Raw genomic sequence first — 115,343 nt, forward strand, 5'->3', positions numbered from 1 at the left:
AGTAGTGTCCCGCATAGTGGTGTAACCGTGTGGTGGTCGGCCCGTTTGATATGGGTGCGGTCACCGTGTGATCCTTCGAGAAAGCTCTCTACTTCTGACTCGAAATGATTTGGAGGCACAACGATGACCGCTCCTCATATTATCGACCCTGCTGGCCTGCTTGGCGAGGCGTTATCCCAGGCGTCCCCGGATTTGATGCGTTCCCTGCTCCAGCACGTGATTAACGCGTTGTTATCAGCGGACGCTGACACCGTGTGCGGGGCCCAGTGGGGCCAACAAGACCCGCAGCGTCAGACCAGGCGCAATGGGTATCGCTACCGGCCCCTGGACACCAGGGTCGGCACCATTGACGTGGCGATCCCCAAGCTGCGCTCAGGAACCTACTTTCCAGAGTGGTTGTTGCAGCGCCGCAAACGCTCCGAAAGCGCCTTGATCACAGTGGTCGCTGACTGTTACTTAGCGGGAGTATCCACGCGCCGCATGGACAAGCTCGTCAAAACCCTGGGGATCACAGGACTGTCCAAGTCCCAGGTCTCACGCATGGCAGCCGACCTGGACGAACACGTGGACGAGTTCCGCCATCGCCCCCTCCACGACGCTGGGCCTTTCACGTTCGTCGCCGCTGACGCACTGACCATGAAAGTGCGCGAAGGAGGGCGCGTCGTCTCGTGCGCGGTCCTAGTTGCCACCGGAGTCAACAATGACGGACACCGCGAAGTACTGGGGGTGCGCGTATCCACCAGCGAGACCGGTCCAGCCTGGAATGAGTTCTTCGCTGACCTAGTCGCCCGAGGCCTGACCGGCGTGCGCCTGGTCACCAGCGACGCCCATCTGGGCCTAGTTGAGGCCATCGCCGCCAACCTGCCCGGAGCCGCCTGGCAACGATGCCGCACCCACTACGCCGCGAATCTCATGTCCGTCACCCCCAAAGCGCTATGGCCCGCCGTCAAAGCAATGCTGCACTCGGTGTACGACCAGCCCGACGCCGCCTCAGTCAACGCTCAATACGACCGGCTCTTGGACTACGTGAACGACAAGCTCCCCGCCGTGTGTGACCACCTCGATCAAGCCAGGGCAGACGTCCTCGCGTTCGCATCCTTCCCCACCGGGGTATGGACCCAGATCTGGTCCAACAACCCCAATGAGCGCCTCAACCGCGAAATCCGCCGACGCACCGACTCCGTGGGGATCTTCCCCAACCGCCAGGCCATCATCCGCCTGGTCGGAGCCGTCCTCGCCGAACAAAACGACGAATGGGCAGAAGGCCGACGCTACCTCAGCCTCGACATCCTCACCAAATCACGACTCACACCCCAACCCACCCAACAGGAGGAACCCACACTCCAACTCAGCGCATAACCCACCCCGAAGGACACAAAACGATTACACCACTCCACAGGACTTGACCGCGCGCACATTCAGGGGCTTGCGTGCGAGTGGACAGCTCGCCTCAGGCTGCAAACACTCCGACCGCGTGATCACCGACTCGCACGCGAGCAGTCGACCCCCGGAATTGTCCCAAAACGCAGACCACCTCACCCGCAGCAGCTAATTTCCGCCCTGTCTTGCCGAGGTGGTCTGCACTTTGGGCACATCTTCCTCCCTTCGTTCGCCACGCGGGCAAAGAGCAGCATGAGAACAACGACGCTCCAGCCAAGCGCCGACACGGCGCTCCTCATGCAACGCCAGACGATCGCGCGACACAGCGGTCAGCACACGATCTCGACCACTGTCAACGAGGCCGGGGCACCCCGCAGGTAGCCCCGGCCTCGTCCTTCAAGCACAACGTGTGGCTCATCTCTATCGAAGTACCACACCGGTTGTTGTCGCGGCGATTGGCATCACCGCTCCAACATGTCAGGCACGCGCCCTTCTCACGGCGATAGCACCCGCCCCCAGGAGCGCGAGGACGCCAGCCGCACCGCCGAGAACCGCCATATCGCTACCCGTGCGTGCAAGTCCTGCAGAGCGAGCAGGCTTGCTCGGAGCGGGACTCGTGGGAACCGCGGGGGTCACGACCGTGGGAGTCTGAGGATGAGGCGTGACAGAGAGCTGAGGAGTCGGGGTTGCGGGCGTGGACGGAGTTGACGGTGTGGAAGGAGTAGACGGTGTGGAAGGAGTAGACGGTGTGGAAGGTGTGGACGGGGTAGACGGCGTGGACGGAGTAGGTGCCGGCGTGGGCTGCGCGGTGATCTTGCGGATCCGGATGTCCGTGTCGGCCCCAACAGCACGCGCGTTCGCGGGATCATTGGGATCAACCGTGCGAGCGGTAGCGTCGAAGCCTCGGATCGTCTGGCCCGGGACGATTTCGTACCCATCGGGCAACGCCGGGAGCGCCGTGAGCGCGGCGCGCGACGGGTCATTCTGATCGTTGCCATAACGCTGCGTCGCCCGCACGGTGCCATCGGCATCAACGAGACGCACGCTGCCGAGGGGCGCGTAGAAGACCTGGCACGCAAAGTGCATGTCAGGCTGATCCGGATCGAAGTTCATTGCCGGAGCGCTCACTTCCAGCGTGTACTGCCCGGCGACGACGGGACTGGGAAGCATCGGGAGCCCACCGGATCCTTCGCGCGGAGTGTATTCCTGGCGAGGTTCGATGATGGTGCCGTTTTCGTCGGCGAGGTAGCAGGTCGCCGGTCCCGCGACGTCAGCAGCATACGTGGGCGCAGGCATGAGGGCAGGAAGAGCAGCGGCACTCAGTGCAGCCGCTACGACAAGAGAACGCGACATTGACGGGATACGCATGGAAGATTCCTCTCCATCGATGGTCAGGTTATGAGCATCACATTACCGAGTATCTGCATTCTTGTCTACACGCTAGGCCCAGTTTTTCGTCAATCCTGCACACCGCAATGTAACGAACGCCTGGTCAGGGTCGCATGACACCGCTCATCATCAGAGGCGTTCACACCGGGATCAAGCAGCAACATTCTCGGGCGCAAAGGGACGAGGCCGGGGCACCCCACTGGGCAACCCCGGCCTCGTGACCACGAAGAAGGAAGTCAGTGTCCCGGCCAGCTGCGGATCGACGTCAGAGCGGCGACCGCGTACCGGTCCCACACGCGCCCACCAATCCGCACGGCAGCCTCAAGGACGATGATCGACCAGGCGATGCCAACGACGTAGGCAACCCAGTCCGGGACGAAACCGAAGGACGCTAGCGCGAGCAGCACGTAGGACGGGATCTGCAGGACCGCGGTACCTGCAAAGCCAACGAGCTGTAGCAGCATCGTCATGAGGAAGGAGCCTGTCCCCTTCGTCGCCAGCGGTGACGTGCCCGGAGGCTGCACCGGGTAGACCCAGCGCGCATTCACGACGAGGGTCGTGCCGGCTGCCCCCGCGAAGAGCACAACACCCATCACCTGGTGGAACACGAAATCGGAGACACTCGCACCTGCCACAGCATCATGAATGAGGTAGCCGATGACCTGGGGCACGAACACGATGAGCGACCCCACGAGGCGCCCACGACGCTCTTCTCGTCCACTCATGCCCGACGACACCACGATCCAGGCGCCCGTCGAGTCGTATTGCATGAGCGCGCCGGTGGTCAGGCCCGTCGTGATGGGCACCAGGTAGAGGAAGATGCCCGACGTGAACTCGAATGACTGCCCCTCGGCCGCCATGCGCCCCATAAAGATTGCGACGACGGGGAACAGGACAGCGAGCAGCATGTTCATGTTGAGCCGAGGATCGATGATCCAGTACCGCAGCGTGCGCGCGGCCAGGGAGGCGCTGCGAACTCCGAGGCCGAGGCGCGTGAACAGATCGACGCTGCGCAGGCCGGCGGCTCGCGACTGGGCGGAACGACGACCGCGCTCTTCCTCTTCGAGGGACTCGTCGATGAGGTGGCGCCCCTCGTCGATGGCGCGCTGAGCGTCAGCACTAATCTCGCCGGCGTATCCGCTCATGACGGGGCGTAGGACCGCCAGCCAGGCACGCCAGCCGACGAGCGCGGTCGCGACCACTATGAGCACGCGGAGAGCCGCCGCCACCCATGCGCCTTGAAGCAACGAGGCAACGACCCCGAAGGGAGCGCCGAAGGGCGTCCAGAGCGCGACGTTCAATCCCGCCTGGAAGACCTCGACGGAGAAGTTCTGACTCAGCACAGACATCCAGTAGCCCATGGGGGTCAGCACCATCATGAAGACGACGGCACCCAGAACGGTCACAGCGTCTTTCTTTCCCGAGGTGTCGAGGCGCACCGCGAACCAGGTTCCGACCGCGCGCGCCCACACAACCGCGAGGGGAAGCGTCACGACTCCGGCGAGAAACCAGCCGAGGGCTTCAAGCCACTGGGCACGCCACAGCGCGAACCAGACGGGCAGGAAGAGCACCATGGCAGATAGCAGACCGCCGGGGCCTACGGCCGTCGCTGCGGCCAGCCCCGCCCCGAGGCGCTTGCTGGGTCCCACGTAGGGCGAGAGGCGCACGGGGTCCACCGAGTTATCCATCGACGCAAAGATGATCGGGAGGATCAGCCAGAGCAAGAAAGTGAAGGGGCCAGCGATCGGCATCACGCGCGCAGCCAGGGAGGCTTCATCTGAACGCGCGAGGAACGCTGTGCCCACGAGCGCGGAAGCATAGATTGCGCCAAAGTAAAGAACACCGAGGACGGCAAGAACGAGGACGACCGTCTGCTTGCGGACAGTGTTCCAGATGATGCGAAGCTTGAGGCGAATCAGTTGCCCAACCACGACAGACCTTCCTCGGAGTGGACGCCGCCGACCAGAGCGGTGAAGCGCTCCCCCAAGTCGCCGCCCTGGGCGACCTCATCGGTGGTTCCGGCGACGAGCACACGCCCCTTGTCGATAATGGCCACGTGCGTGCACAGTTGCTGGACGGTCGCCATCACGTGCGAGGACAGGATGACCGTGCCCCCACGCTTGGTGTAGTCGGTGAGGATCTGGCGGATGTTGGCCGCAGAGACGGGGTCCACGGCCTCGAAAGGCTCATCAAGAACCAGGACGCGCGGTGAGTGAATGAGCGCGGCAGCCAGAGCGATCTTCTTCGTCATGCCCGCCGAGTAGTCGCCGATGAGCTTCTTACCGGCCTCGGCCAGGTCGAGGGCCGCCAGGAGCTCGTGGGCGCGCTCGCGGGCGACGGAGGCGTCCAGGCCGTGAAGCATGCCCACGTGGACGAGGAAGTCGGGGCCGGAGAGGCGGTCGAGGAGGCGCATCCCGTCGGGCATAACGCCGAGGAGGGCACGTGCCTCCTGGGTTCGTGCCCACACGTCGACGCCGTGCACGTAGGCTGTGCCACGGTCGGGGGTGAGCAGGCCTGTGGCCATGGTCAGCGTCGTGGTCTTTCCGGCGCCGTTAGGACCGACGATCCCGTAGAAGGATCCGGTGGGGATGTCGAGGGATAGGTCGGCGACGGCGATGAGGTTGCCATAAATCTTGACGAGGCCTCGGATCGCCAGTGCGACATCTTCCCCGACGGGGGTGGCGGGTACCGCAGGTGCGGCGGGCTGCGAATCGGACACGAGATTCTCCTTCAGGCATTGAAATACCTCCCCATTTTACGAGAGATACAAGCCAACGCCCAGGAGCACATCCCAAGAAGCGGGCGTCACAACCGGCCGGAAAAGTCAGCGGGCGCTAATGATGACGGTCAGCCCCTGGTCCGGTTCGTACGTCCACGTGGCCTTGTAGGACCCCCACTCCTCCGACTGGGTGCCGTCAATGGCGCGGGTCGCATACATGCGTTCGCGCACCGACGAAGGGGTGTCAAGCTTGCGCAGAACGCACTGGAAAATCGGCGTCGTCAAACCATTGCCACTGTCATTGAACCCTTCAAGGGTGAGCGAGGTCTGATCGCTGACAAGCCGAGCATAAACGCCTCCTGCATGGCAAGAATCGACGGCTCCCGACAGGCTGCTAGAAACGGATGAGCGCGTCATGTAGAGGCCTGCGACAACAGCAGCGACGAGGAGGAGAGCCGAGAGGAAGCCAAGGAGGAACATGACCAGGCCGTGGTGTCGGCCGCTACGACGCGCTGGGCGTTCGCGCCGATCCAGCCGCGATTCGATGTGACCGGAGCGACGAGCTTCGGCCTCGCGCCGCGACGCGCCTCCCACAGAGGAGGACCGTATCCCTTCGCGCACGGGCACCCCCTCAGCCCCGGAAGCAAACCCCTGCGCTCCGCCGCGTGCCTCGTCGGAGTGGCCAACGACCCGCATGGCCGTTCGATGCCAATCGCGATGAACGGCGACACCGGGATGCTGGTCGGACTCAAAGGTCACGCCGACTTCATCCTTCTGAGCATATTCACGCGCAAAAGCGGGCGACTGCGCGACGTGACTTCCCTGCCCGGGGACGCCTTCACGGGCAGCAGCACTCTGCCGAGCTACCGTTGCCGCGTCCTTCGACGGGCGAGAGCCCTTCGGAGCAGCGGGCGTCACGGCATTCTTCCGACGAACCACCGCAACCTCGGCGGTGATGACCTGCTCATCAGAGGAGACAGACTCGGGCACGCGGGCCATCGTGGGCAGGCTCGGCTGCTTGCGCGCACGCACAGGTGCAGCGTCGGCCGGATAGTCCTGCGCCACCTGTCCCGCACCGATTCGATACGCGTCAGGCGTCGTAGCCGCCATAAGTCCTCCACGAGCAACTAGCTGTCAGTTTCTTGACAATCATATGTACTAGTTACTCAGAAAGTAACCGATCAGTCGATACCAAGAGCCTTACGCAGGCGGGCCACATGGCCCGTGGCCTTCACGTTGTACTGGGCCAGGGCGACCGTCCCATCAGGGTTGACAACCACGGTCGAGCGGATAATGCCCACGTAGGTGCGGCCGTAGTTCTTCTTCTCGCCCCAGGCACCCCAGGCCTCGAGAATCTGATGGTCCGGGTCCGAGGCCAGCGGGAAGGTGAGGGCCTGCTTCTCAGTGAAACGCTCAAGGGCGGCCATCGAGTCGGCGGACACGCCGATGACCGAGTAACCGGCTCCCTGCAAGGAAGCTAGGGAATCGCGGAAGTCACAGGCTTCCTTCGTGCAGCCGGGCGTGGAGGCCTTCGGGTAGAAGTAGACGACGACGCCACGGGAGGAGGCTGCGAGGAGATCCGCCAGGGACAGGGTTCCCTGGGTGGTCTCAGCGGTAAAGTCGGGGGCCTGCTGGCCAATGTCCAAAACGCTCATGACCTCAGTCTATCGAGGGCCACTCCCCCAATGCGACCGGGCATGAGCCATCGTGCGCGAGATGGGACTCGAACCCACACGTCAAAGACACTGGAACCTAAATCCAGCGCGTCTGCCAATTCCGCCACTCGCGCGCGCACCCCAGTGTAACGGATGCGGGCGAGGCCGTCCGCATGCCTTCGCCCACGTCCGCGCCGACGTCGCGCGAGGCCTTAGCGCCCGGTTGCGTCAATGGTCCCTTCGCCCAGGACTCGACTGCCCCGATAGACGACCATCGACTGGCCGCGGGCGACGCCGCGCGCGCTGTCCGCAAGGACAACACTGATGGTTCCGGCGTCACCGTCGCGAGTGAGCGAAGCGACAGGAATGGGCGTTCCGTGCGCGCGCAGCTGCACGAAAAGGTCGGTCGCGTCGGAGCCGTCATCATCCGACGCAAGCCAGACGGCATCCGTGGCCGTAATCCGGGAAATAGACAGGAGCTCGGATGCGCCCACGACGACCTGGTTGCTCTCCGGCCTGGTCTCGAGGACGTAGCGCGGGCGGCCGTCGGGCGCGGGCGCGCCGATGCCGAGGCCCTTGCGCTGGCCGACGGTGTAGTTCCAATACCCCTCGTGATGACCGAGTACCTCACCGTCGGGGGTGACGATCTCCCCCTCGGCGGCGCCCAAATGGGAGCGCAGGAATCCCTGCGTGTCGCCGTCGGGGATGAAGCAGATGTCGTAGGAGTCGGGTTTGTTGGACACGCCCAGGCCCAGGCGCTCGGCCTCGGAGCGCACCCACGCCTTGTTGGGAGCATCACCCAGCGGGAGGACCACCCGGGTCAGTTCCTCTGGACCCATGACGGCCAGGACGTAGGACTGATCCTTCAGGCTGTCAGCTCCGCGGTGCAGCTCAGGCCCCGCTACCCCGTCCTTGATGGCCGCGTAGTGGCCGGTGCACACCGCGTCGAAGCCGAGTGCGCGGGCGCGGTTGGCCAGCTCCCGAAACTTCACGAACTCGTTGCAGCGCACGCAGGGGTTCGGGGTACGCCCTGCCTTGTATTGAGCGACGAAGTCGGCGATGACGGTCTGCTCGAATTCGCTCGCGAGATCCCACACGTAGAACGGGATGCCGATGATCTCCGCGGCGCGCGCAGCGTCCCCCGCGTCCTCGATCGAGCAGCATCCACGCGAGCCGATACGACACTCCTGGGGCTGGGAGGACAGCGCCATGTGGACGCCGACGACGTCATGCCCGGCCTCGACGGCCTTCGCGGCGGCGACGGCGGAGTCCACGCCACCGGACAGTGCTGCCAGAACTCGCATCTAGCGTTCCTCGTTTCGTTCGTTGCGCACGTGGGTAATGCCGTCCAGGGCGGCACCCGCGTGGATCGCCATCGGCAGGGCGGCCAGGAAGGCGTCGATGTCGTCGCACGTCGTCTCATGACCGAGAGAGACGCGCAGGACGCCGAGCGCCTGCTCTTCGCTGCGTCCCATCGCCATGACGATGTCGGAGGGGCGCGTCACCCCCGCGTGGCAGGCGGACCCGGCGGACACAGCGATGCCAGCCATGTCGAAGGCCATGAGGACGGCCTCCGGGCGGGCGGTGGGTAGGGAGAGGTGGATGATCGCACTCGACGAGGCCGACTCCCCCACCGTCGCGCTCACGCCGTCCGGCAGGCGGGACAGCAAGTGGGCGCGCAGGTCCGCCGCGCGGGTCGCGAAGGCGGCGCTCTCGGAGACAACCTCGGTGAGGGCGGCGGCGAGTGCGCACGCACCCGCGACGTCGGGCGTGCCCGAGCGGATCGAGCGCTCGTGGCCACCGCCGGGGCGGTCGGTCACCATGGGAATTCCGCGCCGTGCGAGAAGGACACCGGTGCCGGCGGGTGCGCCGACCTTGTGACCACCCACGCTCATGAGATCAAGGCCAAGCTCTAAGAAGGACACATCCAGGGTCGGGATCGCCTGGGCAGCGTCCGAATGCGCGAGGCCGCCGCTGGCGTGCACGAGCGCAGCGAAGTTGGCGACCGGCTGGATTGTGCCGATTTCGGAGGACACGAGCGTCATGGAACCAAGCGCGAGACGCCCGTCCCACGCGGCGGGTGCTTCGTCACCGGAAACGGCAGGCAGGACCGACACGCCACCCGCATCCACGGGCAAAACCTCCCAGTCAAAGCACTCACGGGACGCGACCTCGCGCTGGTGGGCGACTGCGTCGTGCTCAAGGCCCGAAACGACGATGAGACTGCGACCGCCATCGCGCCCACGCATGCCGCGGGCCGCAGCCATCACGCCCAGCGCGTCGGACTCCGTGGCGCCGGACGTGAAGATCACCTCGTGGATATCGGCGCCAAGGGCGAGCGCAACCTGTTCGCGCGCATCGTCGAGCATGCGACGGGCCCGCCGCCCTCCAAAGTGGAGGGCGGCGGGATTGCCGGGGGTGGCAGCCAGGTCACGCTGGGCGCGCGTCCACGCCTCGAGGGCGCTCTCGCGCAGCGGCGTGGTGGCCGCGTGGTCGAGATAGACGCTCACGCCTGGGAGCGCGCCTCCTCGATCGCGGCCAGGGCCGCGGGCACAACCTCAGTGACGTCGCCGACAACACCGAAGTCTGCGATCTCGAAGATAGGGGCGTCCGGGTCATCACACACGGCGACGATGTGGGCGGCAGACTGCATACCCACCGTGTGGTGGATCGCGCCGGAGACGCCCAGGCCGATGTACAGGTTCGGGGTGACCGTCAGGCCCGTCTGACCGATCTGCTCGGCTCGCGGGGCCCAACCCTCATCACAGGCGACGCGGGTCGCGCCCACGGCACCACCCAGCGCGTCGGCAAGCGTGCGAACCAGCTCGAAGTCACCGTCCACGCCGCGGCCACCGCACACCACGGTGGAGGCGTCGGTCAGGGACACGCCTTCCTCCTCGTCGGGCACGCTGGAAACAACCTGGATCGAGGAAGCCTCGGGGCTCAGCTCGACGGACAGGGCCTGCCCGGTCAGGGCGACGGGAGAGGCCACCGGCGCCTCGTCGATGATGCCGGAGGCGATGCCGACGATCGGAGTCTGTCCCTCGAGGACGATGCGCATCGACCAAGAACCGCCCAGGGCAGTCTTGCCGATCTGGAGGACGCCGCCGTCGAAGCCAACGGACGAGGCGCCGGAGACCACGCCTGCCTCGGTGAGCGCGCCGACGCGACCAGCGATCTCACGGCCGCGGTAGTCCGAGCACAGGAGCACCAGGCCGAAGCTGGCGGTGGCCAGCGCGGAAACAAGCGCGTCGGAGGCCACGACCGAGGAACGCGCCGAGTCACCCAGGTCGGCGTGCAGCAGCTGGGTCGCGCCCAGCTCGGACAGTGCTGCCACGTCGGGCGTGGCGGCCAGGGACAGGGCGACGACGTCTGCGCTGGTCAGGGACGCAGCCAGCGTCACGGCCTGGCGGGCCAGGGGCGTCAGGTGATCGCCCACCTGGTCGGCCAGAACAAGAATCGGGGAACTCATCTGCTGCGTCATGTCACTTCACCACCGAAAGGATGTAGTCGGCCAGAGCGCGCCCGCCCTCGCCGGCGTCCTGAATGATCGTGCCCGAACCGTCGCGGGTGTTCTCCTCGCCGTGGGTCACGGCGGTCAGCGCACGGCGCATGACGAGGCCCTCCCCGCCGGGAACCTCAACGAGGTCGTCGATGCCCCACTGGTCCAGGGGCTTCTTGCGGGCGGCCTTCATAGCGGCAAAGGCCGGGTAGCGCGGCTCGTTGATCTGGTCGGTCACGGAGACAACCGCGGGCAGCGCGGCGCGCACGGTCTCGGTGTAGCCGTCGACGGCGCGTTCGATCGTCACGGCGCCATCCTCGACGCTCAAGGAACGGGCAAGGCCCAGCAGCGGCATGTGCGCTTTGGCGGCCAGCGCGCCGGGCAGCATGGAGGTCATCGCATCCAGCGAGGCCATGCCGGTGACCACCAGGTCGACCGGACCGCACTCTTCACTGATCTTCGCGATCGCAACCGCCAGGACGGAGGCCGTCGTAATGACGTCGGAGCCCTCCAGGAACTCGTCGGAGACGATGTAGGCACGGTCCGCGCCCATCTGCAGGGCGCGCATGAGGGAGTCCTCGGCGTCCTCGGGACCCATCGTCAGCGCAACAACCTCGACTTCACGCCCCGCATCCTCTTCGGATTCCTTGAGCTGAACGGCCGCCTCGATGGCGTTCTCGTCCAGTTCGTTGAGCACATCGTCCTCACCGCGCACCAGGCGGCCGCCCTCAAAACGGCGTTCGGACTGCATGTCGGGGACATGCTTCACACACACGACAATTCTCATGCCTTCTAGCGTGCCACATTCCGCGCCTCACGCCCATATATATGAGGGTTGCCTCACCAGCGCGTGCCGCTGTTCATAGTCCCTACCAGTTCCTAATCCGACCGCTTAATTAACGGTCACGTATGATGGAGACTGACTGCATCTATCAGGCTTGGGCGCAGTCAATAATTCGTCAGAAAGAGGCACTCTTTTATGTCCGAGCGCTCCGGCTCGCCCTGCGTCCCCACCGTGCGCGTCACCGAACCGAACCCCGTCCCCTCCCGCCTGGGAGTTTTCCGTTCGGGCGACGGGCTCGATGTGTCCGTGGTCGCGCGGGGCGCGTCCGGCGTGGATATGTGCATTTTCGACGAGGCCGGGGCTGAGACACGCTACGCCCTGATCGGCCCCCATACCGGCATCTGGCACGGTCACATCCCGGGCTTTGGCGCAGGCACCCGCTATGGCTTCCGCGTTCACGGTCCATGGGATCCGGACGGTGGCAAGTTCTACAACTCGCACAAGCTCCTCCTCGACCCCTACGGCCGGGGGGTCGACGGCGTCGTCGATATGAAGCCTGGCGTCTACGCGCACTGCGTCGACGAGGATCTCTACCCCTCCGAGTACCCGCTGCGCCGCTCACCCATTGACTCCGCTCCCTACATGCCGCGTTCGGTCGTCGTGGAGCCCTCCTTCCCGATCGAACCCAAGCCACATACGCCGTGGGAGACGACGGTCATCTACGAGATCCACGTCAAGGGCTTCACGAAGAACATGCCCGGCGTGCCCCCGGAGTTGCGTGGCACCTACGCGGGACTGGCTCACCCGGCTTCCGTGTCGTATCTGAAGGACCTGGGCGTCACCGCGGTCGAGCTGCTCCCCGTGCACGCCAAGTGCGACGAGCCTTTCCTCACCGAACGCGGCCTGACGAACTACTGGGGTTACTCGACCCTCTCCTTCTTCGCTCCCGAACCCTCCTACGCGACCGAGGCCTCGCGTGAGCGCGGCGCCCAGGCGGTCGTCGACGAGTTCCGCGGCATGGTCTCTCTGCTGCATCAGGCTGGCATTGAGGTCATCCTCGACGTCGTCTACAACCACACGTGTGAGGGTGGAGACGCCGGCCCGTCACTGTCGTGGCGCGGCCTGGATTCCGACCTGTACTACCGCCACACGACCTCTCGCCCCGTCCAGGCAATCGACGTGACGGGCACCGGCAACACCGTGAACATGGATCATCCGAAGACCATTCAGATGGTGCTGGATTCGCTGCGCTACTGGGTCCGCGAGATGGGCGTGGACGGTTTCCGCTTCGACCTGGCGGCCACGCTGGGCCGTTTTGCGACCGGTTTCAGCCCGATGCACCCGCTCCTCATCGCGATGGCCACGGACGATCTGCTCGCGCACGTCAAGCTCATCGCCGAGCCCTGGGACGTGGGCCCCGGCGGCTGGCAGACGGGCAACTTCCCGGTCCCCTTCTCCGAGTGGAACGACCACTACCGCGGCGCCCTGCGTAACTTCTGGCTGGCGGACGTGCGTGCCCAGGCCTCGGGCCATATCGTGTCGGGTCCCAACGACCTCGCAACGCGTCTGTCTGGCTCCCAGGACGTGTTTGAGCACGGGCTGGGTCGCCTGCGCGGCCCACGCGCCTCGATCAACTTCGTGACGGCACACGACGGCTTCACGCTGGCGGACCTGACGGCTTACGACCGCAAGCACAACACCGCGAACCTGGAGAACAACCGCGACGGTTCGGACGATAACCGCTCGTGGAACCACGGCGTCGAGGGCACACTGGCTGTCAACGCCACTCACCCCAACGCGATGACGCCCTACGCGATCCTGTCCGACATGACGATCGCGGACCTGCGTGCGCGCTCTCAGCGCAACATCCTCACGACGATGTTCGTTTCCTCGGGCACGCCGATGCTCACGGGCGGTGACGAATTTGGTCGTACCCAGTACGGCAATAACAACGCCTACTGCCAGGATGATCCGATCTCGTGGGTCGACTGGGATCTGGCTGAAGGACAGCTCGAGCAGATCGACACGGTGTCCTGGCTCATCGCTCTCCGTCAGGCCCATCCGGTCCTGCGCCCCGACCGCTTCGCGACCGGCACCCCGCACGGCGGGGACACGATCCCTGACCTGTCGTGGTACACGGCGCAGGGCACGCCGATGCCTGACTACGGCTGGACGGACGCCCGCCACCGCACATTCCAGATGCTGCGCTCGGGCGTGACCTGGGGCGACCGCGATGCCCTCATCATCATCAACGCGAACCTGGACGGCGCCGAGGTCACACTGCCCGAGGGCCACGATCTGGACTGGCTGGTCGCCTACTCGACCGTGTGGGCGACACCCTCCGAGGGCGGCGTCGGCGAGACACGTAACCCGAACGAGCTCTCCCTTGAGGCTGAGCACGTCGCTCCGCGCTCCATGCTGTTGATTGAACCGCTGTCCGTGACCATCCTGCTCTCCGACGTCGCATTCCGCCCCGAACACTGAGCACCCAAGTTTCATTCATTCCCACCCACTCGTTAGGATTGACGCATGACTCGCAGTGAAGATGCCCTGGAAACCGCAACCTCCGATGCCTCGCTGGCCCGCTCGAAGGCCCGCAGCGCCGAGATCGACCTGGCGATCGACCAGGACCCCTCGCGTTTCCGCATCCTCACGGGTGACCGTCCGACGGGTCACCTGCACCTGGGTCACTACTTCGGTACGCTGCGTAACCGCGTGCTCCTGCAGAACCGCGGGGTCGAGACCTGGGTCCTGGTCGCCGACTACCAGGTGATTACCGACCGCGATGGCGTGGGCCCGATCCGTGAGCGCGTCCTCGGCCTCGTCGCCGACTACCTGGCCGCGGGCATCGACCCGGAGCGTTCCACGATCTTCAACCACTCGGCGGTTCCGGCTCTCAACCAGCTGATGCTGCCCTTCCTCTCCCTGGTCACCGAGTCGGAGTTGCACCGCAACCCGACCGTGAAGGCCGAGCTGGAGGCGACCGAGGGCCGCGCGATGACCGGCCTCATGCTGACCTACCCCGTCCACCAGGCCGCCGACATCCTCTTCTGCAAGGCCAACATCGTGCCCGTGGGCCAGGATCAGCTCCCCCACCTGGAGCAGGCGCGTCTGATCGCCCAGCGCTTCGACAAGCGCTACGGTCGCGCGACGCCCGAGCGTCCCGTGTTCCCCCGCCCCGAGGCACTCCTCTCCGAGGTGCCGCTGTTGCTGGGCACGGACGGTCAGAAGATGTCGAAGTCGCGCGGCAACACCATCGAGCTGCGCATGAGCGCCGACGAGACCGCGAAGATTCTCAAGAAGGCGAAGACTGACGCCGAGCGCCGCATCACCTTCGACCCGGAGGGCCGTCCCGAGGTCTCCAACCTCCTCATGCTGGCTTCCTTGGCCACGGGCGAGGCGCCCGAGGCAATCGCGGATCGGATCGGCGACGCGGGCGCGGGCACCTTGAAGGCCCTCGTCACCGAGTCCCTGAACGAGATGCTCGCTCCCCTGCGCGAGCGCCGTGCCGAGCTCATCGCGAATGAGGACTACCTGCTGTCCATCCTGCACGCCGGTAACGAGCGTGCCAACGAACAGGCCGACCAGACCCTGTCCGAGGTGCGCACCGCCATGCAGATGAACTACTGATTCCACACATTCTCCCCTTGGAGGCCACCATGGCATACAACCAGTTCCCCGAGCATCCCGACGATTCCGTCGGCTCGTGGATGCTCACTCTCTTCGTCGCCGACATCCCGCTGGTCGGCTTCATCTACCTGCTGGTGCTCGCGCTCGGTTCGGGCGGCTCACCCTCGAAGCGTAACTTTGCGCGCGCCCTGTTCATCTGGCAGATCATCGGCATCGTCGCGACGATCCTGATGTTCGTCCTCTTTGGTGGTGCGATCATGGCAGGGCTGCAGAACAGCGGCTACTGACGACGATCCTCACACGGAGGGTAGTTCCTGGACATTCAGGGGCTACCCTCCTTCTATGGGAGCGGAATTCTAACGTTTCGGACGACAGTTAAAATCTTGACAGACCATGAGAGCGCCCTCCGTATCGCCGAGGCATGGGCATCGTTTTCTCCCGGACGCATCCATAGGCTAGTGTGGGTCTCGTGAGCGAGAAACTGTTGCCCCGTATCCCGATCATCGAAGTGTTCCCCGTCATCGAAGACGGCACGCTTCCCGCTAAGGCGACCGAAGGCGAGCCTTTCCCCGTTCGTGCGACCGTGTTCCGCGAAGGGCACGACGCATTCGCCGCCGAGGCCGTTCTGCTGCGCCCGGACGGAGGTGAATACTCCCGCACGCGCATGGTAGACATCGCCCCCGGCCTCGACAGGTACGAGGCCTGGGTGGCCGCGAACACGCCCGGCGCCTGGTCCTTCCGCGTGGACTCCTGGTCGGACCCCTACGCGACGTGGCGCCACGATGCGACCGTGAAGGTCGGCGCCGGCGTCGACGTCGAGCTCATGCTCGAGGAGGGCGCTCGCCTCATGGAGCGCGCGGCCGAAGGCACGGCCTACGGTAACCCCTCCCAGAAGCGTCCCCCGGCCTCGGACATTGACGTCCTGACCGACGCGGCGCGCCGCCTGCGCGACACCAGTCATTCCGCCCAGCAGCGCCTCTCCGCGGGCATCTCCTCGCGCGTGCGTCTCATCTTCCGCGACCATCCGCTGCGCGACCTCATCGGCTCGTCACGCGCCTACCCCCTCGACGTGGCCCGCACAAAGGCCCTGGCAGGCGCATGGTACGAAATCTTCCCGCGCTCTGCGGGCGCCTTCCAACACCCCGACGGCACGTGGGTATCCGGCACTCTCGCGGGGGCGGCGGAGGACCTGCCGCGTATCGCAGGCATGGGTTTTGACGTCGTCTACCTGACCCCGGTCCACCCGATCGGCACGACGCACCGAAAGGGCAAGAACAACGCCCTGGAAGCCGCCCCCGGCGACCCGGGTTCCCCCTACGGCATCGGCTCCCCCGAGGGTGGCCACGATGCTATCCACCCCGAGCTCGGCGACTTCGCTGACTTCGACCGCTTCGTCGAGCGCGCCCGAGGCCTCGGCCTGGAGGTCGCCCTCGACCTAGCCCTCCAGTGTTCCCCCGACCACCCGTGGGTCAAGGAGCATCCCGAGTGGTTCACGACCCGCGCCGACGGCACGATCGCATACGCGGAGAACCCTCCGAAGAAGTACCAGGACATCTATCCCCTGAACTTCGACAACGACCCTGAGGGCATCTACCGGGCCGTGCGCGACGTCATCGAACTGTGGATCAACCACGGCGTGACGATCTTCCGCGTCGACAACCCGCACACGAAGCCCATCCCCTTCTGGGAGCGCCTGCTCGCCGACATCAAGGCGCAGTACCCGGGCACGCTCTTCCTGGCCGAAGCATTCACGCGCCCCGCCATGATGCGCACCCTCGGCGCAATCGGCTTCGATCAGTCCTACACGTACTTCGCGTGGAGGACCACCAAGCAGGAGATCGAGGAGTACCTGCGCGAGGTCTCCGAAGACACCGCCCACCTCATGCGCCCGGCCTTCTGGCCCACAACGCACGACATCCTCACCCCGCAGATGTGGGATGGCGGCACTGCGATCTTCGCGATCCGCGCGATGCTCGCCGCTCTGGGCGCACCCACGTGGGGCATCTACTCCGGGTACGAATTCGTGGAGAACGAGCCGCGCGGCACCTACCAGGAGCCCAACAACAACGAGAAGTACGAGTTCCGCCCACGCCGCTGGGAGGACGCCGAACCGATCGGCATCTCGCGCCTCTTCACGCTGCTGAACGCCGCGCGCGCCAAGCACCCCGCGCTGCGCCAGCTCCACCAGATCCGCATCCACCCGACGTCCTCGGATCGCCTCATCGCGTTCTCGCGTCACATTCCCGGCAAGTTCACCTCCGACGGCAAGCCCGACACCGTCATCTGCGTGATCTCCCTGGATCCGCACGAGGGCGTGGATGCCACGGTCGAGCTCGATCTGGAGGCGATGGGCCTGGCGACCCCCGGTGGTCACATTACGGTCGTCGACGAGCTGGACGGACGTTCCTACGTGTGGGGATCCTCCAACTGGGTATCCCTGTCCCCCGTGACGCGCCTCGGCCACGTCTTCAAGGTCGAGCCCGCCCACACATCCCCCTGGGCGCAAGCCTAACGAGGCTCGTGCGCCCGGCGTTACCATGTGTGCGCGCCGGGCGCACGCAAGCCCTCCATAACACCCACCAATATGAGACCAGGCCCCCTTTTTTGCCGGTCAGACGCTAGACTTATCAACACCAGTGAACTGAGCGGTTCACCCATCTGGAGTAAGGAAAATCCATGAGCTGCGAACTTACGCCGATCCCGGTCAATGACGACATCCTCGACGCCGTTGCCTCAGGCTCCTACTACTCGCCCCACTCCGTGCTGGGCGCCCACCTTGGCGACGACGGTGTCACCATCCGCGTCGTCGCACACCTGGCCGACGCGGTCGACATCATCACGCCCACCGGCGCCTACGCCGCTTCCCACGAGCGCGGCGGCATCTGGGTCGCTGCCCTGCCCGATAAGGAGATCCCCGCCTACCGCGTGTCCGTCACCTACGGCGATGACACCATCGTGCGCGATGATCCCTACCGGTACCTGCCGACCCTGGGCGAGATGGACACCTACCTGATTTCTGAGGGTCGCCACGAGAACCTCTGGAACATCCTGGGCGCGCACGTGAAGACCTACACCGACGAGCTCGGCGAGACCACCGGTACCGCCTTTGCCGTGTGGGCCCCCAACGCCCGCGCCGTGCGCGTCGTCGGCGAATTCAACTACTGGGACGGCACGCAGACCTCCATGCGTTCGCTGGGTTCTTCCGGCGTGTGGGAGATCTTCGTCCCCGAGGTCGGCGTGGGTGCGCGCTACAAGTTCGAGATCCAGGGCCCCGGCGGCAACTGGTTCCAGAAGGCCGACCCATTGGCCCGCGCCACCGAGATCCCCCCGGCCACCGCCTCGGTCGTCACCGACTACTTCCACGAGTGGACGGACCAGGAATGGATGTCCACCCGCAAGGACCGCAACGTCCACACCGGCCCCATGTCCATCTACGAGGTCCACGCTGGTTCCTGGCGCCAGGGCCTGGGCTACCGTGAGCTGGCCGATGAGCTGGTCCCCTACGTCAAGCAGATGGGCTTCACGCACGTGGAGTTCATGCCGCTCGCCGAGCACCCCTTCGGTGGCTCGTGGGGCTACCAGGTGACCTCCTACTACGCCCCCACCTCGCGCTACGGCACCCCGGATGACTTCCGCTACCTCGTGGACGCCTTCCACCGCGCGGGCATCGGCGTCATCCTCGACTGGGTTCCCGCCCACTTCCCGAAGGACGACTTCGCGCTGGCCCGTTTCGACGGCACCCCGCTGTACGAGGATCCGGACCCGCTGCGCGGCGAGCACCCCGACTGGGGCACCTACGTCTTCAACTTCGGCCGCCGCGAGGTGCGTAACTTCCTGGTCGCCAACGCCCTGTACTGGCTCGAAGACTTCCACATCGACGGCCTGCGCGTCGACGCCGTGGCCTCGATGCTGTACCTGGACTACTCGCGCAAGGACGGCCAGTGGCGCCCCAACCAGTACGGTGGCCGCGAGAACCTGGAGGCCATCGAGTTCATCCAGGAAGCCAACGCGACCGCGTACCGTCGTCACCCCGGCATCGTCATGATCGCTGAGGAGTCCACGGCATGGCCCGGCGTGACCGCCCCGACCTCGGGCGGCGGCCTCGGCTACGGCATGAAGTGGAACATGGGCTGGATGAACGACACCCTGCGCTACCTGAGCGAGGATCCGGTCAACCGTCGTTGGCACCACGGCGAGCTCACCTTCTCCCTGGTCTACGCATTCTCCGAGAACTACGTGCTACCCCTGTCGCACGACGAGGTCGTGCACGGCAAGGGATCGCTGATTTCGAAGATGCCCGGCGACAAGTGGCAGCGCCTGGCGGGCCTGCGTTCGCTCTTCGCCTACCAGTGGAGCCACCCGGGCAAGCAGCTCATCTTCATGGGCCAGGAGATCGGCCAGGAGCAGGAGTGGAACGAGTCCTACTCCCTCGACTGGTGGCTGCTGGACCAGGAGGGTCACGCAGGCGTCGCGGCTCTCGTGGAGCGCCTGAACGCGATCTACGCTTCCTCCCCCGCCATGTGGGACGACGACTACACGGGCTTCGAGTGGATCGACGCATCGGACGGCGACCACAACCTGATCTCCTACCTGCGTAAGGGATCGGACGATGCGGGTAACCGCGAGGTCGTCGTGTGCATCTCGAACTTCGCTGGAAACCCGCACGAGGGCTACCGCGTGGGTCTGCCGTTCGGCGGCGAGTGGGTCGAGATCCTCAACACGGACGCCGAGGAGTTCGGTGGCTCTGGCGTCGTCAATGTCGGCACCATCATCGCCGAGGACACCCCGTGGAACGGCCGCCCGGTCTCCGCGTCTCTGCGCGTACCGCCGCTGGGCGCCGTCTGGCTGGTGCCCGCCTCGCAGGTGCGCTGACGCCGTAGGCTGATACGAGGAGGCCGGAGCAGGGATTCCTGCTCCGGCCTCCTCGTTGCCTAGCCGTTGCGGCTGCGGCGCGCGACGGTGTACGCGGGCGATCCTTAGAAGCCCGCCCTTCCCCGGTCGATCTGCCCCTGCAGCTTGATCAGTTCGCGCCTAGCCACCGGGTCGGACTCCCGGTCAATCTTCTTCGTCAGTTCGTTGTGCGTGGAATGCCATCCGTACCACACGACGACGCAGACGAACACGAGAGCGACGATGATCCATGCAGCCATGACGACGGCCCCTTTCCGCAACTGTGCGTTGGCACAACGGTATCACATGAGGAGCATCGCCAGGCGCGTACGTGCCTTGGAAACCTCGGGCGTCGATCCAGCGACACGGAAGAGGTCCAGCAGACGCAGGCGCAGTGCGTCGCGCTCCTCGGCATCCGTGGAGGCGGCCAGCAGGTCGAGCAGCACGTCAAAGGCACCGGCAGCGTCGCCCGCGGCGAACAGCGCATCCGCGCGCGCCGCAGGGTCGGTGGTGTCGGCTGTGGCACTGCGGGCGGCCAGGCGCACGCGCGACAGGTGAGACTTCGCGTCCTCGTCGCGCGGATTCAGCTCGATGACTTTCTCCCAACCCGCGATGGCCTCGTCGAGGTTGCCGGCGGCCTCGGCGGCCAGCGGGGCCTCGTGCTCGGGCGGAGTCGGAGCGACCGTATCTTCGGCGGCCACGGCGATGCGCGCCGTGATGCCCATCTGCGTCGCAGCCTCGAGGATCTGCGAAATAACGGGGAGCACCTGTTCCTTCGCTGCGCCGCCCTGGAACAGGGGAACGGGACGCCCACCCACGAGAGCGACCACCGTGGGCACGCCCTGAATCTGGAAGGCCTGAGCGATCGCGGGAGCCTTGTCGATATCAACCTCGACCAGCTGGAACTTGCCCGCGTTCTCACGCGCGATCTCTTCGAGCATGGCCAGGGTGGGCTTGGACTCGAGCGAACGCGGGGACCACATGACCATGATGACCGGCACGGCCTGCGAGGTGGACATGACGTCCTGGAAATTTTCCTCGTCCGTGGTGGTGATGAGCGGGATGTGCAGGCCCTCCCCCGCTGCCGGAGCGCTCTCCTGAGCGGCGCCAGGAGTGCTCTGGCGAGCCGAGAGGTCGACGGCTCCGTGCGAGTCTGCGGGCATGGGCGTCGCCTCGGACGTGGGACGGGGGTCAGGCGTGGTCATGATGGTCCTCTTCGTGGCTGAAGTGTTTCTATCAACGATGATATGCGTCGTCCCCGCGACTCAAAGACACGGGGACGACATGTGCGCTGTGGGTGAAAATCAGCCCGGGCTGGAGGAAGGATCCAGCGCCACGGACACGATCGTGTACTCGCCGCCGACAACCTGGGGGGTTCCACCGGCAGTCTTCGAAGGGATGCGCATGAGGACGGTCGCCAGGTAATCCGCCGTCGCCGTCCCCTCCACCGTCGTGCCGCCAGGGCTCATCGTCGCGGTCTTTCCACCCAGGTTCATCGTCGCGCCTGCGACGGTGCGCTGGTAGGTCAGGGTGTACTTGAAGTTGGCGGCGACGAGAGCCGAACCATCCTGCAGCACGAGTCCCGAAATCGGGTAGTCCGTCGCGGTCGCCGCGGCAGTCACGGAGCCTGCGGCGCTCACCGACGAGTTCAGGTCGCTGATGCCCGTCAAGTAGGTCTTCGTGAAGTCGTCCGCGGGGAACTGCGACGTATCCTGGCTGCCCGAGTTGAGCATCGTAATGTACTGCGACAGAGCGGCCTGCGGACTCACGACGAATCCCTCGGAGTCGCCGGTCACGTAAGCCGAGCCAGTGCCCACGGGCGGCAGCGTCAGCTGGGTGCCGCCGAGCAGTCGCGCGTAGTTCGTCAGCTGGTAGTCCGAGCGCGCCGAGTCCTGCACGTACACCTGCAGGACAGGCAGTGCCGTCGTGGAGGACGCGGAGATATTAAAGATCGCGCGCGGCCACGAATCGGAGTTCGTGATCGCCAGGGACGCCGGGGTAAAGTCCAGGGCCTGCGGGGCCTGGCCCGAGGCCGTGGCCAGCGCGTACTGAGCGGTGCGATAGGCCAGCGCCCCCTGGGAAACGCGGCCCGACAGATCCTGTGCGTTCAGCGACGCGTCTGCGGTCGTCATGGCGCTGCCCGTCGCGTCGAGGACGGAGGAGATGCGCTCGAGATCCAGGTTCGCGGCGCTCTGCGTCTCCTCGCCCGACTGGGCGACGATCTCGTTGGAGCATGCGCTCAGCCCGAGCGTCGATGCCATCAGGAGGGCGGCGGTCGCTACCGCTGCGGTCCGTCTCTTCATCACTTGCCTTCCTCGCGGTCTTTGAGCCAACCGGACATGATCGAGGTCCAGCCGCCGGTCTTCGACGCATCGTCATCAGGTGCCGAGGTCGGAGCGGCAGGTTCGGCCGTGCGAGGACGCGTGACCGGAATCAGACCCGTGTTGAATTCCTGGCCGTCAACGACGACCGTCTGCTCACCGTTGTTGCGGGCCTCGCGCAGCGCGCGACGCGAGGGAAGCGTGCGACCGCCACGAATACCGGACAGGTCGATGACGCCGGTATCGGTCGTGGCGCGCTCGGGCGGATCCTGATCGATCGGCCCATTGTCGAGGCCGTGGCGTCCGCGACGCTCGAAGGTGTCCGTGAGCGGGTCGGGAACGTACTCGTCCTGAGGCGCCGACTCGGCTGCGGGCTTGCCGGAGTTATCTTCGACGGCAGGCACACTCTCTTCGGCGGCACTGGTGGCGTCCTGAGCGCGCTCGTCAACGAGGGGCGTCTCCTGCGAGGGCTGCTCTTCGACCGGGGTATCACCTGCGGGTTCCTCGCCAGCCGGCGTGTAGGCGGCCGCACCCCACTGCGCCTTCTCTTCGGCCTGCTTCTCATCGGGAGCGGAACCAGCTAAATCCTTCGAGGAATCGGCCTCATTGACGGCCTCGGCGTCCTTGACGGGTGCCTGGACGGGCGCAGGTGCCGGGGACGAGTCACGGGCGGCGGCGATACGCTCCGCGACAGCCGCGGAGTTAATCGACGAGGTCTCCAGGGAATCCGCCTTACGGCGCTCTTCGATACGGGCCTCGCGGATCTTACGCAGACGCAGGAGCTGCCAGCGCGTGAGGAACAGCGCGAGAGCGATCAGCGCGAAGACGCAGGCAGCAAGGAAAGCGATGATCGCCAGGGTGTTGGTCTGTTCGACCTTCCACGTCAGGGTCAGCGTGAGGTCACCCGGACCGGCCGCGGAGGCAGCCAGGGCGGAACGACCTGACGGAACGTTCTCCAGATCCAGGCTGACGGTCCCCTGACCGCTGGCCTGCTTGAACCACATATCGGACGAGGCCAGCTGCGCCACCAGGTCGGCGGAAGTCGGATCGGCGAGGGGCTGGGCACCCGACTGGACACCGGACTGCGCGCCCGACTGGGCGGGTGTGGAAGGAGCTGCGGGGGCAGTTTGACCAGAGGCGACCGCAGCGTGAGACTCAGCCTTGAGCTTCGTGCGATCCGACTCGACACCGATGACCTCGGTGTAGGCCGCATCGCCGATCCAGCCCTTCACATCCTGCGTCGTGCCAATGCTCAGAGTCACGGGGGCGCCGGACTTCGACGTCGCGGTGACCGTCACGTCGTCCTTCACGATCGACAGCACGTTGCCGCGGGTCATGATCAGATCCGTCGGAGATTCGACGGACGACACCTGATGCGTCGGCGGCCGCAGCACGGTCACGCCGAGCAGCCCGACGAGCACGCATACAAGAGCGACAACGCCCATTGACGATGCCGCCATGTATCGCTTAAAGAGTTCCACGGTTGCTCCTCACGTCCAATGCCCACACTGCGGGCATTCTTCAGTCCCCACTTTACGTGCTCACCGCGGGCATGGCCGAATCCGCACCCCGGGCAGTGATACATCACATCCGCACGTCACAGCGGTCGCAGGCCACGACGCCAACACTCCGAGTGCCAGTGACGGCGACCATCAACACCCTGAGGGAGGCCAAAAGGTGCCTCTTCAGGCCACGCAACGATATGGGCGCTGCCCTGCGGAATCGGACGCAGGCAAGCCGGGCAGGTATATTCCTTGGCCGCGCTGGGAAGACGACGCACCTGATAGTCCAGCCCGTCCGGTCCTCGCTCCGTACGCGGCACGGAGGCGAGGCGGTCCATCTGCAATGGACGCGCCTCGCCCCACGGTCGTTTCTTGCTTCGTTTGCCTCTCACGCAACCACAGTGCCACGTCGCCAGACGCGGCGCACGGCGAGGTCGCCATCGACCTCGACGATGTCAGCCTTCTTCCCAGGCGCGAGTGAACCAATCGTATCGTCGCCCAGGATCGTGGCGCCCTGCACGGAGGCCATGTACACGGCGTCGACAAGCGGGATCCCGCCCTTGGTGACGGCAACGCGCACGCAGTCCATCAGGTGGGCCGTTCCACCGGCGATGGCATTGCCCTGAGCCAGGCGGGCAACTCCATCCTTGACGATGACGTCCTGGGGGCCGAGCGTGTACTCGCCGTCGGCCATTCCAGCGGCTGCCATCGCGTCGGTAATGAGGACGACGTGCTCGCGGCCGACCAGCTCGTACACGTCACGCACGAGCGTGGGATCGACGTGGATGGAGTCGCAGATCAGCTCGGCGACGGCGCCGCCGCGCGCAGCGTCCGAGAGGAATTCGGCGATCGGGCCGGTGTCGCGGTGGTGCAGCGGGCGCATGCCGTTGAACAGGTGCGTGATCGTCGCACGGGGACCTCGCTTGGTCTCCGTCTGCGCGAAATGCTCACGCGAGTAGGCCAGAGCCTCGCGCGCCTTCACCGAGTTGGAATCCGTGTGGCCCCAGGAAGGTACCGCTCCCCCATCGATAAGGGCCTCGGCAACCGATCCGGGACCGTAGGCATTGGGCTTCTCAGGGGCCAGCGTCATCGACAGCGCGTAGCCCTGGCAGTCCTCGATGAGGGTGCGCGTCAGGTCCGCGTCGGGATCAACGATGTAGGTCGGGTCCTGAGCACCGCAGCGCTCATGAGAAACAAACGGCCCCTCAAAGTGAATGCCAGCGAGCTCGTCAGCCTTGGCCAGCTCAGCCAGGGTCTTTGCGCGCGCTCGCAGTACCTCAGCGGAAGCGGTTACGCAGGACGCAACGAGCGAGGTCGTCCCATGACGACGATGCTCGAGGACTGCCACGAGGGCTGCCTCAGCGGTCTCCGCGTTGGGGAAGGACTCTCCACCGCCACCGTGGCAGTGAACATCGACGAGGCCGGGAAGGTAGGTCGAATCACTGGCCTCGGGCACCTCGCCCTCATAGTCGGAAACGGGACACACACGGGTAATAGTCGCGCCGTCGAACTCGATGATTCCGTCCTCAACGACGGTATCCTCCAGAACAAGGCGGCCACGCAGCACAGAAATAGTCATACACACATTGTGGCACACATGACACTTTAGCGCTGTGTCTCAGACAACCATTTCTCCCAGTCGCCGAACGCCCGTCGCGCCGATTCCTCATAGGTCCCGCAGCCGTCGACGCTCACAACCTGGCTGCCGGGGGCGCGCACGGCAACCACGCGTCCACCTGCAACCGCAATCGGACGAAACATCCCGTTCTTCGCCGGGCAGATCAAAGCCTCGCCCGCCTGGTCCGTCAGACAGGAACGGTCCTTATAGCCGACATGCAACTCGTCAAATGAGGGCAGCGCAAGCATCGCCTCGGCCTCGTCTCTGGCAGCTTCCACGAGGTCAGCAAGGTCAGCGCGAGCCAGGCCACCTTCAAACTCCGCGATGGGCAAGCCGATGCTGCTCCCCGCCTCGCGTGCCCCGGCCATCGCCCGACGCGCCTGTGTGAGAGTCAACCCGGTCCACCTGGCCAGGTCCGCCTCGTCAATAGGACCGTGCCCCCAGGCGTAACGCGCGGCCAAAACCGCGAGGGCTTCGTCATGTCCGCTTTCACCCTGCGCGACGCCCGGTGCACCAGGCAGCCCTCGCGCATCAACCATGAGATGCTCCCCCGCGCGCAGAGGACCTGCGGCGAGCGCCCCGTCCAGGTGCAGGCGCATGACGAGATGGCGGCGCCGCAGACCCGCCTGTGAGGACGACGCCGTCACAGTGTCGATGCCGCTGTTCTCCCACGCCTCGACGAGCTCAACGCGGCTCACTCCCCCGGGCGAGGTCTCCAGCAGGTCACACGCAACCTGAGCCGCGCGCTCGACGATCGCATCCGACAGGCCCAGAGAAGACGCCTGGCGTTCCCACGCTGCACGCCGATGGCGCAGCAGGCGCCGCAGCCAGTGGTGGTCGCGCCCGCTCGTCACGTGCACCGTCCCGCGCATCGGCCACGACCGAACGAGGGCACCCGAGTCGAACGCGGCGCTGATCTGCGCCCGTGGCACGCCCACGCAGCGCACGCCGATCGCCCACGGGATCGCGCTCGCCTGCTGGCCTTGCAGCGCCAGCAGATTCTCCACGGCATCCAGCGGCGAGCGCGCCGCGGTCGCTGAGACGAGACCCTGGGCGACAATTCGCCCAAGGCTCGCGCGCCTGGACAACGTCATCAGAACAGGCGAGACTCGGGGTCATCCACCCCGCGCATCGCGTCGTAGTCGAGGACCACGCAGCGAATCCCACGGTCCTGCGCCAGGGTGCGCGCCTGCTTCGTGATCTCCTGGGCTGCGAAAATACCGGTCACATCGCCGAGGAGCGCATCGCGCCCCAGCAGCGACAGGTAGCGCGTGAGCTGTTCGACACCGTCGATACCACCGCGGCGCTTGACCTCGATCGCGACGTGGTTGCCATCCGCGTCGCGCACCATCAGGTCCACCGGGCCCACGGGGGTCGGAAACTCGCGGCGCACCAGCTCCCAACCCTCGCCAAGAATCTGGGGCACCTGCTGGGCGAGAAGCTCCTGCAGGTGCGCCTCCACACCGTCTTTGACGAGGCCGGGGTCGACGCCCAGGTCCTCGGTCACGTCCGCGATAATCTCGTGGATACGAATGATGAGCTTGTCATCGGTCTTATCGGCCTGAACCGTCCAGACCTGCTCGACGCCTTCTTCGTCGTCACCGGGCTCGCCCATGGAGACCGTACACGGCGCTGTCATCCAGTTCAGCGGCTTGTATGAGCCGCCCTCAGAGTGGATGAGCACCGACCCGTCACCCTTGAGCATGATGACGCGCTTGGCCGGATCCAGGTGGGCGCTCAGCCGACCGGAGTAATCAACGGTGCAGGAAGCAATAACAATACGCACCCCGCGAGCTTACCAACCTTGCTCACACGAGGCGCGGAGGACCGGACTCCACCCAGGAGACCAATCCGTTATATGTCAGGCGTTCCACGGCAACCTCGTAACGATGCTCACCATACGCCAGGCGCACCTCGACCACTGAACCGTCAGCCGAGTGCGCAATCGGAGCCGAGACCTCCATGCCCCGACGCGGGATCGAATAGACCGGCTTGAAGCTCAGTCCCACGAGGCGATACCAGGACAGTTCCTCGACGCCATACACGCCGATACCAGCCGTCCACCCCGCATGTACGTCCGGACGCGACCAACACCGAAACGCCCCCAAACGCGAAACGATCCTGCGGGCGCGCACATTCATGTACGCCCACAGGATCGCCCCGACACACGCGAGGAGAACCACACACCAGATCACGATCATCATCAGGCTCATGAGGTCCTCCTCGCGTAGCGTCGAATTACTGTTCTGCCACTGTAGCGTGATCAGCCACGACCGTGACGAAATCCGAGTCGACTGAGGCGAATCCCCCACTGACCTCGAAAGACATGACCTCGGACGTGCACGACACCGTCACGGTACCCTCGCCCATCTGGGCGAGCAGCGGCTGGCGGCCGGGCAGAACGCCCAGGCTTCCATCCACCGTCGGCACCTGAACGGAGAGCGCCGCACCGTGCCACAGTCGTCCCTCGTGGGAGACGACCTCGACCTGCAAGGACTTACCCGATGCCATCAGGCTTCCTTGGCCAGCTCGTGAGCATTACGCTCCAGGTCGTCGATGCCACCGCAGTTGTAGAAGGCCTGCTCCGGAACATCGTCGTAGTGGCCTTCGGCAATGCGCTTGAACGCCTCGATGGTCTCCGACAGCGGCACGGTCGAACCGGGCACGCCCGTGAACTTCTCAGCCATGTACATGTTCTGCGAGAGGAACTGCTCGATGCGGCGCGCACGCGCGACCGTCACCTTGTCGTCCTCGCTCAGCTCGTCGACACCGAGGATGGCGATGATGTCCTGCAGCTCCTTGTTCTTCTGCAGGATCGCCTTGACGTGCGTCGCGACGTCGTAGTGCTCGCGACCCACGAGGGCCGGGTCGAGGATACGCGAGGTCGAGGCCAGCGGATCCACGGCGGGGTAAATACCCTTGGCCGCGATCTCACGGGAAAGCTCGGTCGTCGCGTCCAGGTGAGCGAAGGTCGTCGCCGGAGCCGGGTCGGTGTAGTCGTCGGCGGGAACGTAGATCGCCTGCAGCGAGGTGATCGAGTGGCCGCCAGCCGACGTAATGCGCTCCTGAAGCAGACCCATCTCATCAGCCAGGTTGGGCTGGTAGCCCACGGCGGAGGGCATGCGGCCCAGCAGCGTGGAGACCTCGGAACCCGCCTGGGTGAAGCGGAAGATGTTGTCGATGAACAGCAGGACGTCCTGGTGCTGAACATCGCGGAAGTACTCCGCCATGGTCAGGCCCGTCAGGGCGATGCGCAGACGCGTGCCCGGCGGCTCGTCCATCTGGCCGAAGACGAGGGCGGTCTTATCAAAGACGCCTGCCTCTTCCATTTCGCCGATCAGGTCGTTGCCTTCACGGGTACGTTCGCCGACGCCGGCGAACACGGAGACGCCGCCGTGGTCCTGAGCCACGCGCTGAATCATCTCCTGGATGAGGACGGTCTTGCCGACGCCCGCACCGCCGAAGAGGCCGATCTTGCCGCCCTGCACGTAGGGGGTCAGCAGGTCGATGACCTTGATGCCGGTCTCGAACATCTTGGTGCGCGCCTCGAGCTGATCGAAGGCCGGGGGCTGGCGGTGGATCGGCCAACGCTCCTTGATGTCAAGGGTCTCGCCCTCTGCGAGGTTGAGGACGTCGCCGGTCACGTTGAACACGTGGCCCTTGGTGACGTCACCGACAGGGACGGAGATGGGTGCACCGGTGTCCGTAACGGGCGCGCCACGAACGAGGCCGTCGGTCGGCTTCAGCGCGATCGTACGCACGAGGTTATCGCCCAGGTGCTGGGCAACCTCAAGTGTCATCGTGAAGGTCGACTCACCCTCACCCTGACCGGCAAGGTTCACCTCGACGGTCAGTGCGTTGTACAGCGGCGGGATGCGGTCCGGGGGAAACTCAACGTCGACGACAGGGCCGACGACGCGGGCGACGCGTCCCTCGGCAATTGCTTGGGTATCAGTCATAGTGTTACTCCGTGTCTCGAAGGGCTTAGCTCGCGCCCAGAGCGTCGGCCCCGCCCACGATTTCGGTAATTTCCTGGGTGATTTCCGCCTGGCGGGCCGAGTTCGCCAGACGCGTGTACTTGGTGATGAGTTCCTGCGCGTTGTCCGTCGCCGTATGCATGGCGCGTTGACGCGATGCGAGCTCGGACGCTGCGGACTGGAGCAGCACGTTGTGGATGCGCGCCTCCACGTAAAGAGGCAGGAGCGTATCGAGCACGGCTTGGGCCGACGGAATGAACTCGTACTCGGGCTGAGCCGATGCCGGGTCGTCCGCGAAGCCGCGCTCGGTCGTGCGTTCCTCGTCCGATTCGGGGGCATCCACAACCGTCAGCGGGAGCATCTGGCGCACTTCGGGCACCTGGCTCATGACCGTCTTGAAACGCGTGTAGACGAGGTGCAGCGCACCGACGCCCGTGTCAGGATCGGGGTCCATGAAGCGCTCAAGCAGCACCTGCGCCATCTCGCGTGCAGTGTCGGGAGAGGGCGAGTCAGACTCACCTTCCCACTCCCGCTCAATGGTGACACCGCGGAAGCGGAAGTACGCCGACGCCCTGCGTCCAAAGGTATAGAGAACGGGCTCGTAGCCATCCTCACGCAGGTCCGTGATCAGCTTCTCCGACTCGCGCAGGATGGTTGCTGAGTAGGCTCCGGCCATACCGCGATCCGATGCCACAACCAGGACGGCGACACGACTCGTGTCCTGACGTTCCTCGGTCAGCGGGTGGTCGAGATCCGTGTGGACCGCGACCGCCGCGACCGCCTGGGTCAGGGCCTTCTCGTAGGGCCCCGCCTCAGTGGCAGCGCGCCGCGCCGCGCCGATGCGAGACGCAGCAATCATCTCCATGGCGCGGAAGACCTTCGCGAGCGTCGTCGTCGAGGCGATACGCTGCTTGTAGATCCTCTGCTGTCCGCCCATCGCTTAGGCCTTCTCGTTCGTGCGACCGCGCGAGATCTCCTCGCGGGTACGCTCAGCCACGACCTCGCCATCCTCCAGGTCTGCGGCACCACGCCCGGCGCTGATCCACTGGTGATGGAACTCCTCGACGGCGTTCTTGAGCGCTTCCTCCGTCTCGGAGGTCAGGTCGCCGGTCGCCGCGATCGTGTCGAGCACGGTCGAGTTCGCGTGCAGGTGGTCGAGCAGGCCGCGCTCGAAGCGCAGGACGTCCTCGACCTCGATGTCATCAAGGTAGCCCTTGGTGCCCATCCAAATCGACGCAACCTGATCCTCCATCGCGTACGGGGTGGACTGAGGCTGCTTGAGCAGCTCCATCAGGCGTTCACCGCGCGTCAGCTGACGGCGCGTCGCCGCATCCAGGTCGGAGGCGAACATCGCGAAGGCGGCCATGGAACGGTACTGCGCGAGCGTCAGCTTGAGCGTACCGGCGACCTTCTTCATCGCCTTGGGCTGGGCGGCACCACCGACACGGGACACGGAGATACCCACGTCGACGGCAGGACGCTGGTTCGAGTTGAACAGGTCGGACTGCAGGAAGATCTGACCGTCGGTGATCGAAATGACGTTCGTCGGAATGTAGGCCGACACGTCGTTTGCCTTGGTCTCGATGATCGGCAGGCCGGTCATCGAACCGCCACCCAGGGCGTCGGAGAGCTTTGCACAACGCTCGAGCAGACGCGAGTGCAAGTAGAAGACGTCGCCGGGGTAGGCTTCGCGGCCCGGCGGGCGACGCAGCAGCAGCGACACCGCACGGTAGGCCTCGGCCTGCTTGGACAGATCGTCGAAGACGATGAGGACGTGCTTGCCCTGGTACATCCAGTGCTGGCCGATGGCGGAGCCCGTGTAGGGAGCCATGTACTTGTAGCCTGCGGGATCCGAGGCCGGTGAGGCGACGATGGTCGTGTACTCCATGGCACCGGCATCCTCCAGCGTGGAACGCACGGAGGCGATGGTCGAACCCTTCTGGCCGATCGCCACGTAGATGCAGCGCACCTGCTTATTCGGGTCGCCGCTCTTCCAGTTGTCGCGCTGGTTGAGGATCGTGTCGAGCGCGATCGCCGTCTTACCGGTCTTGCGGTCGCCAATGATCAGCTGACGCTGGCCGCGGCCAACCGGGATCATCGAGTCGATGGCCTTCAGGCCGGTAGCAAGGGGCTCGTGCACGCTCTTACGTGCCATGACGCCGGGGGCCTGCAGTTCGAGCGCGCGACGCCCATCCAGATCCGTGATATCACCGAGGCCGTCAATCGGGCGGCCGAGGGGGTCGACCGTGCGGCCGAGGTAGCCGTCACCGACGGGGACCGAGAGAACTTCGCCCGTGCGATGCACGACCTGGCCCTCTTCAATACCGCCGAAGTCACCGAGGACAACGGCACCGATCTCGCGCTGGTCGAGGTTCATGGCCAGGCCCAGCGTCCCGTCCTCGAAACGCAGCAGCTCGTTCGCCATGGTGCCGGGCAGGCCCTCGACGTGCGCGATACCATCGGCCGTTTCGATGACGTGACCCACCTCTTCGGTGGCCACGTCCGCCGGACGGTAGGACTCCATAAAGGAGTCCAGTGCTCCGCGGATTTCCTCCGGGGAGATGCTGAGGTCAGCCATGAGGATTCCTAACTAAGAAAAGAAAATTGTGTGTGTATGAGAGGTACTAACTGGTGATCGCGCTGCGCGCAGCGGCGATACGAGTGGCCAGCGAGGCGTCAATCGCGCTCATGCCCGCGCGCAGGCGGAACCCACCAATGACCTCGGGATCAATCGAGATCGCCAGGTCAACGGCAGTGCCGTAGCGCTTCGAGAGGATGGCACGCAGACGCTCAACCTGGGCGTCGCTCATCGGCGCGGCCGTAGCGACCGTGACGAAGAGTCGGTCCTGCATGGTCGCAGCCCACTGGGCGTAACGACGCAGGTTGTGGAGAAGACGACCGTGGTTCGAGCGGCCGACCGCACGGCGCAGCAGGCGCATCGTCCAGACGCTGACCCGCTGGCCGAAGAGCTTCGTGGCGATATCCCCACGCTCATGGGAGTTGCCCTTGGCCGTATCCGACAGACGAACACGCACCTCGCGGTGGTGCGCCAGGAAATAACGAACCTGGAACAGCTCCTCACGGACCTGATCGAGGGCGCCGTGGGAACCCGCCGCGTTGAGCACACCGAGAATGCCGAGCACTTCAAGCGCGTAGGCGACGTCGGCCGGATGGCGCCAGTGGTCCGCGACAACGCCGTTGACGACGGACATCGTCGCCTGCGTGACGTGGGAGCCGAACGCGTCGGACACCAGGCCCTGCTTATCTGCGACCGACCGCGCCGGGTCGGTCACTGCACGCGCGAGACGAGTGTTCTCCTTGAACAGGTCGGCCAGACCGAAAAAATCCTCGGCCACCCGCATTGCGTCGGTACCGGGTACGGCAAGCGCCGCCGCCAGGTCCTTCGCAAAGGGGACGGACTCGATCGTGCGCATCTGTGTCATCGCTTCTCCTCAACCAGCGCGGAGTCGGCCTCGAGCTCGTCAAGGAAGCGATCAACCACGCGGGAGGTCAGCGCCGTGTCGGTCAGCTGCTCACCAATGATCTTCTCTGCCAGCTCAGAGGCGAGAAGGCCCACCTCGGAGCGCAGGGAGATCTGCGCGGCCTGCTTTTCAGCGAGGATCTGACGCTGGGAGGCCTCAACGATACGGTTAGCTTCGCTGGTTGCCTCGTGACGGGCGGCGGCCACAATGGCCTTCGCTTCGTCGTTGGCGCGCTCACGGATGGTGTGCGCCTGCGCGTGCGCCTCACGAATGATCTCCTCGCGCTCGCGCGCAGCGGCGGCCTGATCGGCCTTCGCTTGCTCGGCGGCGCCGAGGCCCTCCTCAATCTTTGCAGCACGCTCGTCCATCGTCTGGTAGATGCGAGGCAGCGCGTAGCGTCCGACGAGGAGCAGGACGATAAGCAGAACGACAGCCGACCAGAAAATCTCATACAGCGGCGGCAGGATGACGGCGAGGCCGCCGACCTCCTGGTCCGCAGCGGCGACAATCTGGTGCATAGCGATCACTTAACGATGAGCGGCATAACGAAGCCGATGAGGCCGAGGGCCTCAACCATGCCGGCACCGATAATCATGTTGGTGAAGAGACGGCCAGCAACCTCGGGCTGACGGGCGGTCGCTTCCTGGTTCTTGCCGACCATGAGGCCGATACCGAGGCCGGGGCCCAGGGTGGCGAGGCCGTAGCCGATGTAGGCGAATGCTGCGGTTCCCATAGTGGTTTCCTTCTGTTAGTAACGCCGGGTGGCGTTGGGGGTCAGTGATGTTCGACGGAAAGCTTGATGTACACGGTCGACAGGATCGTGAAGATGTATGCCTGCAGGAAGGCCACGAAGACCTCGAAGCCGGTCATCACGAACATGGCGGCACCGGTCAGCGCGGAGGCGGCAGACAGGACGGAGAGTTCGTGGAGCAGAATTGCCGTCCCGAAGTAGGTCATGCCGAGCAGCAGATGTCCGGAGATCATGTTGCACAGGAGTCGCAGCGTCAGCGTGACGGGGCGAACAATGAAGTTCGACAGGAACTCGATCGGCGTGATCAGGAGGTACATCGGAACGGGCAGCCCAGGCGGGAAGAGCTGGGATGCGAAGAAGCCGCCCACTCCCTGCTTGCCGATGCCCGCACCGATGAAGGTGACGTACGTGATGAGAGCGAAGAACATCGGAACGGCGACCACCGACGAGGCGGCGATGTTGATGCCCGGGATGATGCCCGCGATGTTCATGGACAGGACACCGAACAAGAGGAAAGCGATGAAGCCGGAGAACTTGCGGCCCGTCTTCGGACCCAGCATGTCGAGGGCGACGTTGTCGCGGATGTAGCCGGCGATGGCCTCGACGGCCATCTGTCCGCGGGTCGGAACCAGCTTGGAATTGCGCGCGACGAGGACGAGAACCACGCACACGAGCAGACCCATAATGACGCGGGCAAGCGTCAGGCGGTTGAATTCAAAGAATGTTCCCTCACCGAAGATCACGGTCGGGAAGAAGTCCTCAAGAGCCGGCTGGTGAGGGTGCTGCGTGAACGCCGGGTAGGCGGTCAGGGCAATGACGATGAGGAGGATCGCGAGGCTCACCCAATACCAGCGCGGCTTAGGCGCGGTGCGGCGAGCAGGCGCGTGATCAGACACTGAATGTGCCTCCTTTTTCTCAACTCCATTGGCTTGTCTCTGCTGTCATAGCAACTTTACCCATTCTACACAGAGATGGGAGTCTCAGGCGCGCGCAAGGGTTACTCAGTGTCTCCCGGCGCGTCGACGTTCATGGTCCGCTTGCGCATCATGACGACCATCTCGACGCTGGAGGACACGATAACCGCGATGATTGTCGCGATTGCGGCGATGCGCACGTCGATCCCAAGCGCGCGTGGGACGTACAGACCGAGGGCGAGAAGTCCGATTTTCGCCGCGTACCCGCCACTGACCCATCCAATGAAATGGGAGGGTGAGTGCAGCGCGCGGGAGGTGAAAAACCACTGCGCGGCACAGATAATGACGATCATGAGGACGGCGAGCAGGTAGCTCATGCGGAAAGCTCCTCGTGGGCGGTGTCTTCCTTGGGAAACTCTCGGGTCGTCACGGCCACGCCAACCGCCGCCGCGACAACAGCGACAAAGGCGACGCTCCACCATTCGAAGACGAGGAGACCGACGGCCGGCACGCAGACGATGGCGGTCCACATCCACAGGATCGCGACAACTCCGCGGTGGGAGTGTCCAGCAACGAGCAGGCGATCATGGAAGTGCGAGCGGTCTGCGACGAACGGGCTTTTCCCACGGCTCATGCGACGGATCGAGGTGACGACCAGGTCGAGGACCGGCATGAAAATGACAGACAGTGGCAGGATGAGGGGCAGCGCGGACACAATCATCTGTTGGCGACCCAGCAGCGTCGGATCGATCTTGCCGGTGACAATGATGCCTGCGCCGGCCAGGACGAGTCCCATGGTCTCCGCTCCCCCGCCCATCATGATCGAGGAAGGGTGGAAGTTAAACCAGAGGAAGCCCGCGCACACGCCGAGCAACGCGATCACGATGAGGCTTGCAGTCGTCGCGTAGGAAGCCGCTCCCATCAGTCTGGTGATGATGTAGGAGTAGACGAAGAAAGATCCCGCGCCAATCGCAATCATGCCCGCTGCCAGGCCGTCGAGACCGTCGATAAAGTTGACGGCGTTCATGATGCCGACGATGAAGAAGACGGAGACGAAGAGCCACAGGCGCGAGGAACCGAGCGTGATACCGAAAATCGGGAAGGACGCGAGCTGGACGCCTCCGAAGGCCATACCGCCAGCGATCAGCACCTGGCCGCCGAGCTTAGCCATCCAGTCCAATTCGATAATGTCGTCAATGATACCGAGGACGCACATGGCGGCGGCGCCGGCCATGACGGCCCATGGGACTGTTGTCGTAAACAGGGGCGCCATGTAGGGGATGCGTGAGGCGACCAGCATTGTCACGATCAACGCGATGGTCATGGCGATGCCGCCCAGGCGCGGGATCGGGGTCTTTTGAAGGTCGCGGCCGCGCAGGGGGGGCAGGATGTTGAAGCGCAGGCACGTCCAGCGAACGACCGGGGTGAGCAGAATCGTCAGAGCCATCGCAATGGCACCGAGCAGGAGGTAGACCTTCACGAAGCGCTCCCCTGCACGGGTGCGATAGTCACACCGGCTGCAGCGCTCAGGTCATCCAGGCAGATCGTTCCCAGCCGCAGTGCGCGCGGTGCGTCGTGGGCGAAGTCCACGATCGACGAGGCCGTGGATCCCTGGGTGGGTCCGCCGTCAAGGTAGGCGCCAACGCGTGCACCGAAATACCCGATGGCCGCCTCCACGGACGTCGCCGGAGGTTGCCCTGTCAGGTTCGCTGACGTCACGGCCATGGGCCCGAAGTCGCGCAGCAGTCGCAGGAGCGCGCCTTGGTTCGGCATGCGCACGCCGATCGTTCCGCCGGTCTCACCGAGATCCCACCCGAGGTCTGGGCGAGCTCGCAGAATGAGTGTGAGTCCGCCGGGCCAGAAGGCACGCGCGAGCGTGCGGGCGGCATCGGGAACATCGACGCACAGCGAGTCGATCGCTTCGACGGATGCAACGAGAACGGGGGGCGGCATTTGCCGTCCGCGTCCTTTCGCGGCCAGCACCGCGGCGACGGCCTCGGGATTCGCGGCGTCAGCTCCGATGCCGTACACGGTGTCCGTGGGAACGACGAGAAGGTGCCCGTCGCGCAGCTCCTGCTGGGCGCGCGCCAGGTCGGCCTCGCTCAGTGCGGGGGCTGCGCTCAGGATCGTCTCAGTGCTCATCGTTGTCATTGTGTCACGGATGCGGTTGGCTTCGTCGAACGGGACGCGCGAGCACGCAGGAAGCGCGAGCGTCCCACCAGGTCAGGCAACGTCTCCACGTCGACAAATCCAGCTGAGCGAGCGGCGTCGCGCAACGCCGCATCCTGGCTCGGAGAATGCTCCATCAGCAGCGTGCCGCCGGGCCGTAGCAGAGTTCGGGCGCGCCGAATAATACGCACGGGAATCGCCGTACCGTCCGAGCTACCGCCGTACAGGGCGACGTGAGGATCAGCGCTCGCCTCAGGCTGAGTCGGCATTTCATCCGTCGGCACGTAGGGCGGGTTCGTCACGACCACGTCAACCATCGCGTCAAGGTGGGACAGGGTTGTGAGCGCCGTGGCATCTGCACGCTCGAGATGCACTCTGCATGCTCCGACGAGATCCCGGTTTCGGCACGCCAGGGCGAAAGGATCCGCTTCCTTCTCAACCGCCCACACCTCGGTGGACGCGGCCTCGAGAGCGACAGCGAACGCGATAGCACCCGAACCCGTACACAAATCAACCACGCGCGCCTCTCCGCGCTCACGCACGATAGCCCCGGCCTCGTCGATGGCGAGACCGGCGAGAAGTTCGGTCTCGGGACGCACGATGAACACGCCGGGCACCGACTGAAGCGTGAGCGAACGGAAGAACATGCGACCGGTGACGTGCTGGAGCGGGATACGCAGGGCCCGCTCCCCCACCCCGGAGCGCAATTTCTCGGCCTGCTCCTCGGTCAACTCCGTCGGCAGGTCCCACTGGGACGAGGCGTCGCACGCCCACTCCAGCAGCTCGCGCACGTCCGCGTCAACGGATTCAATCCCGGCAGCGCTCAAGCGCTCCCGAGCCCAGGATCGGGCCTCGTTCAAGGGCCATTCGCTCATGTCGCCTCCCGTCATGACTGCGCGGCAGCGGCCAAACGCTCGGCCTCATCAGCTTCCTGCAGCGAAGCGATAACGGCATCGAGCGCGCCCGACAGGACCGCGTCGAGGTTGTGTGCCTTAAAGCCCGTGCGATGATCCGCGATCCGGTTCTCCGGGAAGTTATAGGTGCGGATACGCTCTGAGCGGTCCACTGTGCGCACCTGGGAGAGGCGCTGAGCCGAGGCCTCGGCCTCTTTCTTCGCTCGCGCCTCCGCGGCCAGGCGCGATGCAAGCACGCGCAGGGCGGCTTCTTTGTTCTGCAGCTGCGATTTCTCATTCTGCATCGACACGACGATGCCGGAGGGCAAGTGGGTGATGCGAACGGCCGAATCCGTCGTGTTCACGGACTGCCCGCCGGGGCCGCTCGACCGATACACGTCGATACGCAGGTCGTTCGGGTCGATGACGATCTCCTCGTCGTCCTCGATCTCCGGCATGACGAATACGCCGACGGCACTCGTGTGGATGCGACCCTGGGACTCGGTCACGGGAACGCGCTGCACGCGGTGCACGCCGCCCTCATACTTCAGGTGAGCCCACACACCCTCATCGGGGGCGGGCGTGCCCTTCGCACGGATCGCCAGGGTAATGTCTTTGAAGCCGCCGAGCTCCGTATGGGTCGCACTCATCTCGGTCACGCTCCACCCGTGAGCCTCAGCGTAGCGACCGTACATGCGCGCCAGATCGGATGCGAAGAGCGCGGACTCTTCGCCGCCCTCGCCGGCCTTGATCTCAAGAATGACATCCATCGCGTCCTCAGGATCACGAGGGGCCAGGATCTTGACGAGAGCCTCGTGGGCAGCCGTTTCCTCTTCTTCGAGGGCGGGAATCTCGTCGGCGAAGGACCGGTCTTCGGCCGCGAGCTCACGGGCAGCCTCAAGATCTCCCGAGGCAGCCGCGAGCCGATCTGCGGCGGCCTTCACGCGACCAAGTTCGGCGTAGCGGCGTCCCACGCGGCGCATCAGCTGCGGGTCCGCCAACGTCTGGGGATCCGCCATCTGCGCCTCGACCTGCTCGTATTCCTCCAGCAGCGGGCCCAGGGCGCCGAGCTCGTCCGTCGCAGCCACTATTCACCACATCCTTCGATCCGTACAGTTGACAAAGCGGCGGCGCCGTCGGCCATCAGGCCAACGACACCGCCGTTGAGCTAGCTGCTCACCCTCACTTCGAGGGGCGCACGCGCTTGCCGTAGCGAGCCTCGAACTTGGCGACGCGGCCGCCGGTGTCGAGGATCTTCTGCTTGCCCGTGTAGAACGGGTGGCAGGCCGAGCACACGTCCACGCGCATCTCACCGGAGGTGATGGTGGAACGGGTGTGGAACTTGTTGCCGCACGTGCAGGTCACGACGGTGTCCACGTATTCGGGGTGAATACCCTTCTTCATGGAGTTTCTCCTGGATCGTTTGGTGCCCCGGGTCCGGACATGCAGCGTCCCCCGCATCTGGCGAGGGCTCGCCCTCCAGCGCGCTAGCAGCGCCTGGGGCATGCCGGTGAACCGGTAAGCCGACAGGACATTATCGCACATGCACCCTTCCCCTTCAATGAAGAAAGGAAGCAGCACACGTGAGATCCGCTATGGGCGCACAACACGCATGGCCACCCAGACTCCCCGTGAGCACGAGGTCGGCTCACAGTACCGCGCTTAGCGTGTCCGCTCGTGCGGGCCGATGTTCGCGGCGGACGTCAGGTAGTTCGCCCGCGATGATCCGTACCGCGAGGTTCCATCCCACACAAGGTAACGATGAAGATACGCGGGAGGCACGTAGACGGTGGCGTTAAACGCTGTGAACAGGGCGGTGGAATGAGCCGCACTACCCTTGAAATCTATACCCGCACTATTTGCAGTCAGGCGAATCGCCTGGGCGGGATTGTAGGTATACGTCATGCCGGAGATGCGGTACGCGCCGATGTAGAGGGTCTCGTTGGTGCGCAGCTTCTCCCCCGCGCCTCTTCTCCAGCGCTTGTAGCGCCTCTGCCCAATCATGGACGTATCGGTTACGAGAGCCACCTCGATCAGTCGCACCAGGCGCACTCTGGCCTCGTCAGCGATGTGATCGAGCTGCGTCAGTGCCTCGGCGGGGTCCATCTGCACGCGCTCAATGCTCGCCGCCAGGTCGCTGACGGCCACGCGCTGCTCATTGACCCACGCCACGAGGGACGCCGCTGTGCTGAGCACCATCGGCTCTCGGCTGCGCCGCTGGACACTTTCCGTGAGGGTCTCGAGGACGGTCAGGTCCTCGTAGACCACCCCTGTCTCGTTCTCCCATATCCCGTGCCAGGTGGGAGCAAGCGCGAAGAGATCGCGAGCCGCCATCATCGCGACGTGCGCATCCATCAGACCGTGGAAATGCTCGACGATCGCATCCGTCTCCCGCGCCGTTGCCGCACTCAGCGAAGCGAGGAACGGAACCGACGACCCCGCAGCGATCCGGGCGCGCAGCTTGTCGCGTTCGGCGCAAGCAGCCTCCCAGCGCGCGGCAAGCCCGCGGTTGTAGTGCCCAGATTCCAGGAGCGCAACGCAGCTGTGCTCGACGTCCTGATGCCGTTTCTCCAATGGTTCCCACTCGTCGCAGGCCCGCCTGAGGTTGTCGCGTGCCTGGCGGCGCAGCATCCATCCGCGCCCCCAGAGCACGATACCCATGAACGAGGTGACCCACGCGTACCATGCCGGCCACGCAAGAATCTGCGGCGCATCCACGGCGGAGGCGATCACAAACCACGCGGGAGTCACAAGGAACAGAAGCATGCCCGCCAGGACGCGCAGAAATCCGCGCGCGCCTCGCCAGAACATGCCCGGGCGCGCAGGAGCGTTATCCAGCCCGCCTGTCATGATGGATGTCATGCCTCCACTCTGGCATGCTTCGTTCCCATCCGCTCACCATCTTGATGCCTATCAGAAGGACGAGGAGGAACCGGAGCCCGAGAAGCCACCCGAAGAGGAACCGTAGTTCGCGCTCGACGTGCTCGACGAGGTAGTGCCGCTAGAGATCACATATTCGTCGAGGTACAGGGGCCTGACGTAGATGTAGCTGTCGTAGTCTTTGAAACGACTCGACGTGTTGGCCCGGTATGCCGCGAGGTTAACACCGGCGGAATTCGCGGTGAGTCGAATCGTCGACGCCGGGTTGTACTCGTGCGTGGCTCCCTGGCTGAGGTAGGAGCCTTTGTAGAACATCTCGGCTGCATTCACGAGTTCGGTCGGTGGGCTCTGCCACCTCGCGTAACGTAGTCTCCCCTCCGTCGAGGAATCGAGCGCTAGCGCACTCGTCACCACGTCCGCCAGGCGCGTGCGGCTCTCATTCGCGATTCGGTCGAGTTCTTCGAGAGCCTGAGCCGGGGTGACCTCGGCGCGCTCGAGACGGGTGCCGAGGCCGAGCAGCAGCGCACGTTGCTCATTCGTCCACTGGAACAGCGACTTGGTGGCCCCGTGCACCTTAGGGTTCTTCACGTGGTCGCGCACCGTGACCCCGACGTTATCGACTGCTTGCAGATCCTCGAAGATCGGACCAACCTCGTTGTCCCAGATGGCGCGCCAGCCGGGCCTCAGCGCGAAGAAATCACCTGCCGCCAGAATCGCATGGTCCGCGTCCGCTAGTGCGTGCAGATCCTCGAGGATCTCATCCGTCTCGTCCGACGCCTGCGCGCTCAGCGTTCCCAGGAAATGCGTTGATTGCGTCTGCGCAATCCGCTCCCGAACCCTCTCGTATTCGGCGCGCGCAGATTCGTAGCGCGCGGACAGACCGCTCGTGTAGTCCCCGGCTTCGAGGAGAGCGACGAACGCGCGCTCCACCTCGCCCCGGCGCCTCTCCAAAGCCTTCCACTCCTCGGCCACCTTGCTTGCGTTCTCGAGCGTCTTACGGTGCAGGCTGTGCCCACGCGCGAGAATGCCGATTCCGACGAGGGTTGCAAGCGCGCCCTTCCAGTCGGGCCACACCGGCCGGTTCTCCAGGCTCATCCCGGCCTCGTTGGGCATGATGGACGCCGCCGTGCTGACCGCCGCGACCACACCTTGGCTCCAGCGCCCCTCGCGGAAATCATCCTTCGCGGCGTCCTGAATCTCGCTCTGGATCGACAGCGTCGGGGCGATGTCCTCACCGAAGTAGGTGCCGACCTGCCGGTGCGTGGGAGACACCGCGAGGATGAAGTAGCCGTCGGCCCATTTGTAGCCGTTGCGCGCAATCCACTCAGGATGCTTCGCGCGCGCATACTTCAGGGTCGCCTCGTCCAAGTTGTCATCCGTCAGGTTGTCCGTGGACAAGACGACGAGGTGGATGGGGCGCAGGAAGCCGATCCCCTCCAGTGCGACGCTGAGCGGGCGGCCGTCGATGCTCTGGAAGCTGCTGGTTTCGTCGCGGATCTCCACAACGGGTGAGACGAGGCTCGTCGCCGAAGCAGTCGGCTGCGAGTATTCGTATGCTGCCACCGCCAACCAAGCGGGCGTGAAGAGGACCAGAATAGCCCCCAGCACGATACGCAGGAGACCGCGTACATCCAGCCGAGTATTCCGGGAATTCTGGCTCGTGGGATCTGAGTTCATTGCATCGCTCGTCGAAGACGTCATACCTTCACTCTGACATGACGGTCACGCTCACGCACGGTGGCACCAGCATTTTCGAGACGCAGCAACGGCGCAACCGGCCCCCACCACCCACTCAGTCCGAGGATGAGCCGTCGCCTGCCGCATCCACGTCGCCAGTCACGTATCGATCAAGATACATCGGCAGTAGATAGATGGATGCGCGGCCGGCCGTCAGGACACCGGTCGCCGGTGCTGGCAGCCCGTTCAGGTCGACGCCTGCGGAGTTTGCAATCAGTCGGATCGTGGCTGCCGGATTGTACTCGACGTCAGTGTCTGCGTCCTCGCTCCAGTAGGCCCCGTCGTACTCAGCGTTAGCCGCGGTCAGGCTGATTCCCGCGCCCTTCCACCGCGCGTAGCGTGCGCGTCCCTGCGACGAGGCATCGGTGGCGAGAGTCGCCTCGATGAGCTCGGCGGTGCGCGCTCGCGCCTCGTTGGCAATCCGGTCAAGTTCTTCCAGCGCCTGGGCAGGATCGAGCTGCCTGCCCTCGAGGCGTTCTCCCAGGCTGATCACCTTGTCCTTGTCATCCCCCACACGCTCTCGGAACGCCTCAATGTCCGTCAGGATGTGCGGGTCCGTGCAGATTGATTCGAGGCTGTCTGCGACGTCATCGAGGACGTCCAAGTCTTCGATGATCGGGCCAATCTCGTGGTTCCACACATCGCGCCAGCCGGGCGCGAGCGCAAAAAAGTCACGCGCCGCCATGAACGCAGCATCCGCATCCGCCAGGCCGGCCATCTGCGCAAGGATCTCATCCTCCGACCCTCCCGACGCCTCGCTGAGCGATGCGAAGAAACCGGGCGACCTGTACTCCTCGATTCGAGCGCCAACCCTGACGCGTTCGGCTCGGGCATACTCGTAGCGCGCCGCCAGTGCGCTCTCGTAGTGCCCGGCGCGAACGAGCGCTGAGAACACACGCTCAACCTGCGCCCGCTGGCTCTCCAAGGATGCCCACGTCTGCGCGATCGTCATCATTTTCCGACGCCTCGAGCGCCGACAACTGACCCCTCCCCACAGCACGCCGATTCCGCACAGCGCCATAACCCAGCCGGTCCAATTCGGCCAGTCAACCGCCTCCCCCATCCCATGATGGGCCTGCTCGTAGATCGCGATTAGCAGCTGAAGGGGAGCCGTCAGCGAGAGAAAGAGACCGATAACGAGGCGCAGAAATCCGCGCGCAGCACTCCAGGATCGGCGCGAGGTACCCCGTGGCGCCCGCGAATTGGCCGCATTCGGTGTCATGTTCACCATGCGCCAATTCTGGCACAGGCCTTATCAGTTGTCCGGTACTCGCACGTACGTCTCAACAGAAAACGGGGCGAGCGGCTCTCGCCACTCGCCCCGCGCCTACCCGCCGATCACTCGGAGGGCGTGGTCTTTTGGATGAGCATGAGGAACTCAGCGTTGGACTGGGTTTCCTTGAGCTTATCGAGGACCAGCTCGAGGCCCTGCTGCTGGTCGAGCGTGCCCAGGACGCGGCGGAGCCTCCACATGATGCGCAGCTCCTCGGGCTTGAAGAGCAGCTCCTCGCGACGGGTACCCGACGCGTTGAGGTCGATCGCGGGGAAGATGCGGCGCTCGGCGAGCTGGCGCGACAGGCGCAGCTCCATGTTGCCGGTGCCCTTGAACTCCTCGAAGATGACCTCGTCCATCTTCGAGCCGGTCTCCACCAGGGCGGAGGCGATGATCGTCAGCGAGCCGCCCTCGGAGATGTTGCGGGCAGCGCCGAAGAACTTCTTGGGCGGGTACAGCGCGGACGCGTCGACGCCACCGGAGAGGATACGGCCCGAGGCGGGCGCAGCCAGGTTGTAGGCGCGCGACAGACGCGTGAGCGAGTCGAGGAGCACGACGACATCCTGGCCCAGCTCGACCAGGCGCTTGGCGCGCTCAATCGCGAGCTCGGCGACGGTCGTGTGGTCCGATGCGGGACGGTCGAAGGTGGAGGCGATGACCTCACCCTTGACGATCGAGCGCATGTCGGTGACCTCTTCGGGACGCTCGTCCACCAGGACGACCATGAGGTGCACCTCGGGGTTGTTCAGCTCAATAGCCTTGGCCATCTGCTGGATGACCATCGTCTTACCGGCCTTGGGCGGGGAGACGATGAGGCCACGCTGGCCCTTGCCGACGGGGGCGACCAGGTCGATGACGCGCGGCGTGTAGGCCTTGGGAGAGGTCTCCATACGCAGCTGCTCGGAGGGGTAGACCGGGGTCAGCTTGCCGAACTCGCGGCGCGCCTGCGCCTGCTCGATCGTCATACCGTTGACGGAGTCAACGCGCACGAGGGCGTTGTACTTCTGGCGCTGGCGCTCGCCCTCGCGGGGCAGGCGAACGGCACCGGCGACCGCGTCACCGGCGCGCAGGCCCCAGCGGCGCACGTTGCCCAGCGTCACGTAGACGTCGTTCGGGCCGGGCAGGTAGCCCGAGGTACGCACGAAGGCGTGGTTTTCCTGGATGTCGAGGATGCCGGCGATCGGGGCGAGGTTCTCCTCGCCGCCGCGCTGGTTGCGGCCCTCGCGGCCCTCGCGGTTCTCACGACCCTCACGGTTCTCGCGGCCCTCACGATTCTCGCGGTTCTCACGGTTCTCGCGGTCACGTCGGCCTCGGCGGCCACGCTCACGGCGAGGGCGACGCGCCTCGGTGTCATCCCCGTCGGGCAGTTCGATGTTGAGGACAGTTTCGACGACGGTCGTATCGGACTCCGGGGCGGCCTCGGCGCGCTCCGCGGCGGGCAGGGGCAGGTCAAGAGTGACATGCGCGGGCTCAACGGCGCCCTGGCTCACCGCGCGACGGCGACGCGAGCGGCGCGGCGCCTCGGCAGGAGCCTCAGAAGCCGACTTCTCAGCCGCAGGACCCTCCTCTGCCGACTTCTCGGCGGCCGGCTTGTCGGCTTTCTTCTTGGACGAGGCAGGAGCGTCCTCACGGGGAGCGGTTTCCTGCGGGGTCGAGGCGCCGGCGCCGTTGCTCAGCAGCTCGATCAACTGGGGCTTACGAAGCTGGGAAATGCCCTTCAGGCCGCGAGAGGCGGCCAGAGCCTTCAGCTCGGGCAGCTTCATCGCCGACAGCGACGCGGTCGTCTCGGCGGAGGTTTCGTTGCTCACGAAGTGATCCTTACTGGAATGCGCCCACAGCGGGCGAGGTGATTACTCAAGCACAACAAAAAGCTTGATCAGGAAGATGCGCGAAAGAGGCGCACCGCAACGGTCGGAGTCGAGCAATCGGCTCGGACCTGAAAAAAATATAGCAAGACCGCCAGCCCGCTGTCACTTAGACGGCGAGGCTGGCGGTGGTTGCCAACAAACTCACAGCGAAGCCGAGCGACTAAAACTCGACTTTCGCAAGGCTTCCGCGGGTAATCTGCACGCCCGATGCGGCCACGGCCAGCGGCACGACACGCCAGCCTGCACCAGCTGCGTCGCGGCGAATATCCGCCCCCACCTTCTCCAGAGACAGAACGGTCGGCCCCGCACCGGAGACAACGGCAGCAAAACCGGCACCGCGCAGCCAGTCAACGAGTGCCAGTGAGGGTTCCATCGCGGCCCGGCGCTGTTCCTGATGGAGGCGGTCGCGCGTAGCTTCCATGAGGAGCGCATGCAGGTTCACTCCCCCACTCGCCTGGGCACCACCCGACAGGATGGCGGCCAGCAGAGCACCGCGCGCCACATTGAAGCTCGCATCACCGTGGGGAACGGTTGCAGGCAGGGCGGCTCGCGCGGCGGCGGTGCGCAGCTCGAAGTCGGGGATGAACGCGACGGGGTTGATGCCCTCGGGCGGGGTGAGGCGCACGCTGCCCACTTCGGAGGTCTCCTCGTTCATCCAGGACACGGTCGCGCCGCCAAAAACGGCGGGAGCCACGTTGTCGGGATGCCCCTCCATGTGGGATCCGATCTCGAGGATCTCCTGGCGGCCGAGCACATCGGCGTCACCGATGAGGGCACGTGCCAGCGTCACGCCGGCGACGATCGCACTCGCAGAGGAACCCAGGCCTCGGGAATGAGGGATGCGGTTCGTGCAGTGCATGCGCACGCCCACCTGAGGGGCACCCACGCGGTCGAGCGCAAGGCGCAGGGCACGCACGACGAGGTTGTCCTCGCCCTGCTCGACGTTTCCGGCACCTTCCCCCTCAACGACGACCGAGGTGGGCCCAGTCGTCGCGTGAACCGAGACCTCGTCCCACAGGTCGAGGGCCAGGCCCATGCAGTCGAATCCCGGACCCAGGTTCGCGCTGGTCGCGGGGACCTTCACCGCGACAAAATCATCTCGCAGCCGCACGTCACTCACCCTCAACGCGGATCGTGGAGGTCACCTCACGCACGGCGTCGGACACGGCGAGCGCGCGGGCAACGGCGCGCAGGTCGGCCTCGCGGGCGCGGTGGCTGGTCACGACGATGACGCAGGCGCCGGGAACCTCGTCGTTACGCTGATGGACGGACTGGATCGAGACACCGTGGCGGGCAAAGATGCCGGCAACATCGGACAGGACGCCGAGGCGGTCCTCCACCTGCAGGCGAATCTGGTACCGAGTGTGCGTCGAGCCGGGATCGAGGATCGGCAGGTGCGCGTACACCGACTCGCGCGGGGCGTGACCGCCAAAGGCTCGGTGATGCGCGGCCGCGACAAGGTCGGACAGGACGGCCGAGGCCGTGGGCGCACCACCCGCGCCCTGACCGTAGAACATCAGGCGACCGGCGGCCTCGCCCTCGACAAGAATCGCGTTATAGGCGCCGTCAACGGACGCGAGCGGGTGATCGGCGGGAACCTGAGCCGGATGCACACGCATCGCGACACCTTCACGCCCATCCTCGCCGATGCGGCGCTCAGCGATAGCGAGGAGCTTGATCGTATGGTTGATGCGCGCCGCCTCCTCCATATCCTCCTTCGTGATGCTCGTGATGCCCTCAACCGCAACATCGTCGATACCGACGCGGGTGTGGAAGGCGAGCGAGGCAAGAATGGAGCACTTGGCGGCCGCGTCGAAGCCCTCAACGTCCGCGGTCGGGTCAGCCTCGGCAAAACCGAGAACCTGCGCCTGCTTGAGCGCCTCCTCGTAGCTGAGGCCCTTCGTGCTCATCGCATCGAGGATGAAGTTGGTCGTGCCATTCACGATGCCCATGACCGTCGTGATGCGGTCGCCGGCGAGGGACTCGCGCAGGCCGTAAACGACAGGAACAGCACCCGCCACAGCGGCCTCGTAGTAGAGGTCAGCGCCATTGGCTGCGGCGGCCTCGTAGAGCTCGGGGCCGTGGGCGGCCAGGAGGGCCTTATTGCCCGTGACAACCGAAATGCCCTGGTTGAGCGCACGCAGCACGAGGGTGCGGGCGGGCTCAATGCCGCCGATCAGCTCGACGACGAGGTCCATGTTGTCGATCGCTTCAGCGGGGTCGGTCGTCAGCAGCTCACGATCAATCGGAGCATCTCGGGGAGCATCCACATTGCGGACGAGGACCTTGCGCACCTCCATCTCCGCGCCCGAGCGAGCCGCGAAATCCTCACGGCTCGACTGAAGGATACGAATGACCTGGCTACCGACGGTTCCGGCTCCAAGAACGCCAACTCCAAGGACGGGGCGGGGTGCAGACATAGGATTTTTCTCCTTTGTGGGACGGGCACTGGTACCAGTGTAGGGGGTCAAGCCAGCTCTCTTCTCCTAAGGACCTTGGTCCCACAATTTAACCGCTCGAGACTTTGGGCCCATATCCTGAGACGCAGAACATAGACTGTCGGTTGATATGGGTTGTGGAGACCCCCCAAGCCGTAGGACAATGGGCCTAAGCGTTGGAATCCGACGCACTGTGGAGCTCCGCTCCTAACACACCGTCCCCACAACGGGATACGGACATCCGAGAAGAGGAAGAATGACGACAGCAGACCAGAAGGCCTGGGAAGGTTTCGTAAAGGGTAACTGGTGCGATGAAATCGACGTTCGTGATTTCATCCAGCTGAACTACACCCCGTACGAGGGCGATGCCTCGTTCCTGGCAGGGCCGACCGAGAAGACCCTGCGCGTGTGGAACACTCTCGAAGAGAAGTACCTCTCCGAAGAGCGCAAGGTGCGCATCCTCGACGTTGACACCGACACCCCCGCCGACATCGATGCTTTCAAGCCCGGCTACATCTGCGAGGACGACAACGTGATCGTCGGCCTGCAGACCGATGCCCCCCTGAAGCGCGCGATGATGCCGAACGGCGGCTGGCGCATGGTCGAGACGGCCATCCACGAGGCCGGCAAGGAATACAACCCCGAGGTGAAGAAGATCTTCACCAAGTACCGCAAGACCCACAACGACGCTGTCTTCGATATCTACACGCCGCGCATCCGCGCAGCTCGTTCTTCCCACATCATCACCGGCCTGCCGGACGCCTACGGCCGTGGCCGCATCATCGGCGACTACCGCCGTGTGGCGCTCTACGGCGTTGACCACCTCATCGCCGAGAAAGAAAAGGACAAGGATCGCTACGCCGACCAGCCCTTCTCCGAGCACTGGGCACGCTACCGCGAGGAGCACTCCGAGCAGATCAAGGCCCTCAAGAAGCTGAAGAACCTCGCTGCCTCGTACGGCTACGACATCTCCGGCCCCGCCACCAACGCGCACGAGGCCGTGCAGTGGACCTACTTCGGCTACCTGGCCTCCGTGAAGTCTCAGGACGGCGCCGCCATGTCGATCGGCCGCCTGTCGGGCTTCTTCGACTGCTACTTCGAGCGCGATCTGAAGAACGGCACGCTGGATGAGTCCGGCGCACAGGAGATCATCGACGCCCTCGTCATCAAGCTGCGCATCACCCGCTTCCTGCGCACCATCGCTTACGACCAGATCTTCTCGGGCGACCCCTACTGGGCCACCTGGTCGGACGCCGGCTTCGGCGACGACGGCCGTACGCTGGTCACCAAGACCTCCTTCCGCCTGCTTCAGACGCTGGTGAACCTCGGTCCGGCCCCCGAGCCGAACATCACCATCTTCTGGGACGAGAACCTGCCCCGCGGCTACAAGGAGTTCTGCGCCCGTATCTCGATCGAGACCTCCTCGATCCAGTACGAGTCCGATCCGCAGATCCGCGCCCACTGGGGTGACGACGCCGCCATCGCATGCTGCGTCTCCCCCATGAAGGTCGGCAAGCAGATGCAGTTCTTCGGCGCGCGTGTGAACGCCGCCAAGGCCCTGCTCTACGCCATCAACGGTGGCCGCGACGAGATGAGCGGCAAGCAGGTCATGGAAGGCTACGAGCCCGTCCAGGGTGACGGCCCGCTCGACTTCGATGACGTGTGGAAGCGCTACGAGGAGATGCTGGACTGGGTCGTTGGCACCTACGTCGAGGCCCTCAACATCATCCACTACTGCCACGATCGCTACGCGTACGAGGCCATCGAAATGGCTCTGCACGACGCTGAGATCGTCCGCACCATGGGCTGCGGCATCGCAGGCCTGTCCATCGTTGCCGACTCGCTGGCCGCCATCAAGTACGCGAAGGTTTACCCGATCCGCGACGAGACCGGCCTGGTCGTCGACTACCGCACCGAGGGCGACTTCCCGACCTACGGCAACGACGATGACCGCGCCGACGACATCGCCGCGACCGTCGTCCACACCGTCATGGACAAGATCCGCGCGATCCCCATGTACCGCGACGCGATCCCGACCCAGTCGGTCCTGACGATCACCTCGAACGTCGTCTACGGCAAGGCCACCGGTTCCTTCCCGTCGGGCCACCAGAAGGGCACCCCCTTCGCCCCCGGCGCGAACCCGGAGAACGGCATCGACACGCACGGCATGGTTGCCTCCATGCTGTCGGTCGGCAAGCTGGACTACAACGACGCACTCGACGGCATCTCGCTGACGAACACGATCACCCCGCAGGGCCTGGGCCGCTCCAAGGAAGAGCAGATCCAGAACCTGGTCGGCATCCTCGACGCTGGCTTCGTTCCGGACGATTCCTGCGCCTACGACGGCACCAAGGGCTACTGATCCACCATCGGCGGGGATCGATGCGTCACCCGTATTGATCCCCGCCCACCACACACGTGGGTGTGCCGCACCGCGACCCACCCAATCCGGTACCCCCGGAGTTTCACAAAAGGAGAAATGTTATGGCAACCAAGACCTACGAAGAGCGCCTCGCCGACATGAAGGCCGCCCGCGAAGAGCGCGGCGACAAGGATGGCCTCTACCACGCGAACATCAACGTTCTCGAGGAGTCCACGCTGAAGGACGCCATGGAGCACCCCGAGAAGTACCCGAACCTGACCGTTCGCGTTTCCGGCTACGCCGTCAACTTCGTCAAGCTCACCCGTGAGCAGCAGCTGGACGTTCTGTCCCGCACCTTCCACCACTCGGCCTGATCGCTGATTGGAGTGGGGCGTCGGGCAACGCTCGGCGCCCCGCTGCTATGCCTGCGTTCGTCGGCGATCTACGCTGACGATCCCCGGCCTCGTTCCCATCACGGACACCTCCCACTCAACCGCGAAGAAGGAAACATGTCGCAGACCCTCGCTCTCCCCACGTTCCGCGAGCAGGACTTCCAAGCTCCCCAATCACGTACCGTCGGCGCTGGCGTCGAGGGCCTGGAGGAGATCACGGATCTGGAGCGCTCCGAGCGCCTGCGCCGCATGCGTGAGGGCACGCTGGGGTCCATTCACTCCTGGGAGCTCGTCACCGCCGTTGACGGCCCCGGTACGCGCATGACGGTGTTCCTCAACGGCTGCCCGCTGCGTTGCCTGTACTGCCACAACCCCGACACGTTCCTCATGAAGGACGGCGCTCCCGTGTCTGACACGGAGCTCCTCTCCCGCATCGCGCGCTACCGCCGTATTTTCCGCACGACGAAGGGCGGTATCACGCTGTCCGGCGGCGAGGTCCTCATGCAGCCCCAGTTCGCCAAGCGCATCCTGATGGGCGCCAAGGAGATGGGCGTGCACACCTGCATCGATACCTCCGGGTTCCTGGGTGCGAACTGTGACGACGAGATGCTCGACGCGATCGACTTGGTGCTCCTGGACGTCAAGAGCGGCAACGAGGAGACCTACAAGAAGGCAACGGGACGCGCCCTGGCACCCACGATCGAGTTCGGTGATCGCATTGCCGCGCGCGGTGGCGCGACGCGCATCTGGATTCGTTTCGTCCTCGTTCCGGGCCTGACCGATGATCCGGAGAACGTACGGCAAGTTGGCGAGATTGTCTCGCGCTGGAAGGACGTCATCGATCGTATCGAGGTCCTGCCCTTCCACCAGCTGGGCAAGGACAAGTGGCATTCGCTGGGTCTGGACTACCAGCTGGAGGACACGAAGGCTCCCACGCCCGAGGCTACGGAGGAAGTGCGCAACTACTTCCGGTCGCTGGGCTTCGAGGTCCACTGACGCTCACGTCGCGGCCTCGGGAGGACGTGAGTGAGGCTCACTCCCCCGGGGTCCACGTATATCCGCTGGTCCCCCACCTGCGCTCACGAATGACCTGCTGGGCTTCGTCCGAGTAGGGCTGCGCGAGGCGGTCGACGTAGAGGGTTCCGCGCAGGTGGTCGTATTCGTGCTGGAAGATGCGCGCGAGCCAGCCACGGGCGGCGACCTCGATGGGCGTGCCCGACACGTCGTATCCGCGTAGGACGGCGCCGAGTGCGCGACGCAGCGGGTAGCCGTACCCGGGCACGGAGAGGCATCCCTCGGACTCGCAGGTGGCATCGGGGCGGGTGGGCAGGATTGCACCCGCGCCCTCGTCATCCCAGACGAGGTCGAGGGTCGGGTTGACGACGACACCGCTCAGCATGGTGTTGAAGCCGCGTTGGGGTCCCTCCTCGAGCTGGAGGACGTCGCGGTAGCGGCTATCGAACGCGCCGCCCCCGGCGTAGCGCCACACGAAGATCTGAGATCCAACGCCGACCTGCGGCGCCGCGAGGCCGACCCCGGGCGCGGCGTGCATCGTCTCGATCATGTCGGCGACGAGGTCGCTCAGTTCAGAATCAAAGGAGTCGACGGGATCCGCGACCCGATGCAGGACCGGCTCGCCCGTGATGCAGATCGGCAGGATGCTCATGCTTCTTCTCCCGTGTGTCCGTGCGGAATAACACCGACGCCCGCCGCTTCGAGAGCGCGAGGGGTGGTGGGGTCCAGGTTTTTGATGACGCGGGCGGGGTTGCCGACGGCGATGCAGTTGGCGGGGATGTCGCGGGTGACGACGGTGCCCGCTCCGATGATCGAGTTCTCGCCGATGGTCACTCCCGGGCACACGACGACGGAGCCGCCCAGCCACACGTTGTCCTCGAGGGTGATCGGTGCTGCGGACTCCCATTTCGCTCGACGAGGCCCGGGCTCGGTCGGATGGATCGCCGTGTAGAGTGAGCAATTGGGGCCGATGAGGACGTCCTTGCCGATGACGACCTGGGCAACGTCGAGCACTGTCAGGCCGTAGTTGACCCAGGAACCATTCCCAATGGAGATGTTGTACCCGTAGTCAACGCGCAGGGGCGGTCGAATGTCGACATTCTCCCCCACCTCGCCGAGGACCTGGGAGAGCAGGTAGCGGGCGATATCCGGATCGGTGGGATGCGCCTGCTCGTAGAGGGACAGGAGGCGAACCGCGCGCCTCGTGAGTGCCGAGAGCTCATCATCCGCGATGTAATAGTCGCCATCGCGCATGCGCTGCACGGGGGTGCGCTCGTCGTCGCAGAATCGGGGATCGTCGAAATTCGTTCCCGGGGAAATGGTCATGCGACCAGGGTAGTCGAGGCCCTCTCGAGGCGGGGGGCGCGGCGCGCGTCGAGGTGGCCGAGGAGGGCGCGCAGCTGGGAAATGTCGGCGGCGGGATCCTCGGGGTGCCACTGCACGCCGAGGACGGGTGCATCGATCGTCTCAATGGCTTCGATGGTACCGTCCGGGGCATAGGCGCTCACCTGCAGGCCCTCGCCCACGCGTGCCACGCGCTGGTGGTGGGCGGAGGAGATGATCAGCTCAGAGTTGGTGAGGACGGGAGCCAGGGCACGCTCAAGGTTCGTTCCCCCACCGACGCGCACGCTGTGACGGATGAAGCGGTGATCGGACAGGATCCGGCTGTTCGTGTGCGTGCCGTCAGCGCCCTCGATGTGCTGCTCGAGCGTGCCGCCCAGGGCCGTATTGATGATCTGCATGCCGCGGCAGATCCCCAGGAGCGGCGTGCCCGTGCGCACGGCGTAGTCGACGAGGGCGATCTGTCCGCGATCCGCGCGGTACCAGTGGCGTCCCTCGGCCTGATATCCCTGCGAGGCACCGTACAGGCTGGGGTGGACGTCCTCGCCGCCCATGATGATGATCGCGTCGGCGTGCTGTGCGCGCAGGGCTGCACCCTCGGCGCCGTCTTCCTGCGCGTACTCGCGGATGACGTTCCAGTTCGGCAGCGCGGCCTCAAGGAGACGATCCCACAGGCGCATGCAGATGTTGTTGTATGCCTCGTCCCCCGGGCGTGCCGGCAGGACGTTGGAAATCAACAACGTCGGCTTCGTGTGGTTCGTCATGGTTCCTATCATGGCAGTCTCGTCGGCACGGTGCTCGGCGCGTTCACGGGGTGGCCAATTGTGACAGCGGGCGTCCACTCTCGCAACGGCTTGAGAATAGCGCTCGCCCACGAACGACGAGGCCGGGGCTGGTCCGCGCGCGTGGGCTCCCAGTGCCCCGGCCTCGTTCGTCGCCGATCAGTTCTCAGACACGAAGCGATCCACGCGGGCGAGCAGCTCAGTCTTCTCCTCGTCCGAGATCCACGCGATCTCGATGGAGTTGCGGGCGATGCGCTCCAGGTCGGCGCGGCTGCGGTCGAAGCGCTCGGCGAACGCCAGGTAGTTGTCGCCGATGTAGCCGCCGAAGTAGGCAGGATCGTCGGAGTTGAGGCTGACCTTCACGCCGGCGGCGGTCAACTCGATGATTTCCTTGCCCTTCATTTCCTCTGTGACGAAGGAATTGGACAGCGGGCACGAGGTCAGGCCGATGCCGTGGTCGCGCGCGTAGGCGACCAGCTCGGGGTCTTCGACGATGTTCGTGCCGTGGTCGAGGCGCTCGGCGCCAAGCTCGGTGAGGGCCGCACGGATGTTATCGATCGAGCCGATCTGGTCAATGTCGCAGTGCATCGTCACGTGCAGGCCGGCCTCGCGAGCGAGCTCGAAGACGCGGGTGAACTTGGTGGGCGGGTTGTCGCGCTCGTCGGAGTCCAGGCCCACGCCGATGAACATGTCCTTGTAGGGCAGCGCTGCTTGCAGCGTCTCGAGGGCAGACTCGGCGCTCATGTCGCGCAGGAAGCACAGGATCAGGTCGGCGGACAGGCCTGCCTCGCGCGCCTCGACGACGGCGCGGTAGTAGCCGCGGATGACAGTCTCGATCGCAATGCCGCGAGAGGTGTGGGCCTGCGGATCGAAGAAGCACTCGGCACGCACGACACCGTTAGCGCGGGCACGCTCAAAGTAGGCGGCAGCCAGATCGTGGAAATCATCCTCGTCCTGGAGGACGTCCATGGCCGGGTAGTAGACGGCCAGGAAGGACGTGAGGTCATTGAACTGGTAGGTTGCCTGGACCTCCTCGACCGTGCTCTGGCCGATGTCGACGCCGTTCTTGCGAGCGAGTGCCAGCTTGAGATCGGGCTCGAGGGTGCCTTCCAGGTGCAGGTGCAGCTCGGCCTTGGGCAGGCCGAACGCAAAGTCGCGGGTCACGTCAGTGCTCATGTGTCCTCCACAGATAACGGGGCGGGTATCGCGGAACCATTGTCCCACGCCACCCGCCCCGTGCTCAGGGAGGCCAAATATCGAACGGGACGATACGCACGCCCCGCTTCGCGCGTCAGGCTACTGGGCTCAGGCCAGCGCACCCATCGGGTCCCATGCAGGCAGGTGCTGCGGTTCCTCAGTGATGGCGGCGCGCAGATCCTCGGGCAGGTCGTCCACATGCACGGCCACCTCGAAGACGTTGGCGTCGAACCATGCGGCGTCCATCGTGAAGAAGCCCTTCTCGCCGGGTTCCTCGCCCCAGGAGTTCTCCACGCGGAAGCGGCGAGCGTTGCCGTCCTCGTCGATGTCGACGCCGGTGAAGAGCATCGCGTGGTTCATCGCGGACTCGCCGGTGTTGACGCGCTGCTCCTTCGAGGTGGAGAAGTCCACGCCGAAGAGGTTGTCGTAGTCGTACAGGCCATCAACGAAGAGGCCGGAGGCGCGGTCGGACTGCTGACCACAGTCGGCGCCGAACCACACGGCGCGACCCGAAGCCAGGACGGAAGCCGTGATCTCGCGGATCTGCTCAACCGGGGTATTCACGTAGAGGATCGGGCGGCCGCCGACGACGTTGCCCATGTGATCGACCGTGAGGGTGTGGCCCTTCGGGTGCTCGGCGCGCGGGTCGTCGACGAGGCACACGTACTGCGTGAGGTCCACGTCCACGTAGCGCTGGTAGAACTCGCGCGGGGTGAGGACGCCGTCGCGGTGGAACTCGCCGTTATCGTCACGCCACTCCCACTCGAAGGAGGCCGGGGGCTCGCCCAGGCAGATGACGAGGATGCGCCACACGTCGGCCAGCGCGGCCTCCTTGACCTCGCGGATCTCTTCCTCGGAGGCAACGGCCTCGACGAGGGAGCGCAGCTCGAGGGCAGTGCGACGCAGGACGACCTTCAGGCGGGCGTTCATGGGGGCGGTGTGACTGGAGGACTCGGTCTCGGGCATGGCAACCTTGGGGACGAGGCCGTGCTTGAGGTAGAGGGAGACCGCCATGTCCCACTGGCCGCCGTCGGAGAGCACGTCGCCGAGCAGGAACTGCAGGAGACGACCGTCAAGCTCTTCGGTCTTCGCGGTGGCGATGATATCGGTGAGGAAGAAGTTGGCGCGTTCGAACTTGTCCCAGAAGAGCACGTAGTTCTGCGAGAACTCAAAGTCCTTGAGGCCAAGGTGGGTGCGCGTCGTCGAACGCAGCAGGTTGAGGGAGGAGAAGAGCCAGCAGCGACCGGACTTCTTCTGAGACGTCACCTTCCAGTCGTCCACCTTGTGGGACACGACCGTGGGGGTGGCGACCACCTTGGCGCGGTCGAAGGCGACCGGCTCGACGCCGGCGTGGGTGACAGCGTTGCGTGCGACCGCGCGGGCGGAGTCTGAGGATGCGTGGAGAGAGGCGACAAATTCGTCTGTGATCTCGTGTGCCATAGGACGAGGTGTTCCTTTCAATCGAGAGCCATTCTCTATAAGGATACGCTTCTCGCAGTGATGCAGACGACTCAACTCCGTTTAGAATGAGTGTTATTCGTGTTCAGTGAATGCACAGGAGCATCAATGGTGGATCGGGGCGCTTCGGGGCGCGAGATCGTTGTACAGGCTGGGGAGTACGAGGCACGGGTCGTCACCGTCGGCGCAGGTCTGGCGGGCTTGCGCTACCGCGGGCACGACCTGGTCGTCCCTCACGGCGTCGGCGAATGCCCTCCTGGTTATCTCGGCAAGGTCCTCATGCCGTGGCCCAACCGCATCGCGGGCGGCTCGTACTCGTGGGAGGGCGCCACCTACGATCTGCCTGTCGACGAACCCACTTTCGGCACGTCCCTCCACGGTTTCGTGGCCTTCCAGGAGTGGGAGATTGCCGAGGCCAATGCCTCCTCAGTCATCTTGCGCACCCTCATCGCGGCGCGCTACTCCTACCCGTGGACGCTTCTTGCATCCGCGCGCTACAGCCTGGATGCGCAGCGCGGCCTCACCGTCGAGTTGTCCGCGACGAACATCGGCGAGGGCACCGCCCCCTACGGCGTCGGCTTCCACCCCTACCTCGCCGTCGACGACGCACGAGCGGACGAGCTGGAGCTGACCAACCCCGCGTCCATCATCTACGAGGCCAACGCCTCCATGATTCCCGTGGCCGCCCACGACGTGGCATCGTTCGGGTTGGACTTCCGCTCCCCCACCCTTATCGGCGACTCCCGGTTGGACCACGCCTTCGCTGGCCTGCCCGAGGGCACCTGGACCGTGACGCTGCGCGATCCCGCATCGCGCGTGGGCGTGTCCCTGTCGTCGGACGCGCGTTGGCTGCAGGTCTACTCGGCGGACTACATCGGCCGCGTGGGCGTGGCCGTCGAGCCGATGAGCTGCCCGCCCAACGCCTTCAATTCAGGCAGGGACGTGGTTGCGCTGGGCGAAGGCGAGACCCACACGCTGAGCGCGCGGATCTCTGGCTTCCAGAGTTGAACGCTCCTAGTATGCGCCCGCGGCGGCGCGGATCAGCGTCAGGGCGACCGCGCCGGCCGTGGAGGAACGCAAGACGTTATCTCCCAGCCCAATCGTGCAGGCTCCTGCGTCCACCAGCTGCGCGGTCTCCTCGACCCCGATGCCCCCCTCAGGACCAACGATGAGGGCGATGCGCGCAGGCAGAGCCCCGTCCGCACGGGACTCCTGAACGCGGGCGAGAGCGGCCCCGAGCGAATCCGTCGCCTCCTCGTGGCAGACGAAGGCAACCCCGGCCTCGTCCGTCAAGGAGGCGAGCCAGGAAGCCAGCTCGCGGCTATCCTTGACGCCCTCAACGACCGGGACGAACGCGCGGCGGGACTGCTTGGCGGCCGCGCGAGCCACGCCCTCCCACTTCGCGCGCCCCTTCTCGGCCTTCGGTCCCTTCCACTGGACGATCGCACGCTGCGACGCCCAGGGAATCACCCGGTCGATACCGATCTCCGTGCAGATCTCGACGGCTGCCTCGTCTCGCCCACCCTTGGCGAGCGCCTGAACGAGGATGACCTCGGGACTCGGGGCGTCCTCCTGCGTGATCTCCCGAACGACCAGGGAGAGCGAGGACTTATCGCTCCCGCTCACCTCGCACGTCACACGCAGGCCACACCCATCGACGACGTCGACCCACTCCCCCGCGCCGATGCGGCGCACAGAAGCAGCGTGACGCCCCTCGGCTCCCCCGAGGCAGGCGATGTCCCCCACGGACAGGGACTCCAGGGGCGGGGTCAGATCCTCACCGAGGAAAACGGGCAGCGTCACGGCGCATCACCCCATGAAGGTATCGCGAAGCTTGTCAAAGAACGAGGCCTGCTGACGATGCGGCTCCACGCGCACCTCGCCGCGCACCTTCGCCAACTCCTCGAGCAGCTCGCGCGATTTCTCATCGAGCTTCTTGGGGATCTGGACATCGACGTGCACGTGCATTGAGCCTCGGCCCGAGCGCTGCAGGTGGCCCACGCCCAGTCCCTCCAGGACGATGTCGTCGTTGGGCTGGGTACCCGGGTTGATCGTCACGGTCTTCTTGCCGTCGAGGGTCTCCAGCTCGAACTCGGTGCCCAGGGCAGCCGTCGTCATCGGGATCGTGATCCACGTGTGCAGGTCGTCCCCGCGACGATCAAAGACCGGGTGCTTCTTCTCGCGGATCAACAGGTAGAGATCACCGTTCGGGCCACCGCCCTGGCCGACCTCGGCCTCGCCGCTCACGCGAATCTGCGTACCCTCGCTGGCGCCCGCGGGGATGTTGACATTGAGAGTGCGGCGCGAACGCACACGGCCCGCACCCGAACACTCGGCGCACGGGGTCTCAATGACGTTGCCGTATCCCTGACAGGTCGGACACGGTGCCTGCGTCTGCATGCGACCAAAGAGCGAGTTCTGAATCTGCGTGACGAAGCCCGAGCCGTGGCAGGTCGTGCACTGCGTGGGCGACGTGCCCGGCTGGCACATCGAGCCGTGGCAGGCCTCGCACAGAACGTAGGTATCGAAAGACACTTCCTTGGCCGCGCCGAAAGCCGCGTCCTCCAGGGTGATGTCAACGACGACCTGGCGATCCTTACCGCGACGCACGCGCGAGGCCGGACCCGACGCCGACGCGCCGAAACCACCACTGAACATGGCCTCGAAAATGTCGGAAAAACCGCCGAAACCCGCACCTGCGCCAGCGCCGCCGCCACGCAGCGCGTCCGGGCCGCCGATGTCGTACATCTGGCGCTTCTCCGGATCCGACAGCGTCTCGTAGGCGACGGACAGCTCCTTAAAGGCTTCCTCCGAGTCGGCGCCCGCATAGTCGGGGTGCAGCTTACGGGCGAGCTTACGGTAGGCCTTCTTAATCTCGTCCTGGCTGGCGTCACGGGCGACGCCGAGGACCTCGTAGTAGTCTCTCACGCTTGCTCTTTCTTCTCGTGGGGTCGTTCGTTCATCGTCATCATGCTCGACGCACGGCCGAGTTAGCTGTTGGTTTCCTGCGCGAGGTAGCGCGACAGGTAGGCGGCCACGGCTCGTACCGAGCTCATGGTGCGCGCATAGTCCATCCTCATGGGGCCGACAATGCCCAGGTGGGCGCAACCACCCTGTTCATCGGCACCCGCCCGGTAGGTTCCGGTGACGACAGCTGCCTCTGCCAGGCCATCGTGGGGGTTTTCCGTACCGATACTCACGTGCACGTCATCACCCGGGTCGGCCTCGGCGAAGAGCCGCATGAGGACGACCTGCTCTTCGAGGGCGTCCAAGACCGGCGCGATGTCGTGGAAGTCGAGCGCCCCCCTCGCCAGGTTCGCGGCGCCCGCGACGACGATCTTCGACTCGCTCTGCCCGGTGAGGACGTCGGTGAGGGCGGCGCCGATCGCGGCGACCGTCCCGACGAGGTCGGGGCGAGCAGAGGCGGTCGCCGCATCAACGCACGTCTGTACAGTCGCCGACGTGGCGCCGTCGCAGTGACGTCGCAGGTGCTCACGGACCTCGTGCAACTGGCCATCGTCGAGGGGCGCATGCAGGCTCAACGTGCGCTCCCCTACCTCGCCGTCGGCGGTAATGACGACAACGAGGACGCGGCCCGGCGTCAGATCAATGGCCTCAAAGTGCTTGAGGAGACGCACGCGCGCGCCCGGGTACTGGACGAGGGCCACCTGATGCGTGACCTGTGCGAGGAGTCGAACCGATCGCTCGACGACATCATCAATGTCGACGGACTCGGACAGGAACGTCTCGAGGGCCTGGCGCTCGGGACCGCTCATGGGCTTGAGTTCGGCGAGCCGGTCGACGAACACGCGGTAGCCGCGGTCGGTCGGCACACGCCCGGCAGACGTGTGAGGCTGGTAGATGAGCCCAGCTTCCTCAAGCACCGCCATGTCGTTGCGGATCGTCGCCGAGGAGACACCGAGCCCCCCGGCGGCAATCGCCTTGGAACCGACGGGCTCGCGGGTGGCCACGTACTGGGTGACGATGGCGCGCAGGACGTCAAGGCGGCGGTCCTGTGCACTCGTGCGTGTCATGCCGTCTCCCTCCCTGCTTGGCACTCATGCTTCCTGAGTGCCAATGCTACCCCCGGTCCTTCGCGAGAGGCGAGCGTAGTGCGCAACGACTCGTGCGCCCTGCGCGAACCTTCACGCGGGGCAGGCACCATCACATCGCAGGGGGACCCTCACTGCGCCCAGGGCACCGTCACGAAGTCGATGAGTTCCTCCACTCTGCCCAGCAACGCGGGTTCGAGGTCGCGATAGGTGCGCACGGTCGACAGGATCCGCTTCCACCCCATCGCAATGTCACGCTGGTCGGCATGCGGCCAGCCGAGGGCATCAAGCGTCCCATGCTTGATATCAATACCGCGAGGAATATCCGGCCACCGCTCAAGCCCAACACGGGCCGGCTTGACGGCCTGCCAAATGTCAACGAAAGGGTGACCCAGGACGAGAACCGCACCCGGCCAGCGAGCTGACACGGCCTCGGCGATGCGAGACTCCTTCGACCCGGGGACCATATGGTCGACGAGAACACCCGCACGCGCCGTATCCGTCGGCCCGAAGACCTCCAAGACCGCTTCGAGGTTGTCAACGCCTTCGAGGAGCTGAACGGCAATCCCGGCCTCTGCCAGGTCCTCGCCCCACACGTGCTGCACGAGCTCGGCGTCATGACGACCTTCCACCCAGATGCGCGAGCGCTTGGCAACCTTGGGGCCACTTGACGCGGGGGCGAACGATCCGGAGTTCGTGATGCGGCGTCCCGACGCACTGACCTGTGTTCCCGGCGAGGACTGGGCAGGGGCCGGGCGCGGCGGCAGCGCCTCAATGGGACGACCCTCCAGCCAAAAACCGGGGCCGAGAGGGAAGGAACGACGCACTCCTCGCCGATCCTCCAGCTCCACCAGGTGAACACCGCCAGACTTTTCCACACGCGTCACGGCACCGACCCAACCGGAGGCAACATCCTCCAGCACCATGCCGATCTCGACATGGACTGCCTGAGAGCGCGGACGCCTCGCCCCCGGCCCATCGCGGTGCGGGTCATGGGCGAAAATATTGCGACCGTAGGGATCTGAGCTATTCACCCGGCTTACTCTAGCGGCCAAACCGCTCAGTGCAGGCTCACGGCGTGAATGAGCATCGACACGAGGGCAGCCAGAATCCACGAGGACACTGAGCCAATGAGGAATTCCTCAGCCTTCTCCCCCGTCGAATCCTGCGAGATTTCGGGGAAACGGATGACGCCCTTGGCGGCAACGACTGCCGCAATCGCGACCTCCGCGCCCGCACCGGCGAGAACGATAATGAGGAGACGTTCAAGCGGCCCAATCCAGCGGCCACCACGCAATGCCGTCACTTCATCCTGCTCATCGCTACGACCGGCGACGATAGGCAACGCACCAGAGATGAGGGGAGGCTCAACGACGTCCGATCCCTCGCGGGCTTCGTCGCCGTCCTCCGACACCGACGCGGGCATCGCGGGCAGGACGGGTGCATTAATCCACCCGGGGACAGGCTCAGAAGCACGACCGCGCGCACACTGCAGGATCGCCGTAATCAGGTGATTGGCCGGACCCGTGACGAGGAAGAGAACGGCAATAATGAGGTCAATCGAACGTCCCGAGCGCAGCGACAGCATCGGAAATTCCGTTGGCTCCGCACTCAGGAGCGCGACAAAGCCGATGGATGCCAACGCCCAACGACCAAGCACCCCGCGCGCAGATGGATCGACGAGATCCCATGCGAACCACACGATCGCGAGCGTCGCGCCGAGCGCATTCGCCAGCGCGCTGACGCCAAGGACGAACCACGCGTAGCAGATCACGGCGAGGAGGAGCGTCAGAAAGAGAGACAGGCGCCGCGACCAGCGTCGTGGGTCGGATGTCAGAAGGACGGTCAGCTCCGAGGCGGCAATGCCTAGGAGAAGCACTTCATGCACGTGCGGCCTCCGCAATGATGAGTGACGACTGGATCAACCCCACCCCCGTGCCCCGGGCGAAGTCAGAAATGGCCTGCTGCGAGAGCTTCTCTGCCCGAGCGATCTCCACCTGGGTCTTACCGAGAAGCAGCGCAGCTGTGATGCGGCGATGACGCGCAGAGAGCTTGAGGATCGCATGATCACGCAGGCTCAGCAACGCGTTGATGCAGGTCTGGCAATGGCTCGGGAAGGACGACTCAACGGAGGCATGCGCCATGAACCAGGTGCGAATGAACGGATTCGATGAGTCCTGCACATCATGCGCCCGGTTAATCGCAGCGCGGGCCGCCCACCAAGCGGAGCCATCCTGAAGCTGCGCCGAGTCCGCACCATGCGAACGCGCCGGAGCCTGACGATGAACGCCCGAGGAGAACTCTTCAATTCGCCCCGCACCAATTCCGAAGCGAAGCTGAAGCTGTGAGGGAAGCAGAAGCTGCGCACGCAGCGTCAGAAGAAGCGCATCCTCCAGCGTGTAGGCCACAGCCTGAAATTCGTCACCGACCGTCGGGTAAGGCGCCTGCAAGAGCGCAAGCCCCTCACTCGCGTCCGCAAGAGCAGCCTCATAAATTCTCTGAGCCTCTGCACGATTGGTCAGCGTACGAGAGCCAACGATGTCAGCAATGACAGCGTAACGAAGAGTCACAGTACCACACTTTTCCTTGTATACGGCTCTTCACAAGCCCCCTCATGGAGGAACCCTGCAAATTACTCGGCTTCACATGACACATCTAGGCAAACATATTTCAACCATGATGTCAACAGTATTGCGACGTAATGCTAGCTTGTCACATTGCGCATGCGAACCGAGTGTCAAACAGTAAATAACCATCTCCACATTCACACTTGTACTGTATGAAATACAAGCTCTATTGTGGCATGTGGGGTTGCACAATAATGTTTACCACCAGATGCATATTCCGCCACACGGGCAGTCAATGACCGTTAATAGCCCATGATTTCACGGGTCACGTAGTCCGCGAGGAGACGGCCACGCAGCGTGAGGACAACGCGCCCGGACAGGGCGCAAGCCCCATCAATGAGTCCATCCGCAATGAGCGTGGCGATACGCCCACCGGAGGAGCCACGTGTTCCTTCAGGCAGTGACAGACCCGGCAGCCCCTCAATCTCAACACCCTCGGATGTACGCACGCCCAGCATGACACGCTCCAGCTCGCGCGCATCCGCGTCGAGAACCTCGCCAGCGTAAGCGGGAGACTGTCCAGTATTCAGACGCCCCGCATAGGCTCCCGGGTTCTTCACGTTCCACCAGCGCATACGCCCCACGTGCGAATGCGCTCCCGGCCCGAAGCCCCACCAATCCCAGTCCCGCCAGTAAGCCAAGTTATGGGAAGAGGCGTGCCCATAGAGGGTCGATGGACCTCCCGAGGCGCGGTCCGCCTCGGTGACGTGCGCGAAGTTCGAAATCTCGTACCATGCGTATCCCGCCTCACCCAGGAGGGCATCGGCGAGCTCATACTTGGCAGCCTCATCGTCCGGATCGGGGGTCGGCAGCTCTCCCCGGGCCACCTGCGCCCCCATCTTCGTCCCCTCCTCGACAACAAGCGCGTAGGCGCTGATATGGTCGGGCTCGTACGACAGGGCAGCACGCAGGGATGTTTCCCAGTCCGCCAGGCTCTCCCCGGGGGTTCCGTAGATAAGATCCACCGAGGTCGACAGGCCCGCTTCCTTCGCCCACTCCACGACGAGGGGAACCCGCTCGGGCGTATGCGTGCGATCCAGGGTCGCGAGGATCTCAGGAACGGCCGACTGCATGCCGAACGACACTCGAGTAAACCCAGCGTCAGCCAGTTGCGCCAGTCCATCACGCGTCACCGTGTCGGGGTTAGCCTCGAGGGTCACCTCCGCGCCCGGCGCAATACCGATGCGTTCACGCAGGCCCACGAGGATCTCGGTCAACTCATCGACATCCAGCATCGTCGGAGTACCGCCACCGAAAAACACCGTCCGCGCCTGGCGCGTGGGGAGTCCAGCCTCGGACATGACCCGAAACGCCAGAGCAGCCTCGGCAAGAACGGAGGGCGCGTAGTCCCCCACCTGCGCGCCCGGACCGAAACCGACCGTGTACGTGTTGAAGTCGCAATACCCACAGCGCACGCGGCAAAAAGGGACGTGCACATACAGGGAGAGGGGACGACCGCGATCCACCTCGACGAGGCCGGGGTCGAGCGATCCGTCGGTCGGCCAGCGCTCCCCCTCAGGCTGGGCGGGGCTCACCGGCGCACTCCGCGTCTCACGACGTCAGCCACGGGGACGACGAATGCCGACGATGTCATGGGCATGGCGCCCGGCATCGATACCGCGCGTCTCAAAGTGTGTGACGACGCGTCCCTCGAAACGCGGGGCGAATCCCCCACGCTCAGGCTCAGGATCACCCGGATCCGGTCGCTCCCCGGCGTGCGGGTTTTCGAAAAGCTCGCAGGCCTCGATCACGTCTCGCATCTGCCACGCGTAGTCATCCCAATCGGTGGCCAGGCGCCACGCTCCCCCGTCGCGCAACAGGCGTGCCACCTCGAGGGCAAACGAATCGGACACCAGGCGACGCTTACGATGTCGGGCCTTGCGCCACGGATCGGGGAAGAACGTCCAGACCTCGTCCAAGCACGCGTCCTCCAGCATGATGGGAAGGGCCTGAGCAGCATCGGCTTCGATCACGCGGATGTTATCCACACCCGCGTCGACCGCCTTGGACACGAGCTTGGCGATGCCCGGAACCCACACCTCAAGGGCGAGGAAGTCACGCTCGGGATGGGCAGCCGCAGCAGCGACAATCTGCTCGCCCGTGCCCGAGCCAATCTCGAGCGTGACGGGAGCGCTGCGTCCAAACAACTCAGCCAGATCGAGCGTGAAATCCTGCGCGACCGTCGTGTAGCCAACACCGCGACGCGGCTCGACCACATAGCGGTGCGCATGGGCCTCCCACGTGCGCGCGAGGTTCGCGGGCAGTTCGCGAGTGCGTCGCGTGAAAGACTTCGTGCGGCTCATGAAGACCGTGCCCTCGGGGGCCTCACCCGGACGACGATCCACGGCCTCGTTCATCCGATCCCCGCTCACTTCTTGCCCGTCGGGACGTCGGAGGTCAGCGCAGCGATGAAGGCTTCCTGTGGCACGTCCACACGGCCGATGGACTTCATGCGCTTCTTGCCTTCCTTCTGCTTCTCGAGCAGCTTGCGCTTACGGCTGATGTCGCCGCCGTAGCACTTGGCGAGCATGTCCTTGCGCAGGGCCTTGATGGTCTCACGGGCGATGACGCGCGCGCCGACAGCCGCCTGGACCGGGATCTCGAACTGCTGACGAGGAATCAGTTCCTTGAGGCGCTTCGTCATGCGCTGGCCGTAGTTGTAGGCGCCGTCGCGGTGCACGATCGCACTGAACGCGTCCACGCGGTCGCCATTGAGCAGGATATCGACCTTGACGAGGTCGGCACTCTGCTCGCCGCTCTCCTGGTAATCCAGGGAAGCGTAGCCGCGCGTGCGGGACTTGAGCTGATCGAAAAAGTCGAAGACGATTTCGGCCAGGGGAAGCTGGTAGTGCAGCTCCACGCGGTCCTCGCTCAGGTAGTCCATGCCCTGCATCGAGCCGCGACGCTCCTGGCACAGCTCCATGATGGTGCCCGTGAACTCGGTGGGTGTCAGGATCGTTGCGTTCACGACAGGCTCGCGCACCTCGGAGATCTTGCCTTCGGGGAACTCGCTCGGATTGTCGACGCGCACCTCGGTGCCGTCCTCGGTGACGACGCGGTAGACGACGTTCGGGGCTGTCGCGATGAGATCGAGGTTGAACTCTCGCTCCAGGCGCTCGCGAATAATCTCCAGGTGCAGCAGGCCGAGGAAGCCGCAGCGGAAGCCGAAGCCGAGAGCCGCGGAAGACTCCGGCTCGAAGGTCAGCGCCGCGTCGTTGAGCTGGAGACGCTCAAGGGCGTCACGCAGGTCCGGGAAATCAGAGCCATCGACCGGGTAGATGCCGGAGAACACCATCGGGTTAGGGTCGCGATAGCCCTCAAGCGCCTCGGTCGCGCCTCGCACCTGGCTCGTCACCGTGTCGCCGACGCGGGACTGGCGCACATCCTTCACGCCCGTGATCAGGTAACCCACCTCGCCAGCGCCGATGCCCTCTTCGGGCTTCGGCTCCGGCGAAATCACTCCCAACTCGAGGAGCTCGTGGGTGGCGCCCGTGGACATCATGCGCACGCGCTGGCGGGTGGAGAGCACGCCGTCAACGACACGCACGTAGGTGACGACGCCGCGGTACGTGTCGTACACGGAATCAAAAATCATCGCGCGCGTGGGCGCCTCGGGATCGCCCTCGGGGGCGGGGACAGCCTCGACGATGCGGTCGAGCAGCTCCTCGACACCCTCACCGGTCTTGCCAGAGACCTTGAGCACCTCGTCCTCGTCGCAGCCGATCAGCTGGGCAACCTCATGGGCGTACTTTTCGGGCTGAGCACCCGGCAGGTCGATCTTGTTCAGGACCGGGATGATCGCGAGGTCATTCTCGAGGGCCAGGTACAGGTTCGCGAGCGTCTGTGCCTCGATGCCCTGCGCGGCATCGATGAGGAGGACCGCACCCTCACATGCCGCGAGAGAACGAGAAACCTCGTAGGTGAAGTCCACGTGCCCAGGCGTATCGATCATGTTGAGCGCGTAGGGGGTTCCCTCATACGCCCACGGCATGCGCACGGCCTGGCTCTTGATCGTAATGCCACGCTCACGCTCAATGTCCATGCGATCGAGGTACTGGTCGCGCATCTCGCGGGCCTCGACGACACCGGTCAGCTGGAGCATACGGTCCGCGAGCGTCGACTTCCCATGATCAATGTGGGCGATGATGCAGAAGTTACGGATCTGCCCCTGCGGGGTGTGAGCCGGGCGAATCTGCGCCTGCTGCGCGGGCGTGGGGATGGGCACGTGAACCTCCGTGAAGTCGTTAACCTCCTTATCGTCCCATTGTCGTAGGCGTTTGTGCCAGTTCAGGCGCGGGAAGTCGCGCACAGTGGCCTCGGCTCACACCCCTTGCGAGCCTCCCATCTCCCCCTGAGCAACGATGGAAATCGCCTCCGTGAAGTCGCAGTCTTCCCAGTCATCGGGATGATCATCGCGAAGTTTGCGCGCGATGGCCTCGGCACGTTGGTCATCACCGCGCATCGTGGCCAGGGTCAGCAAAATGGTGCGAATGCGTGCCGTGAGGGGATCGCGATCCCCCAGGTATCGTCGGCAGTCCTCTGCCAACACCGTCCACAGGTCCTCGCCAGCATCCCGATCACCTCCCATCCAGGTATTGCGCGCGATCTCGTTACGCAAGCGCAACACCCGCCAATCACCATGCTCAGCGACCCTCAGAAGCACGTCCATGTTGTGCTCGTAGAGCGCGATCGCCTCGTCGTAGTGGCGATCAGCAGAAAGAACCTCAGCGAGGTTGTCGCGTACGGTCAGCAGCGTCATGTCGGCTTCATCGCGCGTCCCTTCCATGTCCGCGAGGAGCTCACGGTAGACGCGGGCTGCCCTGGACCACTTCCCAGTGTTCTTCCACGGCATCGCCGAATTATTGCGAATCGCGACAGCAATCTGAGGGTCGAGGCCGCGGCAGGACTTCACGTCAGCGACGAGCGCACCAAAGCGGCGGGACGCCATGTCGTTGAAACCCAGAACCGACAGCCAGTAGGCCTCGGAGTTCCTCAGCATCAGGACAAGGGGATGGTCACGCTCCAAAACCCTGGCCCCGAGCCGCGCGGCATCGCCCGCCACGCGCCGACACCGATCATAGGATCCCAGCGCACAATGCCAGTCAACACACAGTTTGGCCGCTTCGAGACGCAGCTCAATCGACACCTCCTCGTCCTCGTACACCCCAGTCGCATGTTCCAGGGCTCGCTCCATCGAGCCGCCAGCGGCGCTACTCAATGCATCAGCCAGGCAAGCACGAGCTCGGGCGTCGGGTGAGCCAGGGGTGGATGAGGCCAGGCCAAAGGCGTCGAGGGATACGATCGGACCATGAATCGTTGCAGTGGACATCGTCGTCACCTTTCATCGTTGAGAGTTCATCTGCGAACACATCCAGAATGAAACAGACAACCATGCACTGTCACGCAGAGAGATAACCCCTGTGGATAACCTGGCCGCTTGCAGAACCCCTGTGGATAAAAACGGATGGTTCCTCCCCTGCCGTATGCTGGTGCCATGAATTCATTCGTCAGGGGCCTGTTCAACTTCCTCATCAGCGTCATCTCCGGCGCCGCCGAGGAGTCGCAGTCGAACACCACCAAGCCGTCGCAGCACCAGTCGAACACCACAACGACACGCAAGCCGCGCTCGTCCTCATCGTCCAACGCGCGCTCCGGCTCGGCCCACCGCTACGAGGACCCGGCGACCTCGAATCGTCCCCAGACGTCCATCCGCGAGGCGAGCATCGCCGACGCGCTCGCCAATGCCTCGTACACGCCCGTCATGGATGGGGACGCCGACCCCGGTGAAGTCGTATGGACCTGGGTCCCCTATCAGGAGGACGCCTCCGTCGGTAAGGACCGCCCAGCCGTCGTCATCGGCGCGCAGGGCGACGGCGTGTATATCCTGCAGCTGACCAGCAAGGATCACACGCGCGACGCCGCCCAGGAGGCAGCCGCCGGACGCTACTGGTTCGACATCGGCTCAGGCGACTGGGATTCCAAGGGCCGCCCCTCCGAGGTGCGTCTCGACCGCGCCCTGTGGGTCAAGGCCACCGATGTGCGGCGCGAGGGCTCGATCCTGCCCAAGGCAACCTGGCAGCTCATCGTCGACGCACTCGAGGAGCACTACCGCACGCACGGAGAATAACTCCGCGACACGTGACCGACCTTACGAGGCCGGACAAGCGCCAGGAATATGACGAGAAGGCCCCTCCCTGGTATGATCGGTGGTTGGACTCCCGGCCTGGTCGGGCAGGGGGTCTGGTTAGGACCGTTTGCGGGTGTCCCCACGCCTAAGTCCCGGTCTTGACACAGCCCTCACCGACCCTGTCAGACATACATCAAGGAGAAATCCGACTGTGGCAAACATTAAGTCCCAGAAGAAGCGCATCCTCACCAACGAGAAGCGCCGCGTTCGTAACCAGTCCGTGAAGTCCGAGCTGAAGACCCTGGTCCGCCACACGCGCGAGGCCGTTGAGGCCGGCGACAAGGACAAGGCTCTCGCCGCTCTGCGTATCGCTTCGCGCAAGCTGGACGTCGCCGTCTCCAAGGGCGTCATCCACAAGAACCAGGCCGCGAACCGCAAGTCCAAGCTTGCTCGTCGCGTCGCCTCGATCGCTGACTGATCAAACGCACGTTTGACATGAAGCGGGTCGCCCACTGGGCGGCCCGCTTTCGTATACCCACTCCCCTGTGCTTGTGCGTGGTCGAGCATGCTTGCCCATGGTCGAGGTATGCCCCCGGTCTTGTCCGCACTCCGGCACGTCACGCGCATAGCTGAGCCCCGACCTCGTCGAAATGAACTGCGCCCCGAAACTTGGACGCGTTTAATGGTTGCCGTTATGCGACTTCCTGTAGGGCCTGATCCCGGTATTCTGCCGGGGTCAGGCCCTTGAGCTTTACTTGGCGTCTTGTTGTGTTCCAGTGCGTGATGTAAGCCTCGAGGTCGGCTTTGAAGCTCTCGAAGGTCTGCCAGTCCTGGCCGCGAAAGAACTCGTCCTTGAGGTGCCCGAAGACCTGCTCGGTGGCGCCGTTGTCGATGCAGTTGCCTTTGCGTGACATGCTCTGGATGAAACCGTTATCGGCGAGCGCACTGATGTAGGCCTTGTGCTGGTATTGCCATCCCATGTCCGAGTGCAAGATCGGCTCGACCCCTGCGGGCTTGGCGTCCATGAGCATCTGGAGCATCTCTTGTTGCTGGGCGAGGTTGGGACACATCGAGATGGAGTGGGCGACGATCTCTTTGCTGGCAAAGTCGTAGACCGGAGCGAGGTAGGCCTTACCGAAGGAGAGCTTGAACTCGGTGACATCGGTACCCAATTTCTGCCAGGGCCCATCGGCCTTAAAGTCGCGGCCGATGATGTTGTCGAAACTTTGCCCCACGTCCCCCTTGTAGGAGTTGTACCTGTGGTAGGCCCTCTCGCGGCGTATGCCGCAGCGCAGCCCCATCTCACGCATCATCTTTAAGACCGTCTTATCGGCGATGCGCTCCCCTTCCTCAGCGCGCAGGCACATGGCTACCTGCCTGTGACCGCACCCGTTGGGGGTTCGTGAAAAAATCTGGGCAACCTTGGGCCGCAGATACACCCTGGTTGGCTGCTGGGGGTGAGCCAGCGCGTAGTAGTAGCTCGACCTGGCAAGACCGGCGGCCTCGAGGAGATCACACACCGCATGTCCGCGCCCTGAAAGCTGCGCGACCACTAGGGCTTTGTCCCGGTTTGGGAGCGCCTCTGCGCCTTCAGGGCAATCGATTTTTTTAGGTACGCCACCTGCGCCTCGAGCTTGCGCACGCGCTCTTCGAGTTCCTCCTCACGCGTTGGTGGCACCGCCCCCTTTGGCCTGCCCTTGGGCTTGGGCTTGAGCGCCTGCGCGCCGCCCTCGCGGTACAGCCTGCACCACTTCTTCAACGATGTCGCGCTCGCAATACCGAAACGCACCATCGCCTCAGGCTTACTCATCCCACCGTCAACCACGGCCCTCGCCGCAGCGACCTTGGTCTCATAGTCGTATTTGGCCCGCTTTACTCCCATGGCAAGAAGCCCGCCCCTCCCGATCACGCGGTACATCTTCTGCCACTCTCTCACAGTCTCAGCAGACACACCAAGCCTCCCGGCGGTCAAACCGTAGCCGCATCCCCTCTCAAACATCTCCACCGCCTGCTCCCGAAGCAAACGATCATGCCTCAACCCCAGATTCACAGACACGAAAAGCCTCCCATTCCCTGGACTTCAATTTCGATGTCCAAGAAACGGGAGGCAGTTCACAGCGAGAGGAGCGGGGCATTGCTGCAATCCGCCAGCGACTACTCGAGCTCGAAGGCACCCGTGTAAAGCTGGTAGTACACGCCTTTCTGCGCGATCAGGTCGTCGTGGCTGCCGCGCTCGATGATGCGACCGTGGTCGAGGACCATGATGGCGTCCGAGTTACGAACCGTCGACAGGCGGTGGGCGATCACGAAGACCGTGCGCCCCTCCATGAGGTTATCCATGCCCTGCTGCACGTGCGCCTCGGTGCGTGTGTCGATCGAGGAGGTCGCCTCGTCCAGGATCATCGCCGGTGGATCAGCCACGGCGGCACGCGCGATCGACAGGAGCTGAGCCTGGCCCTGCGAGAGGTTCGAACCGTTGCCCGTCAGCATCGTGTCGTAGCCCTCGGGCAGGCGTCGGATGAAGGAGTCCGCATTGGCCAGCTTCGCGGCGGCAATGCATTCCTCGTCCGTGGCGTCCAGACGGCCGTAGCGGATGTTCTCCATGACCGTGCCCGTGAACAGCTTGACGTCCTGCAGGACGACGCCGAGCGAGCGACGCAGGTCCGGCTTGTGGATCTTGTTGATGTTGATGCCGTCGTAGCGGACCTTGCCATCATCGATGTCGTAGAAGCGGTTGATCAGGTTGGTGATCGTCGTCTTTCCAGCACCCGTGGCGCCCACGAAGGCGATCTTCTGGCCGGGCTTGGCCCACAGGGAGATGTCATGCAGGATCTGCTTCTCACCGTCGTAGGAGAAGTCGACATCCTCCATGACCAGCTCGCCGCGCAGGCGCGTGTAGGTGACGGTGCCGTCGGCCTGGTGAGGATGGCGCCACGCCCAGATTCCCGTGCGTTCCTCGGTCGGCTCGAGCGTGCCGTCGGGCAGCTCGCGCGCACGCACGAGGGTCACGTAGCCCTCGTCCTCCTCGGGTTTCTGGTCGATGAGCGCGAAAACGCGGCCCGCACCCGCCATACCGAGGGCAATCATGGGAACCTGCATGGACATCTGGCCGATGGTCTGCGAGAAGTTACGGACCATGCCCAGGAAGGAGACGACCACGCCGACCGTGATCACGTCGACGCCGACAAGGTGGATGTTCGGCGTCTGTTCCAAGATCATGACGCCGCCGACGATGGCGATGACGACGTACATGATGTTGCCGATGTTGCCCAGGGCAGGCATCAGCACGTTGCCGTAGATGTTCGCCTTCTGCGAGGATTCGAAGAGCTTCTGGTTGAACTCCACGAATTCATCCTTGGCATCCTGCTCGTGGTTGAAGACCTGGACGACCTTCTGGCCGTCCATCATCTCTTCGATGAAGCCTTCTTCGTCAGCGAGAGCCGCCTGCTGGGCCTTCATGAAGCGGCCCGACAGGCCTCCAAGCTTGCCGGTCAGGAAGGCCATGAGCGCACCCACGAGGAGCACAACGAGGAACAGCCACACGGAGTAGTAGAGCATCGTGCCAACCAGCACGATGATGGTCAGGCCCGACTGGATGAGCGTCGGGATCGACTGGCCGATCAGCTGGCGGATCGCGTCCGTGTCGTTCGTGTAGGTCGACATGATCGCGCCGTGCGGGTGCGTGTCGAAGAATCGCAGGGGCAGGCGCTCCATCGAGTCGAACATGTCGTCACGCATGTGCTTGAGTGTCCCCTGCGTCACGATCGCCATGGCACGCGTGTAGATGAAGCTGCCAATAACGCCGACACCGAAGATGACAGCCATCGTGATGACGAGGCGTACCAGGGTTCCTCGCACCGCGTCGAAGCCGCTCTCCAGGCCCGGGGTCACGACGTTGTCGACGATCTGCTGCATGAAGATTGAGCCGACGGCCGAGGCCACGGATGCGAGGATGATGCACACAATCGTCAGGCAGATGCGCACCGGATAGTGCCGGAAGACGTAGGCCATCAAGCGGCCGAAGGGACGTTCAATACCCTCGAGCTTGTCAGCGTCGTCGATTCGGGAGTTGCGCGTGCGTGCCATGTCAGGCCACCTCGCTTTCGCTCGCGGCGTTCTGGGAATCGTAGATCTCTCGGTACTCGCCGCCCGCTGCCATCAGCTCCTCGTGAGTGCCACGTTCCGTGATACGACCGTCGTCCAGGACGATGATCTGATCGGCATGGCTCACCGAGGAGAGGCGCTGGGCGATGATGATCGTCGTCGTGCCCGGGATCTCGGTCTCAAAAGCATTGCGAATCAGCGAGTCGGTCTTCGTATCCACCGCGGAGGTCGAGTCGTCCAGGATGAGGATTTTGGGATTCTTCAGCAGTGCACGGGCGATACACAGGCGCTGCTTCTGGCCACCCGACACGTTGCTGCCACCTCGGGAGATCACGTAGTCGTAGCCCCCGGGCAGCTGCTGGATGAACTCGTCGGCCTGCGCGAGCTTGCACGCATGCTCGATCTGCTCGTCGGTGGCCTCGGGGTTACCCCAACGCATGTTCTCCTTGATCGTGCCGGAGAACAAAACGTTCTTCTGCAGGACGACGGCAACCGCGTCACGCAGAGCGCTCAGGTCGTAGTCGCGCACGTCGCGTCCACCGACCTTCACGGATCCCTCGGAGACGTCGTAGAGGCGGCAGATCAGCTGGATGAGCGAGGTCTTGGAGGAGCCCGTGCCGCCCACGATGCCGAGCGTCGATCCGGATTCGATACGCAGATTGATGTCAGACAGGGCGTTTTCTTCGGCGCTCGCCGAATACTTGAAGGACACGTCCTCGAAGACGACGGAACCATCCGCAACATCGGTCGCGCCGTTCTCGGGCGAGGTCAGCGACGGCTCGTGGTTGAGAACCTCGGCGATACGGTGCGCGGACTCTGCGGCCATCGTCGTCATGACGAAGATGAAGGCGAGCATCAGCATATGTGTCAGGATCTGGATGCCGTAGGTGATGAGGGCGGTGAGCCCGCCCTTCGTCAGCTCGGTCGCACCCGAGTTGATGATGATCGATGCGCCAACGTAGTCGACGGCCACGATTGCCGCGAAGACGAAGAACATCATGACGGGACTGTTGAGCGCGATGAGCTTTTCAGCGTTCGTGAAGTCCTTGCGTACATCCTGAGATGCCGCGCGGAACTTCGTGGTCTCGTAGTCCTCGGTCACGAAAGATTTCACGACGCGGATCGCCGCGACATTCTCCTGGACGGAGTTGTTCAGGGCATCGTACTTCTTGAAAATACGGCGGAAGATCGGGAAGGCGATGAGCACGATGGCTGCCAGGATGATGGCGAGCACCGGCACCATGCCGAGGAAGATGAGAGCCATCTGCACGTTGATACGCCACGCCATGACGATCGAGAAGACGATCATGAGGGGCACACGCACAGCGATGCGGATAAGCATGCCAAAGGCATTTTGCACGTTGGTGACATCCGTGGTCATGCGGGTGACCAGGGAGGACGTGGAGAAGCGGTCAATGTCCGCAAACGAGAAGTCCTGCACCTTAAAGAAGAGATCCTGGCGCAGGTTCTTCGCCAGGCCCACCGAGGCGGTCGCCGCGAAGCGCGCGGAGAGGATACCGCAGGCAAGCGAGGCGAAGGCCAGCCCAGTCAGGATCAGGCCCAGACGCATGACGGGGCTCAGGGATACGCCGTCGAGTGCATCCACAAGCGAGACCATGGTAAGCGGGATCAAGCACTCGAGGACCACTTCCCCGATGATGAACAGCGGGGTCAGGATCGAGGCGGTCTTAAACTCGCGTAGCCTCCCCACCAGCGTGCGGATGGTTTTCATGTATCTCCTCTTCACTCCCTACGGGCGTCCGATAGATGAGGCCGAAGCGCGCATTCAGCGCCCGTGCAGCCTGCAGATGGTGATAATTGCTTTTTCGATAGCGCGTTGCGGGTCCCGCGACGCACCCTTTGTTTCGGCGTCTGCCATGGCGATGGCGCCGAAGGCCCCTGCCAGCGAGGCGTCGGACCAGCCGCGCAGCTCACGCCTCGCTCGGTCCACCTGCCAGGGGGCCATCTTCAACGCGGATGCCGATCCACCGATCGATACTTTCGCCATGGCGCGGAACTTCATGGCCAGGGCGGTCACGAGCAGCTGCGGGGCGATGCCGGTCGCGAACGCGTGCCGGGCGAGCGTGAGCGCCTTCGCGGAGTTCCCCGCGACGGCCGCGTCGGCCACGTCGTATCCCGTGGCCTCGACGCGCCCTGACTGATAGCGACGTACGTCCTCCAAGGTGATGCGTCCGCTCACGTCGGAGAGAAGCTGCGCCAGTGCGCCCGCCATCGCGCGAGGGTCGTTACCCAGCGCGTCCACGAGTGCCTGCTGGGCCTCGGTGTCCATCTGCCGACGCGCGGCCCGCACGTCGGAGGCGATGAGGGCCAGCTTGTCACGGTCGTTTTTCAGCGGATCGGCGGGGATCACGGGCCATTTGGCCTTGGCGATCGTGTCGATGACTTTCTTGCCCCGGGCGTTTCCACCGGGATGAGCCAGGAACATCCACACGTCGGGGGCGGGGGCCGCGCAGTAGGCGATGAGGTCGTTCGCGAGTGCGTCGCTCATGGTCTCGAGGTCACGGATGATGACCATGCGGGATTCGCCAAAGAGCGAGGGCGAGGCGATCACGTCGAGCTGTCCGGCCTGGTAGGTGGCCGCGTTGATGTCGGTGCGTTCGAGGTTGGGGTCGGCCTCGTGGGCGAGGCCGCGTAGCCGGTCGAGGGCACGGTCGACGAGGAGACCTTCGGGGCCTTTAATCAACACGATGGGCGCCAGCGTTATCTCGGCTGGGGCCGCCGGGCGCGAACCGCGTGCTGCCACGTCTTCCTGCCTTTCCGCTGTGATAGTAACTCCCTAAGTCTGCCACTCGGCGGCCCCATCTGCGTCCCTCTTTGCCCACGGCGGACAATAGTCGTGGCAGGTGTCACGACGGTTTGACGGCACCCCATAGTGGCGTCTTACTCCTGCGCTGACATTTCACTTTCGTCAATGCGCTCACTCTCGTCAATGCGCGGAGCTCCCCACCGCGCCCACGCCCTCCACGCGAGCCATCCGCAGCAACAGCAGGCATAGATGCCTACAACGGTCGAGGCCCCGCCGGGCACGGCCACACCGTTTCCAGGCAGGTTCGCGCACAAGCGTGCTGTTTCTGCGATCCACGCAGTCGCCCACGAGGAAACGCGCGCACATGCCGAGGCTACTGGGATACTCAGCGGGGCGAGGAGAGCACCCGCAATCCCCGCGATAGTCGCGATGGGAACGGCGGGCTCGGCGACGACGTTAGCGATAATCCCCCACACCGGCACGGTTCCGGAGAGTGACACGATGAGGGGTGCTGTCGCGAGTTCCGCGAGGGCGGGCACACAGACCATCTCCACGACGCGACGCAGAGTACGCCCCGCGCGCGTATCCCCGCGAATGCGTCGGCGCGAGCGACGAATGAGCGCAGACGACGGACCGACAACCGCGAGCGCGGCGAGCACGGAGAGTGCGAAACCGTAGGAGCGGGCGGCCCAAGGGTCGATGAGGAGCGTCGCGATGACGACGGCGCAGAGGGCGGCGATGGATTGGCCGTCGCGTCCGAGGATGAGTCCGAGGGCGGCGACGGCGGCGACGCAGACGGAGCGTAGAACTGAGGCTTCGGGGCCGACGAGGGTGAGGATTGTGCCCAGGACGAGGATGGTTGCTGTCAGGCGCAGGGTTTTTCGTGCGGGGACGACGAGGGTGACGGTGGCGAGGATGATGACGATGTGGGATCCGGAGACGGCGGTGAGGTGGGTGAGGGAGGTCGTTTTCATGGCTTGGGCAAGGTCTGCGGGCATGCCTCGGTCGTCCCCGATTGCCATGCCGGGCACGAGGGCGCGCGCATCCCTGGGCAGGGAGGAGCATGCGCGGGCGAAGGCTTGGTGGGTGGAGCGCATCCAGGCGGATGGGCCACCGGGTCGTTCGATCAAGCGGGATCGTCTGACGCGTATCGTGCCCACCGATGGCGCGTCGGCTGCGAAGGTGGCGTCCAGGCTCCCCCAGACCTCGTAGATGTCGCCGCGCGCACCGCTGTCCCACCCGGGAGCGTTCACGAGCGCGGTCGCGTGGGAGGGTATCCATTCCTCCCCCGCTGCGACGGCCTCGATGCGCGCGTGGGTGTGTCGCGTGGCAGAGAATCCGGACGAGGCCGGGGCTGGGTCGGTTTGCAGGCGAACGCGCGCGTGAATCGGACCGGAGTCGCGGCGGGCGGGGTCTGCGTCGTATTGCCTGCCCGCGACGGATCCGACCGCGAGCGCGCAGGCCACGCATGCGAGGAGCAGTGCGAGGCTGAGGCGGATTGATCCGGGTGGGGTGAGGGCGTGGCGGGGGGCGCGGCGGCCTCGACTCGAGCACGAGTAGGAGGCGGCGCAGGCGAGGGCGAGGAGGGCGCACGCACCGATGCTTTCCCAGGGCGCGCGGTGTCCCGTCGCCCACCAGGTGGCACCCCAGGTGGCGGCGGCTGCGGGTGCGAGGCGCAGGTCGATCATGCGGGGAGCACATTGGGTGTCACTCATCAGCACACACCCGGCCGAATCTTTTCGATGAGGGATGGGCCGATGCCGGGGACGTCGTCGAGTTCGTCGACGGATGTCAGGCGTGGGTGCGTGGATCGGTAGGTGATGATGCGCTTGGCGAGTGCGGGTCCGATGCCGGGTAGCGTCTGGAGGTCTGTTTCGGTAGCTGTCGTCAGTCGGACGCAGGCTCCCGCAGATGTGCCTCCTTCGGATGACGCGGGAGGCGGTGACTCCCCTGCGACGCCGACCCGAATCTGCTCACCATCGACCAGGATGCGTGCGAGGTTGATCGACTCCAGGTCGGCCTCGGGGAGAGCTCCTCCCGCTGCGGTGATGGCGTCGATGACGCGGGAGGAGGCGGGAAGGGTAAGTACTCCGGGAGAGGCAACCGCTCCGGAGACGTAGACAACAACATCTGTGGCTTGGTCCCCCGCCGACACGGACGGGGGTGCGGACGCGGCTGGGGGCGCAGTAGCTGCCGTGGCCCCACTTTCCTGTCGCTCGGAGGAGGATTGGACGAGGCTGTCGGCGCGTTCTTGCGTGGCCGCGTGCCTCCATACGCCCACGGCTGCGATGAGCACGACCACGACAATGAGGGCGGCGACGCTTACCCCGCCGGGGAGGAAGCGGACGACGCTCGGTTCGGCAGGTTCGTCATCCTCGCTCAGGGCACTGTCGTATACGGCTTTTGTCAGCGCCGCCATGCGCCGACGAGCCAACCAGTGTGACACGTTCATGCATGCACGCTAGCCCCCAGGTATGAGGGGAGAACACACGAACATCGACCCCTGTGGATAACCGCTTGACGCGCCGAGGGGTTGTGGACGAATCCCACACCCTCCCGGCCGTGAATAACTCGCATGGGACTGCAGTCCCAAGGGATACTGTTCCGGTAACGTCGAAGTACAGTGGCGCACCGCGCCCAGAGCCGAAAGACCACACCATGAGCGAGAACATCGAGGATCTGAAGGCGCAGCTCGCCGCAGCGGAAGCCGCGGCGAAGGCCGCCGAGGCTGAGGCCGCCCGCGCGAAGGCCGAAGCCCTGCGTCTCCAGCTCGAAGCAGCCGGATCCGCGTCCGCGCAGGAACCCGCCGCGCAGGCCGAGGCGGAGGCCGCCCAGGCAGCAGATGCTCGCGCGACAGCCGACGCGCTGCGCAGCCAGGTGGAGGCCGCCGAAGCCGCCCCCGCGCCCGAGAATCCCGCCGCCGACGCACCCGCGGCCACCCCGGCCTCGTCCCCCGCCCCGAGCGGCGAGCTGTCGGCTTTCGCCACCCAGATCCAGGGCGCCTACTCCTGGGACGTTCCCGCGGTCACGATCGGCACGCTCATCGACAATGGTGCGCGCGTGCCCGGCGTCAGCGCGAAGATGCCGCTGCCCATGTTCAACCGTCATCTCCTGGTCGCAGGCGCGACGGGTACCGGCAAGACCCGTACCCTCCAGCTCCTGGCCGAGGGCCTGTCCGCGAACGGTTCCTCCGTGCTCCTGTGCGACGTCAAGGGCGACCTGACGGGCCTGGCCGAGGCCGGGGCCAGCTCCGAGAAGCTCCTGAGCCGTACCGCGGCCAACGGTCAGGACTGGGCGCCCGCCTCGTTCCCCGTTGAGCTACTGAGCCTGGGTGGGGCGGATTCGCAGTTCCCGGGCGTGCCCGTTCGCGCCCAGGTCTCCGACTTCGGCCCGATCCTGCTGGCCCGAGCCCTCTCGCTCAACACGACGCAGGAGCAGGCGCTCCAGCTGATTTTCGCGTGGGCGGACGGCCAGGGCCTCGAGCTCGTGGACCTGCCCGATCTGCGCGCCGTCATTTCCTTCCTGACCTCGGACGAAGGCAAGGACGAGCTGGCCACGATCGGCGGCGTCTCCAAGGCCACCGCCGGCGTCATCCTGCGCGCCCTGACCGCGCTCGAGTCCCAGGGCGGCGGCCAGTTCTTCGGAGCTCCCGGATTCGACACGGCCGACCTCATGCGCATGGATTCGACGGGCCGCGGCATCATCTCCCTGCTCGGTGTCGGTGACATTTCTTCGCGCCCGGCCCTGGTCAGCGCGGTCATTATGTTCCTGCTCGCCAACCTCTTCTCCACCCTGCCCGAGGTCGGCGACGTCGAGCGCCCCAAGCTCGTGTTCTTCTTCGACGAGGCGCACCTGCTGTTTGCGGACGCCACCAAGGAGTTCGAACGTCAGGTCGTCCAGACCGTGCGCCTCATCCGTTCCAAGGGCGTGGGCGTCGTCTTCGTGACGCAGACCCCCAAGGACATCCCCTCCGACGTCCTGGCACAGCTCGGTTCGCGCGTCCAGCACGGCCTGCGCGCCTCCACGCCGGATGACTTCAAGAAGCTCAAGGCCACGGTCCAGACCTTCCCGAAGACGTCCCTCGAACTCGACGAGGTCCTCACCACCCTGGGCACCGGCGAGGCCGTCGTGACCGTCCTGGATCCGAAGGGTAACCCGACTCCGGTCACGCCCGTCGGCATCTGGGCGCCCGCCTCCGTCATGGGCCCCGCGTCCGCCGACACGATCGCGCGTATCAACCAGTCCAGCGTCATCATGGGCCGCTACCGCGACGCCGTGAACCCCGACTCGGCCGAGGAGAAGCTCGAGCGCCGCGCCGCCGAGGCCCAGGCCGCCCGCGAGGAAGCCATCGCGCAGGAGGCTGCAGCCAAGGAAGCCGAACGCGCGCAGAAGGAAGCCGAAAAGGAAGCCGAGCGCGCCGCCAAGGAGGCCGAGAAGGCAGCAGCCAAGGAAGAGGCTGCACGTCAAAAGGAAATGGAGCGGCTGCGCCGCCAGGTTGAGAAGCAGCAGGAGAAGGAGGAGGCCGCCCGCCAGCGCGCCGCCGAACGCCGCACCCGCCAGGTCGAAAACGTCCTCGGGTCCGTCCTGCGCACCGCCGGCCGCGAGATTACGCGCTCCATCTTCGGCACGCGCAAGCGCTGACACCCACGATGTCGGCACGAGGCCGGGGCACGGGACTCCTTGAGGGAGACCCCGCCCCGGCCTCGTCTCACAGTGCGACCACTACACCAAGAAACGGCAAAGTGGAGTAGACTGCATGGCAATTAATTGATTTCTCGCGGGAGACCCTGATGCGTATCGGATTCATCGGAACGGGAGCCATGGCCCAGGCCATCGCTCGCGGTGCCGTTGCGTCCGGCGTCGATCCCGCGACACTGGTCTTCTCCAACCGCACGGCTGCCAAGGCCTGCGATTTCGCGGACGAGCTCGGCGCAACCGCCGCGTCCTCGAACGTGTCCCTGGCCCGCCAGGCCGACATCATCATCCTGGCCGTCAAGCCCAAGGATCAGCGCGCGGTCGTCAAGGAGATCTCCCCCATCGTGGTCGGCCGACCCGACGTCTGCGTCGTCTCCCTGGCAGCGGGACGCACCCTCGACCAGATCACCACTGACTTCGGCGCGGGCATCCCGCTCGTGCGCGTCATGCCGAACGTCGCGGCCACCGTTGGGCAGTCCATGACCGCCCTGACGGCCACGCGCGCCACAGACGCACAGGTAGCAGCCGTCCGATCCCTCATGGATTCGGTGGGCCGCACCATCCTCATCGACGAGGACTATTTCCCCGTGTTCCAGGCCCTGGCCTCGTGCTCTCCGGCCTGGTATTTCCAGATTGTTGATTCGTTCGCCCGCGCTGGTCTCAAGTACGGCCTGTCCAAGGACAGCGCCGTCGAGATTGCCGCGCAGGCGATGGCGGGAGCCGCTGCTCTGCTCCTCGCCGAGCGCGAGGCGGGCACAATCCCCGCGCAACTCATTGATCGGGTGACGAGCCCCGGCGGCACCACAATCGCAGGATTGCTGGCCGCCGAGGAAGGTGGTTTGTCGACCGCACTGGTAGGTGCCGTCGACGCATCCATCCACGCCGATTCCCATCTCGGCTGACACCACCTGCCGCACAGCGGCTTACCTCCCCTTTATTTGGCGCACCCGCGCACCCTCAACACAGGAACACACATGTTGCTCTTCAACGCAGTCGTGCTCTCCGTGCTCGTTATGCTGATCCTCAGCGTCGCACGCGTGCACGTCGTCATCTCTCTCTTCGTGGCCTCCCTCGTGGGCGGCCTGGTCGCTGGCATGGGCATGTCCGGCACGATGGTTGCCTTCCAGGACGGCCTCGCCGGCGGCGCAAAGATCGCCCTGTCCTACGCCCTACTCGGCGCGTTCGCGATGTCGGTCGCCCACTCGGGCCTGCCGCGCCTGCTGGCGAACTGGATCATCAAAAAGCTGCGCAATGCTGACGAGTCGAACTCGGCGCGCGTGGCCCGCTCCGCCAAGTGGGGCATCATCGGCGGCGTCCTCGTCATGGGCGTGATGAGCCAGAACCTCATCCCGATTCACATCGCGTTCATCCCTCTGCTGGTGCCCCCGCTCATCGGCGTCATGAACGAACTCAAGATGGACCGCCGCCTGATCGCTTGTGCGATCACCTTCGGTATCGTCACCACCTACATGTTCGTGCCGATCGGCTTCGGCCGTATCTTCCTGCACGACATTCTCTACAAGAACATTGAGGATGCTGGCCTGCCGGTTGAAGGCATCGTCAACCCGATGGCCGCCATGGCGATCCCCGCAGCCTCTATGGCCGTGGGCTGTGCAATCGCACTGCTCGTCTCCTACCGCAAGCCGCGCGAGTACGAACAGCGCGAGACCTCGTTCAGCTCCAACAGCGACAAGCCCATCGACATGAAGAAGGTCTGGGCCGCGGTCGCTGCCCTCGTCGCCTGCTTCGTCATCCAGGCCGTCATGACCAAGATGGATTCCGAGGCCGACCCGCTGCTCGTGGGTTCCCTGGTGGGCCTGTGCATGATGCTCGCGATGCGCGTCGTTCCGTGGCAGCAGGCCGACGACGTGTTCAGCGGCGGCATGAAGATGATGAGCCTCATCGGCCTCATCATGATCACCGCACAGGGCTACGCGTCCGTCCTGAAGGCGTCCGGCCAGATCGAGCCGCTCGTCCAGCAGACCTCCGCGATGTTCAACGGCTCGAAGGCACTGGCCGCCATGATCATGCTCGTGGTCGGACTCATTATCACGATGGGTATCGGCTCATCCTTCTCGACGCTGCCGATCATTTCGGCGATCTACGTGCCGCTGTGCGTGGCGCTCGGCTTCTCCCCCATCGCGACCGTGTCGATCATCGGCACGGCAGGCGCGCTCGGCGACGCCGGCTCACCCGCGTCCGACTCGACGCTCGGCCCGACATCCGGTCTGAACATCGACGGTCAGCACGACCACATGCGAGACACGGTCATCCCCGAGTTCATCCACTACAACATTCCGCTGTTGATCGGTGGGTGGATCGCGGCGATGGTCCTCTGATTCCGTCGTTCTCCTTGACGAGGCCGGGGCCGGGTTGCACGAATACGCAACCTGGCCCCGGCCTCGTTATGCGTCCGCGAGCGCACAGACTCAGCGGCGGACAACAATGAAAGCCCTGGCGGATTCTTCTTCCTCCCACTGGGCTGACTTCCACAGCTGGTCGAGGGCGATTGCCTCCGCCCACGTTTCGACCCAGGTTTCGCCGAACTGCTCATCGTTCCAGGGATCGTGAATGAGCGCGGACTCGCCCGAGAGCCCCCACACGTAGATCCAATGCGGGGTCTGCTCCCCGTTAAGATCCTCCAGGTCCACCAGCACGATAACGCCGTTCCCCTGCTCCAGGGCGGCACGCAGATCGGCGAGGCTACAGGGCCCGATGCGGTCCCGAACCCCCAGTGCCCTGGCCTCGTCTACATGCTGTCGGTGAATAGCGCGTCGTGCCGCGGGCGATGCGGCGTGCGCGCGCGTGAGCCCGACGACCGGACCCTCATGGGTGACGATCACCTCGACGCTCTGCCCGCGCCTGGCAAGCGCCGCTGCCAAGCCGTAGGGTCCCACCCCGAGCGAGTATGTCGATTCGCGCCACAGGTCCATTTCTTCGCGCAGGTCGTGGCTCACCTGCTGAGGGGTGTGTCCGCTCGCGTGCGCCAAGGCCATGAGTGCGCTTGCTGGTCCGCACGTGAACTCGGTTTTCTGCCGCACATACGCGGGGATTGTCTGAGGGTAATCGTTCCACCGCACCCATCCGCGCACGCTGGAATGCCCGTGCTCGGTGTCGTCTTCGATGGACAGCGGCGAGCCGACCGCCCCCGAAGCAGTGAAACCGTGGGAGCGAAGCGCCTCCTCGAAGACGGAGCCCTCATCGCGGGTCACGGCCTTGATGAGCGGGGCGTGTGGAGCAGCATTGAGGACGGCCTGGATAAGGACCTCCCAGGACTGAGCGGACGCGATGGCGCTCGCCCCTGCCTCGCTGCCGTCGAGCAGACACGCATCCACGATCGTTCGGTGGGCGGACGTCGTCCGGTGCGCTTCCAAGAGCGCGTGCCCGCTGTGCGTCCATAGGGTCGCGGACACTGCCGGTCCCATCGCTGCCCACCGCGCCGCGTGCGCATCGGGAATGCCGAGAGCCGTCAGCTGATCGCGCGCGTTCTCTCCGGGAGGGATGGGTGTCCGAACGAGTCCAGGAGCGATGCTCATGAGGGCTCCCCCTCCCGACCGGGCACGGCGCTCAGGAGCTCGGCCGTGTACTCCTCGGAAGGATTGTGCAGGATCTCTTCAGTGCGCCCCTCCTCCACGACGACGCCGCCCTTCATGATGACGAGGCGGTCGCACATCGCGCGCGCCACCGCGAGGTCGTGGGTGATGAACACAAGAGCGAAGCCCTGCTCCGCCTGCAGGCGCGTCAGCAGGTCCAGGACTGAGGCCTGCACGGACACGTCGAGGGCAGAAACGGCCTCGTCGGCGATGAGGACACGTGGACGCGTCGCCAGTGCACGCGCGATGGCCACGCGCTGGCGCTCTCCTCCCGAGAGGCGAGCCGGACGCCGCTTCGCATACTCGGCCGGGAGTTCGACTGCCTCCAGCAGCTCGGCGACAGCGCTGGCCGGACGCCCCGCGACGGCCGCCGCTTCGGCGAGCGTCTGCCCGATCGTTCGCGCGGGGTTAAGAGCCGAATAGGGATTCTGGAACACGATGCCGACGGCCGGTCCCCGATCGACCTGCGCATTCACGCGGACCGTTCCAGAGTCGGCGCGTTCGAGTCCCACGATGATGCGCGCGAGCGTCGTCTTGCCCGATCCTGACTCGCCGACGATGCCGATGGATTCTCCCTGCGCGATATCCAGGGACACATCCATGAGGGCGACGTGCGATTCTTTGCGGGATCGGAACACCTTGGTCAGGTCGCGCACCTCGACAACGGTTTCCGCGCCCACTGGCGTCGCCATTCCCTCACGCGGATTGGGGCCATCGATTCGTGGTTCGGCGTCCGCCAGGCGCTTCGTGTACTCGTGACGCGGTGAGGCCAGGACCTCGTTGACCGGTCCTTCTTCGACGATCTGGCCGTCTTTCATGACGATGACGTCATCGCCGAACTGACGCGCGAGCGCCAGGTCGTGGGTGACCAGCACGAGCGTCATCGCGTGATCGTCACGTAGGCGCGTCAGCAGCGTCAGAATGTCACGCTGCGTCGTGACGTCCAGGGCCGTCGTCGGTTCGTCGGCGATGAGGACACGTGGCTCAGAGTCGAGCGCCGCCGCGATGGCGACTCGCTGACGCATGCCGCCCGAGAGTTCGTGCGGGTACGAGCGAGCGACGCGCGCGTCGAGGCCGACGTCCGCGAGAAGCGCGCGTGCACGCTGAGCGCGCTCGGAACGCCTCGCAGTACGCGCGGCCGTGATTTGCTCACCGCATGGGAGCGTCGGCGCGAGCGACGTGAACGGATCCTGCGGCAACCAGACGATGCCGCCCCCGCGCTGCTTCTTCAAGCGCGCTTGATCCGCCGCCAGGTCGAAGCTCTCTCCTCCCAGCGACACCGTTCCGCTGGCAACAAGCGCAGAGGGAGTGAGGGCGCACAGCGTTCGTGCGAGCATCGACTTTCCTGCGCCGGATTCTCCCACGATGACGAGGGTGCGCCCGGTGCGGGCGGTCACGCTCACGTCGTCGACAATCACTCGCCCGGTGCGGTCGGTGACGCTCACGTGCGAGGCCACGAGGGCGTCGCCGCGCTCAGGTGTGGTCGCGGTGCTCATTGGTCACGCTCCTTGCGCTCGGCGAACCAGTCGCCGGCGATGTTGATCGCGGTGGCAGTGACGATGATGGCCAGACCTGCGGTCACCGCCGCGGCGGGGTTTTGGGCGAGAATGGCTCGTCCGTCCGCCAGCTGACGACCCCAGTCGGCGTCCTGTGCTCCGACGCCGAGGCCCAGGTAGGACAGGCCGGACAGGGACACGAGTGCGAATGCGACGTTGACGAAAAGGTTCGCCCACACGATCGGCGTGATGTTCGGCAGGATATGGACCGTGAGGATACGAGGGCCGGACAGGCCCAGCACGCGCGTGGCCTCAATGTAGGGCTGAGGCTTCTGAGCGAATGTCGCGGCGCGGATCATACGAATATCCGAGGGCGCGAACAGCACGATGAGCACGCCGACCGTCACCCAGTAGCTGCCACCGATCACACCCGCGACGACGATCGCGAGGAGAGTAACCGGCAGGGATAGCAGCACCTCGCAGGAGCGCGACACGCAGGCGTCCCACAGTCCGCCGCGCCACGCAGCGCTCATGCCGAAAACCAGACCAGCCGCCATCGAACCCACGGCAATAACGATCGGCCCGACGACCGCCGAGCGCGCACCAGCAACCATCAGGGCGAGGACATCGCGCCCCACCTTGTCGGTGCCCAGCAGGTGCCCGGGGGTGCCCGCAGGACTCACTCCCAGAGCCAGGTTCTGGTCCAGTGCGCCGGGAACCAGGACGGACGGGACAATCACGCAGATCGCGACAGCGACAAGCGCCACCACGGACAGGACCACCGAACCGGGGATCTTACGCGCGGAGGATCCAATGCCTCGTCCCAGGGCACGCGGAGAAAGCGACAGCGCCATCAGGCTCCCCTCCCCTCACCGATCGTCTGGCGCGGATCGACGGCGAACGCGGCCACGTCGACGATCAGCGTTACGGCGATGATGACGAACGCGACCAGCAGAGCGATCGCCTGCACGACCGGAACGTCCTTGTAGGTGATGGAATCGGCGAGAAGCTGGCCGAGGCCGGGCAGAGAAAAAGCCTCCTCAACGAGCACCGTGGACCCGAAGAGAGTCCCCAGGATCAGTCCCGCCGAGGTGATGATCGGCAGGGCGGCTCCCCGCACGTACATGGCCGTGATGCGCCTGCTGGGCACTCCCCGCGAGCGCGCGAAGGTCACGTAGTCCTGGCTCAGTTCTGCGCCGACGGCCGCGCGGGTGATGCGTACGAGCATCGCGCCGATTCCGGTTGCGAGGGCGATCGCGGGCAGGGTGAGGTGCCACAGGGTGTCGACGAGGCCGGTGCCTTCGCCGAAGACGGGGAACCAGCCGAGCATGAGCCCGAAGACGTAGAGCAGGACGAGGCCGAGGGCGAAGCCGGGCGCGGACACGCCGACGACCGACCAGCCGACTATTGTCCGGTCGACCCAGGATCCCCGGCGCCGTGCCGCAGCGATCCCGAGGGGGATGCCGACGGCGACGGCGAGGATGAATGCGCCGATGGTGAGCCACGCGGTCAGTGACACGCGCGAGGCGAGAACGTCGGTGACGGGCGTTGCGGAGCGCACCGAGTCCCCGAAGTCGCCGGTGAGGGCGCGGGTCAGCCAGTGCCAGTAGCGCACGACGAGGGGCTCGTCGAGGCCGTAGCGTGCGGTCACGGCCTGGCGGACCTCGGGGGTCAGGCGCCTCGTGCCCACCAGGATCTTCACGGGGTCTCCGGGCACCAGGTACAGGAGCGAGAAGACGAGGAAGGACAGGAGGGTGAGCACCACTGCCGCGCCTGCGAGGCGGCGGAGGATGTAGCGCAGCATTTACTTGGCCAGCTCCAGGGAGGACGCCCACGGGGTCATGAAGAAGTAGGGCGTGTACTGCGTCGGGGTGACGCGTGAGGAGAAGGCCGTCGAGGTCTTGCCCCACCACAGCGGCGAGTAGATCGTGTTCTCCTGGGCGATACGCTCGGCTTCGACGATGTCGGCGACGCGCTTACTCGGGTCGGTCTGGGTCGCCTGGGAGGCGATCAGCCCCTGGACCTGCGGGTTCTCGTAGCGTGCGGGGTTGTCGGGGCCGAGCAGCCATCCGGCCACCTCGCCCGGGTCGCCGGTCGTGGAGGTGTAGCTCATGTAGGACAGGCCGTACGTGCCGCTACCGACCTCGGAGATCCATTCTTCGATCGGCTTGGAGGTGACGGTGAGGTTGATGCCGATCTGCTTGAGGTTGTCGGCGAGCGCGAGGGCCGCGGAACCCAGGTCCGGGATCGAGGAGGGGTAGGTCAGTTCGGCGTCAAAGCCACCTGGCACCTTGGACTGGGCAAGCTCAGCGCGCGCGGCGTCGAGGTCGAAGGAGTCGATGGGAAGGCCCGCCTGGGCATCCGTGGCAGCCTGCTCGCCGATCTCGCTGCCCAGCTGGTCCGGCGGCTCGATGCCCGTCGCGACCGTCGCTTGCCCCTTGAGGATCGAGGAGACGATGGTGGAACGATCGACCGCGTGGGCGATGGCTTTACGCACGTGGATGTCGTCGAAGGGCTCAATGTTCTGGTCAAAGGTGAGGCCCACGTAGGAGCGATCCGACTCGGTCAGGACGCTCACGCCGTTAATACCCTGGAACTGCGACACCTGGTCGATGGGCAGCTGGGTGGCGATGTCGATCGTTCCGTTCTTTTGCGCGAGGAAGCGCGCGTTCTCGTCGGAGAAGAAGTCGAATTCGATGGTCTGGGCGGGCGTGTCTCCGCCCCACCAGGTGCCGCTCTTTTCGAAGACGGCCTTGGAGTCGGGCTGGAAGGACACGGCCTTGTAGGGGCCTGTTCCCATGATGAGGTCGGCCGAGGACCCGTAGGAGGCGGCGGCCTCGTAGAAGGACTTTTCGGTGATCCACAGTCCGCCGTTCGCGGTCACGGTCCACCCGAAGTTGACGGCGGGTGCGGGCAGGGTGATCGTGATCTGGTTGTCGCCGCTTTGCTCGGCCTGGACGCCCGCGGGCCAGTAGACCGCGGACGACGGGGATTTGTCGGGGTCCTTGGCGATGTCGATGGAGAAGAGGACGTCGTCGATGGTGACGGGGTTCCCGTCCTGGAACAGGGCATCGGGTCGGATGTCGAAGACCCAGGTCTGGGCGTCGTCAGTGTGATAGGCGGACGCAATCGCGGGGATCAGCTGACCGTCCTTGCCCACGGCGAGAAGGCCTTCGGAAACGACCTGCGCGACGTAGTAGTTGATGATGCCGGTTTCGTGGGCGGTGTCCAGCGTGGACAGGGAGCCTGGCAGGCCCACCGCGATAGTTCCTTCACGGGATGCCGACTGGGCCGCGCCGCCGCCAGATGGAGCACAGGCCGCGAGGGTCGCACACATCATGGCAGCGACGGAGGCGAGGGTGGCTGCTGTTCGTGGGATGCGTGCGATGTGCATCGGTGTCTCCTTGTGTTAGGTGTTGGCGGTAGTGCCGACATCTACGGTATGCACAGGAGAAACGGGGCGGGAAGGATCCTCGTCAGGCGGTCATTTGTAACACCGGTTGATTATGTGTCACACATGTGTCAAGTAGGTGGTCACAACCTCGTCAAGCACCTCGGCGGTCGCGCGCACGTCCGCCAGGGCGATGTGTTCGTCATGCGCGTGCAGCTGGGAGTAGACCTGTCCCAGGCTCGCCCCGCTGTCCACGGCGCCGAAGCCGTACCCGATGCCCCCGCGCCTGCGGGCCACGCGCAGGTCGGATCCGCCGGGGAAGAGGACGGGCACGACTGCGACCCCCGGGTAGCGTCGACGCAGCGCCGCTTCGATGGCCCGGTACAGGTCGGTGTCGGTCGACGAGGCCGTGGCTGCCTCGCTCAGGAGGCGCTCGATGGTCACGTGCTCGGAAAGGTCGCCGAGGGCCGCGGTGATCGCGGCGTCCACGTCATCGTCGTCGACGCCGGGCAGCGTGCGGATGTCCAGCTCGAGGGTGGCGTGGGAGGGCATGACGTTGATGGGCCCGCCCGAGCGGGCGACCGTCTGGGCGACGGTCACGTGGGAGATCGCGTGGGCGAACGCCGCCAGGTCCTCGAACTCGGAGTAGTCGCCCTCGTAGGTGCCGTTGATGAGACTCGTTTCGGTCGTTTCATCGAACTCGAAGGCGCGCACGAAGGAGGCCCAGACCTCGTCCGTGGCGGTGGGCCAGCGGGCGGCGGACAGCGCCGCGCTCACCTGGGCGAGTCGCTCGACGGCGCTCGTGCGGCCCAGCGGAACCGAGCCATGGCCGGCGTCGCCCCGGATGTGTAGGCGGCGCTGGGCGGCGCCCTTTTCGCCGACGACCACGACGACGCAGTCGCCTCCGCGGCGCCCGCGAATGTGTGCCCCTCCCATTTCGGACAGGGCCGCGTCCCACGGGAGGGCGTCCGCCCTGTGCTCGCCGATCCACGGGACGCCGAGCCCTCCTCGGGCTTCCTCGTCAGCGGCGGCCACGAACACCAGGGAACGCGCCGGAGGATTGCCATCCTGGGCGCGGCGGGCGACCTCGCGGGTCACAACGGCCATCGCGGCGGTCAGGTGGAGCATGTCGACCGTGCCGCGCCCCCACATGACTCCGTCCTCGATCTGCGCACCGAAAGGATCGCGCGTCCATTTGGCTGTATCCACGGGCACGACGTCCGTGTGCCCGAGGAGCGTCAGGGGGGTGCCGTCACTGCTGGGATCCGATCCTTCGACCGTGACCACGAGGCTGGTGCGGCCCGGGTGCGGGGTAATCCGCTCGATCGAGACGGGCAGGCCCGCGAAGAAGTCCTCGAGGAGGTCGGCGGCGCGTTCTTCCCCGCCCGAATCGGCGGTCAGGTCATTGACGCACCCCAGGCGCACCAGGCGCGCCAGCAGGTCGACGGTCTGCTCGCCCAGCGATTGCGTACTCACGATAATCCCCTTCCGCGCGGGTGCCTCGTCCCGGCTCCCCTCTCTCACACCACGGTATCCCCATGCACCGCCGCTCTCCCACCCGGGCCACGAAGGGAACTTTTGTAACGGCGCATGTGAGCGACGCGCCGGGAGTTACAAGGCCCAGCATTGGACCGAAATGCCTGGGGAAACGTAGGCTAGTGGGGCAAACAGTCCACGACTCGGATGGAGACAACTCAATTATGGCCATGAACACCCGTGCGCAGGCGCCTCGCGTGCCCGACCGCGCCGCCCCCGAAGGCCTCGAAGCCAAGTGGGGTGAGGCCTGGGAAAGCCAGGGCACCTACGCCTTTGACCGCAATGCGACGCGCGAGCAGGTGTACTCGATCGACACGCCCCCGCCGACGGTATCCGGCTCCCTGCACATCGGCCATGTTTTCTCCTACACGCACACCGACGTCGTGGCCCGCTACCAGCGCATGATGGGCAAGTCCGTGTTCTACCCGATGGGTTGGGACGACAACGGCCTGCCCACCGAGCGCCGCGTGCAGAACTACTTCGGCGTGCGCGTGGATGCGACGCTGCCCTACGACCCCGACTTCGAGCCCCCGCACGTGGGCGGCGACGGCAAGTCGATCAAGGCGCGTGACCAGAAGCCGATTTCCCGTAAGAACTTCGTGGAGCTGTGCGAGCGCCTCACCGTCGAAGACGAGGCTCAGTTCGAGGCGCTGTGGCGCTACCTGGGCCTGAGCGTGGACTGGAAGCAGAACTACCAGACGATCGGCGCGCGTGCACGCAAGGTCGCCCAGGCCGCGTTCCTGCGCAACCTGGCGCGCGGCGAGGCCTACCAGGCCGAGGCCCCGGGCCTGTGGGACGTCACCTTCCAGACGGCGGTCGCCCAGGCTGAGCTGGAGAGCCGCGAGTACCCGGGCTTCTACCACCGCCTGGCCTTCCACATCACCGACGCCGAGGCCGCCGCGAAGGCTGCCGCCGCCGGCGCGCCCGTCGAGGACGGTGTGGACGTGTGCATCGAGACGACCCGTCCTGAGCTGCTGGCCGCCTGCGTCGCCCTGATCGCCCACCCGGACGACGAGCGTTACAAGCCGCTGTTCGGCACGACGGTTGCCTCCCCCGTGTACGGCGTCGAGGTGCCGATCCTTCCCCACCCCGAGGCCGAGATGGACAAGGGCGCGGGCATCGCCATGTGCTGTACCTTCGGCGACACGACCGACATCGACTGGTGGCGTGACCTGGAGCTGCCGCTGCGCGCGATCCTGCGCAAGGACGGCCGCATCATCACTGAGACCCCCGAGTGGATCACGACCGATGCGGGCCGCGCGGCTTTCGAGGAGATCACCGGTAAGACGACGTTCTCCGCGCGCGAGGCCGTGGTGGCCGCCCTGCGCGAGTCGGGCGAGCTGAAGGGCGAGCCGACCAAGACGATGCGTCAGACCAACTTCTTCGAGAAGGGCGACAAGCCCCTCGAGATCGTCACCTCGCGCCAGTGGTACATCCGTAACGGTGGCCGCGCGTGGACGAACCCGGCCTCGGGCAAGGATCTGAACGAGGAGCTCATCGGCCGCGGCCGCGAGCTGGAGTTCCACCCCGACTTCATGCGCGTGCGCTACGAGAACTGGGTGAAGGGCCTGAAGGGCGACTGGCTGGTGTCCCGTCAGCGCTTCTTCGGCGTGCCGTTCCCGCTGTGGTACCGCGTGGACGCGGACGGCCAGGCGAACTACGACGACATCATCACCCCGTCTGAGGCCGCTCTGCCGGTCGACCCGTCGACGGACGTTCCGGAAGGCTACACGGAGGATCAGCGCGGCGTGGCCGGCGGCTTCGTGGGCGAGCTGGACATCATGGACACGTGGGCGACGTCCTCGCTGTCCCCGCAGCTGGCCTGTGGCTGGCTGGACGACGAGGACCTGTTCGCTCGCACGTACCCGATGGATCTGCGCCCGCAGGGCCAGGACATCATCCGTACGTGGCTGTTCTCCACCGTGGTGCGCGCGGACCTGGAGTTCGGCGCGCTGCCGTGGAGGCACGCGGGCCTGTCGGGCTGGATCCTGGATTCGGACCACAAGAAGATGTCGAAGTCCAAGGGCAACGTCGTGACCCCGATGGGCATCCTGGAGAAGTACGGTTCGGATGCCGTGCGTTACTGGGCAGCGTCTGCTCGCCTGGGCCTGGATGCGGCGTTCGACGAGCAGCAGATGAAGATCGGTCGCCGCCTGGCGATCAAGGTGCTGAACGCGTCGAAGTTTGCGCTTACGATGGGTGGCGAGGGCGCGGCGATCGATCTGGATCCGGCGCTGGTGACGGTGCCGCTGGATCGTTCGGTGCTGGCTGCGCTGGCGTCCGTCATCGACGAGGCCTCGGCTGCGCTGGCGTCCTACGAGCACTCTCGTGCTCTCGAGGTCACGGAGTCGTTCTTCTGGACGTTCTGCGACGACTACCTGGAGCTGGTCAAGGAGCGCGCCTACAACCGTGATGGCGCATGGGACGAGGCCTCGGCTGCGTCTGCCCGTGCGGCTCTGGCGATCGTCATTGATAACGTGGTGCGTCTGCTGGCCCCCTACCTGCCGTACGTGACGGAAGAGGTGTGGAGCTGGTACCGCGAGGGAAGCGTGCACACCGCTCCGTGGCCGGTGGTGGCGGACCTGGCTGGCGTCGAGGGTGATCCCTCGGTGCTCGAGGCCGCGTCCTCCGCTCTGATCGCGCTGCGCCGCGTGAAGTCTGAGGCGAAGGTGTCGCCGCGTACGCCGTTCCTGGCTGTGACGGTGCGCGCACCGCAGGCTCAGGTCGAGGCTCTCGAGTCGGTGAAAGGTGACCTGGAGGCCGCATCGAAGGCCGTGGGCGCCCTGACCGTGGCTGCCTCCGACGACGCTGAGGCCACCGAGGCCGTTGTCGAGTCCTTCGAGCTGGGCGAGGCTCCTGCGAAGCGCAAGGGCTGAGCGTAACAGACGAGCACAGGGTGTGGGTTCCAAAGTATTAGAACTTGGAACCCACACCCTTACTCTAGCTTCTCCAGAGTCGTATTTGATATCAAACCACGACACGCCCAACCCCGCCGACAACACCTACACCCTCAAATGCGAAGAGCCCCTATGACACTGCCGCCATTGATTGGTAGTATACGTAGATACTTTCAGTGTTAACTTTCTGCGTACAAAGAATTTAGAGTAACAAAGGAGGCTTTATGCAGAATATTTATATTTAGTAATTTTTAGAAATTGCCAAAATCGCTATGAATATCAAATTGTTTCCTACTTTGAATCGAGGTTTTACTACTGTGGATAGCACTCTTTTGGCTGTATGTATAACTGCAGGAGCAGCTGTTATTGCCGCCATAATTACGGCGGTTGTTAAAATTACGCCGAGCTATACTTTGCGAAAAGATCGCAGGGAACGTATTGGTCGCTACCGAGCGGAATATGATAATTGGATGAGAAATGTTAAATCGGCGCAAAAAAAGTATCAGGCAGGTGACAATTTTGACGATAGTGAAATTGAGTTCCCTAAGTCAATTGACTATAAAAACTCAGGAATTTCTATAGATGCCATAGAAAATGGGGCGTTAATTCTTCAGGGAATTTTGGAACCTCTTGGTCGGGGTCGGTGGGCTTCTTATGTCATGAATGTATATGAGGATAAAGAAAGTCCATTAGAAGTGATTAACGGATTTGTGAATGGACAGTTGGATGTGACAAAAGACTGTTTGTTGCAAGAGGATGATCATGATTTCCTGCTTTCAAATTTTTGGTATCCAATTTATTTCGAAGATGAGGTGAAGGGGTTTATCGAAAATTCACATGGAGCGACTGAATTTTCGATGAAGATTTCTCGAGAAATTAATGCATATGTTTCCCAGGCGCGAGAAAAATATGTTACCGGTAAGGTTGATGATAAGATTTTGCACAGACTGGAGGCACTGATTCGCTACAAGCTTTTGCTTGAATCGCAGTATATACTCTGGTTCTTTGCTGATAACGTAACAAACTATGATCCTAAAGAATCGACTCTTGTGGAAAAGTTTTTCCGTGGTCAAGATGGAGTGGCTGGAAGCTTTGTCGAGTACATTGACTCTGAATATGATAAAGCTGAAGCCGTTTTTCTGAAGAAGGGGAAGATGTAGGGTTAATAGGGCTCTTCCGAGTTGAGTGTGGGTGACCGGCTGTTGGTCGGGGGTTGCGGGTAGAGGTCGAGGTCCCTGGTGATGAGTGGACTTCAACCCCCGCGATCTTCACAGGACCTCGGGCGGTGTCTCACCCTACCTGCTGCTGCTCTGTGTCGCTTGATCGTTGTGATCGGTGTGATCTGCTCGTCGGTTTGGAGGGCTTCCATCTGATGAGCGTGGCTCGCACCCCAGATGCTCTGGTACTCGATGTTGAGTCGTGCAACCAGCTGGTTGGGTGCCCGGGTTGTGGGTTGAATCGCTCAAGGCCACGGGCGCGTGGTGGTGGTGATCGACGCGCCCTGGGCCGGGGTCCCGACAAGGATTCGGCGGTTTAAACGGCGTTGGATGTGCCGCGAACGCACCTGCCAGACGGTGACGTTCCTGGAACATGACGAGCGGGTGTGCGCACCCCGGGCGCGTCTGGGTGTGCGGGCGATCCGGTGGGCGGGGCGTGTTCAATTGTCTGTGTATCCGTCTTTTTGTTTGAAAGGATTGATGCATGATGAATGATGATGATGTTGTTGTGTCTGGCGCTAGTGGGCGTGAGACTGTGGAGGACCTGCGTCGCTCGGGGGCGTTGGATGCGTTGTTTGAGCGTCTTGATGCTGGCGAGGTCGAGATGACGGGCAGCCAGGGATTGTTGCCCGCGTTGCTCAAGGAGGCCTTGGAGCGCGGCCTGGCCGCGGAGCTGACCCAGCACTTGGGGTATGAGAAGGGCCAGACCAGCGCGCAGGCGCGCTCGAACACGAGGAACGGCACGACGAAGAAGACCGTGATATCGGAGGTGGGAGCTTTCGAGATCGAGGTTCCCCGGGATCGGGCAGGCTCCTTCACCCCACGCCTGGTACGCAAAGGACAACGGTGCCTCGATGGCTTGGATGCGATGATTATCAGCTTGTATGCCGGGGGATGACGGTACGCGATATCCGCCATCACCTCGCTTCCACCATCGGCGTGGAGGTCAGTGCGGGGACGATTTCCACGATCACTGACGCGGTGTGCGACGCCGTGCTGGAGTGGCAGCACCGCCCCCCTAGAAGCGTTCTACCCGGTGATCTACCTGGACGCGATCCGCATCAAAATCCGACGCGATCACACGGTGGAGAACCGGGCCGCTCACCTGGCGGTCGGAGTTGGGCTTAGGCTGGTGTTGTTGACACTTCGATAAGCGGGTGTGTGTGCCTGTGGCCAGTGAGGTGCCTGTTACGGGAACTCGTCGTCGTTATACGCCGGAGTATCGTCGTGATGTTACGTGCCTGGTATTGGATACGGGGTCTACGATCGCGCCTGCGGCCCGGGATTTAGGGCTGGGTGAATCGGTGGTGGGCCGGTGGGTCAAACTCGAACGTGAGAGGCGCCAGGCCGCCGAACAGGAGCGCCCTGATCCACACGAGATGGAAGCTGAGATCACTGCATTGCGGCGGCGGGTGCGCCAGCTGGAGAAGGAGAACGAGTTTTGGGAAAAGCCAGCGCATTCTTCCCCTTTCGGCACCAAAACACCAGCGGTTTGAACTGATGGATGCGCAGAAGGCTCCCTCCTCAATCACCTTGATGGCCAAGGTTTTAGGGGTCACGCGCGCAAGCTATTACGCGTGGAAAACCAAGCGTCCCACAGGGGTGAGCGCGCGCGCTGGTGCGCAGGCGCTTGGATGAGTCTGTGGCCTGGGAACACGAGGTGTCGGGCGGCGCGTATGGGTCTCTCGTAACGAGTACGCTCTGGTGCGCAGTGGTGTGGATGTGGGTGTGCGGGCGGTCGCCGCGTCGATGCGCCGCCAAGGCCCCACAGGCCTAAACACGCACCAGCGCCCGGCAAGGCACGGTGGACGGGGTCCAGTGGCCCATGAAGATCACTGCGCCCGCCAGTGGGATCAATGTGCCCTGGACCGGGTGTGGATCACGGATTCCACCTACCTGCGGTGCGCGCAAGGCTGGTTCTACCTGTGCGCCGTGCGCGATGCGCACTCGCGTCGAGTCCTGAGATACGCCATGGGCGAGCAGCACAACACGCGCTCTGGTCATCACCGCACTCTATATGGCCGCCGCCACCCGTGGCACCTTCCCCGCTGGGGTCGTGCCCCATGCTGATCGGGGAACACAGTTCACCTCCCAGAAGCTGGCCGACCACATGCGCGCCGTCCAAGGAACCGTGTCGATGGGGCGGGCCGGAGTGTGCTGGGACAACGCCATGGCCCAATCCTATTGGGCCACCCTCAAAACCGAGTACTACGACCAGCGTGCCTTCACCACCCGCAACCAGGTCTACACCGGTGTCGCCACCTGGATCGAATACTTCTACAACCCCCGCCGCATCCACACCAGCCTCGGCGGCAGATCCCCCATCGAATACGAACGACACCAAGCGGCCTGGACAACAGCCGCATAAACAAACCGTCAACAACTTGCGCACAGGCCCAGTCTCCAGTGCCAAAGACACCGCGCAAGGTGCGGCACGGACTTCGACACAGTGTTCACACGCCAGCCCTGGAACAAACCTATCAACTACGAACTCCTTGACACCTTCATTCAGCATCAGATAGCGGACAAGCAAGACGCCACGTCGTCTGGCGCCCACAGTCACGCACACCCCACTATGAACCGACACACAAGACTCTAACAACTTGTACAATTAGTACATGTCTACCGCTACGCTTTCCGAGTTTCGCCAGAACCAGGCCCAGTACATCGCCGCCGCCCAAGTCGAACCCGTCGAGCTGCGCTCGCGCGGCGCACAGACCCGCGCAGTCCTGGTCTCTCCCGCTTTCTACGAAGAGGCAATCGCTGCCCTCGAAGCACGGCGGGAAGCCCGCGAGCGCGAGGAATACGAGACATGGCTCCGTGAGAATGCTCTACCCGCCCTCGAACACTACCTTGAGCACCCGGAAACTGCGCACACTCTCGATGAGCTGACTGCTGCATGGGGACTGAAGTAGTGGCACCCCAACGACGCCTTGCTATCGGCGATACTGCATACCGCGACCTCGTCAACTTTCGCGGCGAGCTTCTGACCCTCACGGGCTCAGAACAGACAACCGATGCTTACCTCTCTGCCCTACGCGGTTTTCTGTCCCGTCTCACTGAGTTTCCTCATCGCGGTGAAGCGCGTCCCGATCTTCACCCGTCAATCCGGGTGATAGGTTTTCGCCAGCGGCTTCGCATCGTTTTCGCTGTGATGGAGGATCAGGTTGTCATACTCGCCGTGCAGTCTGCGAGGCAAGGAAGAGTTGCCTTACCTGAATCTGTCTATCAGTTCCTTGAGGTCCTTGACGGCGACGTCAGGTAGCACAAACAGCATCCTCAGTTTGGGGGTTTTACTCCCCCACCCTTGGGGCGCGTAGGATAGGGGAAGCAGTAGCAGCGCAGCTGGCCAACAAACCGCAGCGCACACCGCCCAGCGACCAGGGAGCACACATGACCGACAAGGAAACCCCGGCCTCGTCGAACGACGACAAGACGGCGCAGACGCAGGCGCAGACGACCACCGAAGCCCTCGAGTGGCACGCCCCCGTCCTGGTGCGCATCGACGAGCACACGACGATCCCCCACCTGCTCAAAGAGCGCGTGCAGCGCGGCGCGACCCGCCCGCTCATCCTACGCAAGATCGGCATCGGTGACACGTGGCGCTCGATCACGGCGCGCGAGTTCTACGACGAGGTCCACGCCGTGGCCGCCGGCCTCATCGCGCGGGGCCTCGAGCCCGGAGACCGCGTCGCGATCATGAGCCGCACCCGCTACGAATGGACGCTCCTCGACTTCGCGTGCTGGGCGGCCGGCCTCGTCCCCGTGCCCATCTACGAGACCAGCTCCATCGACCAGGTCGCCCACGTCCTCGTCGACGCGGACGTCACCCTCATCATCACCGAGACCGTGTCCATGGCGGAGATCGTGCGCGCGGCAGCCGAGAGAGAAAACCGGGACAACACGCACGTCTTCTCCCTGGACTCCGAGGCCATCGAGACCCTCATCGCGGACGGCGCGGCCACCCCGCGCGAGCGAGTCCTCGCCCGCTCGGAAGCCCTCACGAAGGACGACATCGCAACCATCGTCTACACGTCGGGCACGATGGGCACACCCAAGGGCACGGTCCTGAGCCACGAGAACTTCACGAATCTGTGCCTCAACGCCCACGCGTGGATGCCGGAAATCGCTGCGGGCAAGAACTCGCGTCTGCTCCTTTTCCTGCCCCTGGCCCACGTGTTCGCGCGTTTCCTGCAGGTCTTCCAGATCAGCGGCAACGGCGTCCTCGGCCACGCCTCCAACATCAAGAACCTGCTGGGCGACCTGGCGTCGTTCCGTCCGAGCTACCTCCTGGTGGTCCCGCGCGTCCTGGAGAAGATCTACAACTCGGCGGATACGAAGGCGAGTGGTCCCAAGCGCAAGATCTTCCGCTGGGCGGCCAAGGTCGCGATCGCATACTCCCAGGCCCTGGACACGGAAGAGGGCCCGTCGGCGTCGCTGAAGGCCCAGCACGCACTGGCGGACAAGCTCGTCTACCAGCAGATCATCCGCCTGGTGGGCGGCAACGCGGACTACATCGTGTCGGGCGGCGCTCCCCTGGCCACCTGGCTCGCGCACTTCTATCGCGGCGTCGGCATCCCCGTCCTGGAGGGCTACGGCCTGACCGAAACCGTCGGCCCGGTGTCCGTGAACACGCCACGCCTGTCCAAGATCGGCACCGTGGGACCGGCTCTGCCACCCATGTCCTTCAAGATCAGCGACGAGGGCGAGATCCTCCTCAAGGGCTCGAGCGTCTTCCAGCGCTACCACAACGACCCCGAGGCCACGGCCGCCTGCTTCACCGAGGACGGCTGGTTCCGCACGGGCGACCTGGGGTCCCTGGACCGCGACGGCTACGTGTCCATCACGGGCCGAGCGAAGGAGATCATCGTGACGGCAGGCGGCAAGAACGTCGCACCGGCCAGCCTCGAAAATCCGATGCGCTCCCACCCGCTCATCTCCCAGGTCCTCGTCGTGGGCGACCAGAGGCCGTTTGTCGCTGCGCTCATCACGCTGGACGCAGAGATGCTGCCCGATTGGCTCGCCGCGCACTCGCTGCCCCCGATGAGCGTCGCCGAGGCGGCCACGAACGTCGAGGTCCTAGCGTCCCTGGAGAAAGCGGTGGCCTCGGCGAACGAGCACGTCTCGCGCGCCGAGTCGATCCGCAAGATCAAGGTCCTCACGACCGACTTCACGGAGGCGAACGGCCTGCTCACGCCCTCGCTGAAGGTCAAGCGCGCCGAGGCCACGCGCCGCCTTGCGCCCATCATCGACGAGATCTACGGCGGCCCCGTGCAAAGCTGATGCGCGCACGACCGACGCTCACATGAACGAGGCCGTGGCCGGCTCGCGCTCCCCCGCTCAGTGTCGGGGTTGGCGAGCCGGCCACGGCTTTTGTGAGTGGGCCACCTACTGCGAGGCGAGCGCCGCTGTGGGCGGCGTGCGGGCCGCTCGGATCGCGGGGTAGAGACCGGCGACGGCACCGATGAGGAGAGTCGCGCCGAGGCCTGCGGCAATCACCCACCAGTGCAGGGTGGGCGGCCAGCCGTACGCGTAGCACATGCCCCAGGTGACGCCCGCGCCGATCAGGCATCCGGCGAGTCCTCCGAGGAAGGACAGGAGCAGGGCCTCAGCCAGGAACTGCACGGTGATGTGTCCCCGCTTGGCGCCCAGAGACCGGCGCAGGCCGATCTCCTTGCGGCGTTCCAGGACGGAGATGATCATCGTGTTGGCCACGCCGATGCCGCCCACCAGCAGGGCGATCGAGCCGACACCCGCGAGCAGCGTCGTGAGGGTCTGGTCAGCCGCGTTCTGGGCGGCCAGCGCGTCGGAGGGGCGCGAGACCTTCAGGCCGGTGGCCCCCTGCGGGGCCAGCGTGGGTCCAAGGAGCTCGCGCACGGTCTCCACCTGGTCCTCGCTGGAGCGCTCGTAGATCGTCGTGGGAGTCTTGCCCGCGTCGAAGTACGTGCCCGCGGCGGAAACACCGATGAGGGCGGCGTTATCGAGTTCCTCGGCCAGGGGTGCTGGATCCATGATGCCCAGGACGGTGAAGGACATGCCGCCCAGCCACACCTGGGTGCCTGGCTCGACGACGCCGATCAGCTGCGCGGCCTTCGAGCCCAGGACGACACCCGGGTACTTCGCGGTGGCGTCGTTGAGCCACGCGCCCTTCTTCATGGTCCCGGAGACGACCTTCAGGAGGTTCGTGTCGGCCGCCATCGTGATGATGCCGCCGGTCGCGTTCGGGTCGGACAGGCGCGAGCGGTACACGGAGATGCCGCTCAGCGTCGACGTCGAGGCCGCGTCGGTGACGCCCGGGATCATGCGGGTGCGGCCCACGGAGTCCTCGGGCAGGATGAGGTCCACGCCCGACAGGTCGGCGCCGCTGCGCGCGGTCAGCATGTTGGTGCCGAGCGCCCGCAGCTGTTCTTGCAGGCGGGCCTGCGAGGAGGCGGAGACGCCGACGACGCCGACCATGGCCGCGATGCCGATCGCGATGCCGAGCGCTGAGAGGATGGCTCTCATAGGGCGGGCGCGCAGGCCCGTCAGGCCCAGGCGCGCGACGTCTGAGAGGCGCAGCGCGGAGCGGCCGGCGCCCGAGTTCTTCTTACTCGCCATGGCCACCTCCCGGGTGCGCAGAATCGGAGACGATCTCGCCATCGCGGATGGCGATCTGCCTGGGCAGCGAAGCCGCCAGGTCGTTGTCGTGAGTGATCACAATGATGGTGGTGCCGGCCTCGTTGAGTTCGCGCAGGAGCGCCACGATGGACGCGCCCGAACGCGAGTCGAGGTTGCCGGTGGGCTCGTCGGCGAGCAGCAGGGCCGGGTGCCCGATGATGGCACGGGCGATGGCGACGCGCTGGCGTTCGCCGCCCGACATCTGGTGGGGCTTGTGGTCCATGCGGTGCCCGAGGCCCACGCGGGTCAGGGCCTCACGCGCGGCCTCGCGGCGCTTGGCGCGGGGCACACCCCGGTAGAGCAGGCCGTCCGCGACGTTGTCGAGGGCGGAGACGCCGGCGGTGAGGTGGAACTGCTGGAACACGAAGCCGATCAGCGAGGAGCGCACACCCGACAGCTCGGCGTCTCTCAGGGAGGACACGTCGGTGCCGTTGATGAACACGCTGCCCGAGGTCGGCCGGTCGAGCGTTCCGATGAGGTTGAGCAGGGTCGATTTTCCGGAGCCGGACGGCCCGACAATGGCGACGAATTCGCCCTCGTCGACGGCCAGGGACACTCCGTTGCAGGCGTGCACGGGCGGGCTGCCGAAGGACCGGTGCACGTCGGTCAGTTGCAGGATGTGGCTCATCGGTTGGGCACCACCACGCGCTGGCCTTCGGCGATGTCGTCGCCGCTCACTTCGACGCGGTCTCCCGCGAACAGGCCGACGGTGACGGGAACCCTGCGAATCTCGCCCTTCTCATCCACGACCTCGACGCCGAATTGGTCGGAGCTGAGGGCCACGAGCGCGCCGAGGGGCACGGACAGCACGCCGGTGCGCGTCTGGGAGGTCAGGCCCAGGGACACCGAGGCCTCCTGCAGTCCGTCGAGGGCGGACGTATCGTCGGGGGTGACGGTGATCGGAATGATCCGTTCCTTGGTCGTCTCCTTGGATCCTTCCTCGCTGGCCTTCTCACGCGGCGGCTCGACGGAGGTGATCGTTCCGGTCGTCGTCACGGCGGATCCGGGCAGACGCACGGTCACGGAGTTCCCGACGACGCCGAGGGCCTGGTCGGAAAGCTTCAGGTTCGCGGAGATGACCTGCCGCGAGGACGAGGCCGTGAAAAGCTCCGTCTCCATCGTCGCGTTGTCACCGACGCGGGCCTTGAGCGCGCCGATGCGCAGGTCCTCGGGTGCGAAGAGGACGGTGCCCAGGGGCAGGGAGCCGCTCTGAGTGAGCGTCAGGGCCTTCTGCCACTTCTTGATGGCCGCGATCGTGTTCCAGTCGAAGTGGGCGTTGGGCGTGGCCTCGAAGTAGCCGAGCTCGGAGAGCGCCGTCTCCAGCTGGGTGACGTCCTCGCCGTCGCTCATGCCCTCCTCGAACGCGCGCCAGGCCGGGGTGGAGCCGTGGAGCAGGTACGTGTTGTTGCCAGCAACCGTGTACACGTGCGATCCCTGGGTGAGGGTCGTGCCGGGCGTGGGCAGGGCGGTAACAACGCCCTCGAAGGCGCTCTTGAGGGTGTAGGAGTCGGCGTAGTGGAGCGTTCCCTGGACGGTGGTCTCCCCTACCAGGTCGCCCTTCGTGACGGTCGCAGTTACTCCATCAAAGGATTGGGGAGCTTCGGCGTCCGCGTTGGCGCCCGAGCATGCAGATAATGTCAGCGCGCCGATCGCGAGGATTGCGAGCGTGGCCGCGGGGCGTGGGGTTCGCGGACGCGTCACTTGGCGGCCCCTGACTGCTGGAAGCACTTGTTGAGCACGTCCTCGGGGATGTCCTTGACGCTGATGCCTTCGCCGGCCTGCGGGTCCTTGACGTCGTATCCGGCCTCGCGCAGGCACTGCGCTGCCTTGACCATGGCCTCACGCGCGGCGGGGTCGTTCGCGACATTGTCCTCGCCGGTCATGCCGGAAACCTTCACCATGCACTCGTTGAGAGCAGAGTCGAAGGCGGGGTCATGGTCATTGAGCTGGTCGGGCGTCAGGCCCGTGTCGGGCACATCAAAGCCCTTCTCGCGCATGCACTGAGCGAACACCAGGTTGGGGTCGTTGCTGGCGGCGTTGGTGGCCGCCGCGCTCGGGCTCTTCGAGCTGGAAGGGGACGAGGCGGACGATCCGGTTGACCCGCAGGCGCTGAGGGCCGCCGCCAGGGTGATGGCGATGACGGCAAGGGCGCGCGTCTGTGCGCGATTCTTCATCGAAAACTCCTTGAGGAATGCTTATCGGCAATGGTTCTCACTACCTGACTAGATTACATCCCACAAGACTGAAAGCTACCTGAAAACTATCCGGGAGCACGCGCAGAGTTTCGTCAGACAACCCTGAGAGCGCAAAAAGAGGCAGGGGACGCTCGCACATCCCCCGCCTCTGACCCGACACTCCTCCTCATCGGGCGCTTATTCGGTTAGTCTTCGCCAGCCTCGGAGCGAGCAAGGTTTTGCTCCAGGAGGGACACAATCTCTCCGTGCTTGACCTCGGTCAGGGTAACCTTCCGCGCAAAGACGATGAACGCCAGGACGATGACCGCAAGAGGAGCGTAGAAAGCAGCCGTCTTGAAGGTCTCAATGTTCCCGGTCGTCAGCAGGGCGGGGTCAACATCATTGGTCATGGCTGCCGCGATGGCGACGAAGCCGACGATGGAGTTCGACAGGGCGCCGGCGATCTTGTCGAGCATGGGACGCACCGAGAGGGTGACGGCCTCGTTACGCTTGCCAGTCTTCCACTGCCCGTACTCAACAGAGTCGGTGATCGTGAGGATCGCCGTCATCTGAATACACGTGGCAGGAAGGTAGAACAGGACCAGGGCGACAAAGACGACAATGAGGTTCGACGAGAAGAGAATGAACAGGACATATGCACTCGCCATGAGCACCATGCCACCAAGGTAGAGGTAGCGGCGGGGCAGGCGGCGGTTGATCGCCGGGTACAGGGGGGTCACCGCCAGGCCGATGACGAAGGCGATGATGCCGACCACCGAGTAGATATCGGGCTTCTGGAGCACGAATTTGAAGAGGTAGATCATGAAGCCCGTCGTTGCAACGTTCGCGATCGAGTAGAGGACGTACGAGAGGGAAGTCCACAGCAACTGATCATTGCGCGCGATCGCCTGGAATGCCTGCAGCGGGTTGGACTTATCGGAGGGATCGCGTAGGACGCTCTCCTCCTCACGAGTACCAAAGGCGACCGCGAGACAGGTGACGATACCAAGGATAGCGATGACGGCACCGAAGCCCGTCCAGCCTTCCTGGCTCTCAGAACCAGCTCCCGCAAGTGCACTGAAGAACCCAACCACGGGAACAACGATTGCGGTGACGCCATTGTAGCCGATGGAGCCCGTGAATGTTCCGAGAGCGGTGTACACACTGCGCTCCTGCGAGGAGGAGGACAGCGCAGGAATCATGCCCCAGTAGGAGATGTCACGCAGGGAGTACAGGACGTCAAGGACCACGAAGACGATCACAAAAACGACAATGAACACTCCTTTGTTGACATTGACAAGGCCGAACAGTCCGGTGAAGATCGCAAAAAGAAGGATGGATGATCCAACGCCACCAATGACTTGCCAGGGCTTGAATCGCCCGAAGCGCGAGGTTGTGTTGTCCACCAAGTTTCCAAGCAGTGGATCAATGAAGATCTCGACGATCCGAATAATGAAGACGAGGGCAGTGATGATCGCAATCATCGCCTTGGCCTCGGAGTCCTCATAGTCGCGGAACAGGGTCTGCGCCGCATAGTAGGTGACAAAGAATGTTGAGAGCGCGTTGTAATACGCAGCCTGCCCCAGATTACCGATCGCGTAGCAGATTCGCGACACCCAGCTCTTGCGCACGTTTTCTTCGTGTGCCATGGTCCCTCTCCTTCGAAGCAACTCTTGCTCGGACACGACAAGGTTAACGCATTTACCTGAGAATACCAATACTATCTAGGTCACATAAACATATCCATGTAACTGTATTGCGTCGATGCGATCAACAGGATACTCTGACCTCAGAGCACGATCGCTCCACCGCAACGTCGCACATTCGGAAGGTCACCATGTTCCATACGCCCATCTCTTCCCCCACATCGGCATGGCTCAGCGATCCGCAGACCTTTGCTGTCAATCGACTTCCCGCGCACAGCGCACACCGCACGAACGCCCCAACGCAGAGTCTTGACGGAACCTGGGAAGTCGCACTTACGTCAAGTTCGCGCGTGGCTCTTGATTCCCCCACCACCGCATTCGACCAGGAAGCAGTACACAGCCTTCCCATTCCCTCAACCCTCGAAGCTGAGGGGCTATGGCCTCCGGCGTACGTCAACATTCAGATGCCGTGGGACGGCCACGAGAACCCTCAGGCTCCCAAGCCACCAGAGGAGTGCCGAGTTGCACTCTACCGGCGCACCTTCACCCTGCATGATTCCCTCCAGGAGTCTTTGAGCAAGCAAGGACACGCACGCCTACGCTTCGAGGGTTTTGCGACGGCTCTCTACATCTGGGTGGACGGCATCTTCGTCGGCTACTGCGAGGACGGGTACACGGCGAGCGAGTTTGATATCACGTCAGCACTGACGCACTCCCAGGACCACGAGATTATCGTCGCCTGCTACGAGCATTCGAGCGCCTCATGGCTGGAAGGACAGGACTCCTGGCGTTTCCATGGCCTCTTCCGCTCCGTTTCACTGGTAGCTCTGCCTGCCTGCCACGTCGCCCACCTGGCAGCCAACGCTGACTACGACGCGGACTCTGGCATGGGAATATTCAATGTCACGGTCGACCTCAAGGGAACCAAGGCCGACAGTACCGCAAGCGCCCAGCTCACCGATTCGAGCGGGACTGTTGTATGGAGTGAACACGTGCCCGCGAACGCTCCCAGTATCACGCTTCGGGGTGAAGTAGACGGCGCACACCCGTGGACGGCGGAGGATCCGGCCCTGTATACGCTGAGCCTCACGATTCATGACGCCGATGGAAACGATTGCGAGACCGTGACTCAGCGCGTGGGCTTCCGCCGCTTCGAAATCCTCAACTCTGTCTTCATGCTCAACGGCCAGCGCCTCATTTTCCGCGGTGTCAACCGCCACGAGTTCAATCCTTGCACGGGCCGAACGATGTCGATGGAGGACATGGTGACGGACGTACGCCTGTGCAAGCAGCTCAACATCAATGCAATCCGCACAAGCCATTACCCCAATGACACCCGTTTCCTAGACCTGTGCGATGAGTACGGCCTGTACGTCATTGATGAGACGAACCTGGAGACACACGGATCATGGTGCACGCCGGGCGACATCCCCACCCCAGCCACGGCGATCCCGGGATCAAAGATGGAGTGGGAGAGCGCCTGCGTGGATCGCGCCGAGTCGATGGTGCGCCAAGATCTCAATCACGCCTCCGTGTTGATGTGGTCGCTAGGTAACGAGTCTTTTGGCGGCGAGGTTTTCCGCTCTATGTACCGGCACTGTCATGAGCTGGACAATTCCCGCCCTGTCCATTACGAGGGTGTCACGTGGGATCGAGAGTTCGACGATGCCTCCGATATTGAGTCACGCATGTACGCGCTGCCTGACGCAATCGAGGAGTACCTGCGTGATAACCCGGCGAAGCCCTATCTGTCGTGCGAGTACATGCATGCGATGGGCAACTCTGTTGGCGGCCTCAGCCACTACACGGACCTGGAGCGATACCCCGCGTATGGTGGCGGCTTCATCTGGGACCTGATCGACCAGGCCCTCTACCATGAGCCAACCGCTGGCTCGGGTGGCGAGTTCCTGGCATACGGCGGCGATTTCGAGGATCGCCCCTGCGACTGGGAGTTCTCCTGTGATGGCATCCTCTTCGCCGACCGCACACCCAAGCCCTCAGCCATGGCGGTCAAACAGCTCTACTCCCCCATCACTCTCACGCCAAGCATCGACGGAATCCTGATCGATGCCACTGTCCTCCCGGCGCCCCTTGCCAACCTGTGTGTGCGTGCCCGGGTCCTTGCTGACGGCGCGGTTGTCTGGGAGAAAGAGGTCGCGGCAACAGGCATCTCCCGTGGGCGCAGCGCCGTCAGTGTGGGATGGCCGTCTGAACTGCTAGCCAACACAACACAAGAGATCGTGTTGGAAGCAGCACTTGTCATCTCCTCCGACACCGCGTGGTGCGAGGCTGGGCACATTGTCTCCGTGGGCCAGACAGTGTTCTCCTACCACGAGCAGGCCGACACGACACCCAGTGGCCACGCCACATTCACCGTGGGCCGTTGGAACATTGGTATGCGTGAGGGCGAGAACGAAGCTTTGCTGTCGCGTACCGCGGGTGGCATCGTCCAGTGGCGTCGCGGCAACAAGGCCATGGTCCTCTTCCCTCCCAAGCTGACAACCTTCCGACCGCTAACGGACAATGATCGAGGCTGTGGGCACGGTTTCGACCGCGCGTGCTGGACGACGGCTGGAGCCTACGCACGATGCGTGAACACCACCGTCGAAGAGACCGGCGAGGGTGTCGTCGTTACCTACGACTACCGTCTTGCGGGCATTGCAGATGTCACCGTGCCTGTGCGCTACGAGCTGCGTGCCGACGGCACGATTCGTCTCACGGCAACCTACCCGGGTGCGCATGATCTCCCAACGATGCCATGCTTCGGGCTTGAGTGGGCGCTCCCCTCGTCGATTGACCGCCTGAGTTTCTATGGCCTCGGCCCCGTCGAGGCCTACGCGGACCGCCTGGCCGGAGCAACCCTGGGCGTGTGGTCCCAGAGCGCAGCCGAAGGGTTGGCCCCCTACGCGGTACCGCAGGAGTGCGGCTTCCACCCCGGCATCCGCTGGTGCGAGGTAACGGACGATTACGGACACGGCCTGCGTGTTCAGGCACACGGCGATCTCGGGGTCTCGCTGCTGCCCTACTCCTCCGCGCACATCGAAAACGCTCGACACTGGTGGGAGCTACCGGACCCCTCCCAGCGGCCCGCGACCTACCTACGTCTGCTCACTGCACAGATGGGTGTCGGCGGTGACGATTCGTGGGGTTCGCCGGTGCATGACGAGTACCAGATTGATGCGACCGAGAAGCAGGTCCTGGACGTGACGTTGTCTCTCATGTGAGAGACATTCAGCGGCGGCGGGTATGAGGTAACTCCCCCGCCGCCGTTATGCGTTCACGCCCGATCACTGTGCGGTGGTGCCGTGCACGGGAATAAAGCTCTGTCGCACAACAAGGCGGGTGGACAGTAGAACGTGATGCTTATGCATGAAACGGCCCACGATCGCGTCCGAGAGGAGCAAGAGCGCGGTCTCGGCCAACTCGGAGCGCTCGATCGCATAGGAGCTGAGCGTGGGAGCCGTGTACTCGCAGACCTGAAGATTGTCGATGGAGACGACGGCAATCTGATCGGGTACACGGAGCCCACGGGCAGCGAGCACCTGAACGACGCCAACTGCCAGCGGATCAGCCGCGACAAGGACAGCGTCGGGCAGATCATCCGTGCACGCATCAAGTAGTGCTTCGGCCTGACTACGTCCATTCTCCACAGTGAAGGGACCGGAGGCGCAGACGTAGCCATCAGTGGGCATGTCGAGGAGGTGCGCCCACTCGTTGAAGGCGACGGTACGCGGGTCTTGCGCGAAGACATGAGAGCCCATCATGTGCCCGTCGCCGCCGATAAAGGCGATACGCTGACGCCCCTGCTCACGCAGCGTGTAGATCGCGTCAATGACCGTTTGCTGCAGGTCGGGGCGCACAGAGTGAAAGAGCGCCGGCGCGGGGTTGATGTCGATAAACACGCCGTGCGAGAACGCCTCATACAAACGGTCGAGGTCGTCTTGCGCGATCGGCGCAGGACCGATGGACACAAAGCCAGAGAACTCGTCCGCAGCATCGATGAGCGCGTCCACGGTCGGGAAGAACGCCAGGCTCATCATGTTCTCCACCGCACGCTCTCGCAGTGACTCACGCAGGTCGGAAAAATAGGAATCCTGGGGTCCATTCGAGGGGTCGAAGTTCTCTAGCACCGCGATGGTCTGAGGGACGCCGGCGCGCGATGTGCGCAGCGCGTAGCCGAGCTCGTTGGCTACTTGGATGACACGGTGGCGGGTCGATTCCTTTGCGGTGAAACTGGGGTCTCCCGAGAGGACGCGAGACACCGTCGCCTTCGAGTAACCCGTCGCCTTGGCAATATCACCGAGGTTAACCATCGATCCCCCTCCCAAAACTCCCTGTGTTCAGCTCATACAGTCTAGCTGACTCACTGATCGCTCAGCGGGATCAACACCGCATCGGTCGGGCGTACAACTGCCGAGGCCGGGGCTTGGCACTCCCCCAGCGCGCAGTCTAGAGGCAGGCGCCCTCGTCGTACTCAGCCTTGATGTCCTCGTGGTGGCGGATGACCTCGCGGACCATGAATCCGAGGAACTTCTCAGCGAAATCGGGGTCGAGGCCGGAGGAAGCCGCAAGGGTGCGCAGGCGTTCGACTTGGCGGGCCTCGCGAGCCGGGTCGGCGGGAGGCAGGTCCAGGCGGGCCTTGATGTGCCCGACGCGCTGGGTGCAGCGGAAACGCTCAGCAAGAATGTGCACGAGGGCAGCGTCGATGTTGTCGATCGTGGCGCGCGCCTCCGCCAGTTCGGCGGGAATACCGCTGACTCCCCGGTCCGCCGAAGCGGCCACCACGGCCTCGTCACGCTGTGCCATTGTTCCTCCCCTAAGGTCTCAACTGACCTCAGTCTAGCGGGCGGGCTCAGGCGCTGCGCTTGCCTTCCGAGGAGCGTTCCGGGTAGAGCTCGGCGGGCCCCACGCCCTCGACCAGGTCGCGGGTGACGACCACGCGGGCGACGTCGTCGCGGCTGGGCAGGTCGAACATGAGGTCCGACAAGGTCTGTTCCATGATCGAGGACAGGCCACGGGCACCCGTCTTCCGCTCGTTGGCGCGCGCAGCGATGGCCAGGAGCGCCTCGTGCGTGAACTCCAGGTCCATGTTGTCCAGCTCGAAGAGGTGCTGGTACTGGCGCACGAGAGAATTCGACGGCTCGGTGAGGACGCGAACGAGGTCCTCCTCCGTCAGTTCCTTCGTGGAGGTCAGGATGGGCAGACGGCCGATGAACTCGGGGATCATGCCGAACTTGTGCAGGTCCTCGGCGGACACGGCCTCGTAAAGGTCACCCATCTCCGAGGCGCTCTTCAGCTCCGAACCGAAGCCCGTCGAACGGCGACCCAGGCGAGCCTTCACGATGTCCTCAATGCCCGCAAAGGCGCCCGCGGCGATGAAGAGAATGCCGGAGGTGTCGATCTCCAGGAACTGCTGGTGAGGGTGCTTGCGCCCACCCGTGGGAGGCACGGACGCGACCGTGCCCTCAATGATCTTCAGGAGGGCCTGCTGCACGCCCTCGCCCGACACGTCGCGGGTGATGGAAGCGTTCTCGGCCTTGCGGCCGATCTTGTCGATCTCGTCGACGTAGATGATGCCCTTCTCGGCCTTCTTAATATCGCCGTCGGCCTCCTGAATGAGGCGCAGGAGGATGTTCTCGACGTCCTCACCCACGTAACCGGCCTCGGTCAGCGCGGTCGCATCCACGATGGCGAAAGGCACGTCAAGGAGGCGGGCCAGGCAGCGCGCGAGGTGAGTCTTACCGGTACCCGTGGGGCCCAGCAGCAGGATGTTGGACTTGGTGCCCAGCATGTCCTCGTTATTGCCAGCCTCGCGCGAGCGCACGCGCTTGTAGTGGTTGTACACGGCGACCGACAGCGCACGCTTCGCGCGGTCCTGTCCAATCACCCACGTGTTCAAGAATTCGTTGATTTCACGCGGCTTAGGAAGCGGCGTCGTCGAAGACGACTGCTGCTGAGCTCCCAGTTCCTCTTCGATGATCTCGTTGCACAGCTCAATGCACTCGTCGCAGATATACGCGCCGGAGCCGCCGATGAGCTTACGCACCTGCTTCTGGCTCTTCCCACAGAAGGAGCACTTGAGCAGTTCCGCGCCATCAGTCAGACGAGCCACGAGACCTCCAAGGTATTGAACGTTTTTCCGTTCGGTCGGATGTGCTTTCGCACTTACTAGCAAATAACGTAGTGCACGCGCTCCAGTTTTCCGCGTAGCCACGCCTATTGTTATGAAAAGTTCACCTCTAGCCGACAATTGTCAGCGTGGCAGAGGCCTGACCAGGCAGATAGCAAGGAGGCCGTGGCACCTACCACACGCTCATGCGCGGGGATGCCACGGCCTCGTCAGTGACGAAAAGGCGTCAGAGAGCCTTGCGGGACTCCAGCACCTGGTCGATCAGGCCGTACTCGGCGGCCTGCGGGGCGGTGAGGATCTTGTCGCGCTCAATGTCGCGGCGCACCTGCTCCACCGGCTTGCCCGAGTGCTTCGAGATCGTGTCCTCGAGCCATACGCGCATGCGGTCGATCTCGTCGGCGACGATCTGAATGTCCGAGGCCTGCCCCTGCATGCCCTCCATCGCCGGCTGGTGGATGAGAACGCGGGCGTTGGGCAGCGCCAGGCGCTTGCCGGGCGAACCGGCGGCCAGCAGCACGGCGGCGGCCGAAGCGGCCTGCCCCAGGCACACCGTCTGAATCTGCGGCTTGATGTACTGCATCGTGTCGTAGATAGCGGTCAGTGCCGTGAAAGAGCCGCCGGGCGAGTTAATGTACATGGTGATCAGCGAATCAGGATCCTGGGATTCCAGGACCAGCAGCTGCGCCATCACGTCATCAGCACTGGCGTCATCCACCTGCACGCCCAGGAACACGATGCGGTCCTCGAACAGCTTCGTGTAGGGGTTCTGGCGACGGAAACCGTAGGCCGTGCGCTCTTCAAAGTCCGGCAGGACGTAGCGAGCCTGCGGCATCTGGCGGGCGATCGCCTCGAAGTAGGGCTGGGTGCTCATCAGTTCTCTCCTCGCGTTCCGATCTCCTGCGGGCTGTCGATCACGCGGTCAACGAAGCCGTACTCGAGGGCTTCCTGCGCCGTGAACCAGTGGTCGCGGTCGCCGTCGGCCTCCACCTGCTCGACGGTCTTACCCGTGCGAGACGCGGTGATCGCCGCGAGTTCCTTCTTCATGCCCAGGATCAGGTCCGCGTTAATGCGGATCTCCGTCGCCGAGCCGCCCGCGCCGCCCAGGGGCTGGTGCAGCAGCACGCGGGTGTGGGGCGTGATGTAACGCTTGCCGGGGGCGCCCGCGGTGAGCAGGAACTGGCCCATCGACGCGGCCAGACCCATGCCGACCGTGACGACGTCCGGCTTGATGTACTGCATCGTGTCGTAGATGGCCATGCCGGCCGTCACCGAACCACCGGGAGAGTTGATGTACAGGTAGATGTCGCGATCCGGATCCTCAGCGGCCAGCAGCAGCAGCTGCGCGCAGATCGCGTTGGCGTTCTCGTCGCGGACTTCGCCGCCCAGCCAAATGATGCGCTCCTTGAGCAGGCGCTGGTAGACCGCGTCCCCCAGTCCCAGCTGCGAGCCATCGCCGGCAGCCCCGGTATTGTGCACGCTCACGCGTACCTCCTCGTCTGTTCGCGGGCCCAGGCGGCCCCATTGATGTCAACCGTACCCGCTGCGTGCCCGCTCGTGCGCGCGCCGGGCCGTCGTTTCGCTGTCGGCACATGCATCCGACACACCCACTCGGTGTATATACGCAACACATGCACTGAGGGGGTGAGGCTCTCGCCCCACCCCCTCAGGTGAGAGTTAGTCACTCGTCAGCGGGTCAGCCCGCCGCAGTTCACTCCTGCTCGTCGGCAACCTCGGTGATGATCTCCGCGCCCTCTTCGGTGGCGGGATCGGTGCCGAAGAACTTGCTCAGGTCCACGTCGGCACCGTTGGTGTCCTTGACGGTGACGACCTTCAGGGCCTCGATGAGGGCCTTGGAGCGACCCAGGTCGGCCACGACGTTGGCCATCTGCTGGGAGGAGGAGAACAGCTGGTTGATGTCGATGCCGAAGTTCTGCGACATCTGGATCGCGTAGTCGATCAGCTCCTGCTGAGAGACCTGCACGTCGAACTTCTTTGCCAGGGCCTCGGAGAGCAGCTCGGTGCGCATTTCCTTCTCGACGGCCTCGCGGGCTTCCTTCTTGGCCTTGGGCTTGGCGTCCTCGCCGACGCGGTGCTCGACCTGGTGGTCGACCGCGGACTCGGGCAGGACGATCTCGACCTTGTCCAGGAGGAGGTCGATGAGGGCGTCGCGCGCGGCGAGGGCCTGCTGGGATTCCTTGGACTGGGCGGCCTGCTTCTTCAGGTCTTCCTTGAGCTCGTCGATGGTGTCGAACTCGGAGACCATCTGAGCGAAGTCGTCGTCAGCCTTGGGCAGCTCGCGGGTCTTCATAGCCTTGATGGTGATGGTCACCTCGGCCTCTTCGCCCTCGTGCTCGCCACCCTTCAGCTTGGAGGTGAAGGTGACCTCTTCGCCGGCCTTGGTGCCGCGCAGGGCGGTGTCCTGGCCGTCGAGCATGGAGCCGGAGCCGATCTCGTAGGAGACGTCGGAGGCGGAGTCAACCTGCTTACCGTCGATGGTGGCAACCAGGTCGATGGTCGCGAAGTCGCCGGTCTTGGCCTTGCGGTTGATGGTCTTGAGGGTGGCGAAGCGGCCACGCAGGTCCTCGAGTTCCTTCTCGACGTCCTCTTCGGTGACCTCGGTGGGCTCGACCTCGACGACGAGCTTCTCGTCGATCTCGGGCAGCTCGAAGGCGGGGACGACGTCAACCTCGGCGGTGAAGACGAGCTGGCCGCCCTGGGCACCGGTCACGTTGGGGATCTCGGTGACGTCGACGGTGGGCTGAGCCATGGGGCGCAGGTCGTTCTCGTTGACGGCGTCGGAGTAGTAGCCGGGCAGGACCTGGTTGACGACCTGCTCGATGACGGCGGCGCGGCCGAAGCGCTGGTCGATGATGCGCGGAGGCACGTGGCCCTTACGGAAGCCGGGGATGTTGACCTGTCCGGCGATCTCCTTGTACGCCTTGTCCATTTCGGACTTCAGTTCCTCGAAGGGAACCTCAACGGTCAGACGAACCTTGGTGGGCTCGAGGGTTTCAACGGTGCTCTTCACGTGCGTACGCTCCGTAGTCTACGAATTCGGGAACGCCCATTTCGGGCGCATAACAACTCGCTTAGTGTACGCCACGACCCCGCTGATGTCCTCATTCGCGGGGCATTAGTGGGCATATCCACCCCTCTTTCGTCGCTCCACGTGCGCAACACCACATACCAGCGGGCTCCGCTCCCCCATTGACGAGGCCGGCACCGCCCACGCTCAAGGGCACGCTCAGGGGGCGAGGTAGTGGGAGCGCCCTCGCACGACGGCGGCCAGGCGGGCGCGGGGCACGTCGGCGACGAGGCGCACGGCGGTGGTGATCTCGCGGTGGATAGCTCGGGCCTCGGCGTCATCTGTTGCGGTGAAGCGCGCGGTGACGCGCGGCTGGCCGGAGGCGATGGCGATGTCCCAGGATTCGAGCCGGGTGACGGATCGTGCGGCGGCCTCGACTTCTTCGGGGGCCCGGCCGGGCGCGAGGGTGGTGACCGTCATGATGGTGCGATAGGACGGCATGGCTACTCCCCTGGTTGGCGTGAAAAACGGCGGCACGCTGGCCGCCGATGGTCGGGGTGACAGGATTTGAACCTGCGACCCTCTGCTCCCAAAGCAGATGCGCTACCAAGCTGCGCTACACCCCGTGGACTACTGTCCGCTGCCCCATCATACGGGAGGAGAGTTTAAATGTCGCGCACGTGGACAATAACCGCTAGGATCTTCGTGTCCCCTCCGGGGGTACGCGGATGTAGCTCAATGGTAGAGCCTCTGCCTTCCAAGCAGATCACGCGGGTTCGATTCCCGTCATCCGCTCCAGCATTGGGAAAGCCCCGGGCCACTCGGCCCGGGGCTTTCGCGTGAGATCCTCACGCTCACGCGGTCTCGGGGAACGTGGAGGTGTCGACGACG

At 64.7% G+C, this 115,343-nt stretch carries 102 protein-coding genes, 3 tRNA genes and 1 pseudogene; 26 read left to right on the top strand and 80 right to left on the bottom strand.

The genetic code is table 11. The annotated features are described in order from the left end of the window. Nucleotides 1-123: 123 nt before the first annotated feature. Together HMPREF1478_RS05745 and HMPREF1478_RS10940 are read left to right on the top strand one after the other, a co-directional pair. Nucleotides 124-1,359, top strand: coding sequence for an IS256 family transposase (locus tag HMPREF1478_RS05745; protein WP_016460499.1), 1,236 nt, complete (start codon nt 124-126; stop codon nt 1,357-1,359). A 273-nt stretch (nt 1,360-1,632) separates the two neighbouring features. Then, nucleotides 1,633-1,761, top strand: coding sequence for a hypothetical protein (locus HMPREF1478_RS10940; RefSeq protein WP_286127270.1), 129 nt, complete (start codon nt 1,633-1,635; stop codon nt 1,759-1,761). A 96-nt stretch (nt 1,762-1,857) separates the two neighbouring features. Here HMPREF1478_RS10940 and HMPREF1478_RS05750 read toward each other — a convergent pair whose 3' ends face one another. From HMPREF1478_RS05750 to HMPREF1478_RS05795, 10 genes are all read right to left on the bottom strand, one after another. Further along, nucleotides 1,858-2,748: a hypothetical protein gene (locus HMPREF1478_RS05750; RefSeq protein ID WP_016461137.1), complete on the bottom strand. Its 891-nt coding sequence runs from the start codon at nt 2,746-2,748 to the stop codon at nt 1,858-1,860. 257 nt (nt 2,749-3,005) lie between these two features. Next, entirely contained in the window at nt 3,006-4,700 is a 1,695-nt protein-coding gene (locus tag HMPREF1478_RS05755; RefSeq protein ID WP_016461138.1) for a hypothetical protein, read from the bottom strand. Next, entirely contained in the window at nt 4,685-5,488 is an 804-nt protein-coding gene (locus HMPREF1478_RS05760) for an ABC transporter ATP-binding protein (protein WP_016461139.1), read from the bottom strand. The genes HMPREF1478_RS05755 and HMPREF1478_RS05760 overlap by 16 nt, the downstream gene beginning before the upstream one ends. A gap of 105 nt (nt 5,489-5,593) precedes the next feature. Beyond that, nucleotides 5,594-6,598, bottom strand: coding sequence for a hypothetical protein (locus tag HMPREF1478_RS05765; protein WP_016461140.1), 1,005 nt, complete (start codon nt 6,596-6,598; stop codon nt 5,594-5,596). A 71-nt stretch (nt 6,599-6,669) separates the two neighbouring features. Next, nucleotides 6,670-7,143 carry a peroxiredoxin gene (locus tag HMPREF1478_RS05770; RefSeq protein ID WP_016461141.1) on the bottom strand — a complete coding sequence of 158 codons (474 nt, stop codon included), beginning with the start codon at nt 7,141-7,143 and terminating at the stop codon, nt 6,670-6,672. Between the two features lie 53 nt (nt 7,144-7,196). Then, nucleotides 7,197-7,277, bottom strand: a tRNA-Leu gene (locus tag HMPREF1478_RS05775). A 78-nt stretch (nt 7,278-7,355) separates the two neighbouring features. After that, on the bottom strand, nt 7,356-8,447 hold the full coding sequence (gene mnmA, locus HMPREF1478_RS05780) for a tRNA 2-thiouridine(34) synthase MnmA (RefSeq protein ID WP_016461142.1): 1,092 nt from the start codon (nt 8,445-8,447) through the stop codon (nt 7,356-7,358). Then, entirely contained in the window at nt 8,448-9,653 is a 1,206-nt protein-coding gene (locus HMPREF1478_RS05785; protein ID WP_016461143.1) for a cysteine desulfurase family protein, read from the bottom strand. It abuts the gene before it with no gap. Beyond that, entirely contained in the window at nt 9,650-10,627 is a 978-nt protein-coding gene (locus tag HMPREF1478_RS05790) for an electron transfer flavoprotein subunit alpha/FixB family protein (protein ID WP_016461144.1), read from the bottom strand. Before HMPREF1478_RS05790 ends, HMPREF1478_RS05785 begins: the two co-directional genes overlap by 4 nt. A 1-nt stretch (nt 10,628) precedes the next feature. Beyond that, nucleotides 10,629-11,432, bottom strand: coding sequence for an electron transfer flavoprotein subunit beta/FixA family protein (locus HMPREF1478_RS05795; RefSeq protein ID WP_034475263.1), 804 nt, complete (start codon nt 11,430-11,432; stop codon nt 10,629-10,631). A gap of 192 nt (nt 11,433-11,624) precedes the next feature. Between HMPREF1478_RS05795 and glgX the strand changes: the two genes are divergently transcribed. The 5 genes from glgX to glgB all read left to right on the top strand — a co-directional run bounded on the left by glgX (nt 11,625) and on the right by glgB (nt 19,931). Next, nucleotides 11,625-13,913: a glycogen debranching protein GlgX gene (gene glgX, locus HMPREF1478_RS05800; RefSeq protein ID WP_016461146.1), complete on the top strand. Its 2,289-nt coding sequence runs from the start codon at nt 11,625-11,627 to the stop codon at nt 13,911-13,913. 45 nt (nt 13,914-13,958) lie between these two features. Further along, nucleotides 13,959-15,059, top strand: coding sequence for a tryptophan--tRNA ligase (trpS, locus tag HMPREF1478_RS05805; protein WP_016461147.1), 1,101 nt, complete (start codon nt 13,959-13,961; stop codon nt 15,057-15,059). 29 nt (nt 15,060-15,088) lie between these two features. Beyond that, on the top strand, nt 15,089-15,346 hold the full coding sequence (locus HMPREF1478_RS05810) for a hypothetical protein (protein WP_016461148.1): 258 nt from the start codon (nt 15,089-15,091) through the stop codon (nt 15,344-15,346). A 182-nt stretch (nt 15,347-15,528) separates the two neighbouring features. Next, nucleotides 15,529-17,571 carry a maltotransferase domain-containing protein gene (locus tag HMPREF1478_RS05815; RefSeq protein ID WP_034475431.1) on the top strand — a complete coding sequence of 681 codons (2,043 nt, stop codon included), beginning with the start codon at nt 15,529-15,531 and terminating at the stop codon, nt 17,569-17,571. Nucleotides 17,572-17,735: 164 nt separating this feature from the next. Continuing rightward, nucleotides 17,736-19,931 carry a 1,4-alpha-glucan branching protein GlgB gene (glgB, locus tag HMPREF1478_RS05820; RefSeq protein WP_016461150.1) on the top strand — a complete coding sequence of 732 codons (2,196 nt, stop codon included), beginning with the start codon at nt 17,736-17,738 and terminating at the stop codon, nt 19,929-19,931. Nucleotides 19,932-20,035: 104 nt separating this feature from the next. Here the strand turns inward: glgB and HMPREF1478_RS05825 are convergent, their stop codons facing one another. From HMPREF1478_RS05825 to HMPREF1478_RS05960, 29 genes are all read right to left on the bottom strand, one after another. Further along, entirely contained in the window at nt 20,036-20,209 is a 174-nt protein-coding gene (locus HMPREF1478_RS05825; protein ID WP_016461151.1) for a hypothetical protein, read from the bottom strand. A 42-nt stretch (nt 20,210-20,251) separates the two neighbouring features. After that, entirely contained in the window at nt 20,252-21,154 is a 903-nt protein-coding gene (locus HMPREF1478_RS05830) for a tetratricopeptide repeat protein (RefSeq protein ID WP_016461152.1), read from the bottom strand. Between the two features lie 99 nt (nt 21,155-21,253). Next, nucleotides 21,254-22,252 carry a hypothetical protein gene (locus HMPREF1478_RS05835; protein ID WP_016461153.1) on the bottom strand — a complete coding sequence of 333 codons (999 nt, stop codon included), beginning with the start codon at nt 22,250-22,252 and terminating at the stop codon, nt 21,254-21,256. Then, nucleotides 22,252-23,715: a hypothetical protein gene (locus tag HMPREF1478_RS05840; protein ID WP_034475435.1), complete on the bottom strand. Its 1,464-nt coding sequence runs from the start codon at nt 23,713-23,715 to the stop codon at nt 22,252-22,254. Before HMPREF1478_RS05840 ends, HMPREF1478_RS05835 begins: the two co-directional genes overlap by 1 nt. A 152-nt stretch (nt 23,716-23,867) precedes the next feature. Next, the gene (locus HMPREF1478_RS10860; RefSeq protein ID WP_082157674.1) at nt 23,868-24,110 is read right to left on the bottom strand and encodes an Rv1322 family protein; all 243 of its coding nucleotides are present in this window, start codon (nt 24,108-24,110) and stop codon (nt 23,868-23,870) included. A gap of 50 nt (nt 24,111-24,160) precedes the next feature. Further along, nucleotides 24,161-25,351, bottom strand: coding sequence for an N-acetylglucosamine-6-phosphate deacetylase (locus HMPREF1478_RS05845; RefSeq protein WP_016461155.1), 1,191 nt, complete (start codon nt 25,349-25,351; stop codon nt 24,161-24,163). A gap of 26 nt (nt 25,352-25,377) precedes the next feature. Further along, nucleotides 25,378-26,484, bottom strand: a complete 1,107-nt coding sequence (locus HMPREF1478_RS05850) for a DNA glycosylase AlkZ-like family protein (protein WP_016461156.1) — start codon at nt 26,482-26,484, stop codon at nt 25,378-25,380. After that, on the bottom strand, nt 26,484-27,176 hold the full coding sequence (nucS, locus tag HMPREF1478_RS05855; protein WP_016461157.1) for an endonuclease NucS: 693 nt from the start codon (nt 27,174-27,176) through the stop codon (nt 26,484-26,486). Before nucS ends, HMPREF1478_RS05850 begins: the two co-directional genes overlap by 1 nt. Nucleotides 27,177-27,198: 22 nt before the next feature. After that, nucleotides 27,199-27,603: a DUF2550 family protein gene (locus HMPREF1478_RS05860; protein WP_016461158.1), complete on the bottom strand. Its 405-nt coding sequence runs from the start codon at nt 27,601-27,603 to the stop codon at nt 27,199-27,201. A 25-nt stretch (nt 27,604-27,628) separates the two neighbouring features. After that, nucleotides 27,629-27,901: a F0F1 ATP synthase subunit epsilon gene (locus tag HMPREF1478_RS05865; RefSeq protein ID WP_016461159.1), complete on the bottom strand. Its 273-nt coding sequence runs from the start codon at nt 27,899-27,901 to the stop codon at nt 27,629-27,631. Further along, entirely contained in the window at nt 27,901-29,349 is a 1,449-nt protein-coding gene (gene atpD / locus HMPREF1478_RS05870) for a F0F1 ATP synthase subunit beta (RefSeq protein WP_016461160.1), read from the bottom strand. Before atpD ends, HMPREF1478_RS05865 begins: the two co-directional genes overlap by 1 nt. 25 nt (nt 29,350-29,374) lie before the next feature. After that, nucleotides 29,375-30,304 carry a F0F1 ATP synthase subunit gamma gene (locus HMPREF1478_RS05875; RefSeq protein ID WP_016461161.1) on the bottom strand — a complete coding sequence of 310 codons (930 nt, stop codon included), beginning with the start codon at nt 30,302-30,304 and terminating at the stop codon, nt 29,375-29,377. Nucleotides 30,305-30,307: 3 nt separating this feature from the next. Beyond that, nucleotides 30,308-31,945, bottom strand: coding sequence for a F0F1 ATP synthase subunit alpha (atpA, locus tag HMPREF1478_RS05880; RefSeq protein WP_016461162.1), 1,638 nt, complete (start codon nt 31,943-31,945; stop codon nt 30,308-30,310). A 46-nt stretch (nt 31,946-31,991) separates the two neighbouring features. Continuing rightward, the gene (locus HMPREF1478_RS05885; RefSeq protein WP_016461163.1) at nt 31,992-32,810 is read right to left on the bottom strand and encodes a F0F1 ATP synthase subunit delta; all 819 of its coding nucleotides are present in this window, start codon (nt 32,808-32,810) and stop codon (nt 31,992-31,994) included. After that, nucleotides 32,807-33,367 carry a F0F1 ATP synthase subunit B gene (gene atpF, locus HMPREF1478_RS05890; RefSeq protein WP_021610561.1) on the bottom strand — a complete coding sequence of 187 codons (561 nt, stop codon included), beginning with the start codon at nt 33,365-33,367 and terminating at the stop codon, nt 32,807-32,809. Before atpF ends, HMPREF1478_RS05885 begins: the two co-directional genes overlap by 4 nt. Nucleotides 33,368-33,372: 5 nt before the next feature. Continuing rightward, the gene (gene atpE / locus HMPREF1478_RS05895) at nt 33,373-33,582 is read right to left on the bottom strand and encodes an ATP synthase F0 subunit C (RefSeq protein WP_009648812.1); all 210 of its coding nucleotides are present in this window, start codon (nt 33,580-33,582) and stop codon (nt 33,373-33,375) included. A gap of 41 nt (nt 33,583-33,623) precedes the next feature. Beyond that, nucleotides 33,624-34,496 (bottom strand): F0F1 ATP synthase subunit A, encoded by an 873-nt coding sequence (atpB, locus tag HMPREF1478_RS05900; RefSeq protein WP_016461165.1) that lies wholly within the window; start codon nt 34,494-34,496, stop codon nt 33,624-33,626. A gap of 101 nt (nt 34,497-34,597) precedes the next feature. Further along, nucleotides 34,598-34,891: a hypothetical protein gene (locus HMPREF1478_RS05905; RefSeq protein ID WP_016461166.1), complete on the bottom strand. Its 294-nt coding sequence runs from the start codon at nt 34,889-34,891 to the stop codon at nt 34,598-34,600. After that, nucleotides 34,888-35,994: an MraY family glycosyltransferase gene (locus HMPREF1478_RS05910; protein ID WP_016461167.1), complete on the bottom strand. Its 1,107-nt coding sequence runs from the start codon at nt 35,992-35,994 to the stop codon at nt 34,888-34,890. Before HMPREF1478_RS05910 ends, HMPREF1478_RS05905 begins: the two co-directional genes overlap by 4 nt. Next, on the bottom strand, nt 35,991-36,665 hold the full coding sequence (locus tag HMPREF1478_RS05915) for an L-threonylcarbamoyladenylate synthase (protein ID WP_016461168.1): 675 nt from the start codon (nt 36,663-36,665) through the stop codon (nt 35,991-35,993). The genes HMPREF1478_RS05910 and HMPREF1478_RS05915 overlap by 4 nt, the downstream gene beginning before the upstream one ends. Beyond that, nucleotides 36,662-37,558 (bottom strand): N5-glutamine methyltransferase family protein, encoded by an 897-nt coding sequence (locus HMPREF1478_RS05920; protein WP_016461169.1) that lies wholly within the window; start codon nt 37,556-37,558, stop codon nt 36,662-36,664. Before HMPREF1478_RS05920 ends, HMPREF1478_RS05915 begins: the two co-directional genes overlap by 4 nt. An 11-nt stretch (nt 37,559-37,569) precedes the next feature. Further along, nucleotides 37,570-38,664, bottom strand: coding sequence for a peptide chain release factor 1 (gene prfA / locus HMPREF1478_RS05925; RefSeq protein WP_016461170.1), 1,095 nt, complete (start codon nt 38,662-38,664; stop codon nt 37,570-37,572). A gap of 94 nt (nt 38,665-38,758) precedes the next feature. Beyond that, nucleotides 38,759-38,980 carry a 50S ribosomal protein L31 gene (gene rpmE / locus HMPREF1478_RS05930; RefSeq protein WP_016461171.1) on the bottom strand — a complete coding sequence of 74 codons (222 nt, stop codon included), beginning with the start codon at nt 38,978-38,980 and terminating at the stop codon, nt 38,759-38,761. A 258-nt stretch (nt 38,981-39,238) separates the two neighbouring features. Next, nucleotides 39,239-40,438: a hypothetical protein gene (locus tag HMPREF1478_RS05935; protein ID WP_016461172.1), complete on the bottom strand. Its 1,200-nt coding sequence runs from the start codon at nt 40,436-40,438 to the stop codon at nt 39,239-39,241. Nucleotides 40,439-40,489: 51 nt separating this feature from the next. Continuing rightward, nucleotides 40,490-42,157: a DUF5129 domain-containing protein gene (locus HMPREF1478_RS05940; RefSeq protein WP_148332977.1), complete on the bottom strand. Its 1,668-nt coding sequence runs from the start codon at nt 42,155-42,157 to the stop codon at nt 40,490-40,492. Between the two features lie 91 nt (nt 42,158-42,248). After that, nucleotides 42,249-43,340 (bottom strand): DUF5129 domain-containing protein, encoded by a 1,092-nt coding sequence (locus tag HMPREF1478_RS05945; RefSeq protein ID WP_286127312.1) that lies wholly within the window; start codon nt 43,338-43,340, stop codon nt 42,249-42,251. A 191-nt stretch (nt 43,341-43,531) separates the two neighbouring features. Then, nucleotides 43,532-45,274, bottom strand: coding sequence for a transcription termination factor Rho (gene rho, locus HMPREF1478_RS05950; RefSeq protein WP_016461175.1), 1,743 nt, complete (start codon nt 45,272-45,274; stop codon nt 43,532-43,534). Between the two features lie 220 nt (nt 45,275-45,494). Beyond that, entirely contained in the window at nt 45,495-46,445 is a 951-nt protein-coding gene (gene thrB / locus HMPREF1478_RS05955; RefSeq protein WP_016461176.1) for a homoserine kinase, read from the bottom strand. 1 nt (nt 46,446) lies between these two features. Beyond that, nucleotides 46,447-47,754 (bottom strand): homoserine dehydrogenase, encoded by a 1,308-nt coding sequence (locus HMPREF1478_RS05960; RefSeq protein WP_016461177.1) that lies wholly within the window; start codon nt 47,752-47,754, stop codon nt 46,447-46,449. A 274-nt stretch (nt 47,755-48,028) separates the two neighbouring features. On the opposite strand from HMPREF1478_RS05960, the gene pflB reads away from it, so the two are divergent. From pflB to pflA, 3 genes are all read left to right on the top strand, one after another. Next, nucleotides 48,029-50,134 carry a formate C-acetyltransferase gene (gene pflB, locus HMPREF1478_RS05965; protein WP_016461178.1) on the top strand — a complete coding sequence of 702 codons (2,106 nt, stop codon included), beginning with the start codon at nt 48,029-48,031 and terminating at the stop codon, nt 50,132-50,134. A gap of 122 nt (nt 50,135-50,256) precedes the next feature. Further along, nucleotides 50,257-50,508: an autonomous glycyl radical cofactor GrcA2 gene (gene grcA2 / locus HMPREF1478_RS05970; RefSeq protein WP_009056454.1), complete on the top strand. Its 252-nt coding sequence runs from the start codon at nt 50,257-50,259 to the stop codon at nt 50,506-50,508. A gap of 135 nt (nt 50,509-50,643) precedes the next feature. After that, nucleotides 50,644-51,522 (top strand): pyruvate formate-lyase-activating protein, encoded by an 879-nt coding sequence (gene pflA, locus HMPREF1478_RS05975; protein WP_016461179.1) that lies wholly within the window; start codon nt 50,644-50,646, stop codon nt 51,520-51,522. A gap of 37 nt (nt 51,523-51,559) precedes the next feature. On the opposite strand, the gene HMPREF1478_RS05980 is transcribed toward pflA, so the two are convergent. The 5 genes from HMPREF1478_RS05980 to HMPREF1478_RS06000 all read right to left on the bottom strand — a co-directional run bounded on the left by HMPREF1478_RS05980 (nt 51,560) and on the right by HMPREF1478_RS06000 (nt 56,300). After that, on the bottom strand, nt 51,560-52,192 hold the full coding sequence (locus tag HMPREF1478_RS05980; RefSeq protein WP_016461180.1) for a peptide deformylase: 633 nt from the start codon (nt 52,190-52,192) through the stop codon (nt 51,560-51,562). Then, complete coding sequence (locus HMPREF1478_RS05985) at nt 52,189-52,866, bottom strand: sugar O-acetyltransferase (protein ID WP_016461181.1); 678 nt, start codon at nt 52,864-52,866, stop codon at nt 52,189-52,191. The genes HMPREF1478_RS05980 and HMPREF1478_RS05985 overlap by 4 nt, the downstream gene beginning before the upstream one ends. Further along, a complete protein-coding gene (locus HMPREF1478_RS05990; protein ID WP_034475275.1) occupies nt 52,863-53,645 on the bottom strand; it encodes a gamma-glutamyl-gamma-aminobutyrate hydrolase family protein in 783 nt (260 codons plus the stop codon). Before HMPREF1478_RS05990 ends, HMPREF1478_RS05985 begins: the two co-directional genes overlap by 4 nt. 177 nt (nt 53,646-53,822) lie before the next feature. Further along, entirely contained in the window at nt 53,823-54,839 is a 1,017-nt protein-coding gene (gene add, locus HMPREF1478_RS05995) for an adenosine deaminase (protein WP_016461183.1), read from the bottom strand. 129 nt (nt 54,840-54,968) lie between these two features. Continuing rightward, entirely contained in the window at nt 54,969-56,300 is a 1,332-nt protein-coding gene (locus HMPREF1478_RS06000; RefSeq protein WP_016461184.1) for a C1 family peptidase, read from the bottom strand. A 126-nt stretch (nt 56,301-56,426) separates the two neighbouring features. Here HMPREF1478_RS06000 and HMPREF1478_RS06005 point away from each other — a divergent pair, with 126 nt between their 5' ends. Further along, a complete protein-coding gene (locus HMPREF1478_RS06005) occupies nt 56,427-57,326 on the top strand; it encodes an aldose-1-epimerase (RefSeq protein ID WP_016461185.1) in 900 nt (299 codons plus the stop codon). Between the two features lie 6 nt (nt 57,327-57,332). Here HMPREF1478_RS06005 and HMPREF1478_RS06010 read toward each other — a convergent pair whose 3' ends face one another. The 10 genes from HMPREF1478_RS06010 to HMPREF1478_RS06055 all read right to left on the bottom strand — a co-directional run bounded on the left by HMPREF1478_RS06010 (nt 57,333) and on the right by HMPREF1478_RS06055 (nt 68,335). Next, entirely contained in the window at nt 57,333-58,121 is a 789-nt protein-coding gene (locus tag HMPREF1478_RS06010; protein ID WP_016461186.1) for a 16S rRNA (uracil(1498)-N(3))-methyltransferase, read from the bottom strand. A gap of 6 nt (nt 58,122-58,127) precedes the next feature. Further along, nucleotides 58,128-59,246, bottom strand: coding sequence for a molecular chaperone DnaJ (gene dnaJ, locus HMPREF1478_RS06015; protein WP_016461187.1), 1,119 nt, complete (start codon nt 59,244-59,246; stop codon nt 58,128-58,130). A 62-nt stretch (nt 59,247-59,308) separates the two neighbouring features. Continuing rightward, nucleotides 59,309-60,352: a heat-inducible transcriptional repressor HrcA gene (gene hrcA / locus HMPREF1478_RS06020; RefSeq protein ID WP_016461188.1), complete on the bottom strand. Its 1,044-nt coding sequence runs from the start codon at nt 60,350-60,352 to the stop codon at nt 59,309-59,311. A 149-nt stretch (nt 60,353-60,501) separates the two neighbouring features. Next, on the bottom strand, nt 60,502-61,296 hold the full coding sequence (locus tag HMPREF1478_RS06025) for a DUF3097 family protein (RefSeq protein ID WP_016461189.1): 795 nt from the start codon (nt 61,294-61,296) through the stop codon (nt 60,502-60,504). Between the two features lie 134 nt (nt 61,297-61,430). After that, the gene (locus HMPREF1478_RS06030; protein ID WP_016461190.1) at nt 61,431-62,258 is read right to left on the bottom strand and encodes a hypothetical protein; all 828 of its coding nucleotides are present in this window, start codon (nt 62,256-62,258) and stop codon (nt 61,431-61,433) included. Further along, on the bottom strand, nt 62,251-62,940 hold the full coding sequence (locus HMPREF1478_RS06035; RefSeq protein ID WP_016461191.1) for a SatD family protein: 690 nt from the start codon (nt 62,938-62,940) through the stop codon (nt 62,251-62,253). Before HMPREF1478_RS06035 ends, HMPREF1478_RS06030 begins: the two co-directional genes overlap by 8 nt. Nucleotides 62,941-63,239: 299 nt before the next feature. Continuing rightward, the gene (gene hemW / locus HMPREF1478_RS06040; RefSeq protein ID WP_016461192.1) at nt 63,240-64,532 is read right to left on the bottom strand and encodes a radical SAM family heme chaperone HemW; all 1,293 of its coding nucleotides are present in this window, start codon (nt 64,530-64,532) and stop codon (nt 63,240-63,242) included. A gap of 24 nt (nt 64,533-64,556) precedes the next feature. Then, nucleotides 64,557-65,354, bottom strand: a complete 798-nt coding sequence (gene trmB / locus HMPREF1478_RS06045) for a tRNA (guanosine(46)-N7)-methyltransferase TrmB (RefSeq protein WP_016461193.1) — start codon at nt 65,352-65,354, stop codon at nt 64,557-64,559. 11 nt (nt 65,355-65,365) lie between these two features. Next, a complete protein-coding gene (gene lepA, locus HMPREF1478_RS06050) occupies nt 65,366-67,222 on the bottom strand; it encodes a translation elongation factor 4 (protein WP_034475436.1) in 1,857 nt (618 codons plus the stop codon). Nucleotides 67,223-67,318: 96 nt separating this feature from the next. Continuing rightward, nucleotides 67,319-68,335, bottom strand: coding sequence for a tetratricopeptide repeat-containing protein (locus HMPREF1478_RS06055; protein ID WP_148332978.1), 1,017 nt, complete (start codon nt 68,333-68,335; stop codon nt 67,319-67,321). Nucleotides 68,336-68,491: 156 nt separating this feature from the next. Between HMPREF1478_RS06055 and HMPREF1478_RS06060 the strand changes: the two genes are divergently transcribed. After that, nucleotides 68,492-69,124, top strand: a complete 633-nt coding sequence (locus tag HMPREF1478_RS06060; RefSeq protein ID WP_034475443.1) for a type II toxin-antitoxin system PemK/MazF family toxin — start codon at nt 68,492-68,494, stop codon at nt 69,122-69,124. A gap of 211 nt (nt 69,125-69,335) precedes the next feature. Then, complete coding sequence (gene rpsT, locus HMPREF1478_RS06065; RefSeq protein ID WP_016461197.1) at nt 69,336-69,602, top strand: 30S ribosomal protein S20; 267 nt, start codon at nt 69,336-69,338, stop codon at nt 69,600-69,602. A gap of 214 nt (nt 69,603-69,816) precedes the next feature. On the opposite strand, the gene HMPREF1478_RS06070 is transcribed toward rpsT, so the two are convergent. The 7 genes from HMPREF1478_RS06070 to HMPREF1478_RS06100 all read right to left on the bottom strand — a co-directional run bounded on the left by HMPREF1478_RS06070 (nt 69,817) and on the right by HMPREF1478_RS06100 (nt 78,447). Then, nucleotides 69,817-70,677: an IS3 family transposase gene (locus HMPREF1478_RS06070; protein ID WP_034475280.1), complete on the bottom strand. Its 861-nt coding sequence runs from the start codon at nt 70,675-70,677 to the stop codon at nt 69,817-69,819. Beyond that, nucleotides 70,677-71,180 (bottom strand): helix-turn-helix domain-containing protein, encoded by a 504-nt coding sequence (locus HMPREF1478_RS06075; RefSeq protein WP_016461199.1) that lies wholly within the window; start codon nt 71,178-71,180, stop codon nt 70,677-70,679. The genes HMPREF1478_RS06070 and HMPREF1478_RS06075 overlap by 1 nt, the downstream gene beginning before the upstream one ends. Before the next feature lie 98 nt (nt 71,181-71,278). Beyond that, nucleotides 71,279-73,210, bottom strand: coding sequence for an ABC transporter ATP-binding protein (locus tag HMPREF1478_RS06080; RefSeq protein WP_016461200.1), 1,932 nt, complete (start codon nt 73,208-73,210; stop codon nt 71,279-71,281). Nucleotide 73,211: 1 nt separating this feature from the next. Further along, nucleotides 73,212-74,960 carry an ABC transporter ATP-binding protein gene (locus HMPREF1478_RS06085; protein WP_016461201.1) on the bottom strand — a complete coding sequence of 583 codons (1,749 nt, stop codon included), beginning with the start codon at nt 74,958-74,960 and terminating at the stop codon, nt 73,212-73,214. Between the two features lie 54 nt (nt 74,961-75,014). Beyond that, the gene (gene holA, locus HMPREF1478_RS06090; protein ID WP_016461202.1) at nt 75,015-75,992 is read right to left on the bottom strand and encodes a DNA polymerase III subunit delta; all 978 of its coding nucleotides are present in this window, start codon (nt 75,990-75,992) and stop codon (nt 75,015-75,017) included. A gap of 137 nt (nt 75,993-76,129) precedes the next feature. After that, nucleotides 76,130-77,710, bottom strand: coding sequence for a ComEC/Rec2 family competence protein (locus HMPREF1478_RS06095; RefSeq protein ID WP_016461203.1), 1,581 nt, complete (start codon nt 77,708-77,710; stop codon nt 76,130-76,132). Further along, nucleotides 77,710-78,447, bottom strand: a complete 738-nt coding sequence (locus HMPREF1478_RS06100) for a ComEA family DNA-binding protein (protein WP_016461204.1) — start codon at nt 78,445-78,447, stop codon at nt 77,710-77,712. Before HMPREF1478_RS06100 ends, HMPREF1478_RS06095 begins: the two co-directional genes overlap by 1 nt. Nucleotides 78,448-78,653: 206 nt before the next feature. Here HMPREF1478_RS06100 and HMPREF1478_RS06105 point away from each other — a divergent pair, with 206 nt between their 5' ends. The 3 genes from HMPREF1478_RS06105 (at nt 78,654) to HMPREF1478_RS06115 (ending at nt 83,029) form a co-directional block, all read left to right on the top strand. Then, complete coding sequence (locus HMPREF1478_RS06105) at nt 78,654-80,636, top strand: helicase HerA-like domain-containing protein (RefSeq protein WP_016461205.1); 1,983 nt, start codon at nt 78,654-78,656, stop codon at nt 80,634-80,636. A gap of 149 nt (nt 80,637-80,785) precedes the next feature. Continuing rightward, entirely contained in the window at nt 80,786-81,592 is an 807-nt protein-coding gene (proC, locus tag HMPREF1478_RS06110; protein ID WP_016461206.1) for a pyrroline-5-carboxylate reductase, read from the top strand. Nucleotides 81,593-81,664: 72 nt separating this feature from the next. Then, nucleotides 81,665-83,029, top strand: coding sequence for a Na+/H+ antiporter family protein (locus tag HMPREF1478_RS06115; RefSeq protein ID WP_016461207.1), 1,365 nt, complete (start codon nt 81,665-81,667; stop codon nt 83,027-83,029). Nucleotides 83,030-83,119: 90 nt separating this feature from the next. On the opposite strand, the gene HMPREF1478_RS06120 is transcribed toward HMPREF1478_RS06115, so the two are convergent. From HMPREF1478_RS06120 to HMPREF1478_RS06145, 6 genes are all read right to left on the bottom strand, one after another. Further along, the gene (locus HMPREF1478_RS06120; RefSeq protein ID WP_016461208.1) at nt 83,120-84,226 is read right to left on the bottom strand and encodes a peptidase C39 family protein; all 1,107 of its coding nucleotides are present in this window, start codon (nt 84,224-84,226) and stop codon (nt 83,120-83,122) included. Beyond that, complete coding sequence (locus HMPREF1478_RS06125; RefSeq protein ID WP_016461209.1) at nt 84,223-85,779, bottom strand: ABC transporter ATP-binding protein; 1,557 nt, start codon at nt 85,777-85,779, stop codon at nt 84,223-84,225. The genes HMPREF1478_RS06120 and HMPREF1478_RS06125 overlap by 4 nt, the downstream gene beginning before the upstream one ends. Continuing rightward, nucleotides 85,776-86,633: an ABC transporter permease gene (locus HMPREF1478_RS06130; RefSeq protein WP_016461210.1), complete on the bottom strand. Its 858-nt coding sequence runs from the start codon at nt 86,631-86,633 to the stop codon at nt 85,776-85,778. The genes HMPREF1478_RS06125 and HMPREF1478_RS06130 overlap by 4 nt, the downstream gene beginning before the upstream one ends. Next, the gene (locus HMPREF1478_RS06135) at nt 86,633-87,583 is read right to left on the bottom strand and encodes an ABC transporter permease (protein WP_016461211.1); all 951 of its coding nucleotides are present in this window, start codon (nt 87,581-87,583) and stop codon (nt 86,633-86,635) included. Before HMPREF1478_RS06135 ends, HMPREF1478_RS06130 begins: the two co-directional genes overlap by 1 nt. Further along, nucleotides 87,584-89,173, bottom strand: coding sequence for an ABC transporter substrate-binding protein (locus tag HMPREF1478_RS06140; protein WP_016461212.1), 1,590 nt, complete (start codon nt 89,171-89,173; stop codon nt 87,584-87,586). Between the two features lie 117 nt (nt 89,174-89,290). Continuing rightward, nucleotides 89,291-90,646 carry a M20/M25/M40 family metallo-hydrolase gene (locus HMPREF1478_RS06145; protein ID WP_016461213.1) on the bottom strand — a complete coding sequence of 452 codons (1,356 nt, stop codon included), beginning with the start codon at nt 90,644-90,646 and terminating at the stop codon, nt 89,291-89,293. A gap of 224 nt (nt 90,647-90,870) precedes the next feature. Between HMPREF1478_RS06145 and valS the strand changes: the two genes are divergently transcribed. The 8 genes and pseudogenes from valS to HMPREF1478_RS06180 all read left to right on the top strand — a co-directional run bounded on the left by valS (nt 90,871) and on the right by HMPREF1478_RS06180 (nt 100,103). Continuing rightward, nucleotides 90,871-93,582, top strand: a complete 2,712-nt coding sequence (valS, locus tag HMPREF1478_RS06150; RefSeq protein ID WP_016461214.1) for a valine--tRNA ligase — start codon at nt 90,871-90,873, stop codon at nt 93,580-93,582. A 338-nt stretch (nt 93,583-93,920) separates the two neighbouring features. Next, on the top strand, nt 93,921-94,763 hold the full coding sequence (locus HMPREF1478_RS10625; protein ID WP_148332980.1) for a hypothetical protein: 843 nt from the start codon (nt 93,921-93,923) through the stop codon (nt 94,761-94,763). A gap of 541 nt (nt 94,764-95,304) precedes the next feature. Then, nucleotides 95,305-95,946, top strand: a pseudogene (locus HMPREF1478_RS11030) (IS256 family transposase); the annotation flags it as partial. A gap of 55 nt (nt 95,947-96,001) precedes the next feature. Next, a complete protein-coding gene (locus HMPREF1478_RS11010) occupies nt 96,002-96,316 on the top strand; it encodes a transposase (RefSeq protein ID WP_353579750.1) in 315 nt (104 codons plus the stop codon). A gap of 560 nt (nt 96,317-96,876) precedes the next feature. Then, entirely contained in the window at nt 96,877-97,188 is a 312-nt protein-coding gene (locus tag HMPREF1478_RS06165; RefSeq protein ID WP_232207436.1) for an integrase core domain-containing protein, read from the top strand. A gap of 250 nt (nt 97,189-97,438) precedes the next feature. Then, entirely contained in the window at nt 97,439-97,735 is a 297-nt protein-coding gene (locus tag HMPREF1478_RS06170; protein ID WP_016461218.1) for a type II toxin-antitoxin system Phd/YefM family antitoxin, read from the top strand. Continuing rightward, nucleotides 97,720-98,085, top strand: a complete 366-nt coding sequence (locus HMPREF1478_RS11015) for a type II toxin-antitoxin system RelE/ParE family toxin (RefSeq protein WP_083940082.1) — start codon at nt 97,720-97,722, stop codon at nt 98,083-98,085. Before HMPREF1478_RS06170 ends, HMPREF1478_RS11015 begins: the two co-directional genes overlap by 16 nt. Before the next feature lie 128 nt (nt 98,086-98,213). After that, on the top strand, nt 98,214-100,103 hold the full coding sequence (locus HMPREF1478_RS06180) for an AMP-dependent synthetase/ligase (RefSeq protein WP_016461219.1): 1,890 nt from the start codon (nt 98,214-98,216) through the stop codon (nt 100,101-100,103). Nucleotides 100,104-100,208: 105 nt separating this feature from the next. Here the strand turns inward: HMPREF1478_RS06180 and HMPREF1478_RS06185 are convergent, their stop codons facing one another. The 5 genes from HMPREF1478_RS06185 to HMPREF1478_RS06205 all read right to left on the bottom strand — a co-directional run bounded on the left by HMPREF1478_RS06185 (nt 100,209) and on the right by HMPREF1478_RS06205 (nt 105,300). Further along, nucleotides 100,209-101,417, bottom strand: coding sequence for an ABC transporter permease (locus tag HMPREF1478_RS06185; protein WP_016461220.1), 1,209 nt, complete (start codon nt 101,415-101,417; stop codon nt 100,209-100,211). After that, a complete protein-coding gene (locus HMPREF1478_RS06190) occupies nt 101,407-102,105 on the bottom strand; it encodes an ABC transporter ATP-binding protein (RefSeq protein WP_016461221.1) in 699 nt (232 codons plus the stop codon). The genes HMPREF1478_RS06185 and HMPREF1478_RS06190 overlap by 11 nt, the downstream gene beginning before the upstream one ends. Continuing rightward, entirely contained in the window at nt 102,102-103,178 is a 1,077-nt protein-coding gene (locus tag HMPREF1478_RS06195) for a peptidoglycan-binding protein (protein ID WP_016461222.1), read from the bottom strand. The genes HMPREF1478_RS06190 and HMPREF1478_RS06195 overlap by 4 nt, the downstream gene beginning before the upstream one ends. Further along, entirely contained in the window at nt 103,175-103,651 is a 477-nt protein-coding gene (locus HMPREF1478_RS06200; RefSeq protein ID WP_016461223.1) for a hypothetical protein, read from the bottom strand. Before HMPREF1478_RS06200 ends, HMPREF1478_RS06195 begins: the two co-directional genes overlap by 4 nt. A gap of 206 nt (nt 103,652-103,857) precedes the next feature. Beyond that, complete coding sequence (locus tag HMPREF1478_RS06205) at nt 103,858-105,300, bottom strand: glycoside-pentoside-hexuronide (GPH):cation symporter (protein WP_016461224.1); 1,443 nt, start codon at nt 105,298-105,300, stop codon at nt 103,858-103,860. A gap of 188 nt (nt 105,301-105,488) precedes the next feature. On the opposite strand from HMPREF1478_RS06205, the gene lacZ reads away from it, so the two are divergent. Further along, complete coding sequence (gene lacZ / locus HMPREF1478_RS06210) at nt 105,489-108,521, top strand: beta-galactosidase, LacZ type (protein WP_016461225.1); 3,033 nt, start codon at nt 105,489-105,491, stop codon at nt 108,519-108,521. A 63-nt stretch (nt 108,522-108,584) separates the two neighbouring features. On the opposite strand, the gene HMPREF1478_RS06215 is transcribed toward lacZ, so the two are convergent. The 8 genes from HMPREF1478_RS06215 to HMPREF1478_RS06250 form a co-directional block, all read right to left on the bottom strand. Next, nucleotides 108,585-109,610, bottom strand: a complete 1,026-nt coding sequence (locus HMPREF1478_RS06215; protein WP_016461226.1) for a LacI family DNA-binding transcriptional regulator — start codon at nt 109,608-109,610, stop codon at nt 108,585-108,587. A 136-nt stretch (nt 109,611-109,746) separates the two neighbouring features. Continuing rightward, complete coding sequence (locus HMPREF1478_RS06220) at nt 109,747-110,103, bottom strand: chorismate mutase (RefSeq protein ID WP_016461227.1); 357 nt, start codon at nt 110,101-110,103, stop codon at nt 109,747-109,749. Nucleotides 110,104-110,149: 46 nt separating this feature from the next. Beyond that, nucleotides 110,150-111,409, bottom strand: coding sequence for an ATP-dependent Clp protease ATP-binding subunit ClpX (clpX, locus tag HMPREF1478_RS06225; protein WP_016461228.1), 1,260 nt, complete (start codon nt 111,407-111,409; stop codon nt 110,150-110,152). A 244-nt stretch (nt 111,410-111,653) separates the two neighbouring features. Continuing rightward, the gene (locus HMPREF1478_RS06230) at nt 111,654-112,298 is read right to left on the bottom strand and encodes an ATP-dependent Clp protease proteolytic subunit (protein ID WP_016461229.1); all 645 of its coding nucleotides are present in this window, start codon (nt 112,296-112,298) and stop codon (nt 111,654-111,656) included. Continuing rightward, nucleotides 112,298-112,909 (bottom strand): ATP-dependent Clp protease proteolytic subunit, encoded by a 612-nt coding sequence (locus tag HMPREF1478_RS06235; RefSeq protein WP_016461230.1) that lies wholly within the window; start codon nt 112,907-112,909, stop codon nt 112,298-112,300. The genes HMPREF1478_RS06230 and HMPREF1478_RS06235 overlap by 1 nt, the downstream gene beginning before the upstream one ends. Nucleotides 112,910-113,135: 226 nt before the next feature. After that, entirely contained in the window at nt 113,136-114,455 is a 1,320-nt protein-coding gene (tig, locus tag HMPREF1478_RS06240) for a trigger factor (RefSeq protein ID WP_016461231.1), read from the bottom strand. A gap of 216 nt (nt 114,456-114,671) precedes the next feature. Further along, nucleotides 114,672-114,953 carry a hypothetical protein gene (locus HMPREF1478_RS06245; protein ID WP_016461232.1) on the bottom strand — a complete coding sequence of 94 codons (282 nt, stop codon included), beginning with the start codon at nt 114,951-114,953 and terminating at the stop codon, nt 114,672-114,674. 48 nt (nt 114,954-115,001) lie between these two features. Beyond that, nucleotides 115,002-115,078, bottom strand: a tRNA-Pro gene (locus HMPREF1478_RS06250). Between the two features lie 98 nt (nt 115,079-115,176). Here HMPREF1478_RS06250 and HMPREF1478_RS06255 point away from each other — a divergent pair. Beyond that, nucleotides 115,177-115,250 (top strand) — tRNA-Gly (locus HMPREF1478_RS06255). Nucleotides 115,251-115,343: the final 93 nt, after the last annotated feature.

Source organism: Actinomyces sp. HPA0247, from assembly GCA_000411415.1.
Taxonomy (GTDB): Bacteria; Actinomycetota; Actinomycetes; order Actinomycetales; family Actinomycetaceae; genus Pauljensenia.

Bases quoted from the DNA above. Each gene is read 5' to 3' on its own strand.
- HMPREF1478_RS05845 (WP_016461155.1), bottom strand. From the start codon at position 25,351: ATGACTATTTCTGTGCTGCGTGGCCGCCTTGTTCTGGAGGATACCGTC.
- glgX (WP_016461146.1), top strand. From the start codon at position 11,625: ATGTCCGAGCGCTCCGGCTCGCCCTGCGTCCCCACCGTGCGCGTCACC.
- HMPREF1478_RS06125 (WP_016461209.1), bottom strand. From the start codon at position 85,779: ATGAGCACCGCGACCACACCTGAGCGCGGCGACGCCCTCGTGGCCTCG.
- HMPREF1478_RS05915 (WP_016461168.1), bottom strand. From the start codon at position 36,665: ATGACAACGATGAGCACTGAGACGATCCTGAGCGCAGCCCCCGCACTG.
- HMPREF1478_RS06130 (WP_016461210.1), bottom strand. From the start codon at position 86,633: ATGGCGCTGTCGCTTTCTCCGCGTGCCCTGGGACGAGGCATTGGATCC.
- HMPREF1478_RS06200 (WP_016461223.1), bottom strand. From the start codon at position 103,651: ATGAAGAATCGCGCACAGACGCGCGCCCTTGCCGTCATCGCCATCACC.
- trpS (WP_016461147.1), top strand. From the start codon at position 13,959: ATGACTCGCAGTGAAGATGCCCTGGAAACCGCAACCTCCGATGCCTCG.
- HMPREF1478_RS06220 (WP_016461227.1), bottom strand. From the start codon at position 110,103: ATGGCACAGCGTGACGAGGCCGTGGTGGCCGCTTCGGCGGACCGGGGA.
- HMPREF1478_RS06205 (WP_016461224.1), bottom strand. From the start codon at position 105,300: ATGGCACACGAAGAAAACGTGCGCAAGAGCTGGGTGTCGCGAATCTGC.
- mnmA (WP_016461142.1), bottom strand. From the start codon at position 8,447: ATGCGAGTTCTGGCAGCACTGTCCGGTGGCGTGGACTCCGCCGTCGCC.
- HMPREF1478_RS05990 (WP_034475275.1), bottom strand. From the start codon at position 53,645: ATGACGAACCACACGAAGCCGACGTTGTTGATTTCCAACGTCCTGCCG.
- HMPREF1478_RS05835 (WP_016461153.1), bottom strand. From the start codon at position 22,252: ATGAAGAGACGGACCGCAGCGGTAGCGACCGCCGCCCTCCTGATGGCA.
- HMPREF1478_RS10940 (WP_286127270.1), top strand. From the start codon at position 1,633: ATGAGAACAACGACGCTCCAGCCAAGCGCCGACACGGCGCTCCTCATG.
- atpA (WP_016461162.1), bottom strand. From the start codon at position 31,945: ATGGCTGACCTCAGCATCTCCCCGGAGGAAATCCGCGGAGCACTGGAC.
- HMPREF1478_RS05960 (WP_016461177.1), bottom strand. From the start codon at position 47,754: ATGTCTGCACCCCGCCCCGTCCTTGGAGTTGGCGTTCTTGGAGCCGGA.
- HMPREF1478_RS05980 (WP_016461180.1), bottom strand. From the start codon at position 52,192: ATGAGCATCCTGCCGATCTGCATCACGGGCGAGCCGGTCCTGCATCGG.
- HMPREF1478_RS05850 (WP_016461156.1), bottom strand. From the start codon at position 26,484: ATGACGTTGTCCAGGCGCGCGAGCCTTGGGCGAATTGTCGCCCAGGGT.
- proC (WP_016461206.1), top strand. From the start codon at position 80,786: ATGCGTATCGGATTCATCGGAACGGGAGCCATGGCCCAGGCCATCGCT.
- HMPREF1478_RS06180 (WP_016461219.1), top strand. From the start codon at position 98,214: ATGACCGACAAGGAAACCCCGGCCTCGTCGAACGACGACAAGACGGCG.
- HMPREF1478_RS05865 (WP_016461159.1), bottom strand. From the start codon at position 27,901: ATGGCATCGGGTAAGTCCTTGCAGGTCGAGGTCGTCTCCCACGAGGGA.
- HMPREF1478_RS05935 (WP_016461172.1), bottom strand. From the start codon at position 40,438: ATGACATCCATCATGACAGGCGGGCTGGATAACGCTCCTGCGCGCCCG.
- HMPREF1478_RS06000 (WP_016461184.1), bottom strand. From the start codon at position 56,300: ATGGCACACGAGATCACAGACGAATTTGTCGCCTCTCTCCACGCATCC.
- HMPREF1478_RS06060 (WP_034475443.1), top strand. From the start codon at position 68,492: ATGAATTCATTCGTCAGGGGCCTGTTCAACTTCCTCATCAGCGTCATC.
- HMPREF1478_RS06095 (WP_016461203.1), bottom strand. From the start codon at position 77,710: ATGAGTGACACCCAATGTGCTCCCCGCATGATCGACCTGCGCCTCGCA.
- HMPREF1478_RS05905 (WP_016461166.1), bottom strand. From the start codon at position 34,891: ATGAGCTACCTGCTCGCCGTCCTCATGATCGTCATTATCTGTGCCGCG.
- HMPREF1478_RS11015 (WP_083940082.1), top strand. From the start codon at position 97,720: ATGGGGACTGAAGTAGTGGCACCCCAACGACGCCTTGCTATCGGCGAT.
- lacZ (WP_016461225.1), top strand. From the start codon at position 105,489: ATGTTCCATACGCCCATCTCTTCCCCCACATCGGCATGGCTCAGCGAT.
- HMPREF1478_RS05840 (WP_034475435.1), bottom strand. From the start codon at position 23,715: ATGGGCGTTGTCGCTCTTGTATGCGTGCTCGTCGGGCTGCTCGGCGTG.
- HMPREF1478_RS05745 (WP_016460499.1), top strand. From the start codon at position 124: ATGACCGCTCCTCATATTATCGACCCTGCTGGCCTGCTTGGCGAGGCG.
- HMPREF1478_RS05940 (WP_148332977.1), bottom strand. From the start codon at position 42,157: ATGACGTCTTCGACGAGCGATGCAATGAACTCAGATCCCACGAGCCAG.
- trmB (WP_016461193.1), bottom strand. From the start codon at position 65,354: ATGAACGAGGCCGTGGATCGTCGTCCGGGTGAGGCCCCCGAGGGCACG.
- hrcA (WP_016461188.1), bottom strand. From the start codon at position 60,352: ATGACACGCACGAGTGCACAGGACCGCCGCCTTGACGTCCTGCGCGCC.
- glgB (WP_016461150.1), top strand. From the start codon at position 17,736: ATGAGCTGCGAACTTACGCCGATCCCGGTCAATGACGACATCCTCGAC.
- atpD (WP_016461160.1), bottom strand. From the start codon at position 29,349: ATGACTGATACCCAAGCAATTGCCGAGGGACGCGTCGCCCGCGTCGTC.
- HMPREF1478_RS06105 (WP_016461205.1), top strand. From the start codon at position 78,654: ATGAGCGAGAACATCGAGGATCTGAAGGCGCAGCTCGCCGCAGCGGAA.
- HMPREF1478_RS06080 (WP_016461200.1), bottom strand. From the start codon at position 73,210: ATGGCACGCACGCGCAACTCCCGAATCGACGACGCTGACAAGCTCGAG.
- HMPREF1478_RS06245 (WP_016461232.1), bottom strand. From the start codon at position 114,953: ATGCCGTCCTATCGCACCATCATGACGGTCACCACCCTCGCGCCCGGC.
- HMPREF1478_RS05810 (WP_016461148.1), top strand. From the start codon at position 15,089: ATGGCATACAACCAGTTCCCCGAGCATCCCGACGATTCCGTCGGCTCG.
- HMPREF1478_RS06025 (WP_016461189.1), bottom strand. From the start codon at position 61,296: ATGGTGCTGGAGGATGTTGCCTCCGGTTGGGTCGGTGCCGTGACGCGT.
- HMPREF1478_RS05920 (WP_016461169.1), bottom strand. From the start codon at position 37,558: ATGAGCGAATGGCCCTTGAACGAGGCCCGATCCTGGGCTCGGGAGCGC.
- HMPREF1478_RS05795 (WP_034475263.1), bottom strand. From the start codon at position 11,432: ATGAGAATTGTCGTGTGTGTGAAGCATGTCCCCGACATGCAGTCCGAA.
- HMPREF1478_RS05985 (WP_016461181.1), bottom strand. From the start codon at position 52,866: ATGACCATTTCCCCGGGAACGAATTTCGACGATCCCCGATTCTGCGAC.
- HMPREF1478_RS06190 (WP_016461221.1), bottom strand. From the start codon at position 102,105: ATGAGCCACATCCTGCAACTGACCGACGTGCACCGGTCCTTCGGCAGC.
- grcA2 (WP_009056454.1), top strand. From the start codon at position 50,257: ATGGCAACCAAGACCTACGAAGAGCGCCTCGCCGACATGAAGGCCGCC.
- HMPREF1478_RS06115 (WP_016461207.1), top strand. From the start codon at position 81,665: ATGTTGCTCTTCAACGCAGTCGTGCTCTCCGTGCTCGTTATGCTGATC.
- HMPREF1478_RS05825 (WP_016461151.1), bottom strand. From the start codon at position 20,209: ATGGCTGCATGGATCATCGTCGCTCTCGTGTTCGTCTGCGTCGTCGTG.
- HMPREF1478_RS06215 (WP_016461226.1), bottom strand. From the start codon at position 109,610: ATGGTTAACCTCGGTGATATTGCCAAGGCGACGGGTTACTCGAAGGCG.
- HMPREF1478_RS06135 (WP_016461211.1), bottom strand. From the start codon at position 87,583: ATGCTGCGCTACATCCTCCGCCGCCTCGCAGGCGCGGCAGTGGTGCTC.
- HMPREF1478_RS05830 (WP_016461152.1), bottom strand. From the start codon at position 21,154: ATGACCACGCCTGACCCCCGTCCCACGTCCGAGGCGACGCCCATGCCC.
- HMPREF1478_RS05750 (WP_016461137.1), bottom strand. From the start codon at position 2,748: ATGCGTATCCCGTCAATGTCGCGTTCTCTTGTCGTAGCGGCTGCACTG.
- HMPREF1478_RS05875 (WP_016461161.1), bottom strand. From the start codon at position 30,304: ATGGGCGGACAGCAGAGGATCTACAAGCAGCGTATCGCCTCGACGACG.
- HMPREF1478_RS10860 (WP_082157674.1), bottom strand. From the start codon at position 24,110: ATGGACCGCCTCGCCTCCGTGCCGCGTACGGAGCGAGGACCGGACGGG.
- HMPREF1478_RS06230 (WP_016461229.1), bottom strand. From the start codon at position 112,298: ATGAGCACCCAGCCCTACTTCGAGGCGATCGCCCGCCAGATGCCGCAG.
- valS (WP_016461214.1), top strand. From the start codon at position 90,871: ATGGCCATGAACACCCGTGCGCAGGCGCCTCGCGTGCCCGACCGCGCC.
- HMPREF1478_RS06005 (WP_016461185.1), top strand. From the start codon at position 56,427: ATGGTGGATCGGGGCGCTTCGGGGCGCGAGATCGTTGTACAGGCTGGG.
- rpmE (WP_016461171.1), bottom strand. From the start codon at position 38,980: ATGAAGAAGGGTATTCACCCCGAATACGTGGACACCGTCGTGACCTGC.
- HMPREF1478_RS05885 (WP_016461163.1), bottom strand. From the start codon at position 32,810: ATGACACAGATGCGCACGATCGAGTCCGTCCCCTTTGCGAAGGACCTG.
- HMPREF1478_RS06085 (WP_016461201.1), bottom strand. From the start codon at position 74,960: ATGAAAACCATCCGCACGCTGGTGGGGAGGCTACGCGAGTTTAAGACC.
- atpF (WP_021610561.1), bottom strand. From the start codon at position 33,367: ATGCACCAGATTGTCGCCGCTGCGGACCAGGAGGTCGGCGGCCTCGCC.
- atpE (WP_009648812.1), bottom strand. From the start codon at position 33,582: ATGGGAACCGCAGCATTCGCCTACATCGGCTACGGCCTCGCCACCCTG.
- HMPREF1478_RS06120 (WP_016461208.1), bottom strand. From the start codon at position 84,226: ATGAGCATCGCTCCTGGACTCGTTCGGACACCCATCCCTCCCGGAGAG.
- HMPREF1478_RS06185 (WP_016461220.1), bottom strand. From the start codon at position 101,417: ATGGCGAGTAAGAAGAACTCGGGCGCCGGCCGCTCCGCGCTGCGCCTC.
- pflB (WP_016461178.1), top strand. From the start codon at position 48,029: ATGACGACAGCAGACCAGAAGGCCTGGGAAGGTTTCGTAAAGGGTAAC.
- HMPREF1478_RS05765 (WP_016461140.1), bottom strand. From the start codon at position 6,598: ATGGCGGCTACGACGCCTGACGCGTATCGAATCGGTGCGGGACAGGTG.
- HMPREF1478_RS05770 (WP_016461141.1), bottom strand. From the start codon at position 7,143: ATGAGCGTTTTGGACATTGGCCAGCAGGCCCCCGACTTTACCGCTGAG.
- HMPREF1478_RS06100 (WP_016461204.1), bottom strand. From the start codon at position 78,447: ATGAACGTGTCACACTGGTTGGCTCGTCGGCGCATGGCGGCGCTGACA.
- add (WP_016461183.1), bottom strand. From the start codon at position 54,839: ATGAGCACTGACGTGACCCGCGACTTTGCGTTCGGCCTGCCCAAGGCC.
- HMPREF1478_RS05790 (WP_016461144.1), bottom strand. From the start codon at position 10,627: ATGACGCAGCAGATGAGTTCCCCGATTCTTGTTCTGGCCGACCAGGTG.
- HMPREF1478_RS06170 (WP_016461218.1), top strand. From the start codon at position 97,439: ATGTCTACCGCTACGCTTTCCGAGTTTCGCCAGAACCAGGCCCAGTAC.
- HMPREF1478_RS05860 (WP_016461158.1), bottom strand. From the start codon at position 27,603: ATGAGCCTGATGATGATCGTGATCTGGTGTGTGGTTCTCCTCGCGTGT.
- HMPREF1478_RS06140 (WP_016461212.1), bottom strand. From the start codon at position 89,173: ATGCACATCGCACGCATCCCACGAACAGCAGCCACCCTCGCCTCCGTC.
- pflA (WP_016461179.1), top strand. From the start codon at position 50,644: ATGTCGCAGACCCTCGCTCTCCCCACGTTCCGCGAGCAGGACTTCCAA.